The sequence below is a fragment of the Variovorax sp. GW821-FHT10C12 genome (genome assembly GCF_059415405.1).
Genome location: NZ_JBWKNE010000001.1, coordinates 55,903 through 168,461 on the forward strand (window position 1 = coordinate 55,903; position 112,559 = coordinate 168,461).

At 69.0% G+C, this 112,559-nt stretch carries 100 protein-coding genes (1 of these 100 running past the window's edge); 53 read left to right on the top strand and 47 right to left on the bottom strand.

The window, feature by feature from the left end; translation table 11 throughout:
• The first annotated feature begins 53 nt into the window (after positions 1-53).
• Complete coding sequence (locus tag AC07OH_RS00260; protein WP_495299180.1) at positions 54-1,064, top strand: AraC family transcriptional regulator; 1,011 nt, start codon at positions 54-56, stop codon at positions 1,062-1,064.
• Between the two features lie 37 nt (positions 1,065-1,101).
• Here the strand turns inward: AC07OH_RS00260 and AC07OH_RS00265 are convergent, their stop codons facing one another.
• The 6 genes from AC07OH_RS00265 to AC07OH_RS00290 all read right to left on the bottom strand — a co-directional run bounded on the left by AC07OH_RS00265 (position 1,102) and on the right by AC07OH_RS00290 (position 8,215).
• Positions 1,102-1,881 (bottom strand): LuxR C-terminal-related transcriptional regulator, encoded by a 780-nt coding sequence (locus AC07OH_RS00265; protein ID WP_495299181.1) that lies wholly within the window; start codon positions 1,879-1,881, stop codon positions 1,102-1,104.
• A gap of 576 nt (positions 1,882-2,457) precedes the next feature.
• Positions 2,458-3,147 carry a response regulator gene (locus tag AC07OH_RS00270; RefSeq protein ID WP_489057603.1) on the bottom strand — a complete coding sequence of 230 codons (690 nt, stop codon included), beginning with the start codon at positions 3,145-3,147 and terminating at the stop codon, positions 2,458-2,460.
• A gap of 35 nt (positions 3,148-3,182) precedes the next feature.
• Positions 3,183-4,865, bottom strand: a complete 1,683-nt coding sequence (locus AC07OH_RS00275) for a sensor histidine kinase (protein ID WP_495299182.1) — start codon at positions 4,863-4,865, stop codon at positions 3,183-3,185.
• Positions 4,866-5,239: 374 nt separating this feature from the next.
• Positions 5,240-5,713: a hypothetical protein gene (locus AC07OH_RS00280; protein ID WP_495299183.1), complete on the bottom strand. Its 474-nt coding sequence runs from the start codon at positions 5,711-5,713 to the stop codon at positions 5,240-5,242.
• A 334-nt stretch (positions 5,714-6,047) separates the two neighbouring features.
• Positions 6,048-7,385 carry a DUF5666 domain-containing protein gene (locus AC07OH_RS00285; RefSeq protein WP_495299184.1) on the bottom strand — a complete coding sequence of 446 codons (1,338 nt, stop codon included), beginning with the start codon at positions 7,383-7,385 and terminating at the stop codon, positions 6,048-6,050.
• Entirely contained in the window at positions 7,382-8,215 is an 834-nt protein-coding gene (locus AC07OH_RS00290; protein ID WP_495299185.1) for a DUF6502 family protein, read from the bottom strand. The genes AC07OH_RS00285 and AC07OH_RS00290 overlap by 4 nt, the downstream gene beginning before the upstream one ends.
• A gap of 344 nt (positions 8,216-8,559) precedes the next feature.
• Here AC07OH_RS00290 and AC07OH_RS00295 point away from each other — a divergent pair, with 344 nt between their 5' ends.
• Together AC07OH_RS00295 and AC07OH_RS00300 are read left to right on the top strand one after the other, a co-directional pair.
• Positions 8,560-9,513, top strand: a complete 954-nt coding sequence (locus tag AC07OH_RS00295) for an alpha/beta fold hydrolase (RefSeq protein ID WP_495299186.1) — start codon at positions 8,560-8,562, stop codon at positions 9,511-9,513.
• Positions 9,510-9,827 (top strand): antibiotic biosynthesis monooxygenase family protein, encoded by a 318-nt coding sequence (locus tag AC07OH_RS00300; protein WP_495299187.1) that lies wholly within the window; start codon positions 9,510-9,512, stop codon positions 9,825-9,827. Before AC07OH_RS00295 ends, AC07OH_RS00300 begins: the two co-directional genes overlap by 4 nt.
• A 4-nt stretch (positions 9,828-9,831) precedes the next feature.
• Here AC07OH_RS00300 and AC07OH_RS00305 read toward each other — a convergent pair whose 3' ends face one another.
• Both AC07OH_RS00305 and AC07OH_RS00310 read right to left on the bottom strand, forming a co-directional pair.
• Positions 9,832-10,551, bottom strand: coding sequence for a FadR/GntR family transcriptional regulator (locus AC07OH_RS00305; protein ID WP_495299188.1), 720 nt, complete (start codon positions 10,549-10,551; stop codon positions 9,832-9,834).
• A gap of 74 nt (positions 10,552-10,625) precedes the next feature.
• Complete coding sequence (locus AC07OH_RS00310; RefSeq protein WP_062470888.1) at positions 10,626-11,951, bottom strand: MFS transporter; 1,326 nt, start codon at positions 11,949-11,951, stop codon at positions 10,626-10,628.
• A 187-nt stretch (positions 11,952-12,138) separates the two neighbouring features.
• Here AC07OH_RS00310 and AC07OH_RS00315 point away from each other — a divergent pair, with 187 nt between their 5' ends.
• On the top strand, positions 12,139-12,696 hold the full coding sequence (locus AC07OH_RS00315; protein WP_492696439.1) for an ureidoglycolate lyase: 558 nt from the start codon (positions 12,139-12,141) through the stop codon (positions 12,694-12,696).
• A gap of 140 nt (positions 12,697-12,836) precedes the next feature.
• Positions 12,837-13,193: a hypothetical protein gene (locus AC07OH_RS00320; protein WP_495299189.1), complete on the top strand. Its 357-nt coding sequence runs from the start codon at positions 12,837-12,839 to the stop codon at positions 13,191-13,193.
• A 150-nt stretch (positions 13,194-13,343) separates the two neighbouring features.
• Here AC07OH_RS00320 and AC07OH_RS00325 read toward each other — a convergent pair whose 3' ends face one another.
• Positions 13,344-13,550: a hypothetical protein gene (locus tag AC07OH_RS00325; RefSeq protein ID WP_159277736.1), complete on the bottom strand. Its 207-nt coding sequence runs from the start codon at positions 13,548-13,550 to the stop codon at positions 13,344-13,346.
• A 145-nt stretch (positions 13,551-13,695) separates the two neighbouring features.
• Between AC07OH_RS00325 and AC07OH_RS00330 the strand changes: the two genes are divergently transcribed.
• The 12 genes from AC07OH_RS00330 to ntrC all read left to right on the top strand — a co-directional run bounded on the left by AC07OH_RS00330 (position 13,696) and on the right by ntrC (position 27,457).
• A complete protein-coding gene (locus AC07OH_RS00330; protein WP_495299190.1) occupies positions 13,696-15,291 on the top strand; it encodes a class I SAM-dependent methyltransferase in 1,596 nt (531 codons plus the stop codon).
• 61 nt (positions 15,292-15,352) lie between these two features.
• A complete protein-coding gene (ggt, locus tag AC07OH_RS00335) occupies positions 15,353-17,089 on the top strand; it encodes a gamma-glutamyltransferase (protein ID WP_495299191.1) in 1,737 nt (578 codons plus the stop codon).
• Between the two features lie 61 nt (positions 17,090-17,150).
• Positions 17,151-17,891 carry a pseudouridine synthase gene (locus AC07OH_RS00340; RefSeq protein WP_495299192.1) on the top strand — a complete coding sequence of 247 codons (741 nt, stop codon included), beginning with the start codon at positions 17,151-17,153 and terminating at the stop codon, positions 17,889-17,891.
• Positions 17,892-17,995: 104 nt separating this feature from the next.
• Entirely contained in the window at positions 17,996-19,015 is a 1,020-nt protein-coding gene (locus tag AC07OH_RS00345) for a YncE family protein (RefSeq protein ID WP_495299193.1), read from the top strand.
• Positions 18,999-19,829, top strand: a complete 831-nt coding sequence (locus AC07OH_RS00350) for a polysaccharide deacetylase family protein (protein WP_495299194.1) — start codon at positions 18,999-19,001, stop codon at positions 19,827-19,829. The genes AC07OH_RS00345 and AC07OH_RS00350 overlap by 17 nt, the downstream gene beginning before the upstream one ends.
• A gap of 16 nt (positions 19,830-19,845) precedes the next feature.
• On the top strand, positions 19,846-20,820 hold the full coding sequence (locus AC07OH_RS00355; RefSeq protein ID WP_495299195.1) for a sterol desaturase family protein: 975 nt from the start codon (positions 19,846-19,848) through the stop codon (positions 20,818-20,820).
• Positions 20,821-20,882: 62 nt separating this feature from the next.
• Complete coding sequence (locus tag AC07OH_RS00360; protein WP_495299196.1) at positions 20,883-21,785, top strand: EI24 domain-containing protein; 903 nt, start codon at positions 20,883-20,885, stop codon at positions 21,783-21,785.
• The gene (locus AC07OH_RS00365; protein WP_167394999.1) at positions 21,782-22,582 is read left to right on the top strand and encodes a competence/damage-inducible protein A; all 801 of its coding nucleotides are present in this window, start codon (positions 21,782-21,784) and stop codon (positions 22,580-22,582) included. The genes AC07OH_RS00360 and AC07OH_RS00365 overlap by 4 nt, the downstream gene beginning before the upstream one ends.
• A 147-nt stretch (positions 22,583-22,729) precedes the next feature.
• Complete coding sequence (gene glnA / locus AC07OH_RS00370; protein ID WP_062470904.1) at positions 22,730-24,145, top strand: type I glutamate--ammonia ligase; 1,416 nt, start codon at positions 22,730-22,732, stop codon at positions 24,143-24,145.
• A 146-nt stretch (positions 24,146-24,291) separates the two neighbouring features.
• Positions 24,292-24,816, top strand: coding sequence for a hypothetical protein (locus AC07OH_RS00375; RefSeq protein ID WP_095744472.1), 525 nt, complete (start codon positions 24,292-24,294; stop codon positions 24,814-24,816).
• Between the two features lie 14 nt (positions 24,817-24,830).
• Positions 24,831-25,910, top strand: coding sequence for a nitrogen regulation protein NR(II) (glnL, locus tag AC07OH_RS00380; protein WP_062470910.1), 1,080 nt, complete (start codon positions 24,831-24,833; stop codon positions 25,908-25,910).
• A gap of 26 nt (positions 25,911-25,936) precedes the next feature.
• The gene (gene ntrC / locus AC07OH_RS00385) at positions 25,937-27,457 is read left to right on the top strand and encodes a nitrogen regulation protein NR(I) (protein ID WP_495299197.1); all 1,521 of its coding nucleotides are present in this window, start codon (positions 25,937-25,939) and stop codon (positions 27,455-27,457) included.
• Positions 27,458-27,483: 26 nt separating this feature from the next.
• On the opposite strand, the gene AC07OH_RS00390 is transcribed toward ntrC, so the two are convergent.
• The 16 genes from AC07OH_RS00390 to AC07OH_RS00465 form a co-directional block, all read right to left on the bottom strand.
• Positions 27,484-28,014: a hypothetical protein gene (locus tag AC07OH_RS00390; RefSeq protein ID WP_492681330.1), complete on the bottom strand. Its 531-nt coding sequence runs from the start codon at positions 28,012-28,014 to the stop codon at positions 27,484-27,486.
• 5 nt (positions 28,015-28,019) lie between these two features.
• On the bottom strand, positions 28,020-28,805 hold the full coding sequence (gene xth / locus AC07OH_RS00395) for an exodeoxyribonuclease III (protein WP_495299198.1): 786 nt from the start codon (positions 28,803-28,805) through the stop codon (positions 28,020-28,022).
• 223 nt (positions 28,806-29,028) lie between these two features.
• Positions 29,029-30,522 carry an ABC transporter permease gene (locus AC07OH_RS00400; protein ID WP_495299199.1) on the bottom strand — a complete coding sequence of 498 codons (1,494 nt, stop codon included), beginning with the start codon at positions 30,520-30,522 and terminating at the stop codon, positions 29,029-29,031.
• Positions 30,523-30,598: 76 nt separating this feature from the next.
• Positions 30,599-31,429 (bottom strand): ABC transporter substrate-binding protein, encoded by an 831-nt coding sequence (locus AC07OH_RS00405; RefSeq protein ID WP_495299200.1) that lies wholly within the window; start codon positions 31,427-31,429, stop codon positions 30,599-30,601.
• A gap of 48 nt (positions 31,430-31,477) precedes the next feature.
• Positions 31,478-33,397, bottom strand: a complete 1,920-nt coding sequence (locus AC07OH_RS00410; protein WP_495299201.1) for a molybdopterin biosynthesis protein — start codon at positions 33,395-33,397, stop codon at positions 31,478-31,480.
• A complete protein-coding gene (locus tag AC07OH_RS00415) occupies positions 33,394-34,647 on the bottom strand; it encodes a molybdopterin molybdotransferase MoeA (RefSeq protein WP_495299202.1) in 1,254 nt (417 codons plus the stop codon). Before AC07OH_RS00415 ends, AC07OH_RS00410 begins: the two co-directional genes overlap by 4 nt.
• Positions 34,648-34,798: 151 nt before the next feature.
• Positions 34,799-35,188, bottom strand: coding sequence for a hypothetical protein (locus AC07OH_RS00420; RefSeq protein ID WP_495299203.1), 390 nt, complete (start codon positions 35,186-35,188; stop codon positions 34,799-34,801).
• Positions 35,185-36,444: a formate dehydrogenase subunit gamma gene (locus AC07OH_RS00425; protein ID WP_495299204.1), complete on the bottom strand. Its 1,260-nt coding sequence runs from the start codon at positions 36,442-36,444 to the stop codon at positions 35,185-35,187. Before AC07OH_RS00425 ends, AC07OH_RS00420 begins: the two co-directional genes overlap by 4 nt.
• Before the next feature lie 12 nt (positions 36,445-36,456).
• Positions 36,457-36,708, bottom strand: coding sequence for a hypothetical protein (locus AC07OH_RS00430; protein ID WP_082817975.1), 252 nt, complete (start codon positions 36,706-36,708; stop codon positions 36,457-36,459).
• Complete coding sequence (gene fdh3B, locus AC07OH_RS00435; RefSeq protein WP_056573451.1) at positions 36,705-37,325, bottom strand: formate dehydrogenase FDH3 subunit beta; 621 nt, start codon at positions 37,323-37,325, stop codon at positions 36,705-36,707. The genes AC07OH_RS00430 and fdh3B overlap by 4 nt, the downstream gene beginning before the upstream one ends.
• A gap of 9 nt (positions 37,326-37,334) precedes the next feature.
• Positions 37,335-40,310, bottom strand: coding sequence for a formate dehydrogenase subunit alpha (locus AC07OH_RS00440; protein ID WP_489057581.1), 2,976 nt, complete (start codon positions 40,308-40,310; stop codon positions 37,335-37,337).
• A gap of 9 nt (positions 40,311-40,319) precedes the next feature.
• The gene (locus AC07OH_RS00445; protein ID WP_062470944.1) at positions 40,320-40,547 is read right to left on the bottom strand and encodes a hypothetical protein; all 228 of its coding nucleotides are present in this window, start codon (positions 40,545-40,547) and stop codon (positions 40,320-40,322) included.
• A 198-nt stretch (positions 40,548-40,745) separates the two neighbouring features.
• Positions 40,746-41,363 carry a TorD/DmsD family molecular chaperone gene (locus AC07OH_RS00450; RefSeq protein WP_495299205.1) on the bottom strand — a complete coding sequence of 206 codons (618 nt, stop codon included), beginning with the start codon at positions 41,361-41,363 and terminating at the stop codon, positions 40,746-40,748.
• Positions 41,360-43,438, bottom strand: coding sequence for a 4Fe-4S dicluster domain-containing protein (locus tag AC07OH_RS00455; protein WP_495300949.1), 2,079 nt, complete (start codon positions 43,436-43,438; stop codon positions 41,360-41,362). Before AC07OH_RS00455 ends, AC07OH_RS00450 begins: the two co-directional genes overlap by 4 nt.
• Positions 43,398-44,021: a DUF3306 domain-containing protein gene (locus AC07OH_RS00460; RefSeq protein WP_495299206.1), complete on the bottom strand. Its 624-nt coding sequence runs from the start codon at positions 44,019-44,021 to the stop codon at positions 43,398-43,400. Before AC07OH_RS00460 ends, AC07OH_RS00455 begins: the two co-directional genes overlap by 41 nt.
• A complete protein-coding gene (locus tag AC07OH_RS00465) occupies positions 44,014-44,604 on the bottom strand; it encodes a DUF3305 domain-containing protein (protein ID WP_159277698.1) in 591 nt (196 codons plus the stop codon). Before AC07OH_RS00465 ends, AC07OH_RS00460 begins: the two co-directional genes overlap by 8 nt.
• A gap of 82 nt (positions 44,605-44,686) precedes the next feature.
• Between AC07OH_RS00465 and AC07OH_RS00470 the strand changes: the two genes are divergently transcribed.
• Positions 44,687-45,598: a formate dehydrogenase accessory sulfurtransferase FdhD gene (locus AC07OH_RS00470; protein ID WP_495299207.1), complete on the top strand. Its 912-nt coding sequence runs from the start codon at positions 44,687-44,689 to the stop codon at positions 45,596-45,598.
• A 14-nt stretch (positions 45,599-45,612) separates the two neighbouring features.
• Here AC07OH_RS00470 and AC07OH_RS00475 read toward each other — a convergent pair whose 3' ends face one another.
• Together AC07OH_RS00475 and AC07OH_RS00480 are read right to left on the bottom strand one after the other, a co-directional pair.
• The gene (locus tag AC07OH_RS00475) at positions 45,613-46,635 is read right to left on the bottom strand and encodes an alpha/beta fold hydrolase (RefSeq protein WP_495299208.1); all 1,023 of its coding nucleotides are present in this window, start codon (positions 46,633-46,635) and stop codon (positions 45,613-45,615) included.
• 372 nt (positions 46,636-47,007) lie between these two features.
• Positions 47,008-47,748, bottom strand: a complete 741-nt coding sequence (locus AC07OH_RS00480) for a response regulator (protein ID WP_062470956.1) — start codon at positions 47,746-47,748, stop codon at positions 47,008-47,010.
• A gap of 193 nt (positions 47,749-47,941) precedes the next feature.
• Here AC07OH_RS00480 and AC07OH_RS00485 point away from each other — a divergent pair, with 193 nt between their 5' ends.
• Genes AC07OH_RS00485 through AC07OH_RS00495 form a run of 3 tightly spaced genes read left to right on the top strand, consistent with a single transcriptional unit; the run spans position 47,942 to position 51,571 of the window.
• Positions 47,942-48,361 (top strand): organic hydroperoxide resistance protein, encoded by a 420-nt coding sequence (locus AC07OH_RS00485; RefSeq protein WP_307589588.1) that lies wholly within the window; start codon positions 47,942-47,944, stop codon positions 48,359-48,361.
• Between the two features lie 51 nt (positions 48,362-48,412).
• Positions 48,413-49,777: an ATP-binding protein gene (locus tag AC07OH_RS00490; RefSeq protein ID WP_495299209.1), complete on the top strand. Its 1,365-nt coding sequence runs from the start codon at positions 48,413-48,415 to the stop codon at positions 49,775-49,777.
• A 27-nt stretch (positions 49,778-49,804) separates the two neighbouring features.
• Complete coding sequence (locus tag AC07OH_RS00495; RefSeq protein ID WP_495299210.1) at positions 49,805-51,571, top strand: cytochrome c biogenesis protein DipZ; 1,767 nt, start codon at positions 49,805-49,807, stop codon at positions 51,569-51,571.
• Between the two features lie 12 nt (positions 51,572-51,583).
• On the opposite strand, the gene AC07OH_RS00500 is transcribed toward AC07OH_RS00495, so the two are convergent.
• The 3 genes from AC07OH_RS00500 to AC07OH_RS00510 are packed head-to-tail and all read right to left on the bottom strand — an operon-like array spanning position 51,584 to position 52,264.
• Positions 51,584-51,835: a general secretion pathway protein GspL gene (locus AC07OH_RS00500; protein ID WP_095744491.1), complete on the bottom strand. Its 252-nt coding sequence runs from the start codon at positions 51,833-51,835 to the stop codon at positions 51,584-51,586.
• Positions 51,836-51,847: 12 nt separating this feature from the next.
• The gene (locus AC07OH_RS00505; RefSeq protein WP_062479607.1) at positions 51,848-52,093 is read right to left on the bottom strand and encodes a hypothetical protein; all 246 of its coding nucleotides are present in this window, start codon (positions 52,091-52,093) and stop codon (positions 51,848-51,850) included.
• Positions 52,094-52,102: 9 nt separating this feature from the next.
• The gene (locus AC07OH_RS00510; protein ID WP_390345397.1) at positions 52,103-52,264 is read right to left on the bottom strand and encodes a hypothetical protein; all 162 of its coding nucleotides are present in this window, start codon (positions 52,262-52,264) and stop codon (positions 52,103-52,105) included.
• A 204-nt stretch (positions 52,265-52,468) separates the two neighbouring features.
• Here AC07OH_RS00510 and AC07OH_RS00515 point away from each other — a divergent pair, with 204 nt between their 5' ends.
• The 20 genes from AC07OH_RS00515 (at position 52,469) to AC07OH_RS00610 (ending at position 87,756) form a co-directional block, all read left to right on the top strand.
• Positions 52,469-53,419 carry a LysR family transcriptional regulator gene (locus AC07OH_RS00515; protein WP_495299211.1) on the top strand — a complete coding sequence of 317 codons (951 nt, stop codon included), beginning with the start codon at positions 52,469-52,471 and terminating at the stop codon, positions 53,417-53,419.
• Positions 53,420-53,576: 157 nt separating this feature from the next.
• On the top strand, positions 53,577-54,086 hold the full coding sequence (locus AC07OH_RS00520) for a cupin domain-containing protein (RefSeq protein WP_369644127.1): 510 nt from the start codon (positions 53,577-53,579) through the stop codon (positions 54,084-54,086).
• Between the two features lie 22 nt (positions 54,087-54,108).
• Entirely contained in the window at positions 54,109-55,116 is a 1,008-nt protein-coding gene (locus AC07OH_RS00525; RefSeq protein ID WP_495299212.1) for a hydroxyquinol 1,2-dioxygenase, read from the top strand.
• Between the two features lie 95 nt (positions 55,117-55,211).
• Positions 55,212-56,675 carry an aldehyde dehydrogenase family protein gene (locus tag AC07OH_RS00530; protein ID WP_492738555.1) on the top strand — a complete coding sequence of 488 codons (1,464 nt, stop codon included), beginning with the start codon at positions 55,212-55,214 and terminating at the stop codon, positions 56,673-56,675.
• Positions 56,676-56,713: 38 nt separating this feature from the next.
• Positions 56,714-57,688 carry a tripartite tricarboxylate transporter substrate binding protein gene (locus AC07OH_RS00535; protein WP_495299213.1) on the top strand — a complete coding sequence of 325 codons (975 nt, stop codon included), beginning with the start codon at positions 56,714-56,716 and terminating at the stop codon, positions 57,686-57,688.
• Positions 57,689-57,709: 21 nt separating this feature from the next.
• Positions 57,710-58,777, top strand: coding sequence for a maleylacetate reductase (locus tag AC07OH_RS00540; protein ID WP_495299214.1), 1,068 nt, complete (start codon positions 57,710-57,712; stop codon positions 58,775-58,777).
• A 49-nt stretch (positions 58,778-58,826) separates the two neighbouring features.
• On the top strand, positions 58,827-60,080 hold the full coding sequence (locus tag AC07OH_RS00545; RefSeq protein WP_495299215.1) for an ABC transporter substrate-binding protein: 1,254 nt from the start codon (positions 58,827-58,829) through the stop codon (positions 60,078-60,080).
• 12 nt (positions 60,081-60,092) lie between these two features.
• Positions 60,093-60,812 (top strand): ABC transporter ATP-binding protein, encoded by a 720-nt coding sequence (locus AC07OH_RS00550; protein ID WP_062479592.1) that lies wholly within the window; start codon positions 60,093-60,095, stop codon positions 60,810-60,812.
• Positions 60,809-61,525, top strand: a complete 717-nt coding sequence (locus AC07OH_RS00555) for an ABC transporter ATP-binding protein (RefSeq protein ID WP_495299216.1) — start codon at positions 60,809-60,811, stop codon at positions 61,523-61,525. Before AC07OH_RS00550 ends, AC07OH_RS00555 begins: the two co-directional genes overlap by 4 nt.
• Positions 61,518-62,378, top strand: coding sequence for a branched-chain amino acid ABC transporter permease (locus tag AC07OH_RS00560; RefSeq protein ID WP_095949975.1), 861 nt, complete (start codon positions 61,518-61,520; stop codon positions 62,376-62,378). The genes AC07OH_RS00555 and AC07OH_RS00560 overlap by 8 nt, the downstream gene beginning before the upstream one ends.
• Before the next feature lie 9 nt (positions 62,379-62,387).
• A complete protein-coding gene (locus AC07OH_RS00565) occupies positions 62,388-63,983 on the top strand; it encodes a sulfatase-like hydrolase/transferase (protein ID WP_495299217.1) in 1,596 nt (531 codons plus the stop codon).
• Between the two features lie 49 nt (positions 63,984-64,032).
• Complete coding sequence (locus AC07OH_RS00570) at positions 64,033-65,007, top strand: Bug family tripartite tricarboxylate transporter substrate binding protein (RefSeq protein WP_495299218.1); 975 nt, start codon at positions 64,033-64,035, stop codon at positions 65,005-65,007.
• 5 nt (positions 65,008-65,012) lie between these two features.
• Positions 65,013-66,050: a branched-chain amino acid ABC transporter permease gene (locus AC07OH_RS00575; RefSeq protein WP_495299219.1), complete on the top strand. Its 1,038-nt coding sequence runs from the start codon at positions 65,013-65,015 to the stop codon at positions 66,048-66,050.
• Positions 66,034-66,897, top strand: a complete 864-nt coding sequence (locus AC07OH_RS00580; RefSeq protein ID WP_495299220.1) for an intradiol ring-cleavage dioxygenase — start codon at positions 66,034-66,036, stop codon at positions 66,895-66,897. Before AC07OH_RS00575 ends, AC07OH_RS00580 begins: the two co-directional genes overlap by 17 nt.
• A gap of 69 nt (positions 66,898-66,966) precedes the next feature.
• Positions 66,967-67,197 carry a hypothetical protein gene (locus tag AC07OH_RS00585; protein WP_495299221.1) on the top strand — a complete coding sequence of 77 codons (231 nt, stop codon included), beginning with the start codon at positions 66,967-66,969 and terminating at the stop codon, positions 67,195-67,197.
• A gap of 97 nt (positions 67,198-67,294) precedes the next feature.
• The gene (locus tag AC07OH_RS00590; protein ID WP_495299222.1) at positions 67,295-68,149 is read left to right on the top strand and encodes a response regulator transcription factor; all 855 of its coding nucleotides are present in this window, start codon (positions 67,295-67,297) and stop codon (positions 68,147-68,149) included.
• A gap of 912 nt (positions 68,150-69,061) precedes the next feature.
• On the top strand, positions 69,062-69,652 hold the full coding sequence (locus tag AC07OH_RS00595) for a hypothetical protein (protein ID WP_495299223.1): 591 nt from the start codon (positions 69,062-69,064) through the stop codon (positions 69,650-69,652).
• Positions 69,653-69,832: 180 nt separating this feature from the next.
• A complete protein-coding gene (locus AC07OH_RS00600) occupies positions 69,833-72,781 on the top strand; it encodes a beta strand repeat-containing protein (RefSeq protein ID WP_495299224.1) in 2,949 nt (982 codons plus the stop codon).
• Positions 72,782-72,967: 186 nt separating this feature from the next.
• Positions 72,968-80,578, top strand: coding sequence for an OmpA family protein (locus tag AC07OH_RS00605; RefSeq protein WP_495299225.1), 7,611 nt, complete (start codon positions 72,968-72,970; stop codon positions 80,576-80,578).
• A gap of 8 nt (positions 80,579-80,586) precedes the next feature.
• Positions 80,587-87,756 carry a prealbumin-like fold domain-containing protein gene (locus AC07OH_RS00610; protein ID WP_495299226.1) on the top strand — a complete coding sequence of 2,390 codons (7,170 nt, stop codon included), beginning with the start codon at positions 80,587-80,589 and terminating at the stop codon, positions 87,754-87,756.
• Between the two features lie 25 nt (positions 87,757-87,781).
• Here AC07OH_RS00610 and AC07OH_RS00615 read toward each other — a convergent pair whose 3' ends face one another.
• Positions 87,782-88,273 carry a hypothetical protein gene (locus AC07OH_RS00615; protein ID WP_495299227.1) on the bottom strand — a complete coding sequence of 164 codons (492 nt, stop codon included), beginning with the start codon at positions 88,271-88,273 and terminating at the stop codon, positions 87,782-87,784.
• A gap of 228 nt (positions 88,274-88,501) precedes the next feature.
• On the opposite strand from AC07OH_RS00615, the gene gdhA reads away from it, so the two are divergent.
• The gene (gene gdhA / locus AC07OH_RS00620) at positions 88,502-89,845 is read left to right on the top strand and encodes an NADP-specific glutamate dehydrogenase (protein ID WP_492681272.1); all 1,344 of its coding nucleotides are present in this window, start codon (positions 88,502-88,504) and stop codon (positions 89,843-89,845) included.
• 26 nt (positions 89,846-89,871) lie between these two features.
• Here gdhA and AC07OH_RS00625 read toward each other — a convergent pair whose 3' ends face one another.
• Entirely contained in the window at positions 89,872-90,111 is a 240-nt protein-coding gene (locus tag AC07OH_RS00625; RefSeq protein WP_062476589.1) for a hypothetical protein, read from the bottom strand.
• Positions 90,112-90,166: 55 nt separating this feature from the next.
• The gene (locus AC07OH_RS00630) at positions 90,167-90,661 is read right to left on the bottom strand and encodes a MerR family transcriptional regulator (RefSeq protein ID WP_095744521.1); all 495 of its coding nucleotides are present in this window, start codon (positions 90,659-90,661) and stop codon (positions 90,167-90,169) included.
• A 68-nt stretch (positions 90,662-90,729) separates the two neighbouring features.
• Here AC07OH_RS00630 and AC07OH_RS00635 point away from each other — a divergent pair, with 68 nt between their 5' ends.
• Positions 90,730-91,971 carry an NADH:flavin oxidoreductase/NADH oxidase family protein gene (locus tag AC07OH_RS00635; protein ID WP_495299228.1) on the top strand — a complete coding sequence of 414 codons (1,242 nt, stop codon included), beginning with the start codon at positions 90,730-90,732 and terminating at the stop codon, positions 91,969-91,971.
• A 7-nt stretch (positions 91,972-91,978) separates the two neighbouring features.
• On the opposite strand, the gene AC07OH_RS00640 is transcribed toward AC07OH_RS00635, so the two are convergent.
• The 3 genes from AC07OH_RS00640 to AC07OH_RS00650 are packed head-to-tail and all read right to left on the bottom strand — an operon-like array spanning position 91,979 to position 94,466.
• Entirely contained in the window at positions 91,979-93,106 is a 1,128-nt protein-coding gene (locus AC07OH_RS00640) for a phosphatidate phosphatase App1 family protein (protein ID WP_495299229.1), read from the bottom strand.
• Positions 93,103-93,621 (bottom strand): dihydrofolate reductase, encoded by a 519-nt coding sequence (locus tag AC07OH_RS00645; RefSeq protein ID WP_495299230.1) that lies wholly within the window; start codon positions 93,619-93,621, stop codon positions 93,103-93,105. Before AC07OH_RS00645 ends, AC07OH_RS00640 begins: the two co-directional genes overlap by 4 nt.
• Before the next feature lie 5 nt (positions 93,622-93,626).
• On the bottom strand, positions 93,627-94,466 hold the full coding sequence (locus AC07OH_RS00650; protein WP_159277652.1) for a thymidylate synthase: 840 nt from the start codon (positions 94,464-94,466) through the stop codon (positions 93,627-93,629).
• 36 nt (positions 94,467-94,502) lie between these two features.
• Here AC07OH_RS00650 and nthA point away from each other — a divergent pair, with 36 nt between their 5' ends.
• The 3 genes from nthA to AC07OH_RS00665 are packed head-to-tail and all read left to right on the top strand — an operon-like array spanning position 94,503 to position 96,177.
• Complete coding sequence (gene nthA / locus AC07OH_RS00655) at positions 94,503-95,141, top strand: nitrile hydratase subunit alpha (protein WP_495299231.1); 639 nt, start codon at positions 94,503-94,505, stop codon at positions 95,139-95,141.
• Positions 95,138-95,803 carry a nitrile hydratase subunit beta gene (gene nthB / locus AC07OH_RS00660; protein WP_495299232.1) on the top strand — a complete coding sequence of 222 codons (666 nt, stop codon included), beginning with the start codon at positions 95,138-95,140 and terminating at the stop codon, positions 95,801-95,803. Before nthA ends, nthB begins: the two co-directional genes overlap by 4 nt.
• Positions 95,800-96,177 (top strand): nitrile hydratase accessory protein, encoded by a 378-nt coding sequence (locus AC07OH_RS00665; RefSeq protein ID WP_070059726.1) that lies wholly within the window; start codon positions 95,800-95,802, stop codon positions 96,175-96,177. Before nthB ends, AC07OH_RS00665 begins: the two co-directional genes overlap by 4 nt.
• Before the next feature lie 139 nt (positions 96,178-96,316).
• Here the strand turns inward: AC07OH_RS00665 and AC07OH_RS00670 are convergent, their stop codons facing one another.
• Positions 96,317-97,744 carry an FAD-binding oxidoreductase gene (locus tag AC07OH_RS00670; RefSeq protein WP_495299233.1) on the bottom strand — a complete coding sequence of 476 codons (1,428 nt, stop codon included), beginning with the start codon at positions 97,742-97,744 and terminating at the stop codon, positions 96,317-96,319.
• Entirely contained in the window at positions 97,741-98,157 is a 417-nt protein-coding gene (locus tag AC07OH_RS00675; RefSeq protein ID WP_492685076.1) for a DUF2069 domain-containing protein, read from the bottom strand. The genes AC07OH_RS00670 and AC07OH_RS00675 overlap by 4 nt, the downstream gene beginning before the upstream one ends.
• 109 nt (positions 98,158-98,266) lie before the next feature.
• Here AC07OH_RS00675 and AC07OH_RS00680 point away from each other — a divergent pair, with 109 nt between their 5' ends.
• Positions 98,267-99,478, top strand: a complete 1,212-nt coding sequence (locus AC07OH_RS00680) for a YihY family inner membrane protein (protein ID WP_139705771.1) — start codon at positions 98,267-98,269, stop codon at positions 99,476-99,478.
• A 22-nt stretch (positions 99,479-99,500) separates the two neighbouring features.
• On the opposite strand, the gene AC07OH_RS00685 is transcribed toward AC07OH_RS00680, so the two are convergent.
• Positions 99,501-99,851 (bottom strand): Mpo1-like protein, encoded by a 351-nt coding sequence (locus tag AC07OH_RS00685; protein ID WP_492738326.1) that lies wholly within the window; start codon positions 99,849-99,851, stop codon positions 99,501-99,503.
• A gap of 98 nt (positions 99,852-99,949) precedes the next feature.
• Between AC07OH_RS00685 and AC07OH_RS00690 the strand changes: the two genes are divergently transcribed.
• Complete coding sequence (locus AC07OH_RS00690; protein WP_495270270.1) at positions 99,950-100,333, top strand: thioredoxin family protein; 384 nt, start codon at positions 99,950-99,952, stop codon at positions 100,331-100,333.
• 25 nt (positions 100,334-100,358) lie between these two features.
• Positions 100,359-101,024, top strand: a complete 666-nt coding sequence (locus AC07OH_RS00695; protein ID WP_095950601.1) for an NAD-dependent epimerase/dehydratase family protein — start codon at positions 100,359-100,361, stop codon at positions 101,022-101,024.
• A 24-nt stretch (positions 101,025-101,048) separates the two neighbouring features.
• On the opposite strand, the gene AC07OH_RS00700 is transcribed toward AC07OH_RS00695, so the two are convergent.
• From AC07OH_RS00700 to AC07OH_RS00710, 3 genes are read right to left on the bottom strand one after another with little or no spacing between them, the layout of a single operon-like run.
• Positions 101,049-101,858 (bottom strand): alpha/beta fold hydrolase, encoded by an 810-nt coding sequence (locus AC07OH_RS00700; protein WP_495299234.1) that lies wholly within the window; start codon positions 101,856-101,858, stop codon positions 101,049-101,051.
• A gap of 55 nt (positions 101,859-101,913) precedes the next feature.
• Complete coding sequence (locus tag AC07OH_RS00705) at positions 101,914-103,329, bottom strand: hypothetical protein (RefSeq protein ID WP_495299235.1); 1,416 nt, start codon at positions 103,327-103,329, stop codon at positions 101,914-101,916.
• 8 nt (positions 103,330-103,337) lie between these two features.
• Positions 103,338-104,642, bottom strand: coding sequence for an O-acetylhomoserine aminocarboxypropyltransferase (locus AC07OH_RS00710; protein WP_495299236.1), 1,305 nt, complete (start codon positions 104,640-104,642; stop codon positions 103,338-103,340).
• 148 nt (positions 104,643-104,790) lie between these two features.
• Here AC07OH_RS00710 and AC07OH_RS00715 point away from each other — a divergent pair, with 148 nt between their 5' ends.
• Positions 104,791-105,249: a CBS domain-containing protein gene (locus tag AC07OH_RS00715; RefSeq protein ID WP_095744536.1), complete on the top strand. Its 459-nt coding sequence runs from the start codon at positions 104,791-104,793 to the stop codon at positions 105,247-105,249.
• A gap of 144 nt (positions 105,250-105,393) precedes the next feature.
• Here AC07OH_RS00715 and AC07OH_RS00720 read toward each other — a convergent pair whose 3' ends face one another.
• Together AC07OH_RS00720 and AC07OH_RS00725 are read right to left on the bottom strand one after the other, a co-directional pair.
• Entirely contained in the window at positions 105,394-106,377 is a 984-nt protein-coding gene (locus AC07OH_RS00720) for a Bug family tripartite tricarboxylate transporter substrate binding protein (RefSeq protein ID WP_495299237.1), read from the bottom strand.
• A gap of 8 nt (positions 106,378-106,385) precedes the next feature.
• A complete protein-coding gene (locus AC07OH_RS00725) occupies positions 106,386-107,498 on the bottom strand; it encodes an adenosine deaminase family protein (RefSeq protein WP_495299238.1) in 1,113 nt (370 codons plus the stop codon).
• Between the two features lie 85 nt (positions 107,499-107,583).
• Here AC07OH_RS00725 and AC07OH_RS00730 point away from each other — a divergent pair, with 85 nt between their 5' ends.
• Entirely contained in the window at positions 107,584-108,486 is a 903-nt protein-coding gene (locus tag AC07OH_RS00730; RefSeq protein WP_495299239.1) for a LysR family transcriptional regulator, read from the top strand.
• On the opposite strand, the gene AC07OH_RS00735 is transcribed toward AC07OH_RS00730, so the two are convergent.
• Both AC07OH_RS00735 and AC07OH_RS00740 read right to left on the bottom strand, forming a co-directional pair.
• Positions 108,483-109,181, bottom strand: a complete 699-nt coding sequence (locus AC07OH_RS00735; protein ID WP_495299240.1) for an N-acetyltransferase — start codon at positions 109,179-109,181, stop codon at positions 108,483-108,485. The genes AC07OH_RS00730 and AC07OH_RS00735 overlap by 4 nt on opposite strands.
• 400 nt (positions 109,182-109,581) lie before the next feature.
• Positions 109,582-110,802 carry a polyhydroxyalkanoate depolymerase gene (locus AC07OH_RS00740; protein ID WP_487849326.1) on the bottom strand — a complete coding sequence of 407 codons (1,221 nt, stop codon included), beginning with the start codon at positions 110,800-110,802 and terminating at the stop codon, positions 109,582-109,584.
• 80 nt (positions 110,803-110,882) lie between these two features.
• Between AC07OH_RS00740 and AC07OH_RS00745 the strand changes: the two genes are divergently transcribed.
• A complete protein-coding gene (locus AC07OH_RS00745; protein ID WP_495299241.1) occupies positions 110,883-111,539 on the top strand; it encodes a glutathione S-transferase in 657 nt (218 codons plus the stop codon).
• A gap of 10 nt (positions 111,540-111,549) precedes the next feature.
• On the opposite strand, the gene AC07OH_RS00750 is transcribed toward AC07OH_RS00745, so the two are convergent.
• Positions 111,550-112,377, bottom strand: coding sequence for a helix-turn-helix domain-containing protein (locus AC07OH_RS00750; protein WP_495299242.1), 828 nt, complete (start codon positions 112,375-112,377; stop codon positions 111,550-111,552).
• Positions 112,378-112,492: 115 nt separating this feature from the next.
• On the opposite strand from AC07OH_RS00750, the gene AC07OH_RS00755 reads away from it, so the two are divergent.
• A protein-coding gene (locus AC07OH_RS00755) for a tripartite tricarboxylate transporter substrate binding protein (RefSeq protein ID WP_495299243.1) crosses the window boundary here: on the top strand, positions 112,493-112,559 show its 5' end (the start). Its footprint extends 917 nt past the window's final position; 67 of the gene's 984 nt are visible here — the first part of the coding sequence; its start codon is at positions 112,493-112,495; its stop codon lies beyond the right edge, outside the window.

The window sequence follows — 112,559 nt, forward strand, 5'->3', positions numbered from 1 at the left end:
CGCGCCGGTGCACAGTCGGCCCGGCAACATCCACGCGACGCGGCCCGCCTTCGATGCTTCATCCTCCTCAAACGGTTTCCATCAGCTTCGTGCACGGCATCCTGTCCGGCGTGCATGCGCGCGGCCAGCCGCTCGAGCCTTTCCTGGTCGAGGCCGGCATCGCGCCCGGCCTGCTCGGGCAGTCGGACGCGCGCGTGACGACGCAGCAGTACGCGAGGCTGTTCCGCGTGCTGACCGAGCGCCTGGACGACGACTTCATCGGGCTGCTGAGCCGCCCGCTGCGGCGCGGGAGCTTTGCGCTGATCGCGCGTTCGGCCCTCGGCGCGCCCACGCTGCAGGTGGCGCTTCGTCGTGCGGCGCGCACCTTTCGCCTGCTGCAGGACGACGTGGTGCTGGAGCTGGTGTGCCGGGCCGACCTGGCCGGCGTGGTGGTGCGCTTCACCGAACCGGCCGCCGCGCCGACGGTCTTCCTGCAGGAGGTGCTGCTGCGCACCGCGTGGCGCCTCATGGCGTGGATCGTGGGCGGCCAGCTGCCCGTGGTGCGCTTCGACTTTGCGTTCGGGCCGCCCGCGCATGCCGGCGGCTACGGCAAGATTTTTCCGGCGCCGCAGCAGTTCGACTGCGAGCTGTCGGCGTTCTGGTTCGACGCGGCACGCCTGAAGGACGTGGTGCGCCGCGACGAAGCCGCGCTGCATGTCTTCCTGGCCGATGCGCAGGCCCACATGATCGTGCCCCGGCGCACCGACGAGGGAATCGGCGCGCGCGTGCGCAGCCACCTGCAGCACGCGCAGCCCGCATGGCCGGACCTCGTGGCGACGGCCGCCGCGCTGCATGTGACGGTCTCCACGCTGCAGCGGCGGCTCGCGCTGGAGGGCACCTCGTTCCAGGCGCTGAAGGACGAGCTGCGCCGCGACACGGCCATCCAGCGCCTGAGCACGAGCACCGTGCCGCTGGCGGAACTGGCCGACGAACTCGGGTTTGCCAACAGCTCCGCCTTCCAGCGCGCCTTCAAGTGCTGGACGGGCAGCGCGCCGGGCCTCTATCGCCGAAGCGGCGGTTTGTGATTCACGGACAGGTTGCAGCGCACGGCATCGCCGCCGCTCAGATGAGGCCCGTGTGAACGGCGTAGTTCACCGCCTGGGCGCGCGAATGCACATGCAGCTTCTTGTAGATGCTCTTGATGTGCACGTTGACCGTCTGGCCGGTGATGCCGAGCTTGGCGCCGATCTCCGCCGAGACGTAGCCCGACGCCACGAAGCGAAGCACCTCGCTCTCGCGCGGCGTCAGCGTCATGTCGCGCGAGGGCGGTCTGGGCGGCGGTGACGGCGGCGCGTCGCCGGCGAAGGGCTCGTGGAGCTGGTAGTTCAGGCGGTGCAGCAGGCGCCGCGCGAGCCGCGGCGTGATGACGGCGCCGCCGTTCACCACATGCAGCACCGCATCGGCAAAGCTTTGCAGCCAGGCGTTCTTCAGCAGGTAGCCCATGGCGCCCAGCTCGAAGGCGCGCAGCACGTGGGCATCGTCCTCGAGCGTGGAGATCACGATGATCTCGCTGTTGCGGTGCAGGCGGCGTGCCTCGGCGATCAGCTCGAAGCTCATCTCGTCGCCCAGCTGCAGCTCGAGCATCAGCACGTCGAAGGTGTGCGTGGCCAGCAGCTTGCGCCCGTCGCGAACGTTGTCGGCCTGGCCTTCGAGCTGGATGCGCAGGTCCGACAGCAGCTCCTGGGCGATCACCCGGCGCATGTACTCGTCGTCGTCGACGAGCAGCACGCGCACCGGCGAGTTCTCCTGGCCGATCAGGAAGTCGGGCCACAGCCTCGCGGCGGGCGCGCAGACGCCGACGGTGGCCTTTTCGCCGGAGCTGATGAGCTTGGGGTCAAGCATGTGCCTGCCCCGGTTGGCATGAGCGAGGGCTGCCGGTCACGGCGAGCGCGGGCCGGGCGACGAAACGGTCGCGCAGCGGGGGCTCCGGTGCAGCCAGCCCCATCGGCGACGAAGCGGTTGGGGGGGCCATACATGGATCGAAAGAAGGTGAAGAACAATTGCCAGATTGAAGGTCTATTCAGTGGATTCGATTTGAAACAGGGCTCATGCCATCGTATGAATTTGACAGGGCGGCAGGGAAGATCGTTTGCCTCGGTTTTTGGAAAGACATGGGTCTTTCAAAATGGAACTACCTGAATCGTGACGTCCGACATACCCATTCCACTGGTCTTTGACCGTGGATCGAAGCTTCGGTGAAGTTACCCATGGTGGATGGCTGTCCTGGCTGAATAAATCAAGCTCCGGCCTGTTTGCATTGCAAGCGGTTCATTGCCTGGAATTCTTCAATTGAATTGAAATTCGATGGATTGAAACGGCAGGAAATACGCATTCGCACGCCACGTGATCGCTGCCAATGGAGATCGCAAAAGCAGGGAAATCAGGGAAATGGCCGAGGCCGGTGCAGCCGGGTGCGCCTCAGTGCGCCACGGCGTCGAGGTGGTGCTTGACGGCGTAGATGTACAGCTCGAGCCGGTTCGCCACGCCGAGCTTCTGGTAGATCGATGTGAGGTGGTTGCGCAGCGTGTGTTCGGTGACGAAGGTCTGCTCGGCCAGGGTCTTGTTGGACGCGCCGCTGCCGCGCGCCACGGTTCGGACGATGTCGCGCTCCTTCTGGGTCAGGCTGGCCTGCCGGACCGACTCGGGGTCGGCTTTGGGCGGCTTCTTCACCGAGGTGAGTTCCGAGAGCACGCGGCCCATGGTGGGGGCGTCGACGCAGAGTTCGCCGTGATGCACGCGCTCGATGGCATCGAGCACCTGCTCGGCCGAGGCGTCCTTGCGCATCACGCCGCGCGCGCCGCGCAGCACCGCGAGGTCCAGGGTGCGCTGCTCGCGTTCGCCGGTCAGCACGACCACGCGCGAGACCTCGTTGGACAGCAGCTGCGGCAGGATGTCCAGGGCGCAGTGGCCGTCCAGGTCGAGGTCGAGCACGATGACGTCGGGGGCCAGGTTCTGCGTGTGCGCCACGGCTTCTTCGCAGCAACTGGCGGTGGCGACGACCTTCATGCGCGGCTGTTCGCCGTCGATCAGCCGGGACAGGCCCCACAGCATGGTCTGGTGATCGTCCACCAGCAGGACGCCGATGGGATGGGCTTCTTCGGTGTGCATGAGGGGCTCCTGGGGATGTGGTCGCGCGTTGTCTCTCAGATGGGGATTTCGATCAGCACCTCGGTGCCGCCGCCCCGGCACCGGCTGACCTGCGCGCGGCCGCCGAGCGCTGCTGCGCGGTCGCTGAGGGAGCGTGGCCGGAAGGGCGCGAAGTTCTCTTCGCCGCCTTCGTTCTCGATGCGCAGGTGCAGGCAGCCATTGCGGCAGCCGATGCGCACGCTGCCGCGGCGGGCCTGCGTGTGCTTGCAGATGTTGTTCAGGCCTTCGCCCACCATCTGCAGGACCTCCGCGGTCATGCGATCGTCAAGACGCACGTGGCCTTCGACGTTCACCGAAATCTCGATGCCGTAGAGCCCCTGGATGCGGGCGGCCTGGCCGTACAGCTGGGGCAGCACGAGGCCGCACGAACTTTCAGCGCCGTCCTTGACCGCGCCCGCGAAGCGCCGCAGGTCGGCGATCACGCCGTTCGCCATTTCGGCGAGCTTGTCGAGGTCCTCGAGCAGCGGGTTGTCCGCGGTGGCCTTCTTGCGCAGGGCGCACAGGCCCATGCGCAGCCCGATGTAGGGCTGCACGGCCGTGTCGTGCAGGTCCAGCGAGATCTTCAGGCGCTCGGTCGCGGCCGCTTCCGAGGCCATGCGGTCGAGCACCTCGATGGTCTCGATGACCGGAAAGATCTGTTCCATGAGGTGCGCGAGGAACAGCGCATCGGACTTGCTGAAGTGGCCGTTGCGCGAAGAGATGAACACGCGCCCCTCGCCCAGGCGCAGCGGCAGTGCGGCGCTGATGAACGCGCGGGCCTCGAGCATGGCGGCCACCGCGGCACTGCGCTGGGCGCCGTCGCGGCCCTCGGGGCGCCAGCCGATCGCGCCGGGGCCGTGCATGTGGCTGCGCGCAAAGAAGTGGTTCAGCGGCCAGGGCAGGCGGTTGCTCAGCACGGTGTGCGGATGCTCGAGCGCCATCAGCGGCGATTCGGCGATGCCCCCGAGCGTCTCGACACCGACGTGCTCGCAGGTGTCGTCCTTGCGCAGCGTGCGCAGGGTCCAGTTGCCGGTGGCGGTGTCCCGCGTCATGAGGATGCAATGGCTGGCCTTGAAGAAGGCCAGCGTCTTTTCCATCGTGCGGGCGATGGTGCGGCCCGCGCCGAAGCGCGGGTTCGACAGCTGGCTGATGTCGCCCAGCAGGGCCAGGCGCCGCTGCAGGATGAGCTTAGAGCCGCCCCAGTGCACGATCATGTGCCCCAGCGCCAGCAGGAAGGTGGTGCGCATCAGCAGCTGCGGCGCGTCGTCGCCCGTGCTCGTGCCGAGCCCGCAGGCGGCGAACGACGCGACCGAGACGATCGTCACGCGGGCGCCTTCCTCGAAGCCCCAGCGGAACGAGGAGGTCAGGATGGCGAAGAAATAGAACAGGAAGAACAGGCTCTGCACGCCGCCCGTCACGAAGACGATCAACGTGAACCACAGCACGTCAGACCAGTGGACCGCCTTGCCCTGGAGATGGCGCCAGCCCACCTGCGTGCAGGCATGCACCAGCACGCTGTGCAGGAGGTATCCGCACAAGGCCAGCCAGACCGCGCTGTCCACCGGCTGCCGGGCCGGCCCCGCATCGACCGCCATGGCCAGCACCGCCGAAATCGACAGCACGAGCCGCATGCGGGCGGCCATGAGGGCGTCCGTCGACAGGCTGTTGTCGAGGTTCGGGGCGGAGACGGGGGCGCGCATGGCAAGGCATCCTTCGCATGAACTGTTTCATGCACGGCTGGGGCTGAAATGCAGCTGTAACCGCGTGGCGTTCATTTCTTTTTGCCGATGACGTGGTGTATGTGAAGGTTTCACATTACTGCTTTGGTACTCGAAAGGAGCCTCGCAGGCGATCTGTGACGTATGTTTCACATAGTTTCATTTGTGTGGTTGGCGGGCTTTTTCCATCGCCGTACGAGGCGCTTTCCGTCGGCCGAGGGACGCCGCACGGCAAACGGGTACCCGTTTCATGGAGGTATGGGGGAGGGGAACGCGAGAGGCGGTGTTGGTGTGCGCCGGACGCACTCCTCCATCGGCGCGTCAGGACTGGCGCGCCGCGCGACCCGGACCCGGATTCAGTGCCGCCGCGGCACCAGCGCCGTCCGCCCCAGGGGCGTGACCCGCAACACGGTGGCCTGGCGCAGCTTCTGCCGTGCACGGCAGATCGGGGGGAGCGTGGCCTCCACCATGCCGGCGGCTTCCAGGACCGCCACGGAGTTGATCTCCGACGGGTCCTCGGTGTGCAGGGGGAAGGTCGAGTTGCCGATCCTGCGCAGGTAATCGAGCGGCATGACGGTCCATGGGAGGTGTTCCTCGTGAACCGAAGCGCCGCCGCGCCCGCACAGCGTGGCGATCTCCGCATGCCCCTCGTCCGTGATGGCGAAGACCTGGGCGCTTTCGTAGCGCTGGTAACCGAAGCTGTCGACGTGGAACTCGGCTTCGATGAGCCCGGTCGCCACGAGCACCGATGCGTGCCGGATGTCCGCGTCCATGGTGAGCGTGACCGGAAAGCGCTTGTTCAGCAGCTGAAGAAGAAGGGCGAGCGGCATGGCGTGCTCCTTGCAATGTCAGCGGCACCGGCCCGCCCGGTGGCGAACAGGCATCCGATGTGCAGCCCCGCAAGGGGTGGCAACAACGGTTGCACTGAGTTCGCACGGACAGACACGAAAGTCACCGATGTAAGAAATGTGATTTTTTCACTTTAGTCCTTTTCTAGTACTTTCGCCATCAATTTGGCGATAGATGGTCGAAGGTGTTATCCGGCCCGCGTGCGCAGGCCCGCCGCGATGCGGTGTCGAAGGGGATGTGAAAGTCGCGGCGTCGCCCGCCGCCATGGTGGAGCGGGCGACGCGGCCGGGCGGCGGGGCGCCGCGCAGCCTCAGGTCAGGGGTTGAAGGTCACCCGCTGGGCGATGAGAACGCCGTCGACCACCCGGTCTCCGACGACGGCCACGCGCTGGCCGTTGGCCAGGTTCGCGGCGGTGCCGTTGTCGAACGTGGTACCCGGCCCGCTGGCGTTCACCGGCTGTCCCCGGACCCGGAAATAGGCCGGCGACTGGTAGCCGCCGATGGCGCCGATGAGCGTGAACGAGGCCGGCCCGCCCGTGCCCGGCACATGGCGGATGCGCAGCTTCTTGACGACCAGCACCCCGCCGGACATGAAGCCGTCGACCTCGACCTTCACGCCGTTGCCGAGCGAGCCGACGGGGCCGCCGGTGATCTGCCCATTGGTGGCGTCCACCGGCGTGCCCAGCACTTTGAAGGCGCCGCGCGAGACGAAGTCGGTGATGTCCCCCGCCAGTTGCAGTGCGATGCCGTTGTTCACCGGTATCGCGTACCAGCCTTCCACCTGGGTCGCCGTGAGCCCGTTGCCGGTCGGCGCGGCCGTGCTGCGGGCGCGCACGATGACGCCGTTGGCCAGCGACGCCGCGTCGACGCCCGCGAAGCTGGCGCCGCCATAGCTGACCGTCAGCTGGCCGAGCCTGAAGGTCTGGTTCAGCACATTGAGGTTCTGGATGGCGCCCGTCACCAGCGGGGCGGTCAGCGTGGGGGCCGTCAGCACGCGGGTGGCGCGCAGCGTGCCCGGCGCGCCGGGCAGGCCCCACACCTGGACGAGGCTGCCGTCGGTCACGCTGGCAAGCCCGCTCGCGTCGCCCCAGACCGTGGCCGCATCGATGCTCACGCCGATGCCCATGACGACGAAGGTGCCGGCCTTCACGTCGATGCGCGAGACGGCGCCGCGCAGTTCGGCCCCCGACACGACCTGCGTCGCGATGCCGCGGGTGAAGTCGGGGTCGACCTTGCCGGCGACCCGCGCGCTCATGCCGATCTGCAGTTCGGTGGCGTCCTCGATCGTGAAGGTGGCCGTGTCGGTGTTGTAGCGCAGGCCGTTCAGGATGATGCTGCCCAGGCCGTCCGCGGCGCCGATGCCGGCGGCGTCCGCCGTCACGCCGGTGCCGCCCGAGCCGACACCGTCGGGGTTGCCGTTGCTGGCGGTGTCGCCGGAGCCGGGGCTGCCCGTGCCGGCCCCGGTCCCATTCCCGCCTGCGCCCGTGCCGTTGCCGCTCGGGCTGTCACCGCCGATCGCGGTGCCTGTGCCCAGCCCCAGGTTCCCCGCCGAGCCACTGCCCCCACCACCGCCTCCGCAGGACATCAACAGGGCCACGAGGCCGGCGCAGAACAGGCCCAGCAGGAGCCGGCGGGGTGTTTGGATCGTGCTCATGAGGGGCGCTCGCTTTCAGAGGACGTGGGCGGGGGCGGAGCGCCCTCGTCTTCGTAGTACGTGTAGATACCGACACGGATTCGTCCTTTGGCGCGGGCCGGCGCGCGGCTGACCGCGTGCGCCATTTCCTGCGCGAGCTCGTGGTGCAGGGCGGACCAGCGGTCGCGCACCAGGCGGTGGATCTGTTCGCAATCGTTCAGCGAGAGCCCGCGCGCGTACACCGCGCGCTCGAGCATGCGAGGCTGCTCGCCCAGCGTGTTGGCGACGGCCGCCAGCAGGTGGTCCCGGCCGTTGTCGCCCAGGAAGGCCAGCATCGATTGCAGGTCCTGCACGGGCACGAAACCGTCGACGGTGAGTTCGGCCATGCCTTCGTTCTCGGTCACCATGTTCAACCGGATCAGCTCGTCGAGGATGGTGCGGTGGTGAACGTTGCCGCGGCTGCTCAGGCGCGCAACCGCCTCGAAGGACGCTGCCGTGTGGCCCGACGTGACGGGCAGGCGCCGGAACGAAGCGTCTTCGGTCAGCATCTGCAGCCACAGCGTGAAGGTCTTTGCAGCGGCCGACAGTTCGGTGTGGGGCAGGGGGTCGACGGTGGCGCGGACCTTGGCGGTCACGGCCTTGCGGTTCAGGCCGGTGGTGACCGACAACTGGCTCAGGTTGGGCTTGGGAACGCCCTGGCTGCGCCAGGAGTGCTGGGCCTCCTCGATCAGCAGGTCGCGCAGCAACTCCTCCAGGTGGGGATGCTTGACCCCCATCGCGAGGGCGAGCCTGACCACGGGTCGAAGGATGCGTGAGCAGGCCGCCAGGGCCCAGTCCAGCCGTTGTTCCATGCCGCTGCGTGTTGTCCTGAAAGTGCAATGCCAACAGGATCGGAGGCGGCGCCTCCGACCACCATCAAGGCGCATTGTCCTGCGCACCGCGCTGCAGTGAAAGCTTTGGACTGCGGTTTGACGGCCAGTGAGCCAAAGTTTCATGTCTCAGGCACCGGGCGACCGTCCGGCCGGTGGTGCCAAGGCCGATCGGCCAACGAGCTGGCCAGGTTGCCTATGTCGCCCTGCAACCTGCCCGCCGCGCGGCCTGGACGACACCCAGGGTCGGCCCTTTCCCACATGCGGGCCCCGCGCCGGGGGCGACAAAGACACCTCTGTTTCTTTGCATGTCTCAAGGAGCCGAGATGGCCAATGCAAACCCCCGAAAGAACGACGCGGCCGGCACGACCGCCGTCACGCACCGCACGGTGCAGATCGATGGCGTCGAGGTCTTCTACCGCGCGGCCGGCCCGGTGGGCGCGCCCGTGCTGCTGTTGCTGCACGGCTATCCGTGTTCTTCGTTCCAGTACCGCGCGCTGATGCCGGCGTTGGCGGACCGCTGGCGCGTGGTGGCGCCCGACTTTCCGGGCTTCGGCTACAGCGGCACGCCCGAGGAAGACTTCGCGTTCGATTTCGATGGCTACGCGCACTTCCTCGACCGCTTCACCGCCGCGCTCGCGCTGCGCCGCTACGCGCTGTACCTGCACGACTACGGTTCGCAGATCGGCCTGCGCCATGCGATGCGGCGGCCCGGGCGCGTGACGGCGCTGATCGTGCAGAACGGCGACATCTACGAAGACACGCTGGGGCCGAAATACGCGGCGATCCGGGCGTACTGGAACGACCCGAGCGAGGCCCATCTCGCGGTGCTGGAGCGCGCCGTGAGCGAAGAGGGCTTTCGCCACGAGTTCGTCGGCGAGGTGTCGTCGCGCGTGGCCCCGCGGCTCGCGCCCGATCTCTGGCGCCTTCACTGGCCGCTGATGGACACGCCCGCGCGGCGCGCCATTGCGCTGGGCCTCATGAAGGGGCTGAAGGAGAACCTGCGGTGGTTCCCGCGCTACCAGGACTACCTGCGCACGTACCGCCCGCCCACGCTGATCCTGTGGGGGCCGCAGGACGGCTACATGCCGATCGAGGCCGGCCGTGCCTACCTGCGCGACCTGCCTGACGCCCAGTTCCGCGCGTTCGACGATGGGGGCCACTGGCTGCTCGAGACGCACCTGGCGGAGGTGCTGCCGCCGCTGCGCGATTTCCTGGGACGGCACCTGCCGGGTTCACTGCCTGCATCGGCCCGGACGATCGAAGGCGTGCCGGTATGAGCACCGCCACCATCGCCCGCATCTGGCGCGGCCGCGTCACGCCCGATCGCGCCGACGCCTACGAGCGCTACCTGCTGGCACAGGGCATTCCGCCGCTGCGCAAGACGGCGCTTGCGGTGCAGCTGTTCCGCGAAGACCGCGCGACCGACACCGAGTTCGTCACGACTTCCTACTGGCCCGACGTGGCCGCGATGAGCGCGTTCACCGGCGGCGACCCGAACGTCGTGCACCACCTGCCGCGCGATGCGGAGTTCCTGATCGAGCTGCCCGAGCGCGTCGAGGTGCTGCGCATCGTCGTCGACACGCGGGCCTGAGGCGTCAGGCCGCCGAACCTGCCTCGAGCCCCGTCGGAAAGTGCACGCCCGCGCGCTGCGCGGCCTGCACGATGTGCTGCGTCATCGCCTGCTGCGCCAGCGCCGGGTTGCCTTGCGCGAGCGCCTCGATGATCGCCATGTGCTCGTCGTAGGTGGCATGGCGCGCGCCGCGCTTGTAGAAGGGCAGGCGCTGGCTCTCCTGCATCACCTCGGCGCTGTTGCGCAGGATCTCGGCGATGGCCTGGTTGCCCGCGATGCCGATGATCTGCATGTGGAAGTCGAAGTCGAGCTGCGTGGCCTGCGTGAAGTCGCCGGCGTCGATGCACGCACGCATGGCCTGCGCATTGGCGCGCAGCGCGGCCAGGTCGTCCGGCTCGATGACCAGACAGGCCAGCCGCGCGGTGAAGTTCTCGACCGCGAAGCGCAGCTGATACACGTCCTGCAGCGAATGCGAGGTGGCGAACTTCCAGACCGGGGAGGCCGCCGGCGCCTGTTGTTGTCCGCCGTCTTCGGCCACGTACATGCCCTTGCCGGGGCGCGGAATGACCAGGCCCGTGCCCTGCAGCGTCGACAGCGCCTCGCGCAGCGAGGTGCGGCTGATGCCGAGCTGCTCGGCCAGGTCGCGCTGCGAAGGCAGCAGCCCGCCGGCCGCGTAGGTGCCGTCCGCAATCCGCTGCTGGATCAGTCGGGCGGCGGTGGCGGCAACGGCGGGGGAGGCGAGCATGGGCGGTTTTCGGTGCGAAGTGCGGCAGTGGCGGGGGCTGGAAATCTTACTGTGGCCGCACCCCGGGGCCTTCCCTACTTGTTGACCAGCTTCGCCGGCACCGTCCAGGTGAGGAAGGCGCCGAACAGCAGCACGCCGGCCAGCACGAACAGGGCGATGTCTGTGCTCTTCGTGGCGTCCTTGATCAGGCCGATCATGTAGGGGCTCACGAAGCCCGCCAGGTTGGCAAACGAGTTGATGAGCGCAATGCCCGCCGCTGCGCCCGCGCTCGACAGGATGGCCGTGGGCAGGCTCCAGAACAGCGGCGACGTCGCCAGGCTGCCGCCCGCGGCCAGGGCCAGCGCGGCCAGCGAGAGGTACACGTTGTTGCTGAAGATCGCGCTCAGCGTGAGGCCCAGCGCGCCGCAGCAGAAGGGCACGATCAGATGCCAGCGGCGTTCGCGCATGCGGTCGGAGCTGCGGCTCACCAGCAGCATCGAGACGATGGCCACGGCAAAGGGAATGGCCGTGAGCAGCCCGATGTTCAGCGCGCCCGACACACCCGACTGGCGCACCAGCGTGGGCAGCCAGAAGGTCAGGCCGTACTGGCCCATCACCGTGCAAAAGCAGATCAGCGCCATCTTCACGATGCGGCGGTCGGCAAACAGCGCGCGCAGCGTCATGTGGCTGGTGCCGCCCTTGGTGGCGTTCTCGGCGGCGATGTTGCGTGCGAGCACGGCCTTTTCTTCGGCCGTGAGCCAGCGTGCGCCCTGGATGCTGTTGTCGAGGTACACGATGACCAGCAGGCCGATCACCAGCGAGGGCAGCGCCTCGATGAGGAACAGCCACTGCCAGCCGCGCAGCCCGCCCATGCCGTGCATGGCGTCCATGATCAGCCCCGACAGCGGTCCGCCCAGCACGCCCGACACCGGAATCGCGCACATGAACACCGCCACCATCTTGGCGCGCCGGTGCGAGGGAAACCAGTAGGTGAGGTACAGGATCATTCCCGGGTAGAAGCCGGCCTCGGCCGCCCCGAGCAGGAAGCGCAGCACGTAGAACTGCGTGGGCGTGGTCACGAACATCATCGCGGCCGAGATCAGGCTCCACGTGATCATGATCCGCGAGATGGTGGCCTTGGCGCCGATGCGGTGCATCAGCAGGTTGCTCGGCACCTCGAAGAAGAAGTAGCCGATGAAGAACAGCCCCGCGCCCAGCCCGTACATCGCCTCGCTGAACTGCAGGTCGCTGAGCATGTTCAGCTTGGCGAAGCCGACGTTGACGCGGTCCAGGTAGGCGGCCACGTAGCAGAGCATCAGGAACGGCATGAGTCGCCATGCCACTTTCTTGTAGAGCGCGTTCTCCGCTGCAGCAGAGGTGGTGGCCGGCTGCAGCGGCGCATGAAGGGTGGTGGTTGACATGGCGGTCCTCGAAGGCGTCGATGGGGTGGATTAACTGGTATTACCGGTATGATTTAACGCGACCGAGACCTTAAGGCCTCATGCGCCATTGGACACTAGCGATTTCCCTGACGGCGGGAGATTGACGGCCAGGATGCATCACAAGGATACTGGTAATACCAGTTGGACCAAAAAAGCCGAGGAGTTTCTGTTGACGATTGCCAGCCCCACCTTCCTGCCCCCGGCGCCGGGCACGCCCGCGGCGCTCGCGCTCGTTGCGCAGCCGCTGACGCGCGAGGCGTTCGCCGCGTTCGGCGACGTCATCGAGAGCGCGCACGCCCGGTCGATGTCGATCAACGCGGGCATGACCACGCGCTTTCACGACCTGGCGCGCGTGGACCCGGGCCCCGGCGACAGCCGCGTGCTGGTGAACATCTTCGAGACACAGCCCTACGCGATGCCGCTGCAGGTGGGCATGTTGGAGCGCCACCCGCTGGGCAGCCAGGCCTTCGTGCCGATGGATGGCAGTCGCTTCCTCGTGGTGGTGGCACCGGCGGGCGACACGGTGCGCGTGGAAGACATCCGCGCCTTCGTCACCGACGGGCGTCAGGGCGTGAACTATGCGCGCGGCGTCTGGCACCACCCGCTGGTGGTCACGCAGCAGCCGGCCAGCTTCGTGGTGATCGACCGCGGCGGGGCCGGGCCGAACTGCGACGAGATTCTGGTGCCGCCGGCGTGCGTGGTGCGCGTCAGCCTGGCGGGCTGAGCGCGCGCCATCCCTGCGGCCATCGCCCGGCGGCTGCGCCAGCGTCGCAGGCACCGCGACGCCGACTTGCGGCCATTGGCGAAAGAGGCCTACACCGCCCGGAACGCCCTGGTGAAACCTTCGGGCCATGGGTGAACGCCATGCGCAATCCAACGAAATCGATGTTTGCCGGAAGCCTCGCTGTCGGGGTCATCAGCGTCGCGGCGCTCCTCGCCGGGCCGGCTGCCGCGCAGTCGGCCGACAAGCCACCGCCGGTCAAGCCGCAAGCGCAACCCGGGCCCGATCCCGAACTCCTCGTGAAGCCGCCGGCCCATGGCCATCCGCGGCTGGTGAAGCCCGCGCCGCCCGACCGCGACCCCGGCATGGTGAAAAAGCCGCCGGCGGACGCGAAGCCGGCCGGCGAGGACAAGCCCCGCGTGGACGACCCTGGCGCGCCCTCGCGCCAGGACGACTGCCGGGGCACCGCCGAGGACTGCAGGCAGAACTCCCCACGATGACGCCTTGAACGGAAGAACACGCCTCGCCATGAAATGGTCGAGTCGCCGGGCTACCTGCGCAAGACCTGCGACCGCGAGAGCGGGTTGGCGCTCATCGACATCGACGCCTGAGCGGTGCGGCCGGGCGTCAGCCCCGCGTGATGCGGGGCCTTACTGGCACTGGAACAGCACGCCGGATTCGGCGGGCGCCTTGCCGAGCCACTTCGGGTCTTGTCCCTTGGCGCTGCAGTAGTCCGAGGCCTGGGTGTAGGTCATGGCGCGCAGCACACCGTCGCGGAAGGGAACGATCTGGTTGGGCGGCGTCGAGCAGCCGGCAATGACCAAAGCCAGGGGAAACAGTGTGATGCGCCAGTTCATCGGGCCATTCTAAAGAGGTCGTGCAAGCGCCGAAGTCCGCGGCCAGGGCAGGGCGGGTCGGCCCGCGCCGGCTTCTTTTTGCGAAGGCACGGGGCTATAGTCTGCGAGCACTGCTGCAGCCCCTTCCGATCCCCAAAGGACGTTCGTGCCGGACTCTCTGACTTCCACGCTCACCAGTTACTACGATGCGGTGCCCTACGACTCGCACCCGTTCCCCCAGTCCGCCGTGGAGCACCTGGAAGCCCTGGCCTTCCTGTTCGGACTCGACGCGCCGCCGCCGCAGAAGGCGCGCGTGCTCGAGCTGGGCTGCGCCGCCGGCGGCAACCTGATTCCGTTCGCGGTGCGCCATCCGCAGGCGCACGCGGTGGGCGTGGACCTGTCGCGCGTGCAGGTGGCCCAGGGCGCCGCGGCGCTCGACCAGGCGGGGCTGTCGAACATCGAGTTGAAGACCTTCAACATCGCCGACATCGACGCCTCGTTCGGCCTGTTCGACTACATCGTCTGCCACGGCGTCTACAGCTGGGTGCCGGGGCCGGTGCAGGACGCGATCCTGCGCGTGTGCGCCGAGAACCTGGCGCCGGGCGGCGTGGTGTACGTGAGCTACAACGTGTACCCGGGCTGGAAGGCGCGCGAGATCGTGCGCGACGCGATGATCCTGCGCGGCGGCCCGCGCGACACGCCCGAAGAAAAGCTCTCGTACGCGCGCGGCATGCTCGAGTTCCTCGAGCAGTCGGCCCGGCCCGACAGCGTGCTGCGCAAGACGCTCGAAGAGACGATGCCGATCGTGCGCAACTCCGGCAACTACTACCTGCTGCACGAGTTCCTCGAGCCCTGCAACGAGCCCTGCTATTTCAAGGAGTTCGTCGCGCGTGCCGAAGCGCGCGGGCTGGCCTACCTGTGCGATGCCGAGCCCTCGACCATGTTCGTGCAGAACTACGGCGAGAAGGTGCGCGACCCGCTGCTGCGCGAGTGCGGCGGCAGCCAGGTGATGATGGAGCAGTACCTCGACTTCCTCGTCAACCGCACCTTCCGCCAGACGCTGCTGGTGAAGCAGGGCAACGCCGCGAACATCCGCTACCGGCTCGAGGTTCCCCGCCTGCGCGCGCTGGAATTCGCCGGTATCTTCCGCGTCGATGGCGGTGATGCGCTCACCATCGACACCCGCGAGCAGCCCTGCACCGCGCTGCGCGACCTGAAGGTCACGTTGCGGTTGCCGGCGCACAAGGCGGTGGCGCAGGCGCTCGATGCGAGCTATCCGTGTTCGATGTCGACCGAGGCGCTGCTGGCCGCCGTGGTGACGCTCACCGGCGAGCCGCGCGCGGTCGTCGAGCCCATCGTGCTGGCCATGCTTGAGGAGCTCTTGATTCTGGGCGCGCTGCGCATCCGGCGCACACCGGTGTCGACGGCTTCGTCGGTGTCCGCGCTGCCGCAGGTGCTGGCGCCGGTGCGCCGCGCGCTGGCCGGCCTGCCCGCGTCGCAAGCGACGGCCGTGCTCTGCAACCAGTGGCACGAACCGGTGTCGCTCACGGTGCTCGAACGCAGCCTGTTGCCATTGCTCGACGGGGCGCACACGCACGAGGCGCTGGCCGCTTTCCTGATCGACGAGGTGCGCGCCGAACGCCTGCGCTTCCTCAAGGACGACCAGCCGCTGACCGACCCGTCGGCGCTGCACGCCTTCGCGCAGGAGCAGGTGGCGCAGGCGCTGCAGAGCCTGCGGCGCAAGGCGCTGCTCACGGCCTGACGACTCACTTTCCGTTCGCCCCTCCCTCATTCTTCATCCAACGCACAGAGGAGACTTTTCCATGCAGCACTTCAAGTGGACCCCCACCCTGCGCGCCGCCGTCGCGGCCGCGCTCACTTTGGCGGTGGCCGGCGGCGCGCAGGCCGCGTCGCAGGCCCCGGTGGCGGCCGAACATGGCATGGTCGTGAGCGCGCAGCACCTGGCCAGCAAGGTCGGCGTCGATGTGCTCAAGCGCGGCGGCAACGCGGTCGATGCGGCCGTGGCCGTGGGCTATGCGCTGGCCGTGGTGTACCCGGCCGCTGGCAACCTGGGCGGCGGCGGCTTCATGACCGTGCAGCTGGCCGACGGCCGCAAGACCTTCCTCGACTTCCGCGAGAAGGCCCCGCTGGCCGCCACGGCCAACATGTACCTGGACAAGGACGGCAACGTCATCAAGGGCCTGAGCACCAACGGCCACCTCGCCGTGGGCGTGCCGGGCTCGGTGTCGGGCATGGAATACGCGCGCGAGAAGTACGGCACGATGAAGCGCGCCGACCTCATCGCCCCCTCGGTCCAGCTGGCCGACAAGGGCTTCGCGCTGGAGCAGGGCGACATCGACATGCTGCTCACCGCCACCAACGACTTCAAGAAAGACCCGGTCTCCGGCGCGATCTTCCTGAACAAGGGCGAGCCCTTCGCGGTCGGCCAGAAGCTGGTGCAGAAAGACCTCGCCAAGACGCTGCGCGAAATCAGCGCCAAGGGCACCGACGGCTTCTACAAGGGCTGGGTCGGCAAGGCCATCGTGGCGTCGAGCCAGGCCGGCAAGGGCATCATCACGCAGGCCGACCTCGACCAGTACAAGACGCGCGAACTCGCGCCGGTCGAGTGCGACTACCGCGGCTACCGCGTGGTGTCGGCACCGCCGCCGAGCTCGGGCGGCGTGATCATCTGCGAGATGCTCAACATCCTGGAGGGCTATCCGCTCAAGGACCTGGGCTTCCGTTCGGCCGAGTCGGTGCACTACCAGATCGAAGCCATGCGCCACGCCTACGTGGACCGCAACAGCTACCTGGGCGACCCCGACTTCGTGAAGAACCCGCTCGACCGCCTGCTCGACAAGGGCTACGCCGCCAAGATCCGCGCCGCCATCGACCCCAAGAAGGCCGGTGTGTCGAAGGACATCAAGCCCGGCGTGGCGCCGCATGAAGGCAGCAACACCACCCACTACTCGATCACCGACAAGTGGGGCAATGCCGTCTCGGTCACCTACACGCTGAACGACTGGTTCGGCGCCAAGGTCACGGCCGACAAGACCGGCGTGCTGCTGAACAACGAGATGGACGACTTCACCTCCAAGATCGGCGTGCCCAACATGTACGGCCTGGTGCAGGGCGAGGCCAACGCCATCGCCCCCGGCAAGCGCCCGCTGAGCTCGATGAGCCCGACCATCGTCTCCAAGGACGGCAAGCCGGTGTTCGTGGTCGGCACGCCGGGCGGCAGCCGCATCATCACGGCCGTGCTGCACACCATCCTGAACGTGGTCGACTACGGCATGAACGTGCAGGAGGCCGTGGATGCGCCGCGCTTCCACCAGCAATGGCTGCCCGACGTCACCAACGTCGAGACCTTCGCGATCAGCCCTGACACCCGCAAGATCCTGACCGACATGGGCCACAACTTGGGCGTGCCGCAGCCGGCCAACCACCTGGCGGCGATCATCGTCGGCGCGCCTTCGCTGGGCGGCAAACCGGTGGGCGCCAACCGCTTCTACGGCGCCAACGACCCCCGTCGCAATACGGGCCTCGCAGCGGGCTACTGAACCTGCGGCACACTCGAAGGCGGTCGTGCCCCTGTCGGCACGGCCGCTTTTTTCATTTTTCATGCACCTGCAAGACATCCTCTATACCCAGGGCTTCGGCACCCGCCGCGTGTGCGCGGGCCTGGTCCAGCAAGGCCACGTGAGCGTCGCCGGCGCGGCCGTGACCGACCCCTTCGCCGACCTCGACCCCGAAGGCCTGCTGTTCACCGTGCAGGGCACCGAGTGGGCCTGCCACGAGAAGGCCTACCTGATGCTGCACAAGCCGGCCGGCACCGAGTGCTCGCAGAAGCCCTCGACCTACCCGAGCATCTACACGCTGCTGCCGTCGCCGCTGCGCCTGCGGCCCAACAAGGGCGCGGTGCAGGGCGTGCAGGCCATCGGCCGGCTCGACCAGGACACGACCGGCCTGCTGCTCTTGACCGACGACGGCCAGTTCATCCACAAGATGGGCTCGCCCAAGCACCATGTGCCCAAGGTCTACGAGGTGACGACCAAGCACCCGATCGACGAGGCGCAGATCGCCAAGCTGCTGGCCGGCGTGGTGCTCGACGACGACCCGAAGCCCGTGCGTGCGGCCGCCTGCGAGTCCGACAGCCCGCTGCACCTGCGGCTCACGCTCACCGAGGGCAAGTACCACCAGGTCAAGCGCATGCTGGCCGCGGTCGGCAACCGGGTCGAGGGCCTGCACCGCTCGCGCATCGGCGGCCTGACGTTGCCGGACGACCTGGCGCCGGGGCAATGGCGCTGGCTCACGGCCGACCAGGTGGCCCAGTTGCGCGCGCCCGTTCCCCGGGCCGCTTGACACAGGTCAAGGCGCGGGGCGCAACAGCGGCGCCGGGGCGCCTGCGGTCAGCTGTTTGTTGCTTTCGACCGTTAAGATTGTTAAATCTCTCCCGGAACTTTCCCTTGCGACTTCCTGCCCGCCCGAACGGCCGCCTTGCGGCCTTCCTGCTGTCCTGCCTGACAGCCCTGGTGACCCTCCCCGCCGCGGCGGCCCCGCCGGCCGCTCCACCGGCCCCTCCACCGGTTTTTGTGCTCAATTCGCTGGACGCCAGCGTGAGCGTGATCAACCCGGTCGACTGGACCGAGAAGCAGCGCATTCCGACCGGCAAGGAGCCGCACCACATCTACATGACGCCCGACGAGAAGTCGGTCATCGTGGCCAATTCGGCGGGCGACTCGCTGACCTTCCTGGACCCGCGCACGGCCGAGGTGCAGCGCGTGGTGTACGGCATCATCGATCCCTACCAGCTGCAGTTCTCGCGCGACATGAAGTGGTTCGTCACGGCGGCCAACCGCCTGAACCATGTCGACGTGTACCGCTGGGACGGCAAGGACCTGAAGCTGGCCAAGCGCATCGCCACCGGCAAGACGCCCAGCCACATCTGGATCGACAACACCAGCACGGTGGCCTACGTCACCATGCAGGACAGCGACGAGCTGATCGCGGTCGACCTGCCGACGCAGACCGTGCGCTGGCGCCTGGCCACCGGCGCCATGCCGGCCGACATCTTCGGTGCCCACAACGACAAGACGCTGCTCGTGGGCCTCACCGGCAGCGACGGCGTGCAGGTGTTCGACGTGGCCGGCGCCCAGCCCAAGCTGGTCGGCAAGATCCCCACCGGCAAGGGCGCCCACGCCTTCCGCTCGGCCGGCGACGGCAAGACCGTGTTCGTGAGCAACCGGGTCGCCAACACCATCAGCCGCATCGACCTGACCACGCTGAAGGTCGTTGCCAACTACAACGTGCCCGGCGGCCCCGACTGCATGGACGTGTCGGCCGACGGCAAGACGCTGTACGTGACCTCGCGCTGGGCCAAGAAGCTCACGGTGGTCGATCTCGCGAGCCAGAAGGTCGTGCGGCAGATCAACGTCGGCCGCTCGCCGCACGGCGTCTGGACCCTCGACCATGCCAAGCGCATCTGAACGCGTGCGCGGTGTGCGCACCGCCGGGGTGGCCTTCGCCGTCGCGGCGCTGGCCTGCGCCACCGTGCCGGCGGCCGGGGCGCAAGAAGCTGCGGCCTGCGACAAGCCCGTCTACCTGACGCTGGACACCGGCCACATGGGCATCGCCCCGCTGGTGGCCGACGTGCTCAAGCGCCAGGACGTGCACGTCACCTTCTTCGCCGCCGCCGAGCGCACCCAGACCGACGGCGACAGCCTGGACGACCACTGGGCGCCGTGGTGGAAGGCGAGGGCGGCCGAGGGTCACGAGTTCGGCTCGCACACCTACGACCACGCCTACTGGCGCGGCGACGTCAAGGGCACGCCGCCGAGCTTTCGCATCAAGCCGTCGGCCGGCCCGCAGACCGGCAAGGAGTCGGTCTGGAGCGCGGCCGACTACTGCGCCGACATCCGCAAGTCGTCCGACCGGCTGGCCGCCATCACCGGCAAGAAGCCGCTGCCGCTGTACCGCGCGCCGGGTGGCAAGACCTCGCCCGCGCTGCTGGCAGCCGCCAAGGACTGCGGTTATGCGCACGTGGGCTGGTCGCCTGCCGGTTTCCTGGGCGACGAGCTGCCCAGCGAGACGTTCAGCAACCAGAAGCTGCTGGCCCAGGCACTCGCGGGCATCCGCCCCGGCGACATCCTGCTGGCGCACCTGGGCATCTGGTCGCGCAAGGACCCGTGGGCGCCCGCCAACCTCGAGCCGCTCATCGTCGGCCTGAAGGCCAAGGGCTTCTGCTTTCGCACCCTGCGCCAGCACCCGGACTACCGCGCCTGGATCGCCTCCCACCCTTGAATCCTGAGTTTTCGCCGTGATCGACTGGTTGACCGACGTTTTTTCCGCCATGCAGGGCTGGCTCTTCGAGACCGCCGTGCAGCCGCTGGTGTACGCCATCGGCCTGGGCGGCTGGGCCGAGGACGCCTTCGACGCCACCGGCTGGCTGCTGGTCGGCGTGATCCAGATCCTGGTGCTGCTGGCCGTCATCGGCCCGCTGCAGCGCTGGCGCGCGGTCGAGCCCGTGACCGACCGCCGCGCCATCCGCACCGACGTGATCTACACGCTGATCCACCGGCTGGGCCTGTTCCGGCTGGCGCTGTTCTTCGTGCTGCAGCCTGTGTTCGACGACCTGCTCGGCAACCTGCGCATGGCGGGGTGGGGCACCTTCCACCTGGACGAAGTCTGGCCCGGCGTGACCGACGTGCCGTGGGTGGCCTTTGCCATCTACCTTGTCGTGCTCGACTTCGTCGGCTATTGGATCCACCGGGGCCAGCACCAGTTCAACTGGTGGTGGAGCCTGCATTCGCTGCACCACTCGCAACGCCAGATGACGATGTGGAGCGACGACCGCAACCACCTGCTGGACGACGTGATCCACGACACGCTCATCGTCATCGTGGCGCAGCTGATCGGCGTGGCGCCGGGCCAGTTCATCGCCGTCGTGGCCTTCACCCAGCTCAGCGAAAGCCTGCAGCACGCCAACCTGCGGCTGAGCTTCGGGGCCATCGGCGAGCGGCTGTGGGTCAGCCCGCGCTTTCACCGGCTGCACCACAGCATCGGGCTGGGCCATGAGTCGCACGGCAGGAGCACGCTCGGCGGCCACAACTTCGGCGTGCTGCTGCCCTGGTGGGACATGCTCTTTCGCACCGCCAACTTCGAGAACCGCTACGACCCGACCGGCATCCGCGACCAGGTCGAGCCCGGCGCCGACGGCCGGCCGCGCGACTACGGCCAGGGCTTCTGGTCGCAGCAGTGGCTGGGGCTGAAGCGGCTGTTCGGCCGCGCCTGATTCCGCCGCCAACGCAGGGCCGACGGCTGGCGGGCCGGGGCCTTGCGCTATCCTCGAACCTCATGCGCCTGCTCCTCGACTCCTTCTGGCGCGCGGTGGCGTATTGCATGCTCCCGCGCGTGATCGTGCTGTCGCTCCTGCCATTGGCGCTCATGGTGCTGCTGGCCGCGGGGCTCGGCTACTTTTACTGGGACGCGGCCGTCGCCTGGACGCGCGAGGCCCTCGACGCCTGGCCGTTGCTGTCCAGCTTCTGGGCCTGGATCGGGCGCCTGTTCTCGGCTGACGTCACGGCCGCGCTGGCGCCGCTGGTGGTGGTGTTCGGCGTCACGCCGCTGATCGTGGTGCTGTCGCTGCTGATCGTGGCCGGCTTCATGGCGCCGGCGCTCACCAAGCTCGCGGCCGAACGGCGCTTTCCGACGCTCGAACAGAAGAAGGGCGCCTCCTTCTTCGGCAGCGTGCTGCGCTCGCTCGGCGCCACGGTGCTGGCGCTGATCGCGCTGGTGGTGTCGATGCCGCTGTGGCTCATTCCGCCGCTGGTGCTGATCCTGCCGCCGCTGATCTGGGGCTGGCTCACCTACCGGGTGATGAGCTTCGACGCGCTGGCCGAACATGCCAGCCCCGAAGAACGCGCCGCGCTGCTGCGCGCCCACCGGCTGCCGCTGCTGTGCATCGGCGTGCTGTGCGGCTACCTGGGTGCCGCGCCGAGCATCGTCTGGGCCTCGGGCCTGCTGTTCGCCGCCGCCTTCTTCGTGCTGGTGCCGATCGCCATCTGGATCTACACGCTGGTCTTTGCTTTCTCCGCGCTCTGGTTCGCGCACTACTGCCTCGACGCCCTGACCCAGCTGCGCGCCCAGCGCGCGGCGCAGCAGCCCGCGGCCGGCAGCGGCGACGCGCAGCAGACGCTCGAGGCGGCCGAAGCCACCGAGGCCAACAAGGCCGCTCTTTCTCAATGGAGTTCTCCATGACACGCGCATTCGGTCTCATCGTCGTCGGCGACGAGATCCTTTCCGGCAAGCGGGCCGACAAGCACATGGCCAAGGTCATCGAGCTGCTGGCCGCGCGCGGCCTGCAACTGGGCTGGGCCGAGTACGTGGGCGACGAGCCCACGCGGATCACCGCGGCCCTGATGCGCGCCTTCGCCTCGGGCGACATCGTGTTCTCGACCGGCGGCATCGGCGCCACGCCCGACGACCACACCCGCCAGTGCGCCGCCCAGGCCCTGCGCGTGCCGCTGGCGCTGCATCCCGAGGCCGAGGCGCTGATCCGCGAGCGCATGCAGGACACGGCCCTGGAGCAGGGCGTGCCCTACGAGCCCGACCGGCCCGACAACATCCACCGCCTGAACATGGGCGTGTTTCCGCAGGGCGCGTCGATCATCCGCAACCCGTACAACAAGATCCCGGGGTTCAGCGTCGAGCACGTGCATTTCGTGCCGGGCTTTCCGGTCATGGCCTGGCCGATGATCGAGTCGGTGCTCGACAGCCGCTATGCCGACCTGTTCACCCGCAACGCCATCGCCGAGAAGTCCGTGATCGTTTTCGGTGCGATGGAAGCCACCCTCACGCCGTTGATGCAGGCCATCGAGCAGGCCCACGCCGGCATCAAGGTGTTCAGCCTGCCCAGCGTGGATCACCCGCAGTACGGGCGCCACATCGAGCTGGGCGTCAAGGGCGACCCTGCGAAGCTCGATGCCGCCTATGGCCAGCTCATCGAAGGCCTGCACACTTTCGATGCGAAGCTTGGCCCCGAATTGGTGCGTTAATCTGCATTGCACCAATTTGGTGATTTTTTCCTTTTCCGGCAGCCCCTGGGCCGTCACCCGGGCCTCATCCGGCGGGGTGACAATGGCACAGAAACTGCATCCTCCCGTCCCTGTATTCCTAACCACCATCCAACTCAGGAGAAACTGATGGCAAAGACCGTCGCCGATGTACTCAAGCTCGTCAAGGAAAACGAGGTCAAGTTCGTCGACTTGCGCTTCACCGACACCCGCGGCAAAGAGCAGCACGTGACCGTGCCCGTGTCGCACTTCGATGAAGACAAATTCACCTCGGGCCACGCGTTCGACGGTTCGTCCATCGCCGGTTGGAAGGGCATCGAAGCCTCGGACATGCAGCTCATGCCCGACCCGAACACCGCCAACATCGACCCGTTCTTCGAAGAAACGACGCTGATCCTGACCTGCGACGTGATCGACCCGGCCGACGGCAAGGCCTACGAGCGCGACCCGCGTTCGCTCGCCAAGCGCGCCGAGGCGTACATGAAGGCTTCCGGCCTGGGCGACACCGCCTACTTCGGACCGGAACCCGAATTCTTCGTGTTCGACGGCGTGCGCTGGAAGAACGACATGTCGGGCTGCTTCGTGAAGATCGAGTCCGAAGAAGCCTCGTGGAACACCGACAAGGAGTTCGAGCACGGCAACAGCGGCCACCGTCCCGCTGTCAAGGGCGGCTACTTCCCGGTGCCCCCGGTCGACAGCTTCCAGGACATGCGCTCGGAAATGAGCCTGGTGCTCGAATCGCTGGGCATCCCGGTCGAAGTGCATCACCACGAAGTGGCCAACGCCGGCCAGCTCGAAATCGGCACCCGCTTCAGCACGCTGGTGCAGCGCGCCGACTGGGTCCAGCTGCAGAAGTACGTGATCCACAACGTGGCCCACGCCTACGGCAAGACCGCCACCTTCATGCCCAAGCCCATCGTTGGCGACAACGGCTCCGGCATGCACGTGCACCAGTCGGTCTGGAAGGACGGCAAGAACCTGTTCGCCGGCGACGGCTACGCAGGCCTGTCGGACTTCGCGCTGCACTACATCGGCGGCATCATCAAGCACGCCCGTGCCCTGAACGCCATCACGAACCCCGGCACCAACAGCTACAAGCGCCTGGTGCCCGGCTTCGAAGCCCCGGTGAAGCTGGCCTACTCGGCCAAGAACCGCTCGGCCTCGATCCGCATCCCGTTCGTGGCCAACCCGAAGGGCCGCCGCGTCGAAGCGCGCTTCCCCGATCCGCTGATGAACCCGTACCTGGGCTTTGCCGCGCTGCTGATGGCCGGCCTGGACGGCGTGGAAAACAAGATCCATCCGGGCGAAGCCGCCAGCAAGGACCTGTACCACCTGCCGCCGGAAGAAGACGCGCTGATCCCGACCGTCTGCCACAGCCTGGACCAGGCCCTGGAGCACCTGGACAAGGACCGTGCGTTCCTGACCAAGGGCGGCGTGTTCACCGACTCGTACATCGACGCGTACATCGACCTCAAGATGCAGGAAGTCACGCGCTTCCGCATGGCGACGCACCCCGTCGAATTCGACATGTACTACTCGCTGTAAAAGGCGCCACAACAAGCCCGCCCCGGCGGGCAAGTAAGACAAAAGGACGGCCCCGGCCGTCCTTTTTCCTTGGTGCGGAACACCCTGTCGTGAGCGGGCCCGAATTGCATCAAAATGCGCGTTTGTCGCGCCCTCTCCGGATCCAAATGAAGACTGCCTCCCTGATTTTCCTGGCCGCCGCCTCGTTCGCCACCGCCACGGCGGCGCTCGCGCAAGAGCGCGTCTGGCGCTGCGGCAACGAGTACACCAACAACGCGACCGTGGCCCAGCAAAAGGGCTGCAAGATCATGGAAGGCGGCAACGTCACCGTCGTGCAGGGCACGAAGCCTTCGGGCGGCGGTGGTGGCAGCGCGTCGTCGTCGGGCGGTTCATCCGCCGCGCGCGCCCCGGCGGGCAGCCCGCGCGTCGAAGGCGTCGACCAGCGCGCCCGCGACGGCGAGGCGCGCTCGGTGCTCGAGGCCGAGCTGCGCAAGGCCGAGGCCCGCCAGACCGAGCTCAAGAAGGAATACAACAACGGCGAGCCCGAGAAGCAGGGCAGCGAAGGCCGCAACTACCAGAAGTACCTGGACCGCGTGGCCGAGATGAAGGCCGAACTCGCGCGCAACGAGAGCGACATCGCCGGCATCCGCCGCGAAATCGGCCGCCTGCCCGGCAAGCCGCAAGCGCAGTAAGCGGCGCGCAGTCCATGGTGTTCGGCAAGAAGGCGACTGGCGCCAATCCGCGCTTTCGCGCCTTCGACCTCTTGTCCACGCTGATCGCGGTGGTCAACAGCGACGGCTCGGTGCTGTTCGCCAACGCAGGCCTCGAAGACGCGCTGGGTACCTCGCGGCGCACGCTCGAGGGCTCGCAGTTCGGCGCCTGTTTCCATGAGCCGCAGGTGCTGCGCACCGCGCTCGACGGCGCCAGCAGCAACGACTTCGCCACGCTGCGCTACGAGGCCTTTCTGCGGCGCGTGAACCACGAGCTGATGCCGGTGCAGGTCACGCTGGCGCACGGCGACAAGAAGGGCGAGCTCATCATCGAGATGTCGCCGCTGGAGCAGCAGGTGCGCCAGGACCGCGAGGAGCGCCTGATCGACCAGGCGCAGGCCAACAAGGAACTCATCCGCAACCTCGCGCACGAGATCAAGAACCCGCTGGGCGGCATCCGCGGCGCGGCACAGCTGCTGCAGATGGAGGTCGAGTCGCGCGACCTCATCGAATACACCCAGGTCATCATCCACGAGGCCGACCGGCTGCAGACGCTGGTCGACCGGCTGCTGGCGCCGCACCGGCGCCCGCACGTGGTGGGCGACGTGAACATCCACGAGGTGTGCGAGCGCGTGCGCTCGGTCATCCTGGCGGAGTTTCCGCGCGACCTGCACATCGAGCGCGACTTCGACGTCTCCATTCCCGAGTTCCGCGGCGACCGCGAGCAGCTCATTCAGGCCACGCTCAACATCGCGCACAACGCGGCGCAGGCCCTGGCCGAGCGCCGTGCGGCGGGCGATGCGCAGATCACTTTCAAGACCCGCGTGGCCCGCCAGGTGATCTTCAACAAGCAGTGGTATCGATTGGCACTGGAATTGCATGTCATCGACAATGGACCGGGTGTGCCGGACACGATCAAGGACCGCATCTTCTACCCGCTCGTTTCGGGCAGGGAAGGCGGGACCGGGCTGGGGCTGACGCTTGCGCAAACTTTTGTGCAACAGCATCACGGCGTGATCGAGTGCGACAGCGTCCCGGGCCGAACCGATTTCAAGATATTGATTCCGCTGCCCTAGGGCAGCCCCGGCAACAGAGGAGATGCATGAAGCCGATCTGGATAGTTGATGACGACCAATCGATACGCTTCGTGCTCGAGAAGGCACTGCTGCGCGAAGACATGCCCACGCGCAGCTTCACGAACACACGCGAAGTGCTGGCCGCACTCGAACAGGCCGAGGGTGACGAGCAGCAGGGCCCGCAGGTCCTGGTGAGCGACATCCGCATGCCGGGCGGCTCGGGGCTCGACCTGCTCGACAAGATCAAGGCCAAGCACCCCGGCCTGCCGGTCATCATCATGACCGCCTTCTCCGACCTCGACAGCGCGGTCTCGGCCTTCCAGGGCGGCGCCTTCGAGTACCTGCCCAAGCCCTTCGACCTGCCGCGCGCCGTGGAACTCATCCGCCGCGCCGTCGACGAAAGCCAGCGCGAGGAGGTGTCCGAAGAGCGCATGGTCGCCGCGCCCGAGATGCTCGGCCAGGCCCCCGCGATGCAGGACGTGTTCCGCGCCATCGGCCGGCTGTCGCAGAGCAACGTCACGGTGCTCATCACCGGCGAATCGGGCTCGGGCAAGGAGCTGGTGGCGCGCGCGCTGCACAAGCACTCGCCGCGCGCCAACGGCCCCTTCGTGGCGATCAACACCGCCGCCATTCCCAAGGACCTGCTCGAGAGCGAACTCTTCGGCCACGAGCGCGGCGCCTTCACCGGCGCGCAGACCATGCGCCGCGGCCGCTTCGAGCAGGCCGAGGGCGGCACGCTGTTCCTCGACGAAATCGGCGACATGCCCTTCGACCTGCAGACGCGCCTGCTGCGCGTGCTCAGCGACGGCCACTTCTACCGCGTGGGCGGCCACAACTCGGTGAAGGCCAACGTGCGCGTCATCGCCGCCACCCACCAGGACCTCGAGCAGCGCGTGAAGCTCGGCGGCTTTCGCGAAGACCTGTTCCACCGCCTCAACGTGATCCGCCTGCGCCTGCCTGCGCTGCGCGAACGCGGCGAGGACGTGCCCGCGCTCACGCGTCACTTTTTGCAGCAGAGCGCGCGCCAGCTGGGCGTCGAGCCCAAGCGCATCTCCGATGCGGCGCTGGCCAGGCTCGCGGCCTTCAACTTCCCGGGCAACGTGCGCCAGCTCGAGAACATCTGCCACTGGCTCACGGTGATGGCGCCCGCGCAGCTGATCGAGTCGAAAGACCTGCCGCCCGAAGTGATGGCGGTCAGTGGGGCGGACGTGCATGCGGCGGTGGCCGAGGTGGCGGCGCCCGTGCAGGCTGCCGCCCCGTTGGCCGTCGAGCGCGACGCGTCCGCACCGGTGGTCGCGGCCCCCGAGGCGGTGGCAGGCGCACCGACCGGCCCCAGCGCCTGGGAAAGCGGCCTCGAAGCCGAAGCTCAGGCGCTGCTTGCGGCAGGCCGCACCGACGTGTGGGACGTGCTCACGCGCCGCTTCGAATCGCGGCTGATCCTCACCGCGCTGGCCAACACGCGCGGGCGGCGCATCGAGGCGGCCCAGAAACTGGGCATCGGGCGCAACACCATCACCCGGAAAATCCAGGAACTCGGTATCGAATGAAAAGGCCCTCTCAGGGCCTTTTTTCATTACCGGCTGCGTTGGCCTAGCGTCAGCGAATCGAGCTGGAACTTGCCGCTCTTGTCCCAGAGCCAGGTGTCGACATACGTGTGACCGCCCAGCTTGCCGGGGCTCGGCAGGGGCGAGGTCGCCTTGATCAGGTCCGCGATCATCGGCGGCACTTCGGGCGCATGGCTGGGCACGCGGCTGAAGGTGACGTTGTTGACCTTGCCGTTCGCATCGATGTCGGTTTCGACCACCACCACCGCATACACGAGCGGCGGGATCTTGCCCTTGTAGATGCGGTCGGCATACGCCTTGTAGATGTGGCGCGCGCCGGTCTTGCGGTAGGTGCGGATGGCGGGCGTCTGCGCGGTGATGAGTCGCACGGTCGGCACGTCGCGACTGCCTTCGGCGGCGGTTTCGCCGCTGGGCGACGGTGTGCCCGTGCCGCTTTCCGATCCGCCGCCCGGCTTGAGCACCGAGCAGGCGGCCAGCGCGAGCGCCGCGGCGGCGATCGCGGCGGAGCGGGCCAGGCGTGCGGCGATCGGCGTCGTCATGGCCGTCAGGCGCCCGCGCCGAGTTCGAGCACCACCGGGGCGTGGTCGCTCGGCTTTTCCCACTTGCGCGGCACGCGGTCGATGACGCAGCCCTTCACCAGCGGCCGCAGCGGCTCGCTCACGAGGATGTGGTCGATGCGCAGGCCGCGGTTCTTCTGGTAGCCCAGCATGCGGTAGTCCCACCACGAGAAGCTTTTTTCGGGCTGTTCGAACATGCGGAAGCTGTCGGTCAGGCCCAGGCCCAGCAGCGCCTTGAAGTGGTCGCGCTCTTCGGTCGTGTGGTGGATCGTTTCCTTCAGGCCCACCGGGTCGAAGCTGTCGCGGTCCTCGGGCGTGACGTTGAAGTCGCCCAGCAGCACGAGGTTCGGGTGCGCCGCGAGCTCACGCGCAATGTAGGCATGCAGCGCGTCGAGCCACTTCATCTTGTAGGCGAACTTCTCGCTGCCCGGTTCCTGGCCGTTCACGAAGTAGCCGTTCACCACGCGCAGCGGGCCCGAGGGCGTGTCGAGGGTGGCCGCGATCACGCGCGACTGCTCGTCGGTGAAGCCGTCGATGTTCTTCACCACGTCGCGCAGCGGCGAGAGGCTGAGGATGGCGACGCCGTTGTAGGTCTTCTGCCCGAACACCGCCGCCTCGTAGCCGGCCGACTTCAGCACCTCGAGCGGAAACTTGTCGTCGGTCATCTTGAGCTCCTGCAGGCACAGCACATCGACCGGGTTGGCGATGAGCCAGTCGAGCACATGCTGCAGGCGCGCGGTGAGGGAGTTGACGTTCCAGGTGGCTATTTTCATGAGGGCTCTGCGTGGTCGGTTATCGGGTGGCGGTCGTGCGTTCGCAGCCGGTCGGTGAGGTCTCTGTGCAGGCGAAAGAAATGGCCGCGCCCAGACCCGGAAGGAAGGCATGTCGGCAGCGAGACCGCGACAGTGATTTCCATCGCGGTATTTTGCCTCGCTGGATCGGCATGCCGTGTAAGCGAAGGCGAGGGGCGCGGAACCGCCGACCCGCCCGCCGGCGCTAGGGCAGACGGTACCAGCCCAACTCGCCCTGCAGGAACTGGGCGGCCTCGGGCGGCAGGTCGTCCGAGTCGAAGAAGCTCGCCACGGGCCGCTCGACCACGATGTGCCCCGCGTGAAGGTAGGCCACGCGCGTGGCCAGGCGCTTGGCCTGCCCGAGGTTGTGCGTGCTCATCACGATCGTCACGCCGCTGTGGGCGACCTCTTCGATGAGGGCCTCGATCTCGTTCTTGGCGCCGGGGTCCAGGCTGGCCGTGGGCTCGTCCAGGAACAGGATGTCCGGCTGCAGCGCCCAGGCGCGCGCCAGGCCCAGGCGCTGCTGCTGGCCGCCCGACAGCGAACGCGCCGAGCGCTCGGCATGTTCGAGCAGGCCCACGCGCGCCAGGGCTAGGCCGCAGCGCTCGCTGCGCTCGGCGGCCGGCACGCCCGCCAGCCACAGGCCCACCCACACGTTGCGCCACACCGAGAGGCTCAGCAGGAACGGGCGCTGGAACAGCATGGCCGCGCGCGGCAGTCGGCTCTCGGGCCGCAGCGGCAGGCGCTCGCAGCGCCCTTCGCAGGGCAGCAGGCCGTGCAGCAGCCGCAGCAGCGTGGTCTTGCCCGAACCGTTGGCGCCCACGAGCACGAGCCGGTCGCCCCGGTGCAGGGTCAGCGAGGCCTCGTCCAGCGCGACCAGCGCGCCGAAGCGCACCGTGGCGCGCTCGAGCCTGATCAGCGGCACTGTGCCCAGCGCGGCCGGCGTGTGCGGGGCGGGCGTGCGGCGCACCGCGTGCGGCCTCGCCGGCGGGGCAGTGCTCAGCGGGCGCGTGGCCAGCCATTGCAGCAGCCCGATGGCGCCGTTGACCGCGCCGACCACCGCCAGCAGCACGATGCCCAGCGCCAGGGCCAGCGCGAGGTCGCCCTTGCTGGTCTCCAGCGCGATGGTGGTGGTCATCACGCGCGTGACGCCCGCGATGTTGCCGCCGACGATCATCACGGCCCCCACCTCGGCGATGGCCCGCGCGAAGGCCGTGAGCAGCACGGTGGCCACGCCCATCCGGTCGTGCACCAGCATCAGCAATGCGGTGGCGAGCGGCCCGGCGCCCAGCGAGCGCAGCTGGTCGCCGCCGTCGGCCAGCGCCGCCATCACGAGCCGGCGCGACAGCGCGGCGATCAGCGGCGTGACGAGCACGCTCTGCGCCACCACCATCGCCGACGGCGTGAACAGGATGCCCAGTTCGCCCAGCGGCCCCGAGCGCGAGAGCAGCAGGTACACCAGCAGGCCCACGACCACGGCGGGCAGGGCCAGCAGCGTGTTCACCAGCCACACGGCCAGCACATGCCCCGGGAAGCGCGCCACCGCCAGCCAGGCGCCCAGCAGCAGGCCGAACAGCGCGCCGATCACGCAGGCTGTGGCGCTCACCTGCAGCGACAGCGCCGTGATGCGCACGAGTTCGGGGTCGGCGCCGGTGATGAGGTGCCAGGCCAGCGCCCAGCCTTCGGTCACGGTGTTCATCGAGAGACGGCTTTCATCGCCGACGCGAGGCCGTGCGCATTGCGCAGCCCGGCACCGTCATCGACCGGCGCGCCGTTCACTGGCCCGCGTTCGGGAAGAAGAGCTGCTCGCCGCCGATCTTGTACGCAGCGATGGCGGCCTGCCCGTCGCGCGACACGACCCAGTCGGAGAAGCCTTGCGCGAGGTCCTTCTTCACATGCGGGTGCCTGGCCGGGTTCACGACGATCACGCCGTACTGGTTGAACAGCTGCTTGTCGCCCTCGACCACGATGCCCAGGTCGGCGCGGTTCTTGAAGTTGAGCCAGGTGCCGCGGTCGGACAGCACGTAGGCATTGGTCGAGGCCGCGATGTTGAGCGCCTGGCCCATGCCGCAGCCGCATTCCTTGTAGCCGGCCGGCTTGGCCGCGGCCAGGTCGATGCCGGCCAGCTTCCACTGGCGCAGCTCGGCCGCATGCGTGCCGCTCTTGTCGCCGCGCGAGACGAAGGCGCCGCCCGTGGTGCCCAGGCGCTTGAGCGCCGCTGCAATGTCGTTGCCGCGCACGCCGGCCGGGTCGGACTTGGGCCCGATCAGCACGAAGTCGTTGTACATGACCGGGCGGCGCGGCAGGCCGAAGCCTTCGGCGACGAACTTCTCTTCGGCGGGCTGGTCGTGCACGAACAGCGCGTCGGCGTCGCCGCGGCGCGCCATGTCCAGCGCCTGGCCCGTGCCCACCGCCACCACGCGCACCTCGGTGCCCGATGCCTTGGTGAACTGCGGCAGCAGGTGCTTGAACAGGCCCGACTGTTCCGTCGAGGTGGTCGAGGCCAGCACGATGAACTTGTCCTGTGCCTGCGCCATCGGCGCGAGCAGCGCACCAGCAAGTGCACCGGCGAGGGCGAGAAGAGTGATGTGTCTGCGCGAAGCCATCGTCATCGTGTCAGTCCTCGAGAGTGAAAGAAAGAAGCGGTTCGGCCATCAGGCGGCGGCATCGACGCGAAAGCCCAGCCGGCCCAGCGCCTCGCGTGCCGCGGCCGATTGCAGCAACGCAATGAAAGCCTGCACCGGCGCGCGCCCAAGCCGTGCCTGGGGCACCACGAAGTCGTAGCGTTCCTCCTGCACGGGAATGAAGCCCAGCCCGTACTGCCGCGCGACCGTGTCGATGGCCAGCCCCCAGTCGGCGCGCTGCTGCGCCACGGCCACGGCCACTGCGTTGTGCGACTTGGTCTGCACGCCGTAGCCGGGCGGTTGCGCGCCGCCGAGCAGGCGATCGATGAGGATGCGCGTGCCGCTGCCGGCGTTGCGGTTGACCATGGTGCAGCCGGGCTGCGCGGTCGCGGCCGCGATGGCCGCGGCGGCGTCCAGGCCCTCGAAGCGCGTGTCGCCGGGGCGATGGACCACGCCCTGCATGCGGCCGTAGCCCGTCACCAGTTCGAGGCCCGGCGTGAGCAGCGGCCGGTTGTAGACGCCCGTCGCCGGGTCCATCAGGTGGATGCCGGCCACGTCGCATTCGCCGCGCCGGGCGGCCATCAGCCCGCCCGTGCTGCCCACGTTCATGGCCTTGATGCGGATGCCCTGGCGCATCAGCTCGCCGGCCAGCCAGTCCAGGCCCACGCAATGGCTGCCGATGAAGATCAGGTCCGCGGCGTCCAGCCCCTGGCCCAGCAGCTGCACCTGCACCGGGGCGCCGGCATCGACGATCTCGGTGTGCTGGCCGATGGTGATGAAGCCGTCGGCGATGCTGAAGGTGGTGACCGAGCCCGAGCCCTTGCCCATCGGGTAGGCGGCCACGCCGTCGTCGGTGGGCACCAGGCCCACCAGCAGGTACTCGGTGCGGCCGCGCTCGGAGTTCACGCGCATCGGCAGCGTGGCCGCCACGTGCGCATGCCGCTGCGGCGGCCGGCCCGCGAAGGCGCAGATCACGGGCGCCAGGAACTCGTGGAAGGTGAAGACCGCCGAGGTCGGAAAGCCCGGCAGGATCACGACCGGCTTGCCGCCCGTGACCGCCAGGCACACCGGCTTGCCGGGCTTGAGCGCCACGCCGTGCGCCACCACGCCCGGGTCGCCGAGGGCGGCCACCACGCGGTACGACAGGTCGCCTTCACCCTTGGAGGTGCCGCCCGAGAAGACCACGGCGTCGCATTCAAGCCCGCGCGCGAGCGCGGCCGACAGCAGCGCCTCGTCGTCGGGGATCACGCCCAGGCGCACCGGCTCGCCGCCCAGTTCCTCGACCGCGGCGCCGATGATGGCGGCGTTGGAGTCGTACACCGCGCCCGTGGGCAGCGGCGCACCGGGCGCGACGATCTCGTTGCCGGTGGAGAAGATGGCCACGCGCGGCTTGCGCCATACGCCGACCTCGGCCAGGCCCAGCGCCGCGAGCACGCCGATCTCGCGTGAGCTCAGCACCTGGCCGGCGCGCAGCACGGTTTCGCCGCGCGCGATGTCGGTGCCGGCGTAGCTGACGTTCTCGCCGGCCGTGGCGGCGCGGCGCACCTGCACGTTGCCGCCGTCGAGGTCGGTGTGTTCCACCATCACCACCGCGTCGGCACCGCGCGGCAGCATGCCGCCGGTGGCGATCGCCGTGGCGTGGCCGGGCGTCACTTCGCGCTGCGGCACGATGCCCGGTGCGAGCGTCTCGCCCACGAGGGCCAGCGCGCGGACCTGTTCTTCCATCGCGCCCCAGGTGTCGGCGGCCTGCACAGCAAAGCCGTCAACGTTGGAGCGGTCGAAGCCGGGCACGTCGATGGCGGCAACCGCGTCGTCGGCAAGCACCCGGCCCAGCGCCGCGTGCAGGGGAACGGTCTCGCGGCCCAGCGGCGCGAGGCTCAGGTGTTCGCGGAAGCGGCGCTCGGCCTCGTCCCGCGTGACGACATCGAGAAATTGCGATTGGGCTTTCACAGGCACTCGTACAGATGAACAGTGACGTCGGTCCCGGGCCCGAAGCCTTCGCTTTCGGCGGGGGCGATCACGAAGCCGTCGGCGCGCGTGGTCGAGCTCAGCACCGAGGCGCCCGAGAGCGCGAGCGGCTCCACGCCGTCGGCGCCGATCTTCACGCGCACGTAGTCGACGCGCCCCACCTGCGAGACGATCTTGCGCGCCACGGTGGCGCGCGTGCGCGGGTAGGGCCAGTCGGCGGGCCGGCCGCCGAGCAGTCGGATCGCACGCCCGGCAAAGAAGTCGTAGGCGCACAGGCAGGAGACCGGGTTGCCCGGCAGCAGGAACACCAGCGTGTCGCCGATGCGCCCCATGCCGGCCGGGCTGGAGGGCCGCATCGCGATGCCGTGGATCGCCAGTTCGCCGAGTTCGGCCAGCAGGCGCGGCGCGTGGTCCTCGGCGCCCACGCTGGAGCCGCCGGAGATGAGCACCACGTCGGCGCCGGGCGCGGCCAGTGCCTGCGCGATGATTTGCGGGTCGTCGCCCAGGCGCTGGTGCGACTCGAGCAGGCCGCCGTCGCGCGCCACGAGGCCGCGCAAGGTCACGGAGTTGGCGTCGTAAATCTCGCTCGGGCCCTTGGGCGTGCCGGGCGCGCGCACCTCGTTGCCGGTGACGAGCAGCCGCACGCGCGGCCGTCGCACCACCTGCAACTGCGCCAGGCCCAATGAAGCCACCAGCCCCGCATCCTGCGGGCGCAGGCGGCGGCCCGCGGCCAGCGCCGTGCTGCCGCGCGCGATGTCCTCGCCGACGTGGCCCACATGCTGGCCCGGTGCGACGGCGCGCGTGATGGCCAGGCGCCCGTCCTGCTCGCTCGCGTATTCGGCGGGCACCACGGCATCGAGCCCGTGCGGCACCGGGGCGCCGGTCATGATGCGGATGGCGGCGCCTGCGGGCACCTTGCCTTCGAAGGGGCGGCCGGGCCAGGCGTGGCCCGCGATCGGAAATTCGAGCGGGTTGTATTCGCCGGCCCCCGTGGTCTCGCCGCCGCGCAGTGCATAGCCGTCCATGGCCGCGCGGTCGAACTCGGGCACCGCGATGGGCGCGATCACCTCCTGCAGCAGCACCCGCCCCGTGGCCTCGTCGGCGGCCACGGATTCACCGGGCAGCAAGGGCACGTGGGCGTCGATCCAGGCGAGGGCGGTGGGCACCTCGGCGCGCTGCGTGAAGCCGCGCATACGCACATCGGTCGAGACGGTTCGTTCGGGTGTGGGCATCGGGGCCAGTATAGAAGTTGGAGGTCGCCGGCGTGGTCGGGCATGGCACCCGACAGCCATGCACAAGGCGGCCGTGCCGGACCTTGCCGGCGGGCCATTTGCGGTCGTTTTTTCTTCAGCCGCGTCCGCGCACGCGCGGTGCGTCGCCGGCTTACTTCTGGGGTGCGGGATTCGTCTGCGCCGAGGTCTGGTTCGAGCTCGGCGGCGACGCGGCCGTGGGGGCCGGGGAGTGGGCGCCCGATGCCTCGATGGGCTTGGTTTCAACCTTGGGGGCGGCGGCGTAAGGCCCCGGGTCCACGCAGGGCGGCGTGGCCACCGCGGCCGGTGCCGGCTTGCCGGCGGCCTGCGCGCTCGCGCGGTACTTGGCGGCGACCTGGTCCTGTGACTTGCACAGCAGGTAGCCGTCGGTCTTGGCGCTCCACGCGGTGCGGGCCGCGGCCTCGGCGGCCTTGGCCTGCGCTTCCGGCGTGGGCGGGGGGAGCTTGGCGACAGCGGAGGTCGCAGCGAGTGCGCACAGGAGAAGGGTCAGCGTGTGCTTCATGCGGAGGTTCCTTGCTGCGCCGTCGTCGGCCGTGCGGGCTCGGATGCGCCGGCCGGGTGCGAGCGCTGCGCGGGGATCTTGCCGGCCTGGATGTCGTCGTACCAGAGCTTGTGGTGCTCGCGCGCCCAGGCCTCGTCGACATAGCCTTCGCGCATCGCCTTGTAGGCGCCGTCCATGCCCAGCGTGCCGATGTAGATGTGGCCCATGATCATCGCCATCATGAGCAGCGTGGCCACCGCATGCACCATGTGCGCGACCTGCATCTCGCCGCGCGTGTAGACGAAGCCGGGCAGCAGCTTGTCCAGGAACAGGCCCGAGGCGATGACGATGCTGCCCAGGAACAGCACGCCGCCCCAGAACACCGCCTTCTCGCCAGCGTTGAAGCGGTGCGACGCGGGCTCCTTGCCGCCGAACAGGCCGCCGCCGTGCCGCAGCCAGGTGAAGTCGTCCTTGCTCGGCCAGTTGCTGCGGATGAAGGTGAAGATCATGAACAGCGTGGTCACCACGAACAGCGGCCCCACGAAGTTGTGCACGGTCTTGAGCACGTAGGCGAGCCAGCCGAACAGCGTGCTGCCCAGCACCGGCAGCAGGAAGAACTTGCCGAAGGCCATCACGATGCCCGAGATCGCGAGCGTGACGAAGGCCAGCGCGTTCGACCAGTGCGTGGCGCGCTCGAAGGGCGTGAAGCGCTCGATCTTGCGGCCGGTTTCGGTGCCGTGCAGGCGGATCGGCCCGCGCGTGAAATAGAAGATGGCCAGCGCCAGCAGCGTCACGAAGAGCAGCGCCGCGCCGTACGGAATGATCCAGTCGTTGCGCACCTGCCGCCAGGCCTCGCCCGCGTTGGTGAAGCGCGAACCCGGGTACTGCACGAGGCGCTGGATCAGGTTGCCGGCCTCGGGCGCCTGGCTCACCGGCAGGCTGCTGTAGCCGGTGACGCCGCCGCTCACTTGGCGCCACATCGGCGCGTTGTTGCCGGGCTGCACCTTGTTGCGCTCGCCGTTGGTCTGGTTGAGGTAGTTGGGGTCGGCGCTGGCTTCGGGCTTGACGTCGAAGATGTTCTGGCTGCGGATGCCGCCCTCGGCTTTCGGCGCTGCAGCCGTGGCTGCGGCAGGCGAAGAAGCAGGGGCGGGCGCCGCGGTCACGGTGCCGCTCGCGGCCGGTTTGGCCTCCTGGGCCGGCGCCACCGCCGCCCAGCCCAGGAGCGCGGTCGCCAGCAGCGCGTGGAACACGTGCCTGGTGCGAATGGTGACGCTCATGCGGCCTCCGGTTCAGTTTTCTCGGGTGTACTCGTTCTGGCCGTTGGAGCGCGTCTTGATCTGCTGCTCCCAGGCCGTCTTGTCGCCCACCTTCCAGCCGGGCGCGGTGAAGGCGGTGCCGGTGTTGGCCTGCGTGCCCGTGCCGCTCCAGGGCACCGCGTCGTGCTTGACGCCCTCGGCGTTCGTCTGCGGCTTCTCGCTGCAGGCCGCCAGCAGCATCGCGCCCGAGGCGAGCGCGACGAGCATCACGACCGCGCGCTTCACTTGGTGCCTCCGGTGGGCGGCGTGCCGGCCTGCTGCGAGCCGTAGGCCGTGCCCCAGCCCCAGACCTCGGCGCCCGTGCCGCGGTGCACGACGCGGGTGCGGAAGATGTCGGCCACCACGTCGCCGTCGCCGGCCAGCAGGGCCTTGGTCGAGCACATCTCGGCGCAGGCCGGCAGCTTGCCTTCGGCCAGGCGGTTGCGGCCGTACTTCTCGAACTCGGCTTCGGAGCCGTTGGCTTCGGGGCCGCCGGCGCAGAAGGTGCACTTGTCCATCTTGCCGCGCGCACCGAAGGTGCCTTGCGACGGGAACTGCGGCGCGCCGAACGGGCAGGCGTAGGAGCAGTAGCCGCAGCCGATGCACACGTCCTTGTCGTGCAGCACCACGCCTTCCTCGGTGCGGTAGAAGCATTGCACGGGGCACACCGCCATGCAGGGCGCGTCGGAACAGTGCATGCAGGCCACCGAGATCGATTTCTCACCCGGCAGGCCGTCATTGAGCGTGACCACGCGGCGGCGGTTCACGCCCCAGGGCACCTCGTTCTCGTTCTTGCAGGCCGTGACGCAGCCGTTGCATTCGATGCAGCGCTCGGAATCGCAGACGAACTTCATTCTTGCCATGGTGATTCCTTATGCTTTCTCGATGTTGCAGACCGTGGTCTTGGTCTCTTGCATCATGGTGACGCTGTCGTAGCCGTAGGTGGTGGCCGTGTTGATGGCCTCGCCGCGCACGATGGGCGCCGCGCCCTTGGGGTAGTAGGCCAGCAGGTCTTCGCCCTGCCAGCGGCCCGAGAAGTGGAAGGGCATGAACACCGTGTCGGGCCCCACGCGCTCGGTCACCAGGGCCTGCACGTTGAGCTTGGCGCCCGTGGGCGTGTGCACCCAGGCGCGCTCGCCGTTGCGGATGTTCTTCTCGGCCGCCACCTTCGGGTTGATCTCGATGAACATCTCCTGCTGCAGCTCGGCCAGCCAGGGGTTGGAGCGCGTTTCCTCGCCGCCGCCCTCGTACTCCACGAGCCGGCCCGAGGTCATGATGTAGGGGAACTTCTCGGCGATCTTGTCGGCGATGTTTTTCTGCTGCACCGTCTTGTAGAGCGTGGGCAGGCGCCAGAAGGCCATCTTGTCGTCGTGCGTCGGGTACTTGGCGACGAGGTCGGGGCGCGTGCCGTAGAGCGGCTCGCGGTGCTGCGGGATCGCGTCGGGGAAGTTCCACACCACCGCGCGCGCCTTGGCGTTGCCGAAGGGGTGGCAGCCGTGGTTCTTCATGAACACGCGGATCATGCCGCCCGAGCTGTCGGTCTTCCAGTTCTTGCCTTCGGCCTTGGGCTTCTCGGCCTCGGTGAGTTCGTCCCACCAGCCGAGCTTCTTGAGCAGCAGGTGGTCGAGCTCGGGGTAGCCGGTGGTGATGTCGGCGCCCAGCGAATGGGAGCCGTCCTCGGCCAGCAGGTTCTTGCCGTTGCGCTCCACGCCGAAGTTCGCGCGGAAGTTGCCGCCGCCGTCCATCACGTGCTTGGACGGGTCGTACAGGTTCGGCGAGCCGGGGTGCTTGAGCTCGGGCGTGCCGTAGCAGGGCCAGGGCAGGCCGTAGTAGTCGCCCGAGATGTCGTAGCCGTTGACCTTGTCCTTGACCGAGCCCTTGGCCCGCAGCGTGCGCACGTCGAAGGCGGCCATGTTGCGCATGTGCGCCTGCAGCCGCTCGGGGCTCTGGCCCGAGTAGCCGACGGCCCAGCAGCACTTGTTGATCTCGCGCAGGATGTCGTCGGGCACGGGCTCGTCCATGCCCTTGACCTTCTGCATCTTGTAGTTCTTGCTGAGCTCCTTGCCGAAGCCCAGGCGGTCGGCGAACTGCTGCATGATCATGTGGTCGGTGCGGCTTTCCCACAGCGGCTCGATGACCTTCTCGCGCCACTGGATCGAGCGGTTCGACGCCGTCACCGAGCCGCTGGTCTCGAACTGCGTGCACGCGGGCAGCAGGTACACCGCGCGGTTCGCGTTGGCGTCCTCGGGCCGGCCCGGCATCGCGGCCATGGCGGCCGTGGCCGAGGGGTACGGGTCGACCACGACCAGCAGGTCCAGCTTGTCCATGGCCCGCTTCATCTCGAGGCCGCGCGTCTGCGAGTTGGGCGCATGGCCCCAGTAGAAGACGCCGCGCAGGTTCGAGTCCTGGTCGATGAGCTCGTTCTTCTCGAGCACGCCGTCGATCCAGCGCGACACCGTGATGCCGGGCTTGCTCATCATCGCGGGCGAGGCGAAGCGGCCCTTGATCCATTCGAAGTCCACGCCCCAGGTGGCGGCGAAGTGCTTCCACGAGCCTTCGACCAGGCCGTAGTAGCCCGGCAGCGAATCGGGGTTGGGACCGACGTCGGTCGCGCCCTGCACGTTGTCGTGGCCGCGGAAGATGTTGGTGCCGCCGCCCGAGGTGCCCACGTTGCCCAGCGCCAGCTGCAGGATGCACGAGGCCCGCACGATGGCGTTGCCGATGCTGTGCTGCGTCTGGCCCATGCACCACACCACGGTGCCGGGGCGGTGCTCGTGCAGCATGGTCGCGACCTTCAGCACCTGCGCCTCGTTCACGCCGCAGGCTTCCTCGACCTTGTCGGGCGTCCACTTGCTCATGACTTCCGCGCGCACTTCTTCCATGCCGTAGACGCGGTCGTTGAGGTAGCGCTTGTCTTCCCAGCCGTTCTTGAAGATGTGGTGCAGGATGCCGAACAGGAACGCGATGTCCGAGCCCGAGCGGATGCGCACGTACTCGTGGGCCTTGGCCGCCGTGCGCGTGAAGCGTGGGTCGACCACGATCATCTTGCAGCCGTTTTCCTTGGCATGCAGCATGTGCAGCATGCTCACGGGGTGCGCCTCGGCCGCGTTCGAGCCGATGTACATCGCGATCTTCGCGTTGCGCATGTCGTTGTACGAATTGGTCATGGCGCCGTAGCCCCATGTGTTCGCCACGCCCGCAACCGTGGTCGAGTGGCAGATGCGCGCCTGGTGGTCGCAGTTGTTGCTGCCGAAGAAGCTCACGAACTTGCGCAGCAGGTAGGCCTGCTCGTTGCTGTGCTTGCTCGAGCCGATCCAGTAGATCGCGTCGGGACCGCTGGCCTTGGTGAGTTCCTTCAGCTTGGCGGTGATCTCGTCGAGTGCGGTGTCCCAGCTGATGCGCTCGTACTTGCCGTTCACGAGCTTCATCGGGTAGCGCAGGCGGTACTCGCCGTGGCCGTGCTCGCGCAGCGCCGCGCCCTTGGCGCAGTGCGCGCCGAGGTTGATGGGCGAGTCGAACACCGGCTCCTGGCGCACCCACACGCCGTTCTCGACCACCGCGTCGGACGCGCAGCCGACCGAGCAGTGCGAGCACACGGTGCGCTTCACCTCGATCTTGCCGGCGCCGATGGCCGTGGGGCGGCCGTCGGCGGCCTTGGCCTTCTGGATCAGCGTGAGCTGGCTGGCCGCCAGGCCCACGCCGACGCCGAGGCCGGAACGCCGCAGGAAGGCGCGCCGGTCCATGGTCGGTAGAGCGTTCGCGAGGCCGCGCCGCAGGCTGTGAACGAAGGGCGATGCGTCGGAGGCCCGCGGGCTCGCGGTGCCTGGGGATTTTCTGGTCAGAAGCACGGGGTCTCCTCAGGCTGACGTGGTGGCGTAGTAACGCTTGACGTGTTCGCTCAGGGAATAGCCGCCGCCGTTTTCGGGCGGGGGCGGCAGGGAAGGCGTAGCGGCGGCGACGGGCGCTTCGGTCGCCACCTTCGGCAGCGCGGTGACGGCCACCGCAGCGGCGCCGGCGGTGGCGGCACCGATGAAGAATCCGCGGCGGGAGGCCGGCTTGATGCCGGTGTTTTGGCTGTCCTGCATATTGACTCCAGGAGTGGCTGGGCGCGACGAGAGAGGGGAAACCCGGTCGGCCTTGTGGATACTAGACCAGCAACAAGGTGTGAGCAACCTGAATACCCCTCGCATTCGTTCGCCTCAGAAGGTGTGAATGAATCCGGCGTGGCCGAGGAGGCGCGCCTGGGCGGGATGAGCGGACATGGCGGGCTCGTTCACGCCTTCTCAGTCCAGCATGTCGAAGGCCTGCGCCTCGACGTCGCCGAACGCGCGCGTGAAGGCGGCGAGCGCCGCGTAGAACCGCGCCTGCGGATGCTGCGACACAGCATCGCACAAGGCGGGCAGCCACGGCTGGACGTGTCTGGAGAACATCGCCTGCTGCTGCGTGAGGTTGGCCACCGCCACGTCCTCGCCGGCGATCAGGTAGCGCATGACCTCGAACAGGCAGGCGATGTGGTCCTCGGTTTCGTAGGTGGTCTCGGTGCGCGCCAGGCCCAGCTTGTCGAGGTCGTGGCGCAGCTGCACGAGCGGCTTGTCGTTGAGAAAGCCGCTCAGGTAGTGCGAGCCGAACAGGAAGACCTCGGGCTTGCCGATGCCGCCGAAGAGCGCGTCGTATTCCTCGTGCGCGGCGGCAGCGTCGGTGTCGCGCGCGATGCCGACCAGCTGGCGCCACGGCTCTTCCAGGAAGGCGCCTGCGGCCGGCGCCTCGGTGGGCGCGACCTGGAAGGCCTCCAGCAATTCGGCATCGGGCGCGGCGTACCACAGGCGCGCGAGCAGGCCGTAGAGCTCGGCCCGGGCCACCTCCTCGTCGAGCGCGGACGTGGCGGGAAAGGTCTGGCTCATAGCGGGGCGATCTTCACTTCGTTGGTGGCGCTGTACAGGTCGATGACGCGGCAGTCGCTGCACATCTTGAGGCGCTCCAGCGCCTCGCCCTGGAACATGGCGTGCCCGGCCAGCTTGCCGAGCATGGCCTCGATGGCCTTTTGCGTGCCGAAGGGCTTGCTGCAGCGGATGCAGGCCCAGGGCTTGGCCTCGTTCAGCAGCACCTGCTGCTTGCGCTCGGGCGCGGCCAGCAGGCGCGGCACGAGCGAGACGGCGTCCTCGGGGCAGGTGGTTTCGCACAGGCCGCATTGCACGCAGTTCTTCTCGATGAAGCGCAGCTGCGGCGCGCTCTGGCTGTCCAGCAGCGCGCCCGACGGGCAGGCGCTGACGCAGGCCAGGCACAGCGTGCACTTGTCCTTGTCGACCGCGACGGCGCCCAGCGGCGATCCGGCCGGCAGCGCGAAGGCCAGCGGGGTCTCGGCGGGCGTCTGCAGGGCCGGGGCCGCGCCCATCAGGTGGTCCAGCGCCATCTCGAGCCGGTCGCGCTTGTCGGCGCCGACGGCGAAGCGCGCCGCCGTGGCCGGCACGCGCTGCGTGGTCGTGCGCAGGCCGGCCAGCGCGGCGTCCAGCGCGGCGGGCGAATCGGCCTCGATCACATGGAGGTGCGTGCCGGTGTAGCCCAGGCCCAGCAGCAGCGCCTGCGCGACGTCCCTCTGCTGCTTGAGCGCCGCGAGGTACTGCGGCGCCTCTTCGCCGGTGCACAGCACCGCGACCTGCGAGGCGCCGAAGGCGACGGCGCTCAGCCACAGGTCGATGCCGGTGCTGGCCGCATGAAAGAGGTCGACCGGCATCACGCGCGCCGGCACGCCCTGGGCCTTGCCCAGCTGCGCCTGCCGCCCGAGCTGTTCGAGCAGCGCCTGGCCGCCTTCCTGGCTGTGCAGCAGCAGGGCCGCATCGCGCCCGCCCGCCGCGGCATAGGTGCTGAGCAGCTTGCGCAGCTTCAGGCCCTGGTCGGGCGCGCGCGGGTAGGTGTAGCCCAGCGCGCCTGTCGGACACACCGTGGTGCAGGCGCCGCAGCCGACGCACAGGTTCGGGTTGACCACGATGCGCTGGCGTTGCGGGTCGCTGCTCACGGCGTGGGCCGAGCACACCTCGACGCAGGCGTTGCAGCCGACCACCTCGTTGCGGCTGTGCGCGCACAGCTTCTGCTTGTAGTCGAAGAACTTGGGCTTCTCGAATTCGCCCACCAGCTCGCGCAGGCGCAGCAGCGTCTGCAGGCCCTCGGCCTGCGCGACGCCGCCGGGCAGGTGGAAGTAGCCCTGCGGCGGCGCGTGCCAGTCGATCTGTGGCGCGGCGCCGAGGTCGAGCACGAGGTCGAAGGCCGCGTCGAGCGCCTGCGGCTCGCGGCTGAAATTGATGGCGCCGGCCACGCTGCAGGCGCGCTCGCAGTCGCGGTGCGAGGTGCAGCGCGCGTTGTCGATCTGGTAGTCCAGCCCAATGGCCTGCTCGGGGCAGGCGACCACGCAGGCGTTGCAGCGGGTGCACAGGTCGAGGTCGATCGCGTTGTCGCGCGTCCAGCGCAGCGTGAAGGCGCCGAGCCAGCCGGTGAGCGAGTCGATGCGCCCGGCGATCACCGGCCAGCGGCGCGCCTGGGCGCCACCGTCTGCACCGGGGCCCTGCGCGAGCAAGGTCACGTCGAGCGTGTCGCCGACCAGCGCTGCGGCGCGCTCGGCCGCGTCGAGCGGGCCGATGATCAGCAGCCGGCCCTGGCTGGTGTAGCTCACGGTCGAGACGGGGTCGGGCTCGGGCAGGCTGGCGGCGGCCAGCAGCGCGGCGATCTTCGGCATCGCGCTTTTCGCGTCGCGGCTCCAGCCGCCGGTCTCGCGGATGTTGATGAAGCGGATCGGCGAGGTGGCGTTGGGCGTCTGCGTGGCGAGTTCGCCGAACAGCCGTTTTTCCTGGGTGCAGGCGACCACGACGTCGTCGCCGGACTGGATGGCGCGCTGGAAGGAGGTCGCCTCGCGGCGGCACAGCGACGAATGCAGCGGGAGGGTTTCAGCCAGTGCCGCGCCGAGCGTCTTCGGCTCGAGCGGCATCGTCTGGTTGCAGTCGCAAATCAGCGTGGTGGTCATCGGTTTCTTGGCTGGCGGGTTGCATCGCGGCAACCGGCGGGCTGGGAAGCGTTTCGGAACCCTGGGACTGTGCCACGTCCGACGTTTCGGCGTCGTCGGGGGTTTCCGGGGGAATGTCTTCGGGGTCTTCGTCGAAGAGCTTGAGGAACTTGGCGCTGGCCATCTGGCGCAGCACGCTCTCGGGCACGGGCGTGGACTGGGAGTAGTCGTCGACGTAGGTGTCCAGGCCGTCCATCACATTGAAATGCGGATCGGCAAAGAGCTTGCGGAAGGCCGCGTTCTTGACCTCGGGCGCGACCTCCTTCGTGAGGAAAGGCTTGAAGTCGGACCCGATGTCCAGCGCATCCACGTCCGCGAGCGTCAGCGGCGGCGCGGTGTCCTGCTCGCCTCCGGCGGCAGGGGGCTCGGCAAGTGCGGCGGGGGCTGGCACCGCCGCCGGCACCGCAACGGGTTCCACGGCCGGCAGGGTCTTTTCTTCCACGGCGGCCTCGGCCGCGCGCACCTCCTGCTTGCGGCGCGACCAGCGTCCCAGGAAACCTTCAGACATCGCCCGCGCCCCGTCCGCGCTTCTTCTCGGTCGTCACGCTCGCGGCGTTGCCGAAGCGGTCGACCAGCGAGCGGAAGCTCTCGGGCCGGCGGCGGCGCTTGGGCTCGACCACGTAGTGTTCATCGACGAAGGCGCGCACCCAGTCGACCACCTCCGCCGGCGCCGGCACCTGCTCCACGGTTTCCTGCGCGTCGAGCCAGCGGCCGGCCTCGTAGTAGCTGAGCGTGACCACCACCGGGCGCGGAATGGGCAGCGGCGCGAGCGTGGGCTCTTCGTCCATGCGCCACAGCACGAACCAGCACGGGGTCGGCGTGATCGCGTTGAGGTGGTAGCCCTCGGCCTCGTCGCGGTACAGCTCGACCTTGAAGCCGGGGTGCAGCCAGTGCTGCTCGCCGTCGTCGTCGCGCAGGAGGCGCGGTTCGGTGCCGAAGCCGGGCTCGTCGGGCAGCACGCTGTCGAGCGTCCAGCGCCAGGGCTGCCAGTGGCTCGAGGGGCCGTGCAGGCGTTCGCGGCGCATGACCACCGCGACGTCGAGCGTCGGGCGGCCCGTGGGCGCGGTCGCGGGAGTGTCCGAAGAAGGCATGAACGAACCATAGCCGATGGCGCGCCCGTTCGCGAGCAGTACCCCTTCGAGCTCCGCTCGCAGCGGTGGCGTAGGATTCCGCATGGCCCCACGTGAAGACGACGCAGAAGACGAGACACCGCTGGCTTTCGATGCGGTCCCGATGCCCCGGCGCGCCGGCGCGCCGCGCCTGAACCCGGCGCGCGGCCCGTTGCTGCGCCGCATCGAGATCGTCGACCAGCACGGCGAGCGCCGCGACATCGACATCCCGGCGGAGCGGCCGTTGACCGTCTTCGTCGACAAGCGCGAACTCGTGACGCTGATGACCCTGGGCGCAGCGCCCGAGCTGCTGGTGCTGGGCTACCTGCTCAACCAGGACCTGGTGCGGCGTGCCGACGAGGTCGAGAGCATCGACGTCGACTGGAGCGTGGAGGCCGCCGCCGTGAAGACCCACCGCGGCATCGCGAACCTCGCCGAAAAAACCGCGCACCGGGTCGTGACCACCGGCTGCGGACAAGGCACCGTCTTCGGCGACGCCATGGCGCAGATCGGTGCCGTGCGGCTGCCGGCGGCGCAATCGGCGCGCATCGCGCAGGGCACGCTGGCGCGCATCCTCGAACAGATGAAATCGCGCAACAGCGTGCACCGGCATGCCGGGTCGGTGCACGGGTGCGCGCTGTTCTGCGGCACCGAGATGCTGGTGTTCGCGGAAGACGTCGGACGGCACAACGCCATCGACACCATCGCCGGATGGATGGCGGTGCACGGCGTCGACGGCGGCGACAAGGTCTTCTACACCACGGGCCGCCTGACGAGCGAGATGGTGATGAAGTCGGCCCACATGGGCGTGCCGATCGTCGTCTCGCGCAACGGCGTCACCGCGATGGGGCACGAGCTGGCCACGAAGCTCGGCATGACCTTGTTCGGCCGCGCGGCCAACCGCCACTTCCTGTGCTACTGCGGGTTCGAGCGCTTCGACGCCGAGCCGCTGGCGCAGGCGCTCACCGCCGACTGAGGGGCCTGCGCGGCTTACCCGCGCGCCACGTCGATCACCGCCTTCGCGAACGCCTCGGGCGCTTCCTGCGGCAGGTTGTGGCCGATGCCGCCGCCGACCAGCCGGTGCTCGTAGCGCCCCGAGAACTTCTTCGCATACGCGCTGGGCTCCGGGTGCGGCGCGCCGTTGGCGTCGCCTTCGAGCGTGATGGTCGGCACGCCGATCACCGGCGCCTGGGCGAGCCGGTTCTCCAGCGCCTGGTACTTCGCCTCGCCCTCGGCCAGGCCGAGGCGCCAGCGGTAGTTGTGCACCGTGATCGCCACGTGGTCCGGGTTCTCGAAGGCGACGGCGCTGCGCTCGAAGGTGGCGGCGTCGAAGTTCCACTTCGGCGAGGCGAGCTGCCAGATGAGTCTGGCGAAGTCGTGGCGGTTCTTCTCGTAGCCCGCGCGGCCGCGCTCGGTCGCGAAGTAGTACTGGTACCACCACTGCAGCTCGGCCTGCGGCGGCAGCGGCGCCTTGCCGGCCTCCTGGCTGCCGATGAGATAACCGCTGACCGAAACCAGCGCCTTCACGCGCTCGGGCCACAGCGCGGCCATGATGCACGCGGTGCGCGCGCCCCAGTCGCAGCCGGCCACGGTGGCGACGGGGATCTTCAGGGCATCCATCAGCGCGACGATGTCGACGGCCACCGCCGACTGCTGCCCGTTGCGCGGCGTGTCGGCCGACAGGAAGCGGGTGGTGCCGTAGCCACGCAGGTACGGCACGATCACGCGAAAGCCCGCGGCGGCCAGCTGCGGCGCGACGTCGACGAACATGTGGATGTCGTAGGGCCAGCCGTGCAGAAGAATCACCGGCGCGCCGTCGGCCGGGCCGGCTTCGTAGTACCCGATGCGCAGGCTGCCGGCGTCGATGCTTTTGAGGGGTTCGAGGCGCCGGGAGCTGCCTGTGCTGGCGGACTGGGCGAAGGCGGGAACGATCGACGTGAGCTGCGTGGCGGCGAGGCCGAGCGCGGCCTTGCCGAGGAAGGCGCGGCGTGGCAGCGAGGGGGAGGCGGTCATGGAAATCTCCTGGGATTCGAGGGGGGACGGCGCGATTGTTCGGCGGGGAATCCACCTGCTGATCGGCTTGTGTATGCCTCTGTATCCGCGCCGGTTCCGGCCACACTAAATTTCAAACGCAGGCGTGCGAGGCGACCTCAACGAAACGTGGTGTGTCGATGTCGGGCCGGGATACACAGGCATACGCAATGCCCGTTGCGCCGCCAACGGGCGGCCAACAATCCGCCCGTCATCCACCCATTCATCGCCCGAAGGAAATCCCCATGACGCGCCCTCGCGGATTCAAGAAGCTCTGGTTCGCGCTGCTGTTCTTCGCGGGCGGGTTCGCGCACGAGGTGCGCCACCCGACCCAGTGCCAAAGCGCGGCGTCGGTCAGTCTCTCGCTTCGACCGCCGAAGCGAGCACGTAGCCTTCGCTGCGCACGGTCTTGATGTAGCGCGGCTCGCGCGCATCGTCGCGCAGGCGCTGGCGCAGCCGGCTCACGAGCAGGTCGATGGAACGCTCGAAGAGCTCGGCTTCGCGCCCCTGCGTCAGGCTCAGCAGCTGGTCGCGGCTGAGCACCTTCTGCGGGTGGTCCAGGAACACGCGCAGCAGCCGGTACTCGGCGCCGCTCAGCGCCACCATCACGCCCGCGTCGTCGATGAGGTGGCGCGCCACCGTGTCGACCTGCCATTCGCCGAACCCTAGCTTCTGCGAGGGCTCGACGGTGCCCATGTTGGGCGGCAGCATGCGCGTGCGCCGCATCACGGCGCGGATGCGCGCCAGCAGCTCGCGCGCGGAAAAGGGCTTGGCCAGGTAGTCGTCGGCGCCCATCTCCAGGCCCAGGATACGGTCGGCTTCCTCGCTGCGCGCGGTCAGCATGAGGATGGGCGTGGCCTTGTACTTGCCGGTGCGCAGGTCGCGGCACAGCGTGAGCCCGTCTTCGCCGGGCAGCATCAGGTCCAGGATGATCAGGTCGAAGGGCCCCGAGGCCTCGAGCGCGGCGCGCATGTGGCGCCCCGTGGGCACCGCGACCACGCGCAAACCGTTCTTCACCAGGTAGGTGGTGAGCAGTTCGCGGATGTCCCGGTCGTCGTCGACGATGAGGATGTGGTCGGAGGTCTTGGGCGTCATGGCAGGGCGGGCGGTGGCGGCACGGCGCCGCAGCCGCAATGTAGCGTTCCGGCGGCCCGCGGGCCACGGCCGTGGAAACGTAGTGTGTGGTTTCGCGGGCCAGATACACAGGCATACAGAAGGCGATCCGGCAGGGGGCGGGCGGCCCAACAATCCGTGCGTTTTCCAACCACCCTGCATTCAAGGAACCTTCATGACCCGCATCGACAAAGTCCTCTACACCGGCAAGACCCGCACCTCCTCGGGAGGCCGCGACGGCGAGGCGCGCAGCTCCGATGGCCGCCTGGACATCAAGCTCTCGTCGCCCGGCAGCGCCGGCACCGGCACCAACCCCGAGCAGCTGTTCGCGGCCGGCTGGTCGGCCTGCTTCATCGGCGCAATGGGCAAGGCGGCCGGCAAGATGAAGGTCGCGCTGCCGCCCGACCTGGCCGTCGATGCCGAGGTCGACCTGGGCACCGCCGGCGGCGAATACTTCCTGCAGGCGCGCCTGAACGTGAGCCTGCCGGGCCTGGACCGCGAGGTGGCGCAGGCCCTCACCGAGGCCGCGCACCAGACCTGCCCCTATTCCAAGGCGACCCGAGGCAACATCGACGTTGCCATCCACCTGGTGTGAGCCCGCTGCGCCGATGACGCATCGCCACGCCGCCTGACCAAGAAGCTGTTCATGTCCACTTCCGCGAACCCCGTTGCGAATCCGACCGGCACGGCGCCGCACTGGCGCCGGCTGCTGCCCGGCTCGCTGTTCTCCCGCGTGACGCTGATCATCGTGGTGGGCCTGGCGATCGCGCAGCTGCTCACCTTCGCGGCGATCCGCTACGAGCGGAACATGGCGCTTCGCGAGCTGATGATGATCGGCATCGAGCGCGACATCGCGAGCTCGGTCGCCATCCTCGACCGGCTCCCCGCGGCGGAACGCGCCGGCTGGCTCGACCGGCTGGAACGGCGCAACTACCGCTTCGTGCTGGGCGGCAGCGCGCAGGGCAGCGCGCCGGCCTCGGAGGCTTCGCGGCAGTTTGCCGCGGCCATCGTCGATGCGATGCGCCCGTTCCCGGTCGTCAAGGTCGGCGAGGTGGCCTGGCCGCCCGAGGGCCTGCAGATCGAGGTGCGGCTGGGCGACGGCTCGTCCGTGGTCGTGCACGCCATGCGCGTGGGCATGCCGGTGTCGGGCTGGGTGATGTGGCTGCTGGTGGGGCAACTGCTGGTGCTGGCCATATGCGCCTGGGTCGCGGTGCGGCTGGTGACGCGGCCGCTCGCGCAGCTGTCCGCGGCGGCCGACCAGCTCGGGCCCGACCTGAAGGGCCGCACGCTGGTGGAAGAGGGCCCGACCGAAGTGGCGCACGCGGCGCGCGCCTTCAACGCGATGCAGCAGCGCATCGCGGGCTACATGTCGGAGCGCGTCGAAATCCTGGCGGCCATCTCGCACGACCTGCAGACGCCCATCACGCGGATGCGCCTGCGCACCGACCTGATGGACGACACGCACGACCGCGCGAAATTCCGCCAGGACCTGGACGCCATGAACGCACTGGTGCGCGAAGGCGTGACCTATGCGCGCACGCTGCACGGCGCCACCGAGCCGCCGCTGCGCATCGACGCCGACGCGCTGTTCGAGAGCATGGTGGCCGACTACGAAGACGTGGGCCAGCAGGTGCGGCTCGACGGCCGGGCCGGCGCGCCGATCGTGAGCCGCCCCATTGCGCTGCGCCGCATCCTGATGAACCTGATCGACAACGCGCTGAAGTTCGGCTCCGACGTGACGCTGCGCGTGCAGGCTGAAGGCGAAGGCGGCCGCCTCGTGGTGAGCGTGCTCGACAACGGCCCGGGCATTCCCCCCGACGAACTCGACGCGGTGCTCAAGCCCTTCTACCGCGTCGAAAGCTCGCGCAACCGCAGCACCGGCGGCACCGGCCTGGGCCTGGCCATCGCGCACCAGCTGGCCATGGCGATGGGCGCCGAGCTCACGCTGCACAACCGCCCCGAAGGCGGGCTCGAAGCTCGGCTGGCGTTGGCCACCGCGCCCGCTCGCTGAACCCGACCCCCCATCTTTCACATCCCCATGCTCATCCTCTTCATCGCCTACCTGGGCGGGGTGCTCACGATCCTGAGCCCCTGCATCCTGCCGGTGCTGCCCTTCGTGTTCGCGCGCGCCGACCGGCCCTTCCGCTCGCACGGCCTGCCGATGCTCGTGGGCATGGCGCTGGCCTTCGCCGTGGTCGCCACACTCGCGGCGGTGGGCGGCGGCTGGATCGTCACGCTCAACGAATACGGGCGCTACGCGGCCATGGCCTTGCTCGCGCTGTTCGGCGCGACGCTGCTGTTCCCGCGCGTGGCCGAGCGCCTGAGCCGGCCGCTGGTGGCGCTGGGCCTGCGCATGTCCGATGCGTCACAGGCTTCGGTGTTTTCTCCGCTGTGGCTGGGCGTGGGCACGGGCCTGCTCTGGGCGCCGTGCGCGGGGCCGATCCTTGGGCTGATCCTGACGGGCGCGGCGCTCAACGGCGCCAGCGTCGGCACCTCGCTGCTGCTGCTCGCCTATGCGGCCGGCGCGTGCACGTCGCTTGCGGTGGCGCTGCTGTCCGGCGGCCGGCTGCTTTCGATGCTGAAGCGCACGCTGCCGACCGGCGACGGGGTGCGGCGCATCGCCGGTGCCGCGGTGCTGGCCGGCGTGGGCGCCATCGCGCTGGGGCTGGACACCGGCTGGCTCGCGCGCCTGTCGCTGGGCACCACGTCGGCGCTGGAGCAGGCGCTGGTGGACACGCTGCGCAAAGACGCGCCGCAGGCACAGCGCGCGGACGCCGGCTTCGTGCGCGTCGCGGACACCCGCCCGGCGCCGGTGCCCGCGCGCGATCTCCGCATCGAAGGCCGCCTGCCTTCGCTGGCCGGCGCGACCGAGTGGATCAACTCGGCGCCGCTCACGCCCGAGGCCTTGCGCGGCAAGGTCGTGCTGGTCGACTTCTGGACCTACTCGTGCATCAACTGCCTGCGCACGCTGCCCTATGTGCGCGCCTGGGCCGACAAGTACAGGGACGCGGGCCTGGTCGTCCTGGGCGTGCATGCGCCGGAGTTCGCGTTCGAGAAGAACCCGGCCAACGTGCGCAAGGCCGTGAAAGACCTGGGCATCGGGTTCCCGGTGGCGCTGGACAACGACTTTTCGATCTGGCGCGGCTTCGACAACCAGGCCTGGCCGGCGTTCTATTTCGTCGACGCGCAGGGGCGCATCCGTCATCACCAGTTCGGCGAGAACCGCTACGACAAGGCCGAGCAGGTGATCCAGCAGCTGCTGGCCGAGGCCGGGCAGGCGAACAGCATGAATGCCGGGCTGGTGGCGCCGCAGGGGCAGGGCACCCAGGCCGCACCCGGCGCCGAGCCGGCGCAGTCCGGCGAAACCTACCTGGGCCATGCGCGGGCGCACGGTTTCGCGTCGCCCGGCGGCATCGCGCGCGACCGTGCGAAGGCCTACGAGCCCGTGGTTTCCTCATTGCGCACCAACCAGTGGTCGCTGGGCGGCGACTGGACAGTGGAGGGCGAGCGGGCCGTGCTGAACCAGGCCCACGGCCGCATCGCCTACCGCTTCAAGGCGCGCGACCTGCACCTCGTGCTGGGGCCGATGGCCGACGGCAAGCCGGTGAGTTTCACGGTGCGGGTCGACGGCCAGCCGCCGCTGGCGGACCACGGCGCCGACACCGATGCCCAGGGCCACGGCGTGGTCGATGCGCAGAAGCTGTACCAGCTGGTGCGGCAGTCGGCGGGCGGCGGCAAGGAGCGGCTGTTCGAGATCGAGTTTCTCGACCCCGGCGCGCAGGCCTACGGGTTCACTTTCGGTTGAGCGGCGCCCCGGTCAGGGCGTCAGGCCCGCCGCGTTGACGGCCCGGCAGGTGTCGACCTCCTGGCGCGTGGGCAGCACGAAGCAGCGGGCGTCGGCCTCGCGCGCGACGGCTTCGCGCAACTGGCGTTCCTGCGCGGTTTCCACCTGCAGCTCGACCAGCCACTTCATGAGCAGCGCCATCACGATCAGCAGCACCACGGAGGCCGCAAGCAGGGTCGTGCGCCAGCTGTGGACGCGGAAGACGGAAGCGTTGGAAGTACTCATCGCGTGCGGCCCTCAGCTCGACAGCTGCGGAAAGATCCAGATGCTCATGCCGAGCACCACGCCCGCGCCCAGCGACATGGCCGCAGCGGTCGCGAACAGGCAGGCCACGAGCAGGCTCGGCACGACCACCGACATGCTCAGGAAGGCGATGGCGACGAGCACATAGGCCAGCACGGGCAGCAGGGCGATGTAGGCCGGCCGCGCGGTGCCGGTCGGCAGTTCGTCGGGCGTCATGTCACGCAGGAACGGGTTCAGCATGGCGGGCGATCAGCAGTTGCCCTTCTTGGCCTGGCCCGGCGGGCAGAAGTTGCCGCCCTTGTGGGCCGGCGCGGGCTCTGCGCGCGGCGGCGGCGCGTGGTGGTGCGCGCACGCGCTCATGAGAACGGATGCCGCCAGCGCGAGCATCACGGTGATCGTGGATTTGGTCATGGGAACTCCCTGCTTCGATTTCTTGTGCACCCGGGGTGCTTCGGAGCAGGACAATAGTTGCCGTATTAACAATCTCACAGGGAAATGCTCACATTTGTGGGCGAATTGAGAAGGGTGCGGTCAATCTCCGAGCGGGATTGCGCAGTACTTCACACCCGTGCGGCCGACCGGCCGCCGCCGCGCAACCGCTACATTGCATGCCCCATGGACCGCCTCGAGAACATAGAGACCTTCGTGCGGGTCGCACAGACCCAGAGCTTTGCCGAGGCCGCGCGCCAGCTGCGGGTGTCGAAATCGGTGGTGACCAGCCGCGTGAAGCAGCTCGAGGACCACGTCGGCGCGCCGCTGTTCCACCGCAGCACGCGCGTGGTCCGGCTCAGCGACGTGGGGCAGGCCTTCCTGCGCGACTGCGTCGAGCTGGTCGGGCGGGCCAACAACATCATGGACCAGATGCGCGACGCCAAGGACGGGCCCACCGGCACGCTGCGCGTGCATGCGCTCACGGGCTTCGTGCTGGGGCATTTCGCCACGCTGCTGCGCGCCTTCCAGGTGAGCTTTCCGGACATCCACCTGGAACTCATCGTGAGCGACGCGGTGGTCGACCCGGTGAAGGCGGGCGTCGATTGCGCGCTGCAGATCTTTCCGGCGGCGTCGACCGAGCTGGTGTCGCGCCCGCTGTTCCCGGTGCGCCGCGTGTTCTGTGCCACGCCCGAGTACCTGCGCGCGCACGGCCGGCCCGCGAGCCCGCGCGAGCTGCACAAGCACACGCTCGGCCTGTACTCGGGCTACCCCACGCGCGACCGCTGGACCTTCCATCACGCCGGTGAACAGGTCACGCTGTACATGAGCGCGGCGCTGCTCACCAACAGCGTCCACCTGCTGCGCGAGTACGCCATGGAGCACGCCGGCATCGTCTGCCTGCCGACGCTGGTGGCCGGCGAGGCGATCCTGCGCGGCGACCTGGAGGTGGTGCTGCCGGCGCACCAGCTGTCGTCGTTCTCGCTCAGCGCGGTGTATGCGGGCACCTCGCGCAATGCCTTCAAGCTGCGCCTGTTCATCGAGCACCTGACCCAGGCGTTCTCGAAGGTGCCGCCGTGGGACGCCGTCATGATCGAGCGCGGCCTGCTGCCGCCGGGGCTGATCTGGGACGCCTGACGCGAGCGCCGTCCGTTCCGGGGTAAACCCTGTGCATTGAACGGATTTGCCGAACAATGCGGCCCGCGTTTCGGGCCTACCGCTCACGCCCCCCGTTTCCTACAGTGCACACATCGCAGCCACCACGCTGCATCGTCCGGCACCTCAGGAGACACCCATGACCGTCGCATACCAGACCCGCTTCGGGTCCCTCAAGCACTTCGAGAAAGGCCACGTCGAGCCCATCGACGACGACGTGCGCCACTACGCGTTCTCCAACTGCTTCGAGATCGCCAGCATCAGCCAGCCCTACGAGAAGGTCGTGTTCGGCCAGAACCAGATCTACGTGCTGGAAACGCTGCGCGCCGAAGGCACCTCGCCCTGGTTCACCTGCGCCCACGACGAGTTCGCGCTGGTGATGGACGGCGAAATCGAAGTGCACCTCGTGCAGCTCGATGCGGCCCAGGCCGTGGCCGACACCGAGAAGAACGGCGCCGTGCGGGTGAAGGGCGAACCCCAGGGCAAGAAGATGGGCTGGATGAAGCTCTCGCGTGGCCACCAGGGCCTGCTGCCCAAGAACACGGCCTACCAGTTCCGTGTGGCCGGCGACCCCGGCGTGATCGTGCTGCAGACCTGCAAGGGCGATCTGTCTGTCGAGAAATGGGCCGACATCTGCCAGACGCACTGAACCCGCATCCAGGAGCCACACCATGAACGCACCCGCAGAACTCGCCAAGGTCATCGCATCGCAGCCCGATGCCACGCTCGGCTACAAGGATTTTTCGCTCGGCAGCTTCGGCTTTCGCCGGGACGAGTACTTTGCCCACATCACCTGGAAGACCCGTGACGGGCGTCCCATGAGCCACACCATGGACGCCGGCAGCTACCTGCGTGCGCTGATGCGCGACGTGGCCTGGGGCTTCTTCTACGGCTGGGTCAACTTCGACAACGTGTTCGGCACCATCAACCACTACGAATCGGTCGACCTGTATGCCGGCAGCTTCAACGGCACCATGAAGGACGCGGGCATCGACCTGCTCGAGAACTTCCCCACCGCGCAGATCCGCGCCACCTTCGAGGCCATGCTCGACGACTGGACCAACGAGGCCTTCGACCCCTTCGCCGCGCCGCAGGAAACCGGCTCGCCCTACGGCCGCAAGAGCGGCAACAACACGGCCAAGATCACCCGGGCGCGCGAGCTGGCCAAGCGCTGCGTGGGCCTGAAGGGCGACCTCGACCTGCGCAGCGACGCGCGCGGCGCGCCCGTCAACCGCGCCTTCGCCGACGTGCCGCAGGGCCAGCCCGAGCTGCACCCCGAGCCCGGCTTCGAGAACGAGGTGCACGCCTTCAACCTCTTCGGCTTTTTGAGCCGCTCGCAGGTCACGTGGAACCCGAGCTTCACCTCGGTGGTGAAGCACAGCTACATGTGCCCGACGACCGAGGAGCACATCCTGCCGATCATCCACGGCAACGACCGCGTCGAGTGGTTCTTCCAGATGACCGACGAGATCCACTGGGACTGCGGCGACAAGAACACCGGCAAGCCCATGGCCCGCGTGATCATGAAGGCCGGCGACATGGCCGCCATGCCCGCCTACTGCCGCCACCAGGGCTTCAGCCCCAAGCGCTCGATGCTGCTGGTGTGGGAGAACGGCTCGCCCAGCCTGGTCTACGAGATCCAGAAGGGCGAGTCGCCCGAGATTCCGGTCGAGTTCTGAGCGGCCGGCGCGCCGCCGCTTCCTTCTTCCCGCCACCCATCCATCCAGCCCTCCCCGCGCGGGGAGGGCGAGGAGAACCCATGCCTGCTCCTTCCATTCGCCATCAGCTTTTCATCGACGGCCGTTTCGTCGACGCCGAATCCGGCGAGACGCTCGCCACGCTCAACCCGCACGACAACACGCCCATCGCCCAGGTCGCGCTGGCCGGCAAGGCCGACGTCGACAAGGCCGTGGCCGCCGCGAAGCGCGCGTTCCCGAAATGGAGCCGCATGGCCGCCGCCGACCGCGGGCGCATCCTGCTGAAGCTGGCCGACCTCATCGAGGCCAACGGCGAAGAACTCGCGCGGCTCGAATCGCTGGACACCGGCCACCCGATCCGCGACTCGCGCCGCCTCGACGTGCCGCGCACCGCCGCGTGCTTTCGCTACTTCGGCGGCATGGCCGACAAGTTCCAGGGCGAGACCATTCCGGTGGAAGAGGGCTTTCTCAACTACACGCTGCGCGAGCCCGTGGGCATCGTCGGGCAGGTGGTGCCGTGGAACTTCCCGCTCATGTTCACGAGCTGGAAGATGGCGCCCGCGCTCGCGGCCGGCAACTGCATCGTGATGAAGCCGGCCGAGATCACGCCGCTCACCTCGCTGCGCATCGCCGAGCTGATGGCCGAGGCGGGCGTGCCGCCCGGCGTGGTCAACATGCTGCCGGGCCTGGGCAGCGTGGCGGGCCAGTACATCGCCGAGCATCCCGAGATCGCCAAGATCGCCTTCACCGGCAGCACCGCCACCGGCCGGCGCATCGTGCAGGCCAGCGCGGGCAACCTGAAGAAGGTGCAGCTCGAGCTGGGCGGCAAGGGCCCCAACATCGTGTTCGAGGACGCCAACCTGCAAGCCGCCGTGAACGGCAGCGCCTGGGCCATCTTCCACAACCAGGGCCAGGCCTGCATCGCGGGCTCGCGGCTGATGCTGCACGAGAAGATCGCCGACGCCTTCCTCGAGCAGTTCATTCCGCTGGCCCAATCCATCCGCCTGGGCAATCCGCTCGACGAGGCCACCGAGATGGGCCCGCTCACCAGCGCCCAGCACCGCGACCGCGTGCTGAGCTATGTCGAGGTCGCGCAGGCGCAGGGCGGCGAGGTGCTGGCGGGCGGCGGCGCGCCCGGCGGCGACCTGGCGCAGGGCTGCTATGTGCAGCCGACCGTGGTGCGCGCCCGCTCGTACCAGGACCGCGTGGCGCAGGAAGAGGTGTTCGGCCCCTTCGTCACCGTGCTCACCTTCAAGACCGACGAAGAGGCGATGCAGATCGCCAACGGCACCGACTACGGCCTGGGCAGCGGCCTGTGGACCCGCGACCTGCAGCGCGCCCACAAGGTGGCGCGCGACCTGCACGCCGGCATGGTCTGGATCAACAGCTACAAGCGCGTGAACCCCGGCTCGCCCTTCGGCGGCGTGGGCCAGAGCGGCTACGGCCGCGAGATGGGCTTCGACGCGATGCGCGAGTACACGCAGGTGAAAAGCGTGTGGGTCAACGTCGACGCGCAGATTCCGCCGCACTTTGTGCGCTGACGTTTTCCTTTTTCTTCCCAACCCGACGGACGCACACGATGTCTTTCTCGATCCTCTCCCGGGCCCTGGTCGCCTGCACGTTGATGTGGGGCATGGCCGCGCAGGCCCAGGCGCCGGCCTGGCCGACCAAGCCGGTGCGGCTGGTCGTCGGCTTTCCGCCGGGCGGCATCGTCGACACCGTCGCGCGCCAGTTGCAGCCGCGCCTGCAGGCCGCGCTCGGCCAGACCGTGATCGTGGACAACCGCAGCGGCGCCGGCGGCACGCTGGCGGGGGCCGAGGTGGCCCGCGCGGCGCCTGACGGCCACACGCTGCTGATGGTGTTCGACAGCTACGCGACCTACCCGCTGGTCTATCCGAAGCTGAGCTTCGACATCGCCAAAGACCTGCAGCCCGTGACGCAGGTGGCGAGCAACCCGCTGGTGCTGGTGGTCAACCCGAAGGTCGAGGCGAAGGACTTCGTGCGCTTCGTCGGCCTGCTCAAGGCGCAGCCGGGGCGCCTGAACTACGCCAGCGTCGGGCCGGGCTCGAGCAACCACCTCACGGCCGAGTACTTCAAGGCCGTGAGCGGCACCTTCGTCACGCACATCCCTTACCGCGGCGGGGGTCCGGCCCAGCAGGACCTGCTGGGCGGGCAGGTCGAGATGATGTTCCTCTCGGCCGTGCTGGCCCAGCCGCACGTCAACGCGGGCCGGCTGCGCGCCCTGGCCCAGACCGGCGCGCAGCGCGTGGCCGCCTATGCCGACGTGCCCACCGTGGCCGAGAGCGGCTACCCCGGCTTCGAGGTGAACTCGTGGGTCGGCCTGCTGGCCCCGGCCGGCACGCCGCGCGCCGTGGTCGACCGGCTGCAGGCCGAGGTGCGAAAGATCGTGACCGAGCCCGCGTTCCAGCAGCGGCTGCGCGAACAGGGCCTGACGGGCATCGCCAACACGCCCGAGCAGTTCGCCGCCGTGCTGCGCACCGAGCAGGACAAGTGGACCCGGCTGGTGCGCGAGCGCCGCCTGAGCCTCGAATAGCCCAAAAGAAAGGAGCGCGCCATGCACGACTTCATCCACACCACCCATCCGCAGCGCGTGGTGTTCGGCGCCGGTTCGCTGCGCCACCTGGCGCGCGAGATCGATGCGTTGGGCGCGAAAAAGGCGTTGGTGCTGTGCACGCCCGAGCAGCGCCCGCAGGCCGAGCGCGTGGCGGCCTCGCTCGGCGCGCAGGCGGCCGGCCTGTTCGACCGCGCCGTGATGCACGTGCCCGTGGAAACGGCGCGCGAGGCGCGCGACCTGGCGCGCCGGCTCGGCGCCGACTGCGCCGTGGCGCTGGGCGGCGGCTCCACCACGGGGCTGGGCAAGGCCATCGCGCTGGAGTCGGGGTTGCCGATCGTCGCCATTCCCACCACCTACGCGGGCAGCGAGATGACGCCGATCTACGGCCTCACCGAGAACGGCCTGAAGAAGACCGGCAAGGACCCGCGCGTGCTGCCGCGCACCGTGATCTACGACCCCGAGCTGTCGCGCACGCTGCCCGTGGGCCTGAGCGTGACCAGCGGCATCAACGCCATCGCGCACGCGGCCGAAGGCCTGTACGCGCAGGACAGCAACCCGGTGATGGACCTGATGGCCGAAGAAGGCATCGCGGCACTCGCACGCGCGCTGCCCGCCATCCGCGTGCAGCCCGACGACCTGGCCGCACGTTCCGACGCGCTGTACGGCGCCTGGCTGTGCGGCGGCGTGCTCGGCGCCGTGGGCATGGCTCTGCACCACAAGCTGTGCCACACGCTGGGCGGCAGCTTCAACCTGCCGCACGCCGAAGTGCACACGGTGGTGCTGCCGCATGCGCTCGCCTTCAACGCGCAGGCCGCGCCGCGTGCCATGGCGCGCATCGCGCGCGCGCTCGGCGGCGTGTCGGCGCCGGCGGCGGTCTATGCGCTGGCGCGCGACAACGGCGCGCCGGTGGCGCTGAAGGACATCGGCATGCGCGCCGCCGACCTCGACCGCGCGGCCGACATCGCCGTTGCCAACCCGTACTGGAACCCGCGGCCCTTCGGCCCGGCCGAGCGCGACGCGATCCGCGCGCTGCTGCAACGCGCCTTCGACGGCGAGCCGCCGGGCTAGCCCACGGCGCAGGCATCGAAGACACACACGAACAACGAAGGAGACAGCCATGACATTCAACCGCAGACAGTTCACGCAGGCCGCCGCCGCGCTCGCCGCCACGGGCGCCGCGCCGCGGGTGTTCGCCGCCGACACGCTCAAGATCGGCTACGTGTCGCCGCAGACCGGGCCGCTCGCGCCCTTCGGCGAGGCCGACAAGTGGGTGATCGAGCAGATGAAGGCCGCCTTCAAGGACGGCATCAGCGTGGGCGGCAAGAAGTACGCCGTGCAGATCGTGCTCAAGGACAGCCAGTCGAACCCCAACCGCGCGGGCGAGGTGGCCAACGACCTGATCCTGAAGGACAAGGTCGCGCTGGTGCTCACGGCCGGCACGCCCGAGACCGCCAACCCGGTGAGCGATGCCTGCGAACTCAACGAGGTGCCGTGCATCTCCAGCGTGGTGCCGTGGCAGCCCTGGTTCTTCGGCCGCAAGGGCGATCCGGCCAAGGGCTTCAACTGGACCTACCACCTGTTCTGGGGCCTCGAAGACGTCATCGCCACCTTCACCAACGGCTGGAAGACCGTGGCCACCAACAAGAAGGTCGGCGGCCTGTTCCCCAACGACGGCGACGGCAATGCCTGGGGCGACAAGGAGCTGGGCTTTCCCAAGCCGCTCGCACAGATGGGCTTCACGCTCACCGACCCCGGCCGCTTCCAGAACGGCACGCAGGACTTCAGCGCGCAGATCGCGGCCTTCAAGCGCGACAACGTCGAGATCGTCACCGGCGTGGTGATCCCGCCCGACGCCAAGACCTTCCTCACGCAGGCGCGCCAGCAGGGCTTCAAGCCGAAGGTCATCACGCTCGGCAAGGCGCTGCTGTTCCCGGGCGCCATCGAGGCGCTGGGCGAGTTGGGCGAGGGCCTGTCGACCGAGGTGTGGTGGAGCCCGTCGCACCCCTTCAGCTCCAGCCTCACGCAGCAAAGCGCCAAGGCGCTGGCCGAGGCCTACGAGGCCGGCACGAAGAAGCAGTGGACGCAGCCCATCGGCTTTGCGCATGCGCTGTTCGAGGTGGCGGCGAACGCGCTGTCGCGATCGAAGTCGCTCAAGGCCGGCGACGTGCGCGACGCCGTGGCCGCGACCTCGATCAACTCCGTGGTCGGCCCCGTGAAGTGGGGCGGGCAGGGCCCGTTCAAGAACGTCAGCAAGACGCCGCTGGTGCTCGGCCAGTGGGGCAAGGGCAAGCAGCGCAAGGTGGAGCTGACGCTGGTGAACAACGAGGCCGCGAAGGCCATTCCCACCGGCGGCGCGCTGCGCCTGCTCTGAGTGACGGCTGCCATGACGCTGCTGGCCTTGCACGGCGTGAGCAAGTCCTACGGGGCGCTCAAGGTCACCGACGGCATCACGCTGGCGGTGGCCGAGGGCGAGACGCTGGGCATCCTCGGGCCCAACGGCGCGGGCAAGACCACGCTGTTCAACCTGATCTCGGGCGACGCGCGCGTCGATGCCGGCCGCGTGGAGTACGCGGGCCGCGACGTGACGCGGCTGCGCCCGCACCAGCGCTGCCGCGCCGGCATCGGCCGCAGCTACCAGGTGCCGCAGCCCTTCGGCCACATGAGCGTGTTCGAGAACCTCGTCACCGCCGCCTGCTTCGGCGGCCAGCAGGCCGAGCGCGAAGCCTGGGAGACGGCGCACGAGGTGCTGGCCCAGACCGGCCTGGCGCCGCACGCCAACAAGCCGGCCGGCGGGCTCACGCTGCTCGACCGCAAGCGGCTGGAGCTGGCGCGCGCGCTGGCGACCAAGCCGCGCCTGCTGCTGCTCGACGAGATCGCGGGCGGGCTCACCGAGCCCGAGGCGGCGGTGCTGGTGGCGGAACTGAAACGCATCAAGGCGCGCGGCGTGACCATGATCTGGATCGAGCACGTCGTGCATGCGCTGCTGTCGCTGGCCGACCGGCTGTTCGTCATCAACTTCGGGCAGCAACTCGCGGAAGGCGCGCCGCGCGCGGTGATGAACGACCCCGAGGTGCGGCGCGTGTACATGGGGATCGAGGCATGAACGCGCTGCTCGACACCCACGGCCTGCAGGCCTTCTACGGCGATGCGCAGGCGCTGTTCGGCATCGACTTCACGCTGTCGGCGGGCGAGCTGGTGGCGATCATCGGCGCCAACGGCGCGGGCAAGTCGACCTTTCTGAAAAGCCTCACGGGGCTGCTGCGTGCACCCTCCGAAGCGATCCGCTTCAAGGGCGAGCCCATCGGCGGCCTGCCGCCCGGCGAGATCGTGCGGCGCGGCCTGGCGATGGTGCCCGAAGGCCGGCGCCTGTTCCCGAGCCTGAGTGTGGAAGAGAACCTGTTGATGGGCGCCACGCCGCGCCGCGCGGGGCCGTGGAACCTGCAGCGCCTGTACGGCCTGTTCCCCATCCTGGCCGAGAAGCGGCGCCAGCCCGCCACTTCGCTGTCGGGCGGGCAGCAGCAGATGGTGGCGCTGGGCCGCGCGCTCATGAGCAACCCCGAGCTGCTGCTGTGCGACGAGCTCTCGCTCGGCCTGGCACCGGTCGTCATCCGCGAGATCTACGCGGCCATGCCGGCCATCACGGGGGAGGGCATGACGGTCGTGATCGTGGAGCAGGACGTGCGCATGGCGCGGCAGGTGTCGCAGCGCGTGTACTGCTTCCAGGACGGGCGCGTGTCGCTCACGGGGCGCTCGGACGAACTCACGCCCGAGCAGATATCGCAGGCCTACTTCGGCATCGAGGAGCACCATGCTTGAAACCCTGCTCCAGGGCGTGCTGCTCGGCGGCCTCTACACGCTGTTCGCGCTCGGCCAGTCGCTGATGTTCGGCGTCATGCGGCTGACCAACACGGCGCAGGGCGACTTCATCATCCTGGGCGCCTTCGCGGTGATCGCCGGCGTCTCGATGACCGGCGCATCTGTGCCATGGGGGGTGGTGCTCGCGGTGCTGCCGCTGGCCTTCGGCTTCGGCTACCTGCTGCAGCGCCACGTGCTCAACGGCACGCTGGGCAAGGACCCGCTGCCTTCGCTGGTCGTGACCTTCGGCCTGTCGATCGTGATCCAGAACCTGCTGCTGGAGCTGTTCTCGGCCGACCCGCGCGCCATCGAGGTCGGCGCGCTGGCCACCGCGTCGGTGCCGCTGGGCGACACGCTGGCGCTGGGGGCGCTGCCGCTGGTGATCCTGGCGGTCGCGGTGGCGGCCACGGGCGCGATGCAGTGGATGTTCACGCGCACGCCGCTGGGACGCACCTTCCGCGCGGTGTCCGACGACCGCGAGATCGCCGAGCTGATGGGCCTCAAGGCCAAGCAGGTGTATGCGCTGGCCACGGGCATCGCCTTCGTGCTGATCGCCATCGCCGGCGCGCTGCAGGGCATGCGCACCACGGTGTCGCCGTCGGACGGACCGCTACTGCTGCTCTTCGCCTTCGAGGCCGTGATCATCGGCGGCATGGGCTCGTTCTGGGGCACGCTGGCTGGCGCCATGATCCTGGGCATCGCGCAGCAGATCGGCTTTCGCATCGATCCGGGCTGGGGCATCTGGTTCGGCCATCTCGTGTTCCTCGCGGTGCTGGTGCTGCGGCCGCAGGGACTGTTCCCCAAGACACGCTGACCTGCTGACATGACCGACAAGACCTCCCCCGCGCCGCTCAGGCACGTGCTGTTCATCATGTGCGACCAGCTGCGCGCCGACCACCTCTCGTGCTACGGCCACCCGCGGCTGCAGACCCCGCACATCGATGCGCTGGCCGCGCGCGGCGTGCGCTTCAGCCATGCCTATGCGCAGGGCGCGGTCTGCGGCGCCTCGCGCATGTCGACCTACACCGGGCGCTATGTCAGCAGCCACGGGACGATGTGGAACTTCGTGCCGCTGTCGGTGGGGCAGAAGACGCTGGGCGACCACCTGCGCCCGCACGGCGTGCGCTGCGCGCTGGTCGGCAAGACGCACGTCGAGGCCGACACCGAGGGCGCGCGCCGCCTGGGCATCGACCCGACGCAGGGCGCGGGCCGGCTCGCGATGGAAGGCGGCTTCGAGCCCTATGCGCGCGACGACGGCATCTGGCCGCCGGGCTTCAAGGTCACGGGCAATGCCTACTGCGACTGGCTGCGCGCGCAGGGCTACGAATCGGACAACCCCTGGCACGACTTCGCCAATTCGGGGCGCGGCCCCGACGGCGAGATCCTGAGCGGCTGGCAGATGCGCTGGGCCGACCGGCCCGCGCACATCGCCGGCGCGCACAGCGAGACGCCCTACACGACCGAGCGCGCGATCGACTTCATGCGCGAGGCCGGCGACGCGCCCTGGGTGCTGCACCTGTCGTACATCAAGCCGCACTGGCCCTACGTGGCGCCCGCGCCGTACCACGCGATGTACGGGCCCGACGACATGTTGCCGGTGGTGCGCAGCGAGGCCGAGCGCATCGACGCCCACCCGGTCGTCGAGGGCTTCCGGCGCGAGACCGTGAGCCGCAACTTCAGCCGCGACGAGGTGCGCAACATGGTGGTGCCGACCTACATGGGGCTCGTGAAGCAGGTCGACGACCAGCTCGGCCGGCTCTTCGCCTTCATGGCCGAACAGGGGCTGGACCGCGACACGCTGGTGGTCTTCACCAGCGACCACGGCGACTACCTGGGCGACCACTGGCTGGGCGAGAAGGAGCTGTTCCACGACCCGATCGTGAAGGTGCCGCTGATCGTGGTCGACCCGCGCGCCGAGGCCGATGCACGCCGCGGCACCGTGAGCGACGCGCTGGTCGAGTGCATCGACCTCGTGCCGACCATGCTCGACGCGCTGGGCCTGCCGCAGCCGGCCGAATGGCTCGAAGGACAGTCGCTGCGCCCGCTGCTGCACGGCCACGCCGGCGCGACCGGCAAGGACCTGGTGGTGTGCGAGAACAGCTTCGCCTTCCGCGACGAGGTGCGCCTGCCGCTGGCCCAGCCCGTCGAGCGCTGCCACATGACGATGCTGCGCACGCGCCGCTGGAAGTTCGTGCACTTCGAAGACCTGCCGCCGCAGCTGTTCGACATGCAGGCCGACCCCGACGAACTGGTCGACCTGGGCCGCGACCCGGCCTTTGCCGCGGTGCGCGAGCAGATGCTGGGCCTGCTGTTCGACTGGCTGCGCCAGCGGCGGCGCTTTCCCACGGTGGCGCCCGAGGACATCGCGCGCTGGAACGAACGCGAGCTGGCGGCCGGCATCCTCATCGGCGCCTGGTAGGCCACGCCGGCCGATCCGCGCACCCCATTTCAAAAAAAGGAGACATCCCATGAACGCTTTCCGCCGACCTCTCGCGGCCTGCATGGCGGCAGCCGCCGTGCTCGCCACCATCGCACCAGGCCACGCCGCCGACGCCTGGCCCAGCAAGCCCGTGCGGCTGGTGGTGGCCTTTCCGGCCGGTGCGCCGGGCGACATCGTCTCGCGGCTGATGCAGCCGGCCCTGCAGAAGGCGCTGGGCCAGCCCGTGGTGGTCGACAACAAGCCGGGCGCGGGCGGCAACATCGGCATGCAGGAGGTGGCGCGCGCCACCGACGGCCACACGGTGCTGGTCGGGCCCGACACCATGCTGACCATCAACCCGCACCTGTACCGCAAGCTCGCCATCCGCCCGATGGAAGACCTGGTGCCCGTGACCCAGCTGGCCGCGTTCAGCCAGGAGCTGGTGTGCTTTCCCGGCGCCGGCATCAAGACCTTGCCCGAGCTGCTGGCCGCGGCCAGGGCCAAGCCGATGAGTTACGCCTCGGGCGGCCCCGGCGTGCCCGGCCACATGGCCATGGAGATGCTGCTGGCCGACGCCGGCGTGCAGATGCAGCACGTGCCCTACCGCGGCCCGAGCCCGGCCATGCAGGACGTGATGGGCGGCATGGTGCCCTGCGGCTTCCTGGCCTCGCCGACGGTCGGCCCGATCATCCGCGACGGCAAGCTGGTGGCCATCGCCGTGTCCGGCAGCAAGCGCCTGGGCAGCCAGCCCACGGTGCCGACCGTGGCGCAGGCGGGCGTGAAGGGCTACGACGCCAGCTTCGCCGAGATGATGGCCATGCCGCGCGCCACGCCGCCGGCCGTGGTGGCGCGCCTGCAGGCCGAGGTGGCGAAGGCGCTGGCCGCGCCCGAGCTGCGCGAGCGGCTGGCCACCATGGACCTCGAGGTGGTGGCCAACACGCCCGAAGAAGCGGCGCGCCGCCTGCGCGCCGAACACCAGCGCTGGGGCCAGGTGGCCGCGCGCGTGCAGCTGCAGCTGGACTGAGCGCGATGGCCCCCGTCGTCGTCACCATCGACACCGGCAGCAGCCGCCGCGCAGGCTGGACCGCCGCCGCGCTGGTGGCGGTGGCCGCCACGCTGCCTTTCTGGGGCGAGCCCAGCTGGATGCGCGAGTTCGTCGAGATCGCCTGCTACTTCATCTTCGCGATGATGTGGAACCTGCTGGCCGGCTACGGCGGCATGGTCAGCATCGGGCAGCAGGCCTTCTTCGGCTTCGGCGGCTACGTGATGCTGATGCTGGGCAACTTCGCGGGCGTGAATCCGTTCGTGGCGATTCCGCTGGGGGCGCTGGCCGCGGCGCTGATCGCGGTGCCGGTGTCCTTCGTGGCGTTCCGGCTGTCGGGCGGTTACTTCGCCATCGGCACCTGGGTGATCGCCGAGGTGTTCCGGCTCAGCTTCGCCAACGTGTCGGCGGTGGGCGGCGGCTCGGGCACCACGCTCACGGCGCTGCGCGGCATCGAGCGCGCCACGCGCGAGAGCGTCACCTACTGGATGGCGCTGGGCTGCGTGGTGGCGGCGGTGTCGCTGGTCTACCTGTTCCTGCGCAGCCGCTTCGGGCTGGCGCTGCTGGCGATCCGCGACAACGAGATGGCCGCCGAATCGCAGGGCATCCCGGTGGCGCGCATGAAGCTCGCGGTGTACGTGGTGGCGGCCTTTGGCGCCGGGCTGGCGGGCGCGCTGTACTTCGTGGGCAACCTGCGCATCAGCCCCGACGCGGCCTTCGCGCCGAACTGGACCGCCTTCGCGATCTTCATGGTCGTGATCGGCGGCATCGGCCGCATCGAGGGGCCGCTGGTGGGCGCGCTGGTGTTCTGGGCGCTGAACAAGTTCCTGAGCGACTACGGCACTTGGTACCTGCTCGGCCTCGGGCTGCTGGCCATCGTGGCCACGATCTTCTTCAAGCAGGGGCTGTGGGGCTGGGCGCAGCAGCGCTGGGCCTGGTCCCTGTTCCCGACGCAGCGGCGCCTGGCGACGCCGCACGCGCCTTCTTCCCACCCGGAGCCCGACGCCCATGCGCAACATCGATGAACACACCATCACCGCCGCCGTGCTCGAGCGCATGGCCGGCTGCGAAGACGCACGGCTGAAGGAGGTGCTGTCGGCGCTGGTGCGCCACCTGCACGATTTCGCGCGCGAGGTGCGGCTCACCGAGGCCGAGTGGGCCGCGGGCATCGACTTCCTCACCGCCACGGGCCAGAAGTGCGATGCGCAGCGCCAGGAGTTCATCCTGCTGTCGGACACCCTGGGCCTGTCGATGCTCACGGTGGCGATGAACCACGCCAAGAGCCCGCAGGCCACCGAGGCCACCGTGTTCGGCCCCTTCCACGTGGCCGGCGCGCCGCAGCTGCCGCTGGGCAGCGACATCGCGACCGGCGCGGTGGGCGAGCCGCTGTTCGTGCAGGCCACCGTGCGCGGGCGCGACGGCGAGCCCGTCGCCGATGCGGTGGTCGACGTGTGGGAGGCCGACGCCGAAGGCTTCTACGACGTGCAGCGGCCCGGCGGCCCCATGCAGGGGCGGGCGGTGCTGCGCACCGACGCGCAAGGGCGGCTGTGGTTTCGCGGCGTGGCGCCGGTGGCCTATCCGATTCCCACCGACGGGCCCGTGGGCGCCATGCTGCGCGCGACCCGGCGCCATCCGTGGCGGCCCGCGCATGTGCACTTCATGGTGCAGGCGCCGGGCTACGAGACGCTGATCACGCACGTCTTCCGCGAGGGCGATCCGTACCTCGACAGCGACGCGGTGTTCGGTGTGCGCAGTTCGCTCATCGGCGACTTCGCGGCGCATGCCCCGGGCCGCGCACCCGACGGCAGCCTGCAAGAGGGGCCGTTCCACACGCTGGACTTCGCGTTCGTGCTCGAGCCGGCAGGGGGTTGAGGGCCCGCGAACCGTTTCGGCGTTTCGGCGCCTCTATGGCAGGTGTCCATCCCCAAGGAGCCCTGCACCATGTGTCCTGTTTCCATCACCTGGCATCTGCTTCGCGGCGCGGGAGCGCTCGTGCTCATCGCGCTGGCCGTGCTGCTGTCGTCCGCGCATCCCTGGATCGCGCCGCCCGCCCTTGTCGGCGCCTTGCTGCTGCTGCGCGGCTGCCCGATGTGCTGGCTCGTCGGGCTGCTCGAAAGGCTGTCCGCGCGCAAGGCCACACATGCGTCCGAGGCCACTTCCGAGAGGGCTTGAGCGCGTTCGGCCTTCGTGAAATGGAAGGCTGATCCGGGATTCCATCGCTCCGTGTCGAGGGGGTGAGGCCCCATTACTGTGAGTTTGTTTGCACTGCATGACAAAAGAACAGGGCCACCTGTTTCCGTTGGTCAATACCGGCACTTTTCCCTATCGACTGTTGATAAACGTTAATACATTCCACTCCATTGTGAGAGGCAAGTGGGGAGCGATGAAAAGGGAACCGATGGTGGACAGGGTGGAACAGAAAAACGGTCGTGTGGTGGTGCTGACGGATTCCGGCGACGAGATCGACTGGCTGCGCAGCCGGTTGAAGGACGCCGGCTTCAGCCCGTTTTGTGTCGTCAACGAGGAAGACCTGCTGGAGGCCGCCTCCATGCCGGGTGTCGGGCTTTTCCTGCTGATGGGCGAGGCGCTGGAGCGCGCGCTGCCGGAGGTGCTGTTCGGCATCAGCGCGAGCCGCGCGGCCTCGGCACCGGTGATTGCCCTGGCCCGGTCGCGCGCCGTGCTGGAAACGCCGCGCGTCTCGGTGTTCGATGTGGACGATTTCATGGTGAGTCCGTGGAACGCACAGGACGTCGTGGCACGGGTGTCGGCGCTGTGCGGCAAGAAGTCGACGCGCAGAAACATGAAGCCGCACAGCCTCTACGGCTTTCAGCTCGTGCGCAGCCGCCTGGCCGTCGAGTACGCGAGCAAGGAAGCCATCCTGACGCCGAGCGAATTCGAAATCGCGCGGGTGCTGGTGCGCTATCTCGACACGCCCGTGTCGAGGCAGCAATTGCCCCAGGGCCCCCGCAGGAATGAAGAGCACGGGGCCAGCCGTTCGCTGGACGCGCTGGTGTCCCGGGTGCGCAAGAAGCTGGAGTCGATCGTGGGCGATGAATTCCGGGTGCGCTCGCTCTACGGGGTGGGCTACACGCTGGAGCGCGCACACAACCGACGCGCAGGGTGAGGGGGCGCGGGCGATGCCCCGCGGCATTCCACAGGGCGGCGCAAGGCCGCCAAAAAAACGATGCCTGTCGATCCGCTTTCGAATTGAAACCGGGCATCGACAGATCAACGAACGAATTCCGGTGAAGTGAGCCGGTTTGGAATGGCTTGAATTGAATTCAAGCCAATGGCGCAGCCACGCCCGTTGAAATATGGAATTGGCTTTTAAAAGCTCAATTTGGCCTTTGATGCGCGTCGCCTGGATGCCATCGATGGGCGAGCGCCGGGATGCGCGTGCACCTCGATGTGCAGTGGCTATTTACAAATTCAGCGAATTTGTAAATTAAGTTTCGAAGCAGTGCGGCCAGGCGCTGCAGCAGCCCGTCGACGCACCAGTTCCGCCGAAAGCGTTCTGCAAGAGCGCCTGTGCCCGGCTGCTGTGGGTGTGAAATTATTCAAACGCATCAACCACTTGGAAGCGATCCGCCTGTGAAATTGATCACAGATGAATTGCAGCTTTGTTCACGATCCATGCACTCGTCAAAATTGAGTCAATGTTCACATTTGTTAACTTTGGTGGGACTGTCGTGAAATTTTCCCGGAACCCCTCGCGCTTGCAAGAGGTGGATCACCGAGGCGCGATTGATTTTGTAAACATTTAGAAAATAATATGAACGTGGTAAATGGCTCATGGAAGCGGCTGAAAAAGTGCTCGCGCGCATGAGGTTTCGAACGGGCATCGGAAGCGGCTGAAGTGCCGTCGCCGATGCGATGTGTCAGTGGTGTGCTGCAAGTGGCTGGGAAATGGCTTCGACGCCAATTCGGAAGGCCACAGGTCAAGTCAGTTGATCTTCGTGTTGCCTCGGTCTGGCTTTGAAGTTGTTTTTAGGAGTTGTCTATGTCTATCGGAAGTTCATCTCAATTGAATTCGTTCATGTCGCCGGTCGTCCGGCTGACCGTTCGCCTCGGCTTGGGGCTCGGCGTGGCCATGACCCTGGGGCTGGGCGGCCTGGCCGCCGCGCAGGGCACGAAGGCCGCGCCCGCGCCCACCGAGGCGGCGCAGAAGAAGACCGTGGCGGTCGTGCTGACGCAGGCCAAGGTGGTCAAGGACGCACAGGGCAAGGAGCAGCTGGTGGCGGCCGATTCGGTCAAGCCGGGCGACGTGCTCGAGTACACGGCCACCTATACCAACCACACGGGCAAGAACGTCACGGGTCTCGTGGCCAACCTGCCGATCCCCGAAGGTCTGGAGTACCTGCCCAAGACCGCCAAGCCGGGCGCGACGCTGGTCAAGGTCGCGACCAAGGACGGCGCTTTCGCTGCCGAGCCGCTGGCGCGCACCGTCAACGGCAAGTCGGAGCCGGTTCCGTACAACGAATACCGCTCGCTGCGCTGGACGCTGGGCCAGTTGCCCGCCAACGGCTCGGCTGCGGTGACCGCGCGCGCCAAGGTCGAGGCGGTCGTGCCGCCCGCGCCAGTGGCTGCTGCGGGCGAACCGCAGAAGGTTGCGCGCGTCGCACCCTGAGTTCGCGGCGCTGACGACGGTCGTGGGCGGCACTGAGCCGCTCTGACGGCCGCTTCTCTCTTTCTTTCCAAAACCCCGCTGGTTTTTCCATTGCCGGTTTCCGTTCGCGGAAATCCCCGGCCGGGGTGAGTTCGTCCTTTTTTTGACTTTTTTGACCCCAACCCCCGAGGAGAAACCCAAGTGACCCCTACCTTGTCTGCCCGTCGCACCGGCCCAGCGCCGCGCGCGCTCTGGGCGGGCGCAGCAGCTTTGACGCTGAGCTTCCTGTTTGGAAGTTCCGGTGCCCTGGCTGCGGCTCCACCCGCCAACACCATCATCGGTAACCAGGCCTCGGCCACTTACCTGGACCCGAACGGCGCCAGCCAGCTCGCCACCTCCAACCTCGTGCAGACGACGGTGCAACAGGTCGGCTCGTTCAACCTGGACACCTACACCTCCGTGACGACCAACGTGGTCAACACGAAGACCGGCGCTGCAGGCACGACCGTGTACGCGCCGCACGTGCTGACCAACACCGGCAACGGCTCCGACACCTTCACGTTCACCGTGACCGCTCCGGCCAGCCCGAACGGCTTCACCAAGGTCGAAGTGTTCGCCGACGCGAATGCCGACGGCGTGCCCGACAGCACGACCGCGCTGTGCTCGGTCGTTCCGGGTGCTGTGTGTAATGTTCCGGCCCAGACTGTGGCAGGCAACAACGGCACGTTCCCGTTCGTCGTCGCGTACTCGATCCCGAGCACCGCTTCGTCGGGTACGTTCACCTCGCCGGTGGCCGCGACCATCACGGCCACCGCAGGCACGCCGGCGCTGTACGCCGCCGGCAACCTGACGGCAGCCGACGTCGACAACGTGAACCTCACGGACAAGGCGGCCTTCAATGCCACCAAGAGCCTGAGCGTTCCGTCGGTCGCCTGGTCGGCCAACGGCGGCACCTGGCCCGCGGCTTCGACGAGCGGTCCGCGCTCGGTCGCCGGTTGCGCTGCCACCGTGGCAGGCGCGACCACGCCGGCCGCAGGCTGCGTCTACACCACCTACACGTTGAAGTTCAACAACACGGGTGGTGCGGTGGGGCGGTTCGCCTTGACCGACACGCTGCCCGCCGGCTTCACGTACGTCCCCGGTTCCGCGGTCTGGAGCAACGCCCCTGCGGTGGCGCTCAAGGACACCTCGGCGGTGGGCGATGACGCTGCCGGCATCGACTTCAGTGCCACTGGAAACGCCCTGGCCGTGGTCGTGGAAGCGCTGCAGCCGAATGTCACGCAGACGGTGAGCTTCGTGGTGATGGTCAACGACACGGCGGCCATCGGCACGTCGACCACGACCAACACCGCCAAGTACAACCCTGTCGACGCACCGACCGCGACCTCCGCGAGCCCGGGCACGACGGGTTCGCCGACCAACCCGGCGAGCTACAACGTCATCGGCACCTTCGGCATCATCCTGGGTTCGGCTGACGCCACCGCCAGCCCGACGGCCTCGAAGGACACCGGTGCGGGCAACCCCAACACGAGCGTGGCCGACACCACGACCGTCGCCAGTGCAGGGGCCGGCACCACGGTGAAGTTCAAGCAGACCGCGTTCAACACCGGCAATGCCACGGACGTCGTGAACCTCACGGTGGCTGCGGGCAGCACGTTCCCGGCGGGCACGACCTTCAAGTTCTTTGCCGCCGACGGCGTCACGCCGTTGATCGACAACAACAGCGACGGCGTTCCCGACACCGGTCCGATCGCGGCCAACGGCAGCGTTCAGTTCGTGCTGGCAGCCACGCTGCCGGCCTCGGCAGCGCCGGGCACGGGCGGCACGGCGATCGTCACCGGTACCTCGACGGGCGATGCCACGAAGACGGAATCGACGCGCGACACGCTGACGAACGTGACGGGTGTGCTGGTCGACCTGACCAACACCACCGGCGGTAGCAACGACGCGCTCAAGGGTGACCTGGGCACGGGTCCGAGCGCACAGCCGACGACCGTGAACTCGACGCCTGCGGGCACGGGCACGATCTTCACGCTGTTCGTGAAGAACAACGACTCGACGGCCAACACCTACAGCCTGGCGGCCAGCCAGAGCAACAGCTTCCCGGGCAGCCTGCCCGCGGGCTGGACCGTCAAGTTCGTGGCGGCAGGTACGACCTGCACGGGCGCAGCGGTCACCACCTTGGCTGTCGCCGGCAACGCGCAAGCGCCGGTCGATGCCTGCGTGACGCCGCCTGCCTCGCAGACGCCGGTCACCGGCCAGGCGATCTACTTCCAGGTGCGTTCCACCATCGCGACCTCCACGGGCGTGGTGGCGATCGACACGAAGCTGGATGCAGTGACCGTGACCACGGCCAACACCTTCGGCGCGACCCTCACGCCGAACAACAACGGCCAGGTCGCTCCCGGCGGCTCGGTGGTGTATGCCCACACGGTGACCATCACCGGCGCGCAAAGCTGCGGTACCAAGTACAACGTCACGGCCACGCTGCCCGCAGCCGACGTGACGGCGGGCTGGACCACGGCGCTGTACGTCGACGTGAACGGCGACGGCCAGATCGACGGCGGCGACACGCTGGTGACGAACGGCACGGTCACGCCGACCGCACCGGCCACCGGCACCGCGCTGGACAGCGGCAAGACCCAGAAGCTGCTCGTCAAGGTGTTCGCACCGGGCGGCGCCACGGCAGGCGCCACCGACACCGCCACGGTGACGGTGACCTTCCCTGACGTCGCAGCCTGCGGCTCGCCGACGGCCACCGACATCACCACGGTCATCACGGGCCAGATGCGCCTGGTGAAGACGCAGGCGCTGGACGTGAACTGCGATGGCACCGAGGTCCCGTCCTCGTCGGCCCCGCTGGTCGCCAAGCCGGGTGAGTGCCTCGTGTACCGCGTCGTCGCGACCAATGAAGGCTCCGCTCCGGTGACCAACATGTCGATCAACGACGCCGTGCCGGCCTACACCACCTTCACGGGTGCGACGCAGCCTCCGGTGCTCACGCGGTGCACGTCGACCGGTGTGACGCCCGCCTTCGTGGCAGCGAACTACACCTCGACCGCGACGACGGTGGCTTGCGGCAGCGCAGCCAACACCGTGGCACCTGGCGGCACCGCCACGCTGCTGTTCTCCGTGAAGGTCAACAACTGAGCTTCACCTGAGTGAAGCGGAGCCGATGGGCACAAGCCCGTCGGCTCCTTCGCACAAGGCATGCGAAAGCCTGTGCGTTTTTCCTTTGCGCCTTCTCTCTCTTCCTCTGTCGAGGCGAGGGCGCAAACGAAAAAGTTCTTTCGTTTCTTCTGATCCCCACGCGGTGATCGATCAAGGGTTCGCGGCATGCTGTTCACTTTCAATCCCAGGAGCACACACCGGCCATCGTGGCGCGGATGGGCTGCTGCGCTCGCCGCTGGCGCGGCGCTGCTGCTGGGTGGTGCCGTGCCGGAAGCGAACGCCGCGCCGGCCCCCGCCGGCATCGTGATCCGCAGCATCGCCACGGGCACCTACGTGCCCAACGGCCTGGCGCAGACCGAGACCATCTCGTCCAACGAAGTGATCGCCACGGTGCTGCCTGTTGAGGCCTTGGTGCTCACGCAGGACCAGTCGCTGTCGCGCCCGCCGGCGAGCATCGTCACGCTGAGCCACCTGCTCACCAACACCGGCAACGTCGCCTCCACCTACACGCTGGCGCTGGCCAACAACGCCGGCGGCTGCGCGGCCGACACGCTCGACCTGTCGGCGCTTCGCGTGGTGCGCGACAGCAACAACAACGGCGTGGTCGATCCGGCTGATCCGGTGGTGCAACTCAACGCCGCGGGCGCGATCGCGCTCAAGCCCGGCGAGACCGCCGCGCTGCTGGTGCAGGGCACGATCCCCACCGCCGCGACGGGCGTGGCCTGCGTGGGCCTGACTGCCACCACCGCGCTGCAAGGCCTCACCGCGATCAACCGCGATACCGTCACCGTCGGCAACGCCGCCGCGCTGCAGCTGGTCAAGTCCGCCAGCTACCCCGGCAACGTCATCCCCGGCCAGACGCGCATCGACTTCTCGGTCTCGGGCACCAACATCGGCGCGCAGGACGCGCAGCCGTCCAACGTCATCGCGCCCACCAACACGCCGCTGCTGGTCAACGGTGCCCCTTCCGCATTGGTCCTCGTGCGCGACCCCGTGCCCGCCGGCACCCAGTACGTGCCCGGCACCCTGCGCACCACGGCCGCCAACGCCGTCAAGCTGTACCGCCTGGCCAACGATCCGGCGTTCAGCTACCGCACCGCCGAAGATGCCTCGGCCGTCGAAGTGGCCATCGGCATCTCCACGCCCGTGGCGCGCAATGTGTCCATCGCGATGCAGTTCGCCGTCAAGGTCAACGCCGACCAGGTGGGCGAGATCCGCAACACCGCGCACAGCCAGTACAACGACGGCACGGGCCCGGCCACCGTGCCCTCGAACACCATCGTCATCAGCTCCACCCAGGCGCGCATCGGCGTGGCCAAGGCCGCGTCCACCCCGCGTGTGAACCGCGGCACCGACGGCAAGACCGACGGCACCGCCACCGTGCGCTTCAGCGTCAACGTGCGCAACTACGGCACGTCATGGCTGTATGGCGTGCAGGCCGCCGACGTGATGGAAGGCGCGGGCGCCACGCAGTTCGGCAGCTACACGGCAGCCGCCGTGCCTGGCGCGAACCAGTACACCATCGTGCCCGGCTCGATCGTGATCGCGCCCGCACCCAGCGGCGGTACGGTGGCAGCAGCGAACCCCGCCTTCAAGGGCACCGCCGCCGCCTCGAACCTGCTGGCCGATGGCGCTGTGCTGCCCGTGGGCGCACAACTGACGGTGCAGTTCGATGCCCGCATCAACTTCACTGGCCGCACCGGCACCTTGCTGAACACCGTCAAGGCCTCGGGCGCCCTCAATGCCGGCGGCCCCGCGGTGGCCCTGGACGATTCGGTCAACGGCGACAACCCCGACGCCGACGGCGATGGCAACCCCAACAACGACACCTCGCCCACGCCCGTCTCCACGCAGCTGCCCACGCTCACGCTGACCAAGCAGGCCTCCATCGCACGGCGCGTGTCGCCCGGCGTCTACGAGCTGGACTACACCTTCAAGGTCACCAACACCGGCGCCGTCGCCGCACCCAACGTGCGCGTGATCGACAACCTGAACTGCACCTTCGACATGGACAAGTCGAGCGGTCAGGTCGCCTCGTGGGAACTGCTGGGCCCGCCCAAGGCCGCCAACGGCAACCTCAACGCCGCCACCGGCTTCACCGGCCGCGCCACCTGCAACCGCACCACGCAGGACAGCGCCGACCCCTTCCAGCTGCCCACCGAAGTGGCGCTGAGCCTGACCGACGGCGCCCGTGCGCTGGCCCCGGGCCAGAGCGAGCAGATCCGCCTGAGCGTGCGCATCACCGAGAAGGCATCGGCCATCGGCGGGCGCGTGTCGCTCACCAACAAGGCCTGGGCCGCCGCCTTCGAGCAGAACACCGTCAACGTCACGCCCACCATGCTGCTGGCCGCCACCGCCACCTCGGTGCAGTCGCTGCTGGTCGATCCGCAAGGCACGGTCTACAACGCGCTCACACGCCAACCCGTGGCCGGTGCGCTGGTCACCTACACGCGCCAGTCGTGCAGCAGCGGCACGGCCGGGCCCATCACCGCGGCCGAGATCTACGGCGCCGATTCGGGCACCTACACGCTCAACCCCAACGGCAGCATCTCGATGACCACGGGCGCCGACGGCGCCTACCAGTTCTACCTGCAGACGCCGCCGGTGACGGGCCTGTGCACCTACGGCATCTCGGTCACGCCGCCTGCAGGCAGCGGCTACGTCTACCCCTCGCAACTAATCCCCGTGACCGGCGGGTCGTTCACCAGCTGCGGCGCCGTCGTGCCCAGCGCCGTGCCCCCGAAGGACGCCGATCCGACCAGCTACTACTTCCAGGTGCAGGCCGGTGCCAAGCCCGATGGCACGCCGTGCGACGCCGTGCACAACCACATCCCGCTCGACCCGGGCAACATCCTGGGCCTGGTGCTGCGCAAGGACGGCAGCAAGCGCCAGGTCGAGTTCGGCGACTTCATCGACTACGCGCTCACCGTCACCAACAAGACCGGCTTCCCCGTCACCGGCGTCACCTTCAACGACACGCTGCCCCCGGGCTTCGCCTACGTGGCCAACAGCGTGCGCCTGAACGGGCAAGTGGTGCCCAACCCCGCCGGCGGCGCCGGCCCGGGCCTGATCTTCAACTACCCCACGCTGGTGGTGGCCCCCGACCAGTCGGCCATGGTGCGCTACCGCGTGCGCATCGGCGTGGGCGCGCCCACCAACGGCGACGCCATCAACCGCGCGCGCGCCACCTCGGGCCCCATCCAGTCGAACCTGGCCAACTGGACCGTGCGCGTGACGGGCGGCGTGTTCTCCGACGACGCCTTCGCCTTCGGCAAGGTGTATCTGGATTGCAAGCGCGACACCGACCAAGGCAGTAAGCGCGATGGTCGCCAGGAAGGCGCCGACGAGATCGGCGTGCCCGGCGTGCGCCTGTACATGGAAGACGGCACCCACGTCGTCACCGACATCGAAGGCAAGTGGAGCCTGTACGGCCTCAAGCCCGTCACCCACGTGCTGCGCCTGGACCAGACCACGCTGCCGCTGGGCGCCAAGCTCGAAGTGCTCGACAACCGCAACTCGGGCACCCCCGAGAGCCGCTTCGTGGACCTGAAGAAGGGCGAGTTCCACAAGGCCAACTTCATCATCACCAACTGCGACGAGAAGAGCGTGATCGCCGACGTGGCCGCGCGCCGCGCCGCCATTGCCGCGCGCCCCGACACCGAGGCCGAAGCGCAGGTGCGCCTGCGCCTGGACCCCGAAGGCAAGGTCGTGCCCGTGGGCGACGTGCGCGGCCTGCCCGCCACCGGCCAGGCACTGGCCAGCGGCAGCACCGGCGCCGTGCAACCCACTTCGGCGCCGCTGATCGCGCTGCCCGTGGCGCCGGCCAACGCCAGCAGCTTCGTCAGCGGCGGTGGCGGCAGCATGGGCGGCACGCTGGGCGTGCAGCCCGCGATCCCCACCGGCAGCCTGTTCTCGCCGCTGAACGGCGTGCCCACCTCGGGCCTGCCGTCGTCGACCACCAGCGGCTCGGCCACCGGCGTCGGCGCGCAGGCCATGCGCCCCATCGGCACCGGCGGCGCGATGCTCGAGCCGCGCGCCAACCCGCTGCTGCCCCAGGCAGTTCCCAGCCCGATCGAACTCGAGACCCTGCTGCCCCAGCTGGAGAACAACACGCTGGGCTTCATCGGCCTGAAGGACCGCGACACCGTCGCCGGCCAGTCGATCAACGTGCGCGTCAAGGGCACCGCCGGCGCCTCGTTGCGCCTGAGCGTGAACGGCACTGCCCTGGAAGAACGCCGCGTCGGCAAGAAGACCCAGCTGGCGTCCAAGAACATCGCCGCCTGGGAATACATCGGCGTGGCCCTGCGCCCCGGCACCAACACCCTCAAGCTCGAAGCGGTGGACGGCTTCGGCAATGTGCGCAGCTCGGCTGACGAGATCACCGTCATCGCCCCCGACAAGCTCGGCGCCATCGAGGTCGACCTGCCCGAGGTGGCGCGCGCCGACCTGCGCACGCCCGTCGTCGTCAAAGTGCGCCTGATCGACGCGGCCGGCGTGCCCGTCACCGCCCGCACGCAACTCACGCTGGAGACCGACCGCGGCCGCTGGCTGGCCGAAGACCTGAACCCGACCGAACCCGGCACGCAGGTCTTCATGGATGGCGGCGCGGCTGAGTTCCAGCTGATGCCCCCGGGCGAGCCGGGCGATGCGCGCCTGCGCGTGAGCGCCGGCACCTTCGTCAAGGAAGTGCGCCTGGCGCTGCTGCCCGAGATGCGTCCCATGATCGGCGTGGGCATCGTCGAAGGCGTGCTCGACTTCACCAAGCGCGGCAAGCTCCCGATCGGCGCGATGCCCGCCGGCGCCGCCTTCGAGGCGGAACTCTCGGGCCTGAAGGACGAAGGCACCCACAGCCGCGCCAGCGGGCGCGCCGCCTTCTTCTTCAAGGGCACCGTCAAGGGCGAGTACCTGCTCACGGCCGCCTACGACTCCGACAAGACGCGCAAGGACCGCCTGTTCCGCGACATCCGTCCCGACGAGTTCTATCCGATCTACGGCGACTCCGCGGTCAAGGGCTTCGACGCCCAGAGCACGCAGAAGCTCTACGTGCGCATCGACAAGAACCGCTCCTACCTGCTGTACGGCGACTTCACCACCGCCAGCAGCACCGAGGTGCGCAACCTCAGCCAGAGCAACCGTTCGCTCACGGGCCTGAAGCACGTGTACGAGGACGAGAACGTGCGCGCCACCAGCTATGTCTCGCGCACCGCGCAGACGCAGCAGGTGGAAGAGTTCCGCGCGCTGGGCACCTCGGGCCCGTACTACCTGAGCGCCAGCAACGGCGAGTTCGTGTACAACAGCGAACAGATCGAGATCGTGGTGCGCGACCGCAACCAGCCCAACATCGTGCTGCAGCGCACGGCCGTGGCGCGCTTCGTGGACTACACGGTGGAGCCGCTCACGCGCCGTATCCTGTTCACGCACGCCATCGCCTCCATCGATGCGAACCTGAACCCGCAGTCGATCCGCGTCACCTACGAAGTCGACTCGGGTGGTCCCAAGTTCACCGTGGCCGGCACCGACGTGCAAGTGAAGGTCAGCGAGAACCTGCAGCTGGGCGTGGTGGCTTCCACCGACCAGAACCCGCAGAACAAGCGCAACCTGCAGGCGCTCACGGGCGTGGCGCGCATCGGCCAGAACACCAGCGTGGCGGGCGAGCTGGTCAAGACCGACTCCGACGACAAGGGCAACGGCCACGGCGCGCGCGTGGAAGCGCGCTACCAGGACGAGAAGCTGGCCGTGGTGGCCCTGGCGGCCAAGACCAGCAAGGGCTTCGACAACCCCGGCGCGAGCTTCTCGGCCGGCCACACCGAAGCCTCGGCGCGCGCCGAGTACCGCGTCGACCCGACCCTGGCCGTGCGCGGCGAGGTGCTCTACAGCAAGGACGCGACCCAGGTCGACGAGCGCAAGGGCGCCACGGTGAGCGTGCAGAAGAAGCTCAGCGACAAGACCGTCGCCGAGGTGGGCCTGCGCCACGGCCAGAGCAACAACGCGCTGGGCTCCAGCTCGGGCTTCGACTACGGCCAGATCTCCACCTACAACGGCCAGATGGGCAGCAGCATCGGCGCCAACAGCGTGACCACGCTGGGCGCGGCCGCCGCCGCAGCCGGCGTGGACACGCAGAGCCAGACGACCGTGCGCGGGCGCCTGTCGACCGAGGTGCCCGGCGTGGCCGGTGCGCAGGTGTTCGTGGAAGGCGAGCAGGACCTGAAAGACGGCAAGCGCCACGTGCTGGCCGTGGGCGGCAACTACGCCATCACCGACAAGACGCGCGTGTACGGCCGCTACGAGCTGATCTCCACGCTCAACGGCCCCTACGAGCTGGACAGCACGCAGCGCAACAACACGGGCATCGTCGGCATCGAGAGCAACTACATGGAAGGCGGTCGCGTGTACAACGAGTACCGCATCGCCGACGGCGCCGAAGGGCGCGGTGTGCAGGCGGCCATCGGGGTGCGCAACACCTTCAAGGTCAACGAGCAGATCCGCGTGACCGGGGGCATCGAGCACACGCGCGACATGAGCGGCTACAGCAACAGCAAGAACACCGGCACGGGTTATGCCGGTGGGCTGGGCGAGTCGACCGCGATCACCAGCGGCATCGAATACATCACCGACCGGATCAAGGCCTCGGGCGTGTACGAAGCGCGCCGCGGCGACGACGCGAACACGCGCCTGTTCAGTGCCGGCTTCGGCTTCAAGCTCGATCCGTCCTGGAGCCTGCTGGCGCGCAGCATCGTGAGCGACAGCGAAGGCCAGGGCGCCAACGCGGGCAACGAACGCCACCTGCAGCGCCACCAGATCGGCATTGCCTACCGGCCGGTGGACGACGACACCTGGAACGCGCTGGCACGCTACGAGCGCCGCTCCGAGCGCGTGGTGGGCGCGGGCAATGCCGCCGGCGCGCTGCAGGGCAGCAGCGTCTTCGGCGCCGACAACGGCGCCAGCCTGCCGGGCAAGACCAGCGCGGACATCGTCTCGGCGCACGTCAACTACAACCCCGAGCCGGGCAAGGCGGTGATGGCGCGCTATGCCTTCAAGCTCAGCCGCGCCGACGACGGCACGCTGGCCAGCAAGTACTGGGCGCACCTGGTGCAGGCGCGCTACACGCAGGACATCAACCAGGACTGGGACTTCGGCGTGCAGGCCGGCCTGCTGTACGGCAAGGGCGGCGCGCTGCAGAAGACCTTCGGCGTCGAGGTGGGCTACCAGGTGCAGAAGAACATGTGGGTGTCGGCGGGCTACAACTTCGTGGGCCTGAGCGACCGCGACCTGACGGCCAACGAGTACACGAGCAAGGGCGCCTATGTGCGGCTGCGCTTCAAGTTCGACGAGACGCACCTGGGGTTTGCTTCGACAGGGGAGACGAACACGGCCAAGGCGCAGAAGGCAGAGAAGGTGGCTGCGGATGCGCCGGAAGTGGCACCGCTGCCGATGCGCACGGTGCTGCAGTCCGAGGCGCTGTTCGAGCCTGCCAAGTCCTTCATCAAGCCGCAGGCGCACGACACGCTGAACACGCTGGCCGCGCAGATCAAGGCGACCGATGCCCAGGTGGTGATTCACATCAGCCACTCGGATGCACAAGGCAGCGCCGACGACCGCATGCAGCTGGTCGCGCAGCGGACCAACGCGGTGCGCAGCTACCTGATCGGGCGCGGCGTCGACGTGCTGCGCCTGCGCACCGACACCAAAGAAGACACGCCGCCTGTCGCAGGCGATGACAGCAGCGCCAAGAGCCGCTGGGTCGTGATCGCCGCGGCCACGCAAGAAACCCGCTGAACGAGACCATGATGCAAAGCAGAACGAGAAACGAAGCGGGCGGGATGGCGCGGCTCGGCGGGGTGTTGAAGGGCGTGCTTGCCGCGACGGCCTTGTGGCTGTTTGCCATGCCGGGTGCGCAGGCGGCAGTCGGCACGTGCACGCCGCAGTCGGGCTACAACAGCTGCGTGACCTTCACCCATTCGGGGGCGGCGCAGACCTTCACGGTGCCTGCGGGCGTGTCGTCGGTGCGCGTCACGATGTGGGGCGCCGGCGGCGGCGGCTCCACGGCGGCCGGCGGCAATTCGGCCAACGGGGGCGCCGGCGGCTTCGCCGATGGCACCGTGTCGGTCACGCCCGGCACCGCCATGGCGGTGACGGTGGGGCAGGGCGGGCAGAACGGGGGCACCAGCGCGACCTATGGCCGCGGAGGTGGCGGCGGCTCGGGCGCGAACGTGGGCGTTGGCGGCTCGTCCGGCGGCGGCATGAGCGCGTTGTGGAACGGCGGCACGGAGTTTTCTGCGGCCGCCGCGCGGCTGATCGCGGGCGGCGGCGGCGGCAGCGCCTTCTGGACCGACGTCGGCAGCCCGGTGCCGGGCGGCGGCGGTGGCACCAACGGCGGCTCGTCCACCGGCACGGGCGGACGAGGCGGTACCCAGGCCGCCGGTGGTGCGCTCGGAACCCCGAGCACCGCGGGAACAGCGTGTCCGGGCGGTTCCGCCGGCAGTGCCTTGCAGGGCGGTACCGGGTGTTCGGCTTCTGGGGGGACCTTTGCCCAGTACGAAGGCGGCGGCGGCGGTGGCGGCGGCTGGTTCGGCGGCGGCGGCGGTATGGCCCAGTGCAGCAACACGCCCAACCCCGTCACGGCCGGCTGTTCCTACAACGGACCGGGCGGCGGCGGCTCGGGCTTCATCGGCACGGGCGTGACCGGCGGCGTGATCACCGCGGGAGCCGACGGCAGCTACTCGGCGGCTTCCAATCCGGCCAACCAGGGCAACACGCTCTACCAGGGCGGCGTCGGCGTGGGCGGAGCGCGCGCTTCGCTGACCGGCTCCACCGGCGGCAACGGCCTCGTCGTCATCCAGTTCAACGTGGTCAGGCTGCAGCTCGCGAAGGCCTGGTCGGCCGGCAGCAACACCGGCGACGTGGCGAGCATTGCCGCCTCCACGGGCGGTACCAACTTCTTCGGCGCCAGCAACACCTCGGCCTTCACCTCGACGGCGTCCACTGCCGCGTCCAGTTCCGTCGTGGGCGTGAACATCGGCGACGTCATCACGCTGCCCGCCGAAACACTGACCACCGGCACGCTGGCGAACTACAACACGGTGCTGTCGTGTACCGCGAATGGCGGCGCCATGGCCAGCACGCTCAGCGGCACCAACGGACAGGTGAGCAACACGCTGACGATCGCCCTCGGCGACATCGGCAAGGACATCGTCTGTACCTACACCAACACGCGCAAGACCGCGACCCTGCAGCTGGCCAAGTCGTGGAACCCCATCAGCGTGACGGGCAACGTGGCGAACATCGGCGCCACCACGGGCGGCGCGGCCAACACCGCGGCGTTCTCGTCGACGGCGCCGACGGCCAACACCAGCGCGACCGTGACCGTCGCGGCGGGCAACACGATCACCTTCCCCGCGGAAACCATGAACGGCGGCGTGCTGCCGAACTACACGACCGTGCTGTCGTGTACCGCCGGTGGCGGCGCGACGGCCAACAGCCTGAGCGGCACCAACGGCCAGGCGACCAACACGCTGGTGATCGGACCGGGCGACGCGGGCAAGGCCATCGTCTGTACCTACACCAACACGCCGAAGACCTCCACGCTGCAACTGGTCAAGTCGTGGGGCGCCAACAGCTTCACGGGCAACGTGGCGAGCATTCCGGCCTCCACCGGCGGCACCAACAACACCACGGCCTTCACGGCCACGGCGCCCACGGGCGCGAACAGCGGCACCGCCGTGACCGTGGCCACGGGCAACACGATCACGCTGCCGGCCGAGACGATGTCGCCGGGCACGCTGGCGAACTACAACACCGTGCTGGCGTGTACGGCCGGCGGCGGTGCCACGGCCAATGCGCTCAGTGGCACCAACGGGCAGAACAGCAACACGCTGCTGGTCGGTGCGGGCGACGCGGGCAAGGCCATCGTCTGTACCTACACCAACACGCCGAAGACGGCGACGCTGCAGATCAGCAAGGCCTGGGGCGCGAACAGCATCGCCGGCAACGTGGCGAGCCTGGGCGCGAGCACGGGCGGCGCGAACAACACCGCCGCCTTCACGGCGACGGCACCCACGGGCGCGAACAGCGGCGCGGCCGTGACCGTGGTTGCCGGCAACACCCTCACCTTCCCCGCGGAAACGATGCCGACGGGGACGCTGGCGAACTACAACACCGTGCTGGCCTGTACGGCCGGCGGCGGCGCCACGGCCAATGCGCTCAGCGGCACCAACGGGCAGGCCACCAACACCTTGCTGGTCGGCCCGGCCGATGCGGGCAAGGCGATCCTGTGTACCTACACCAACACGCCGAAGACAGCCACGCTGCAACTGGCGAAGTCCTGGGGCGCCGGCGCCATCAGCGGCAACGTGGCGAGCATCGGCGCGAGCACGGGCGGCGCGAGCAACACGACGGCGTTCACGGCGACCGCGCCCACGGGCGCCAACAGCGGCACCGCCGTGAACGTGGTGGCGGGCAACACCATCACGCTGCCCGCCGAGACGATGCCCACGGGTTCGCTCGCGAGCTACAACACGGCGCTGTCGTGTACCGCCAATGGCGGGCCCACGGCCAATGCGCCCAGCAGCACCAACGGCCAGAACAGCAACACGCTGCTGATCGGCGCGGGCGACGCGGGCAAGGCCATCGTCTGTACCTACACCAACACCGGCAAGCCCGCGACCCTGACCCTCGCCAAGCGTTCGCTCGGCGGCGTGGCCGGCTTCGACTTCACGGGCACCAACGGCGTGGCGGCGCACACCATCACCACCACCGTGGCCGGCACGGCCGTCAACGGGCCGCTGCAGACGCTGACCGCGACGGGCACGGCGACCACCTTCACCGAAACCTACACGCCGGCCGCGGGCGTGCCCGACTACGTGATCACCGACGTCAGCTGCACGGGCATGGGCAGCGGCGGCACGGTGACGCGCGGCACCGCGCAGAACACGAACCAGTTCACGCTGAATGCAGCGGCGACGGTGGCGGGCTCGAACATCGTCTGTACCGTCACCAACGCCAAGGCGCCGACGGTGCAGCTGCGCAAGAAGTGGGTCAACGCGCTGGTCAACGACGCCTTCACGCTGACCGCCTCGGGCACGGTGCACCCGAACCACAACATCGGCTACGCCTTCAACCTGCAGGCCACGGCCAACACGCCCAATGAGACCGACACCGGCGGCGCGGCGCGCGTGGCGGTGGGCGACACCGTGACCCTGGGCGAGACGCCCTTCGGTACCAACGCCGGCTCGTACACCGCCAGCGCCTGGAGCTGCACCGGCGGCGGCTCGCTCAGCGGCAACCTGCTGACCCTGGGCAACGCCGATGCGGGCCTGCCGATCGTCTGCGAGATCACCAACACCGCGAAGACGGCGACCGTCACGCTGGCCAAGACCTGGTCGGGCGCGATCGTCAACGACGCGGTGAGCGTCACCGGCACGGGCCTCACCACGCTGGCCTCGGTGGCCAACACGGCCGCCGAAACCGACACCGGCGCTGCGCAGGCCGTGCCCGTGGGCAGCGTCATCACGCTGGCCGAGAGCTTCACCACCGGCAGCGCCGCCAACTACACCAGCGCGCTGAGCTGCACCGGCACCAGCGGCCTGTCGGGCAACACGCTGACGATCGGTGCGGGCGATACTGCCATCGTCTGTACCTACGCCAACACGCGCAAGACGGCGGCGGTGACCTTGTCCAAGAGCTGGAGCGGCGCCATCGCCGGCGACAAGGTCAACCTGACGGTCAGCGGCAGCGCCGCCGAAGTGACGGGCGCGACCGCCGGCACGTCGACCGCGCCGGCCACCACCACCAACGCCACGGCCACCGCGGCCAGCGGCGCCACGGTGACGCTGGCCGAAGCCTTCACCACCGGCAACGCCGCCAACTACACCACGACGCTGGCCTGTACCAAGGTGTCGGACGGCAGCACGGTGACGGTGAGCGGCAGCGGCCTGAGCCGCACCTTCACCATGCCCTCGGACAGCGCGGTGAACTGCGCCTACACCAACACGCGCAGGACCGCGACGCTGCAACTGTCCAAGGCCTGGAGCGCCGGCAGCACCACGGGCAACGTGGCGAGCATCGGCGCGACCACGGGCGGCGCGAGCAACACCGCCGCGTTCACGGCGACGGCGCCGACGGCGGGCACCAGCGGCACCGCAGTGTCGGTGGCCGCGGGCGACACGCTCACCTTCCCGGCCGAGACGATGACCACGGGCTCGCTGGCGAACTACACCACCGTGCTGTCGTGTACCGCCGATGCCGGCGCCACGGCCAACGCGCTGAGCGGCACCAACGGACAGAACAGCAACACGCTGCTGGTCGGTGCGGGCGACGCGGGCAAGGCCATCGTCTGTACCTACACCAACACGCCGAAGACGGCCACGCTGCAGATCGCCAAGGCCTGGGGTGCGAACAGCATCGCCGGCAACGTGGCGAGCATCGGCGCGAGCACGGGCGGATCGAGCAACACCACGGCCTTCACCGCGACGGCGCCCACGGGCGCCAACAGCGGCACGGCCGTGACCGTGCAGGCCGGCAACACGATCACGCTGCCGGCCGAGACGATGTCGCCGGGCACGCTGGCGAACTACAACACGGTGCTGGCGTGTACGGCCGGTGGCGGTGCCACGGCCAATGCGCTCAGTGGCACCAACGGACAGAACAGCAACACGCTGCTGGTCGGCGCGGGCGACGCGGGCAAGGCCATCGTCTGTACCTACACCAACACGCCCAAGACCGTCACCGTGCAACTGCGCAAGGCCTGGAGCGCGGACAGCACGAACGGCGACGTGGCCAGCATCGGCGCCACCTCGGGCGGCAGCAGCAACACGGCGGCGTTCACCGCGACCGCGCCCACAGCCGGCAACAGCGGCACGGCGGTGTCGATGGTCGTCGGCGGCACGCTCACGCTGCCGGCCGAGACGATGACCACGGGCTCGCTCGCAAACTACAGCACCGTGCTCGCCTGTACCGCCGACGGCGGCGCCACCACCAACCCGCTGAGCGGCACCAACGGCCAGGCGAGCAACACGCTGGCGATTACCGCGGCCGACGCCGGCAAGGCCATCGTCTGTACGTATACCAACGCGAAGAAGGCCGTCACCCTGCAGGTGCGCAAGGCCTGGGGCGCGAACAGCGAGACGGGCAACGTCGCCAGCATCGGCGCGACCACGGGCGGGACCAACAACACGGCCGCGTTCACCGCGACCGCACCCACGGCCGGCAACAGCGGCACGGCGGTGGTGGCGGCCGTGGGCAACACCATCACCTTCCCGGCGGAAACGATGCCCACCGGCATGCTGGCCAATTACACGACCGTGCTGTCGTGTACCGCCGACGGCGGCGCCACGGCCAATGCCCTGAGCGGCACCAACGGCCAGGCCAGCAACACGCTGGTGATCGGCGCGGGCGATGCCGGCAAGGCCATCGTCTGTACCTACAGCAACAACCGCCTGCCGACGGTGCAGATCCGCAAGCAGGCGCTGGGCGGCACGGGCACCTTCGCGTTCAGCGGCACCAACGGCTTCGGCTCGGACAGCATCAACGTCTCGGTGTCGGGCTCGACGGTGGTGGGCACCATCAAGACGCTCACCACGGCCAACACGCAGACGGTGCTGACCGAAGTCGCGGCCTCGATGCCCGGCGGCTTCGCGTTCTCGGGCGCGACCTGCACGGGCCTGGCGGGCGGGGCGACGGCGGCGGTCGACCTGGTGGCGGGCACCGTCACGCTGCCTGCGGCCGGGCTGACGAACGGCACGGCGGTGGTCTGTACCTTCACCAACACGCTCGCGGCCATCGTGAGCGGCCGTGTGTTCCTGGACAACGGCGTGGGCAGCGGCACGGCCAACGATGGCATCGTCAATGGCGGCGAAGGCCCGCTGTCGGGCGTGAGCGTGCGTCTGACCAACTGCGGCGCCGCCGTGTACGCGAGCGCGCTCACGGACGCGTCGGGTGCCTACAGCCTGAGCGTGCCCGCCGGCACGCCCACGGGCTCCGCGATGTGCGTGGAAGAAACCAACCCGGGCACGCGCGTGTCCACGGGCGCCTCGGTGGGCAACGTCGCGCTGCCCTCGGGCTCGGCCGTGGCCGCGGCCGGTGGCACCTACACCTACACGCGCACCGGCACGCCCGACCGCATCGCCTTCAGCTGGAACGGCACGGGCCACGCCAACCTGAACTTCGGCGACGTCGACAACAGCGCCTTCGCGACCGACGGCGCCAAGACCGGCCTGCCTGGCAGCACCGTGACCTACGCCCATACCTTCACGGCCGGCACGGCAGGGCAGGTGCGCTTCAGCGTGGCAAGCGAGGCGGCCACGCCGGCCATCACCGGCTGGACGACGAAGGTCTTCGCGGATGTGGGTTGCACCGGCAGCCTGCAGGCCGGCGCGGCGCAGCTGTACCCGCCGAGCGCGGCGGCCACGCCCGTGGCTTTCGCGGGCAAGGTCTGCGTGATCGTGCAGGAGTTCATTCCCGCCACGGCGCCGCTGGGCTCGAACAACAGGGCGACGATCCGCGCCGACTTCACCTACACCAACGCCAGCCCCTCGCTCAGCGGCAGCTTCACGCTGGACGACCTCACGACGGTGTCGGGCGTGGCGCTGGAGCTGAAGAAGGAAGTGCGCAACATCACGCAAAGCGGCACCTTCGGCGTGAACAACCAGGCCAAGTCGGGCGAGACGCTCGAGTACCGCATCACCTACACGAACAACGGCGACGCACCAATCCGCAGCATGGTCGTGAACGACATGACGCCGGGCTACACCACCTTCGTGAGCGCGACCACGGGCACCACGCCGGCGTCGCTCACGGGCTGCGTGAAGAACACGCCGGCGAATGCACCGCCTGCGGGCGCGGTGGCCTGCACCACGGTTCAGCCCGCGGGCGGCACGGGCGCGATCGACTGGCGCTTCACCGGCACGGTCGAGCCGGGCGGCACGGGCTTCGTGCTGTTCCAGGTGAAGGTCGACTGAGCACCGACCCCGGCACCGGGCCCGGTCAGAGCTCGCGGTAGTCCCGGATGCGCGCGCGTGCGAGCTGCTGCGCCGCTGCAACGGCCGCCAGATCGGCCGCCGCCGCATCGGGCAGCCAGTGGAAGGCGTCCGGGCCGTGGCACAGCAGCAGGCCGTCCCTGAAGCGGCGGGCCTTGGTGTAGGCCTCCCAGCCGTGGCGCGCCTCGCTGTGGCGGCCCCGCGCATGGGAGCCGCTCTCCGACAGCGAGAAGTCGATCTCGTCGTTGTAGAACGGGCTCTTCCTGAAGCGGTGGAGGGCCAGCCGGGCGATGGCCGGTGCGCTCAGCAGCAGCGCGATGCCGACCGCGAAAACGACCGCCAGGACGGGAAACCCTTCGCCGGCGCACACGGCCAGGGCCAGGGCGAACAGGAGCGCCAACGGCCACTTGAACCGAATCCACCAGACCTGCTGCAGGTTGCGCATGAAACCCGTGAGCACATGGTCCTCCGAGAACTGAAAGCGGTACGTGATCTGCATCTGTGAATTCCGAGACGGGCCATCTTAGATGGGCGTGCGGCGCGGGATTCTGGCGATTCCTCCAGGCGTTGATGCGCCCCGGCAATGTTTCAAGTTGGGGCGTTGCCACACCAGACACCCCAAACGACGCACCTTCTGAGGGCTTTTCGCCTCAATCTGGTTCTCCGATCCGGCAAAATGCAGGATTCGCATAAGGTTATGCACCGTTTTGGAAAACAGAGGATTGGAATGAAGCACGCATCCGCCGGGGGGTTCCTCGCACACGTCGCACAACGCAACCCCGGACAGCCCGAGTACCTGCAGGCCGTGACCGAAGTGATGGAGAGCCTGTGGCCCTACATCGAGAAGCACCCCAAGTACACGAGCCACAGCCTGCTGGAGCGGCTGGTCGAGCCTGAGCGCGTGATCATGTTCCGCGTGTCCTGGGTGGACGATCACGGCGAGGTGCAGGTCAACCGCGGTTTCCGCATCCAGCACAGCCTGGCCATCGGCCCCTACAAGGGCGGCATGCGTTTCCATCCCTCGGTGAACCTGTCGATCCTCAAGTTCCTGGCCTTCGAGCAGACCTTCAAGAACGCGCTGACCACGCTGCCCATGGGCGGCGGCAAGGGCGGCGCCGACTTCGACCCCAAGGGCAAGAGCCAGGGCGAGGTGATGCGCTTCTGCCAGGCCCTGGTGACCGAGCTGTTCCGCCACGTGGGCTCCGACACCGACGTGCCGGCCGGCGACGTGGGCGTGGGCGGGCGCGAGGTCGGCTTCATGGCCGGCATGGTCAAGAAGCTCACCAACCGCGCCGACTGCGTGTTCACCGGCAAAGGCCTGAGTTTCGGCGGCTCGCTCATCCGCCCCGAAGCCACCGGCTACGGCAACGTCTACTTCGCGCAGGAAATGCTCAAGCGCAAGGGCCGCAGCTTCGACGGCCTGCGCGTGAGCGTCTCGGGCGCGGGCAACGTGGCGCAGTACACCATCGAGAAGGCCATGGCGCTGGGCGCCAAGGTGGTCACGGTGTCCGATTCGAGCGGCACCGTGGTCGACGAGGAAGGCTTCACGCCTGAAAAACTCGCCGTGCTGATGGACGTGAAGAACCACCTCTACGGCCGCGTGAGCGACTACGCCGAGCGCACCGGCACCCGTTTCGTGGCCGGTGCCACGCCGTGGCACGTGCCGGTCGACGTGGCACTGCCCAGCGCCACGCAGAACGAACTCAACGAGGAAGACGCGCGCACGCTGGTGAAGAACGGCGTGGTGTGCGTGGCCGAAGGCGCCAACATGCCCTCGACCATGGAGGCCGTGAAGGTGCTCGAAGGCCACGGCGTGCTGTACGCACCGGGCAAGGCCAGCAACGCGGGCGGTGTGGCCACGTCGGGCCTGGAGATGAGCCAGAACGCGGCGCGCCTGTCATGGACGCGCGACGAGGTCGATGCGCGCCTGCTGCAGATCATGCAGGGCATCCACGAGTCGTGCCTGCACTACGGCTCGCGCGCCGACGGCAGCGTGAGCTACGTGGATGGCGCGAACATCGCCGGCTTCGTGCGCGTGGCCGATGCGATGCTGGCGCAGGGCGTGGTCTGAGCGTTGCCTGAGCGTGCGGGCGCACCTCAGAGTTCGATGAACGAAGAGGTCGCCTTGTTCAGGGCCAGGCGGCCCTTCGCGGTGATCGATTCCACCTGGGCCAGCTGACGGATCGCGCGCTCGTCGGGCGCGTGCTCCGACGGCGGAATGAAGGCAGTCACGAGATCAGCGGCACGCAGCACGCGCAGCCTGTCGATGTCTGCGGGCGTGTGGAGGACGTATGGCAATTTCTGCTCGGCGAGGGTCCGAAGAAATTCCATGGACATGGGTCGTCTCCTTGTGTTGAGGGGAGGGCGGTTCGGACATTGTGCGCACAAACAATTAGCGCTGTCTAAACCCTGCGCCGCGCATGCCTTTCGAGGCGTGTACCGAAGTTTCCAGTTCTTTCTGCGGGCGCGAAGGACGTGCCACTTTGTTTCTGGTCGTAGCCATGCTTTCGGCCAGCGTGGCGGGGTCCATGCATTCGCCGGCGGCCCAGGTCTGGCGCAAGGTGGTGCGCAGGTCGGTCAGGTCGCGCCGTTGCGCGCGCAGGCCGGCCATGAGCTGGTCGATTTCGCGCACGCGGCCGTCGAGCCGCTCGAGCAGGTCGTCCCCCGAAAAGACCTCGCAGCCCGCGAAGGCGCTGCGCAGGCTGTCCAGAGAGAAGCCGAGGTTCTGCGCGATCTGGATCAGCTGCAGCCGCTTGAGCGCGGCCTCGGTGTAGACGCGGTACCCATTGGCGCCGCGCTCGGGCGCGGGCAGCAGGCCGCTTTGCTCGTAGAAACGGATGGCCGAGGGCGCCATGCCGGTCTTGTCTGCCAGTTCACCGATCTTCATATCGCTTGACCTTCAAGTTGGCTTGAATCTTAGCATCGGGTTTTTCACTTCACCACCCGGTCCTCATCGTGAACTCCTCGCCGCTCTTTCTGCCGCTGACCCTGCCCAACGGGAGCGTCCTGCCCAACCGCCTGGCCAAGGCCGCCATGGAGGAAAACATGGCCGATGCCGGACAGTTGCCCGGCGCGGCGCTGCACGACCTGTACCGCGTCTGGGCACAGGGCGGGGCAGGCCTGATCCTCACGGGCAACGTGATGATCGACGGCCGCGCGCTCACCGGTCCGGGCGGCGTCGTGCTCGAAGCCGATACGCCGCTCGAGCGCTTCAGCGAATGGGCCGCGGCCGCGCGCAGCGGCGGCGCGCAGGTGTGGATGCAGATCAACCATCCGGGCCGGCAGGTGCAGATCAACATGGGCGGCACGGCCTGGGCGCCGTCGTCGGTGGCGCTCGATCTGGGCAAGCACAGCAAGCTTTTCGTGCAGCCACGGGCCATGAGCGAGGCGGAGATCGCCGAGACCGTCGACCGCTTCGCCGCCACGGCGCAGGCCGCCGAGCGCGCGGGCTTCACCGGCGTGCAGGTCCATGCGGCGCACGGCTACCTGCTCTCGCAGTTTTTGTCGCCGCTGACCAACCAGCGCACCGATGCCTGGGGCGGCAGCCTGGAGAACCGCGCGCGCTTCCTGCTCGACGTGGTGCGTGCCGTGCGGGCCCGCGTGGCGCGCGGCTTCGCCGTGGCCGTCAAGCTCAACTCCGCCGACTTCCAGCGCGGCGGCTTCTCGGAGAACGATGCGAAGCAGGTCATCCGCTGGCTCAACGACGAGGCCGTGGACCTGGTCGAACTGTCGGGCGGCAGCTACGAAAGTCCGGCGATGCAGGGACGCACCGCCGACGGCCGCACGCTGGCGCGCGAGGCCTACTTCCTGGAGTTCGCCCGGGAGCTGGCCGCCGAGGCGCGCATGCCGGTCATGACCACGGGCGGCATCGTGCGCCGCGCCGTTGCCGAACGGGTGCTGGGAGAAGGCGTCGCCGTGGTGGGCATGGCCACCGCGCTCGCCGTGGCGCCCGACCTGCCCGCACGCTGGCGCGCGGGCGAAGACGCGGCGGCGCAGAGCCCGCAGGTCGACTGGAAGGACCAGGTCATGGCCGCGCTGGCGCGCATGGCGCTGGTGAAGCGCCGGCTGCGCACGCTGCGCCCGGGCCGCAACGCTGCGCCCGCGCATTCGCCGTTCCTGACCTTGGTGCTCGACCAACTGCGCACGAAGCGGCTGACGAAGCGCTACCGGCGTTGGCTGGGGGCGCGCGCGGCGTGAACTGCCGCTATCGATTGGCCGGTTGAATGGGCCAGGCGGTGGTGTCGGGCCGCAGCAGGTGCCAGACCACGGGCGCGATGCCTTCGAAGGTGGCGCGGTAGCGATCGGACAGCCGGTTCTCGTCGGTCACGTCGCGGATCACGATGCCGTCGATGCGCTGCGGATGCGCACGGAACACCTGCGCGTAGATCTCGGGATCGGCCTCGCCCGAATCGCCCACGAGCAGGAAGCGGCGCTGCGGAAATTCGGCCAGCAGCCGCTCGATCACGCCGAGCTTGTGCGCGCGCGAGTCTTCGGCGCTGGGGATCAGCGTGCGCCACGTCGTGCTCTCGCGCAGGTGCATGCTGCCGGCGGGAAAGTCGGCGTCGCGAATGAAGTCGGTGAGCGCCGGGTACAGCTGGATCGGGCTGCCCGAGAGGTAGTGAAAGCGCGTGCCGGGCGCCTGCGCCAGCGCGCGGTAGTGCGCCGCCATGCCCGGCGCGGCCTCGAAGCGGCGCGCGAAGGTGTTCAGCAGCATCTCGCGCCGGTCGCGCACCTGCGTGCGCTTGATGGTGTCGTCGATGTCCGAGATGACCGACACGCCCTGCGCCGGCACGATCTGCGCACGGCCGCGAAAGCGCGGCAGCAGCTCGCCCGGACCGGTCACGCCATGAAACGGCAGCCACTCCTGCGACGCCGGGATGTGCGATGCCTCGACGACCGCGCGCAGGTTGCTGCGGCCGTCGGCGCCCGTGGGCGGCATCGTGAGGCGCGTGGCCGAACCGTCGAAGACGACGTCGATCACCTTGTCTTCTTCCGACTCGGCATGGAACAGCGCGGTGCGCTGGCTGAAGCGCAGCCGCGCGGCCGGCGTGAGCTTCTTCAGGTTCATGCCGAGGTAGCGCGCGAGCGCGGCGTCCAGGCCCCAGCGGTGCTCGCGCTCGAACACCCAGGCATGCACGTCGACCTCGAGCCGGCCGTCGGCCGTGGGGCGCGCGGTGCCGGGCATGAAGAGCGCCTCTTCGTCCGATTCCAGCGGCCCGGCAGCCTGCAGGGCCTGCAGCGGCGCGAGGCCGGCGAAGAGGGCGGCGCCGGCCAGCATGGTGCGCCGCGACAGCCGCGGCGGGAGACCGGGCGTGCGGTGCGGCGCCGTCATGCCGCGATGCGTTCGTAGGTCACGAAGCTGAAGGGCAGGCCGTCCTTGGCCGAGACGTGCGACTCGCGCTGCGTCTCGCGCCACACGGCGGCGTCGAGCACGGGGGCGTGCGCGTCGCCTTCGTAGTCGCGTGCGATCTCGGTGACCACCGCGCGCTGGGCCAGTGGTTCGGCTTCGGCGTAGATCTGTGCGCCGCCGATCACCCAGACTTCGGGCGAGTCCGCCGGTGTGCACAGCGACAGCGCATCGGGCAGGCTGCCGACCGCTTGCGCGCCTTCGGCTTGCCAGTCGGCCTGCCGCGTGACCACGATGTTCCGGCGGCCCGGCAGCGGACGAAAGCGCGGCGGCAGCGAGTCCCAGGTCTTGCGGCCCATCACCACGGGCGCGCCCGCGGTCTGCTGCTTGAAGTGCGCCATGTCCTCGGGCAGGTGCCAGGGGATGGTGTTGTTCACGCCGATCACGCCGTTGGCGGCGCGCGCGAAGATCAGGTTGATGCGGGGCGTGGTGGCGCTCATCGCGTTCACACCGCCACCGGCGCCTTGATCGGATCGCCGTGCCTGTAGTCGAGCACCTCGAAGTCTTCGTACTGGTAGTCGAAGATCGAGTCGGGCTTGCGCTTGATGTTCAGCGTGGGGTAGGGGAAGGGCGTGCGGCTGAGCTGCAGCTTCACCTGTTCGGCGTGGTTGCTGTAGATGTGGCAGTCGCCGCCGGTCCAGATGAAGTCGCCCACGTCGAGGTCGCACTGCTGCGCGACCATGTGCGTGAGCAGTGCGTAGCTGGCGATGTTGAAGGGCACGCCCAGGAAGATGTCGGCGCTGCGCTGGTAGAGCTGGCAGCTGAGCTTGCCGCGCTCGCCCTCGGCCTGCGGCGGCGCCACGTAGAACTGGAAGAACGCATGGCAGGGCATGAGCGCCATCTTCGACAGCTCGGCCACGTTCCAGGCACTCACGATGATGCGGCGCGAGTCGGGGTTGGACTTGAGCGTCTTGATGACGTCGGAAATCTGGTCGATGTGGCCGCCGTCGGGCGTGGGCCAGCTGCGCCATTGCACGCCGTACACGGGGCCCAAGTCGCCGTCTTCGCGCGCCCATTCGTCCCAGATGGTGACGCCGCGCTCCTTGAGCCAGTTGTTGTTGCTCGAACCAGTCAGGAACCACAGCAGTTCCTGGATGATGGACTTCAGGTGCACCTTCTTCGTGGTCACCAGCGGAAAGCCTTCGTTCAGGTCGAAGCGCATCTGGTGGCCGAACACGCTCTTGGTGCCCGTGCCCGTGCGGTCGCTCTTGAACACGCCGTGCGTGTCGACGTGGCGCATGAAATCTTCGTACTGGGAGCGGACGGGGCGGGCAGGGAGGGTCATGTTGGGAATTTTACGGGGCGGCGCTAGCATCGGCCGATGACCGGCCACGACCACTCCCACGACCACTCCCACGACCACAGCGAACTCGGCGAGATGGACCTGCGCGTGCGCGCCCTCGAAAGCGTGCTCACGCAAAAGGGCTACATCGACCCCGCCGCGCTCGATGCGCTGATCGACACCTACCAGACCCGCATCGGCCCGCGCAACGGCGCACGGGTGGTGGCGCGGGCCTGGGTCGACCGCAAGTTCCATGAATGGCTGATGGCCGATGCCACGGCGGCCATCGCCTCGCTGGGCTACACAGGCCGACAGGGCGAGCACATGGTCGCGGTGGCCAACACCGACGAGCAGCACCACATGGTCGTCTGCACCTTGTGCAGCTGCTACCCCTGGCCCGTGCTCGGCCTGCCGCCCACCTGGTACAAGAGCGCGCCCTACCGCTCGCGCGCCGTGAAAGACCCGCGCGGCGTGCTGGCCGACTTCGGCACCACCTTGCCCGAGACCACGCGCATCCGCGTCTGGGACTCGACCGCCGAAGTGCGCTACCTCGTGATCCCGCAGCGACCGGCGGGCACCGAGGGCTGGAGCGAAGACGAACTCGCCGCGCTGGTCTCGCGCGATTCGATGATCGGCACGCGCGTGGTCGAGGCGCCGTCGGCAAGGAGTGCTGCATGACCTACACGACCCACGCCGACCTCGGCGGACAACCCGGCTTCGGCCCCGTCACGCCCGAACCCGAGGGCGAGCTGTTCCATGGCGCCTGGGAGCCGCGCGCGCTGGCGCTCACGCTGGCCATGGGCGCCACCGGCTCATGGAACATCGACACCAGCCGCGCCGCGCGCGAGACGCTGCCCGATTACCGCGACCTGAGCTACTACCAGATTTGGCTCGGCGCGCTGGAGCAGCTGATGCTGCAACGCGGCCAGGTCTTCGCGGACGAAATCGCGTCCGGGCAGATGCACCATCCGGCCGCGCCGGTCGCCCGCGTGCTGCAGGCCGCGAACGTGCCCGCCGTGCTCGCCAAGGGCTCCGGCACCGAGCGCCCCGCATCGGCGCCCGCGCGCTTTGCGGTCGGCCAGGCCGTGCGCATGCACCTCGGGCGCGTCGACCACCACACGCGCCTGCCGGCCTATGTGCAGGGCAAGCGCGGCACGATCGAGCACATCCACGGCGCGCACGTGTTCGCCGATGCGAATGCGCAGGGCCTGGGCGAGCAGCCGCAATGGCTCTACACCGTGGTCTTCGATGAAGCCGAGCTGTGGGGCGACGCCGCGCCGCGCCAGAACCTGGCCGTGTCGGTCGATGCGTGGGAAAGCTACCTGGAGCCCGCGGCATGAAGGCGAACGACATGCCGCCGCTCGCACTCGCCCCGGGCATGCCGCGCGACGCCGACGGGCCGGTGTTCAGGGAACCGTGGGAGGCGCAGGCCTTCGCGATGACGCTGGCGCTGCACGAGCGCGGGCTGTTCAGCTGGGTCGAATGGGCCGAGGCGCTGGCCACGCAGATCAGCGCCGCGCAGGCCGCGGGCGACCCGGACACGGGCGACACCTACTACCGCCACTGGCTCGCCGCGCTCGAAAACCTCGTGGCCCGCAAGGGCGCAAGCTCCGGCGACGAGCTGGCCCGCTACCGCCACGCCTGGGACCACGCGGCGGAACGCACGCCGCACGGCCAGCCGATCGAGCTGCGCGGCGAAGACTTTCCGGGCTGAGTGTTGGGTGTTGCTCCTTCCCCCGCTGGGGGAAGGTTGGGATGGGGGCTGCACCCGCATTCATCGCGGCGCCCAATCGAAGGCCGCGTGCCCCCACCCCGGCCCTCCCCCGGGAGGGGAGGGAGAAATACACAAATACCTAGACGCGAATCACGCGCCCCGGGTTCAGGATGTTCTTCGGATCGAGCCCGCGCTTGATCGCCCGCATCATCTCCAGCGCCACCGGCGACTTGTGCTTCTCGAGCTTGTCGACCTTGAGCGAGCCCACGCCATGCTCGGCCGAGAACGAGCCGCCGAACTGCTCGACCGCGTCGTAGACCAGCGTGTTGATGCGCTCTTCCTCGTTCTTCAGGAAGGCCTTGGTGTCGATGTTCTCGGGCGCCTGCACGTTGTAGTGCAGGTTGCCGTCGCCCAGGTGGCCGAAGTTCACGAGCCGCACGCCGGCGATCTCGCGTTTCAGCAGCGCGTCTGTCGCTTCCACGAAGGCGGGAATGCGCGACACGGGGATCGAGATGTCGTGCTTGATGTTCAGCCCCTCTTCGGCCTGCGCGAGCGGAATGTTCTCGCGGATGTGCCAGAGCTGGTGCGCCTGCGTGAGGTTCTCGGCCACCACCGCGTCGCTCACGCAGCCGTCTTCGAAGGCGGTTTCGAGCAGCGCCTCGAAGCGCGCACGGGCATGGTCTTCGGACTCGCTGTCGGAGTTCTCGAGCAGCACGCAGTAGGGCACGGCCTCGTCGGCGATGAAGGGCACGCGCAGCTGCGGCATGTGCTTGTCGACCAGGCTCAGCGCGAACTTGCCCATCACCTCGAAGCCGGTGAGGCCCGAGCCCAGGTGCTTGTGCGCCAGGCCCAGCAGCGTGACCGCGTGGTCGAGCGAGGGCACTGCCGCCCAGGCCGTGAGCTGCGCGGCGGGCAGCGGGTAGAGCTTCATGGTCGCGGCGGTGATGACGCCCAGCGTGCCTTCGCTGCCGACGATCAGGTCGCGCAGGTCGTAGCCCGTGTTGTCCTTGCGCAGGCCGCTCGTGCCTTCCCAGATCTCGCCCTGCGGGGTGACCACTTCCAGGCCCAGGCACAGGTCGCGCGTGTTGCCGTAGCGCACCACCTGCGTGCCGCCCGCGTTGGTCGCCAGGTTGCCGCCGATGGTGCAGCTGCCCTCGGCCGCGAGGCTCAGGGGGAACAGGTAGCCGGCCTTCTCGGCGGTCTCTTGCAGCGTCTGCAGGATGCAGCCGGCCTCGACGGTCATCGTGAGGTTGGCGGCGTCGATGTTGCGGATGGCGTTCAGGCGCTGCAGGCTCAGTACCACCTGCGTGCCGCTGTCGTCGGGAATGGAGCCGACCGCCAGGCCGGTGTTGCCGCCCTGCGGAATGACGGCCGTGCCGGCTGCGGCGCAGGCCTTGACCACGTCGGCCACCTGCTGCGCGTTGGCCGGGCGCACCACGGCGAGCGACTTGCCGCGCGCGCGCTTGCGCCAGTCCTGCTCGTAGGCCGCGAGGTCGCCCTCGGTCAGCACGTGCGTGGCGCCGACGATGGCGCGCAGTTGGTCGAGGAGGGAAGAAGAGGTGGTCATTGGGCGGAAGCCTCCAGGGGACGGGCAGCAGCAGCGGCCTTGGCGTGGCGCAGGCGAAGGCGCACATGCCACGCGCAGGCCGCGAAGAGCACGAGGCACAGCAGCACCTCGACGAGCGCAAGGATTTGTCCCACGCCGTTGGTGTCGCTCCAGGCGCGCACCACGCCTTCGGTGAAGTAGAGCCAGATCATCAGGCTGACCCAGCGGTAGGTGTACATGCGGTTCTTGTAGAGCCCCGCGAGCGGGATGACGAGCGGCAGCACCTTCAGCGCGAGCAGCGAGCCGCCCGGGCGCAGCGGCGCCAGCCACAACTCCCAGGCCAGGCCCAGCACGATCAGGCCGACGAGGCTGCCCACGGCGGCCCATCGGGTGGCGCGGACGGAAGAGGGAGGAAGCGGCTGGTTGGCATTCATGAGCGGGATACCGCGGAACCGGCTTTGCCGGGCCGCTGGTATCGCCCCCGGTGAGGGGGTTGGCGCAGCGACACGAAGTGCGCGGAGACTGGGGGAGAGTTCAACTCCTATGATACCGGCCATGAATCGTCGGCAGCTTTGGAGGGATCTTTCGCGCTTTCCTTGGCGCAACACCGCAGCGGTATTGGGGGAGCGTTTCCGCGAAGACCGTCTCGGTCTCACGGCCAGCAGCCTGACCTTCACCACCACCATCGCCATGGTCCCGTTCTTCACGGTGGCGCTCGCGCTCTTCACCGTGTTCCCGATGTTCGCCACCATGCAGGGCCGCCTGCAGCGCTGGCTGATCGAGAGCCTGATTCCCGACAACATCGCGCGCCAGGTGCTGGGCTACCTGAACCAGTTCGCGAGCAAGGCCAGCGGCCTCGGCATCGCGGGCCTGGTGGTGCTGCTGATCACCGCCATCGCGTTGATCCTCACCATCGACAAGACGCTCAACAACATCTGGCGCGTGCGCACGCCGCGACCATTGGCGCAGCGGGTGCTGATCTACTGGGCCACCATCACGCTCGGGCCGCTGATCCTCGCGGTGAGCCTGTCGACCACCTCGTATGTGTTCGCCGCCTCGCGCGACGTGGTGGGCGGAGGCATCGTCAAGCTGGCCTTCGACACCCTGGAGTTCCTGCTGCTCGCGGCCGGCATGGCCGGGCTGTACCACTACGTGCCGAACACCACGGTGCGCTGGTCGCACGCCTGGGCCGGCGGCCTCTTCGTGGCGGCGGCCATCGAGATCGCCAAGCGCGTGCTGGGCTACTACCTGAGCCTGGTGCCGACCTACTCGGTGCTGTACGGCGCCTTCGCCACCTTCCCGATCCTGCTGGTGTGGATCTACGTGGCGTGGGTGATCGTGCTGCTGGGCGCCGTCATCGCGGCCTACCTGCCGAGCCTGCTGACGGGCGTGGCGCGCCGGGGCGGCGCGGCGGGCTGGCCGATGCAGCTTGCGATGGAGGTGCTGCAGCACCTGGCGCGCGCGCAGGCCACGCCGGCCAAGGGCATGGGCGCGAGCGAACTGTTGACGCGCATGCGGGTCGACGGGCTGCAATTGGCGCCGGTGCTCGACACGCTGGTGCGGCTGGACTGGATCGCGCCGCTGGCCGAGGAGCCCGCCAACCAGGACCCGCGCTACGTGCTGCTGGCCGACCCGTCGACGCCCATCGAGCCGCTGCTGCGCGAGCTGCTGATGCCGCGCGCCGAGCCGCTCGAAGACCTGTGGCAGAAGGGCCCGCTGCGCACGCTGCGGCTGGGCGACGTGCTATTGATCTAGGAGCGCCCTGGCGTTCGTGCCGTCAGATCTTGACCCGGCCGGCCCAGATGTCTCGGTACATCGCCCAGTCGCCCATGAAGGAATACAGCGGGCGCTTGAACGAGGCCGGCTTGTTCTTCTCGAAGCCGAAGTGCCCGACCCAGGCGAAGCCGTAGCCCGCCACCAGCCCGGCCAGCAGCCACCACGGATTGAGCGTGACCACCAGGGCCACGAGGCACAGCAGCGAGATCGTCGAGCCCGCGAAATGCAGACGCCGGCAGGTGACGTTGGCGTGCTCGGTCAGATAGAAGGGATAGAACTCGGCAAAGCTGGTGAAGCGGCGCGGATCGACCGGGGCCGGCGCGTCCGGTGCGGCAGGGGTGGAGGTGTTCATCGTGGGTCTCCTGCGCCCCGCAGGGGCTTTGTTGATAATAGCCACGACCCCGCGGACGCACCACCCGGGTTCGCCATCCCACCTTCGCCGTATCCACCTTGAGCGCTGTTCCCGTCGTCCCCGTCGATTCTTCCGCCGATGCCAACGCGTTGTGGGTCGTCTGCCTGTGCGCCGAATGGTGCGGCACCTGCCGCGACTACCGGCCGCTGCTGGTCGAGCTGGCAAAGGCGCATCCGCAGTTCCGCTTCGCCTGGGTCGACATCGAGGACCACGCCGAGATCGCCGACGCCTTCGACGTCGAGACCTTTCCGACCCTGCTGGTGGCGGGTGCCGACGGCACGCGTTTTCTCGGCCCGCTGCTGCCGCACATCGAAACGCTGTCGCGCCTGCTCGGCGCGCTGCAACCGCCGCAGCCTTCCAGCCTCGACGTCGACCTGTTGCTGGCCGTGCTCGAGAAAAAGCCCGCGGTCTTCGCGGTCTGACTGACCCCTTCGGAGCCTCCCTCCCATGAACATCCTGATCTTTGGCGCCACCGGCATGGTGGGGCAGGGCGTGCTGCGCGAGTGCCTGCTGGCGCCCGACGTGGAACGCGTGGTCGCCGTGGGACGCAGCGCCACCGGGCAGCAGCATCCCAAGCTGCAGGACCTGGTCCATAAAGACATGTTCGACTACCGCGCCATCGAGTCGCAGCTGACGGGCTTCGATGCCTGCTTCTTCTGCCTGGGCGTGTCGTCGGTCGGCATGAAGGAGCCGGAGTACAAGCGCATCACCTACGACCTGACGATGGCCGCCGCCACCGTGCTGGCGCGGCTCAACCCGGGCATGACCTTCACTTACGTGACGGGCGCCGGCACCGACAGCAGCGAGCGCGGCGAACGCATGTGGGCGCGCGTGAAGGGCGCGACCGAGAACGCGCTGATGCGCCTGCCGTTTCGCGCGTCCTACATGTTCCGGCCCGGCATGATCCAGCCGCTGCACGGCGTGCGCTCGAAGACGCCGCTGTACGACGCCGCGATCGTGGTGCTCAAGCCCGTGCTCGGGCTGGCCCACCGCTGGTGGCCCGACCGCGTGACCACCACCGAGAAGGTGGGCCGCGCGATGCTCGCGGTGGCGCGCCGGGGGGCACGCAAGGTGCTGCTCGATCCGGCGGACATCAACGCGCTGGGCAGCTAGGCCGCCCGGCGCTCTTCGCAGTTTTCAGCCCGCGACGAAGTCGCGCAGCGCGAACAGCACCTCGTCCGGCGCCTCGCTCATCAGCGCGTGGCCGGCATGCACCGTCACCACCTTGGCGTTGCGCGCCTTGCCCACCAGCGCCTTGGTGGCGCGCGGCGGCGTCATCTGGTCGGCGTCGCCCAGGAGGAACAGTACGGGGCACTGCACCTTCTCCATCGCGGCTTCGCCGTTGGCGTAGTCGTTGCAGGCCTTGAAGCCGATGTGGAACACGTTGGCCTCGCGGTTGCTCGCGAGCACGCGGCGCATCAGCGCGCGCGAGCTGCCGTACAGCCACGTGCCCGGGCCGAGCGACGAAGGCGGCGGCGCCAGCAGCGAGTGCGAGAAGGTGTTGACCATGGCGATGGCGCGCTGCGGATCGCTCACCGAGCTTTCGAGCAGCGCGGGCGACACCACCATCGGGTAGGCGGTGCCGACCATCGCCAGCTGCGTGATGCGTTCGGGCGCGCGTGCCGCGGTTTCGAGCGCGATCAGCGAGCCGAAGCTGTGGCCGATGAGTGCGGCCTTCTGCACGCCCGCCGCGTCGAGCAGCGCAATGACGAACCGGGCCGCGTCTTCCACGCTGGCCGGCGGCGCGCCGGCGCTCTTGCAGTGGCCCGGCAGGTCGACCGCCAGCACGTTCCAGCCGTGGTTGGCGAACCAGCGGCTTTGCAAAATCCACACGCTGTGGTCGTTGAGCACGCCGTGAATGAACACCACCGTGGGCTTGGCCGCATCGAAGGGCTTGCCGGCGGTGTAGCAGTAGGTGTCGTGGCCGTTGACTTGAAGGATGCTCATGGCGTCTCTTTCTGGGGTCTTGTGTGTCTTGTGTTCGTGTGAGGTGGCGGATCAATCAGCGCGTCGACGCGGCCCGGGCGTGCGGGGGCAGCGCCCAGTCGCGGACCGCGCTCGGAAGGATCTCGCCCGTCTCGTGCTTGAAGTGCATCAGCGTGCCGTCGAGTTCGAGGTCCGAGCCGTCTCGCAGCAGGAAGCCCAGGTAGTCGCCGCCGTCGTCTTGCGCGACGAGCAGCGCACGCGCGGCTTCGGGGTGGCTGGCCACCCAGTCGCCGTCGTCGCCGATGTCGTCCAGCATGCACAGGCGCTCGCGCGGGAACCAGTGCCACTGGCGAGGGTCTTGCGGGCCGAGGTCGCCGTCGTCGTGGTCTTCATCGCTTTCATCGCCGTCATCGGGCTCCACATACGTCGGCAGGCCGGTGCGCAGCAACTCGGCATAGGCCGCGGGCAGCACCAGTTGCGCGACGTCGATCGGCTGCTCGGTCAGCGCCTGCTGCCGGGCCTGGAGCGCGGCAAAGATCTGCACCGAGCGAGCGCTGGGGTCGGCGTCTGGTGAGCTGGTGATCCGCGACAGCAGCGCGGCGCGCTGCGCACGGAACGTCGGGCCGTGCATCTCGGCGGGCTGGGCGAAGGCCGAGCGCCATTCCTTGCCGAAGCGCATGCCGGTGAAACCGCCGCTCGCCAGCGCCTGCCGCAGGTCGTCGCTGACCAGCGGGGCGCTTTCATCGGGCAGCCAGAGCAGGTCCAGCGGCTGAAGATGCACGGGCCAATGGGCCGATGCCATGTCGAGCACCGCCCGCCCATGGCGGGACACGCCGGTGGGCTGGAACGCTTCGGCCATGACATGCGCCCCGTGTTCGAGCGCGCGCCCCGGCGCGACGTAGCCGGGCGTGCGGGGCAGCGCCTTCTCGAACTCGGTCGCGGCCTGCGCGACTTGGGCCGCCGTCTCGAAGCTGCCTGCCGCGAAGACGCGGTGGTAGCGGGGCCGGTCCTTCTGCAGCCGCACGGTGATGCGCAGCGCGGTGTGCGCCAGGTCCAGGCTGTCGAGCCACTGTCCGTCGCCGAGCCAGTGCATCAGCCGGTACTCGGCGCGCTGGTCACCGAAGCGTGCGTGGTGGTACGTGGGAAAGCGGGCCTGGACGTCGTAGGCGCGGTGGGCCGGCAGCTTGAATTGCGTCAACAGCGCGTGCAGCCTGAGGCTGACGAGCAGGCATCTCGCGTGCGGCGAGCCGTCGCCCGACCAGTTGGCCAGGTCGGGAAATCGCGGCGGATGGCCCCAGCCCTGCGACATCTCGATGCGCTGCGGCGCGGCCCAAAAATGCTCGCGGGCGATCGCAGGCGCGTCGCCGTAGCCGCCGTAGCCGCCGTAGGTCTGGCGATCGCGCGTGCCGTCGGGGTGCGCGGCGAAGAAATGCGGCGCGACGCCGAGCGCGTCCGGGCCCTTCAGCCATTCGAAGAACGGTGTCGGCTCCATCGGCGCGGTCAGGCTTTTTCCGCCGCCTTCAGCGCGCGCTTCAAGTCATCGATCAGGTCGGCCGGATCTTCGAGCCCGATCGACAGGCGGATCGTGCCTTGCGAAATGCCCGCGCCCGCCAACGCCTCGTCGGTCATGCGGAAGTGCGTGGTGCTGGCCGGGTGGATCACCAGGCTGCGGCAGTCGCCCACGTTGGCCAGGTGGCTGAACAGCTTGAGCGCCTCGATGAAGGCCTTGCCCTGTGCGCGGCTGCCCTTGATGTCGAAGCTGAACACCGCGCCCGCGCCGCGCGCGCCGTGGCGCAGCAGCTTCTGCGCGAGCGCATGGCTCGGATGCGATTCGATCAGCGGGTGGCCCACACGGGACACGAACGGGTGCGTGGCCAGGAACTCGACCACCTTCTGCGTGTTGTCGATGTGGCGCTCCATGCGCAGCGGCAGTGTCTCGATGCCTTGCAGGATGAGCCAGGCCGTGTGCGGGCTCATCGAGGCGCCGAAGTCGCGCAGGCCTTCGCGGCGTGCGCGCAGCAGGAAGGCGCCGACGGTGCTTTCCTCGCTGAACACCATGTTGTGGAAGCCGTCGTAGGCCTGCGTCAGCTCGGCGAATTTGCCGGACTTTTCCCAGTCGAAGCTGCCGCCGTCGACCACCACGCCGCCGATGACGGTGCCGTGGCCCGACAGGAACTTGGTGGCCGAGTGGTAGACCAGGTCGGCGCCCCAGTCGAAGGGTTTGATGAGGTAGGGCGAGGTGAGCGTGGAGTCGACCAGCAGCGGCACGCCGGCTTCGTGGGCGATGTCGCTCACGGCGGGGATGTCGAGCACGTCCAGGCCCGGGTTGCCCACCGTTTCGCCGAAGAAGAGCTTGGTCTCGGGGCGCACCGCGGCGCGCCAGGCGTCGAGGTCGCCGGGCTTCACGAAGGTGGTCTCGATGCCGAAGCGGCGCATCGTGTAGTGCAGCAGGTTCTGCGAGCCGCCGTACAGCGCGGTGCTGGCGACGATGTGCGAGCCCGCGCCCATCAGCGTGGCGATCGACAGGTGCAGCGCGGCCTGGCCGCTGGCGGTGGCGATGGCGCCGATGCCGCCTTCGAGCGCCGACACGCGCTGCTCCAGCACCGCGTTGGTCGGGTTGCTGATGCGCGAGTAGACGTGGCCGGCGCGTTCCAGGTTGAACAGCGCGGCCGCGTGGTCGCTGGATTCGAAGACGAAGGAGGTCGTCAGATGGATGGGAACGGCCCGCGCGCCGGTGGTGGGGTCGGGGGCGGCGCCGGCGTGCAGCGCGAGGGTGTCGAAACCGGGGTCGGAATAACCGGGCATGAAGGCCTTTCTGTTGTCTCTTCGCAATGCCCCGTGACACCGGCAATGCTTGCACAGGCGACAGGGGCGTTCGGGTCGGCGTCGATTGTGGGCTATATTCAAATCGGCACGACGCCGAGAACGACGAATCCCCGAGAGGAGCACCACCATGAAAGTCAGCGACATTCTTCGCGTCAAGGGCAACACGCTCTTCACCATCACGCCGGACGACCCGCTGGCGGAAGCCGCCCAGACCATGGCGGACAAGGACATCGGTTCTCTGGTGGTCATGGAGCACGGCGACCTGGTCGGCATGCTCACCTTCCGTGAAGTGATCGTGGCGGTCGTCAACAACGGCGGCCAGGTCGGGACCACGCTGGTGCGCAAGGCCATGGACGACGCGCCCGTCACCTGCACGCTCGAAACCGACCTCGACGAAATCCGCCGCATCATGCTGGAGCGCCACGCGCGCTACATGCCCGTGATGGACAAGCGCATGCTCATGGGCGTGATCAGCTTCTACGACGTGGCCAAGGCCGTGGTCGACGCGCAGAACTTCGAGAACAAGATGCTCAAGGCTTACATCCGCGACTGGCCGGAAGACGAGAGCAACGAAAAAGCCGGCTGAGCCTGTTCAGCCAGCCACTGACCGACTCTGCGTCGGGCCCTTCAAGCGAACACCGAGGAGCCGGCTTTGCCGGGCCTCAGGTGTTGCCCCCGGTAGGGGGTTGGCGAAGCGACACGAAGTGCGCGCAGCCTGGGGGCGAGCTTCTTACTCTTTGATGTTGGCGGTCTGCACGATCTTCTGGTTGCGTGCGTATTCAGCCTGCACGAACTTCCCGAACGCCTCCGGCGTTCCGCTGCCCGGCAATGCGCCTTGCTCCGCCAGCTTGGCGCGCACGCCTTCCTCCTGCAGCACCGCATTCAGTTCCTGGTTGAGCCGCGCCACCACGGCCGGCGGCGTCTTCGCGGGCGCGAAGATGCCGGTCCAGCTCACCATGTCGTAGCCCTTGAGGCCGGGCATCTCGTTGAAGGTGGGCACCTGCGCGAGCGCCGGCAGGCGCTGGCTGCCGGTGATGCCCAGGGCCTTCAGGCGCTTGCCGTTCACGTGAGGGATGGCGCTGGTGCTCACCAGCATCGCGAGGTCGACCTGGTCGCCGATCACGTCGGTGGCGATCTGCGCACCGCCGCGGTAGGGCACGTGGGTCACGAAGATGCCGCTGCGTTCCTTGAGCAGTTCCATCGCCAGCTGCAGCACGGTGCCCACGCCCGAGGTGGCGTAGTTGTAGTGGCCCGGCTGGGCCTTGGCGAGCTTCACGAAGTCGGCGTAGCTGCGCACGTCCAGGCCGGGGCGCGCCACCAGCACCATCGGTGCGGTGTTGAGCAGGCCGACGGGCGCCAGGTCTTTCAGCGGATCGAAGCGGAAGGCCGAGGGGTTGACCAGTCGGCCGATGGCGATGGCGCTGTCGGGGCCGACCACCAGCGTGTAGCCGTCGGGCGTCGCGCTCACGGCCTTGGCCACGCCGATGGCGCCGCCCGCGCCGCTCACGTTGTCGATGACGACCGACTGCTTGAGCCGCTCGCCCAGGCGCTGCGCCACGAGGCGGGCGTTGACGTCCACGCTGCCGCCGGCCGTGAAGGGCACGATCAGCGTGAGGGGCTTGGCGGCGGGCCAGGCGGGTTGCGCGAGGGCACCGGTGGGCAGGGCGGCGCAGAGTGCGGCGGCAGCAAGGATCAGGCGGCGGTTCGTGGTCATGGCGGGGTTCATCCGGGGAAGGGAGTGGCGGAGGGCGTGGGTTCGGAAGGCAGGCGGGCGCGCAGCGCGTCGAAGTCGGCGCTCCATTCGGCGCGCCACTGGCGGCGCTGCGTGTCGTCGATCCACGCGCCGTCCAGGCCGTTGTGCATGAAGCCGCGCAGGTCGTCCAGGCCGAAGCCGAAGTCGCGCACCATCATCAGCCACGCGCCCGTGGGCGTGACCTGGTGCAGCGTCGGGTCGTCGGTGTTCGGGTGGATGCGCAGGCCCAGGCCGGGCATGCGGCGGATCGGGTGGTCCAGGGCCCAGCGCTCGGGCGGCAGCGTGCGCAGGTAGTAGGAGTTGGTCGGCACCACGGTGAAGATCACGCCGCGCTCGGCGCACTGGCGCGCGAAGTCGGGCTGGTCGACCACCGTGTAGCCGTGGTCGATGCGGTCGACCTGCAGCAGCTCGAGCGCGGTGCGCACGTTGGTCCAGGGCATGCCGAACTCGCCGGCGTGCGCGGTGGTTTTCAGGCCGGCCTTCTTCGCATCGGCGTACGCGCGGGCGAAGAGCTCGGGCGGCCGGTCGTTCTCGCGGTAGTCGATGCCGATGCCGATCACCTCGTCGCAGCGGTGGGCCTGGACCCACTCGACCATCTCCACCGCCGCCTCGGCACTGGCCTCGCGGTCGATGGCGGCAATGAGCCGTCCGGCGATGCCGAACGCCTGCTGCGCATCGTGGATCGCGCGGACGATGGCGCCCTGCGCCAGCGGGTAGGCAATGCCCGAGCCGTGCACCGTGCCGGTCGGGTTCCAGAAGAACTCGGCGTAGCGCACCTGGTGCGAGGCCGCGTCCTGCAGGTATTCGAGGGTGAGCTGGTACAGGTCGTCGGCGCTGCGCACGAGCTGGGCGTCGAGTGCGCGCAGCACGCGCAGCACGCCCACGGGCTTTTCACCGCGCGTGTAGAAGCCGTCGATCTCCGCGTCGGCCAGTGGCGCGCCGGCGCGCCGGTTGAGCTGGCGGAAGGTGTGGTGGCGCACGGTGCCGAAGAGGTGGCAGTGCAGCTCCACCTTGGGAATGGCGCGCAGCATCGCTTCGAGCGTGAAAGGAGCGGCGGCGGGCGCAGGTGCGGCAAGGGTCATGCGGCGCAGTCTAGGCAGTGCGTGCTCATAAGGAAAATTTTGAATTTCTATAATTTGATTCATTGAATCGATAACCAGGACGCCCATGGCCGCCTTGCCCCTGCGTGCGCTCACGCTGCGCCAGCTGCAGTGTTTCTCGGTGCTGGTCGAGGAAGGGCACTTCGGCCGCGCGGCGCGCCGGCTCGCCATCACCCAGCCCGCGCTGAGCAACGCGATCAAGCAGATGGAAAAGCTGCTCGGCGCCGAGTTGCTGACCCGCTCCACCCACCGGCTCGAACTCACGCCCGTCGGCGCCGAGGTGCTGGCGCGCACCGACTTCCTGGTCCACACCTTCGAGGTGGCGCTGCGCGACATCGAAAGCACGGTGCAGCGCGGCCGGGCCTATGTGCGCGTGGGCGTGATTCCCTCGGCCAGCGCGCGCGTCGCGGCGGCGGCGGCCGGCTTCCTGCAGCAGCGCGGCGAGGTGGAACTGGCCTGGCGCGACGCGCCCTCCACGGTGCTGCTGGCCGAGCTGCGCAGCGGCCAGCTCGACATGGCCGTGGCCGCGATCACCGAGCCGCCGGGCGGACTGACGTGCATCGACCTGTTCCGCGACCCGCTGGTGCTGGTGGTGCGCAGCGACCACGCGCTGGCGGCGGCCGGCGAGGCGCGCTGGGAGGCCATCGGCAGCGAACGCCTCGTGCTGTTCGAAAGCGGCAGCATGCCGGCGCTGGGCGACCCGGCGCGCGCGCAGTTCGCGCAGGGCGCGCAGCCGTACCGCGTGAGCTATTCCGAAACACTCTACGCGCTGGTGCGCAGCGGGCAGGCGCTGGGGCTGATGCCGCGGCTGTACACCTCGTCGCTGCGCGACCCCGAGCTGGCCGTGGTGCCGCTGTCGGCGCCGCGCATCGAGCGGCGCGTGGTGCTGGCCTACCTGCCGGGGCCGATGCGCAACGTGGCGGCGCAGGAACTCATCGGGTTTTTGCGCGAGTGGTTGCCGCAGGCTTAGGCAGTCTCCAGCACCGCCATGCGCGTTTCGCTACTGAAACGCTCTAGCGTCCAGCCTTCGCCGAGCATGAACATGCGCGTGTGCAGCTGCGAGAGCGTGTCGCCGTCCACCTCGTCGCCGAGATAACTCAGGCGCTTCTCGCGCAGGTCGACGAAGCCCGTCGTGTAGTCACGCCCGAGGCGCAGCCACAGCGCGTGCGCGCCCGGCGACTGCCGCGCGCCGCTCATCAGGCACATGCCGCTGCCCAGTGCCCAGCGGTACACGGCCGTGGCCAGCCCGCGCCGCTGGTAGGCGGGGTCGTACTGCGAATGCGGCGCGCGGATGTGGCGGTCGGCGCGGCGGTCGAGCTCGATCAGGCGGTTGAACACGGTGTAGCCGACCAGCCGCTGGTGGCGCACGTCCTCGATGTACACGTAGGTCTCGCCGTCGGCTTCGCGAAAGCGCGCGCGCAGGTCGGGGTCGTCCAGGCGCAGCGCGGGCAGGTCCTGCACGCGCTCGCCCATGGCGCGCATGCGCTCGTACACGGGCGTCAGCGGCTCGCTCGGGCGGCCCTTCTTCGGATCGACGTCGATGCGCAGCTCGGCCGGCCGCAGAAAGCGGCGGCGCAACGCGTCGAACGAGAGCCATGCGGGCCAGGGCGGCAGGGCAGGCGAAGGCGAAAAAGGGACGGAAGGGGAGCAGGCAAGAGCCACCACGGGGAAATCCTCACGACGAAACACGACGGCGAAGCGGGCGAGGTCCTTCCGCGCGGCACGGGGCCGGAGGCGGGAAGAAGGTCGGACGCTGGGGGAAGTGGTGCGTCGCCCGGGCGGATCAAAGCCAGGACGCGCGACCGCGCGGGGCGGGTGCCCGACGGTCGATGTGCGCTGAAGAAAAAAGGAGGCTGACCGCCGGGCTCAGGGATGTGCGAGGGTCTGCTGCGACCTCGCCGTCATCGCCGCGGGTGCGCGCACGCGCGCGTCGCCCGGGGCCGCAGAGGCCGCCGCGCGATCGAAACCGGGGATGAAAACTATGACGTTCATAGGGTCGATTGTAGGAAGCCGGGGGTGTTCGGGCAACCAAAGCCCCCGCGGTCTCTGCCAGATTGGCTTGCGCTCAGTGCAGTTCGTCGGCCGCGTGGATCGTCTCGCGCACGCGCGGGTAGATCTGCGTGTTCCATTTGCTGCCGCTGAACACGCCGTAGTGCCCCACGCCGGCCTGCAGGTGGTGCGTCTTGAGGTAGGGGCGGATGCTGCTGCACAGGTCTTGCGCGGCCACGGTCTGGCCGACCGCGCAGATGTCGTCGCGCTCGCCTTCCACCGTGAGCAGCGCGGTGCGCCGGATCGCCGCGGGGTTCACCGTGCGCCCGGCCACGGTGAGCACGCCGCGCGGCAGGTCGTAGGTCTGGAACACGCGCTCGACGGTCTCCAGGTAGAACTCGGCCGGCAGGTCGTTCACCGCCAGGTACTCGTCGTAGAACTCGGCGATGGTGCGGGCCTTGTCGAGCTCGCCCTCGACCAGCAGGCGCTCCATGTCCTCGAACTGCTTCTTGTGGCGCTCGGGGTTCATGCTCATGAAGGCCGTGAGCTGCAGGAAGCCCGGGTACACGCGCCGCATCGCGCCCGCATGCGGCCACGGCACATGGCTGATGAGGTTGCGGCGGAACCAGTCGATGGGCTTGCTGGTCGCGAGCACGTTCACGCCGGTCGGGTTGATGCGGCAATCGACCGGCCCCGCCATGAGCGTGAGGCTGCGCGGCGTGGCCGGGTGGTCGTCTTCCGCCATGAGCGCGGTCGCGGCCAGCGCGGCCACGCAGGGCTGGCACACGGCGACCATGTGCGCGCCCGGGCCCACGGCCTCGACGAAGCGCATCAGCTGCAGCGTGTAGTCGTCCAGCCCGAAGCGGCCCTGCCACAGCGGCACGTCGCGCGCGTTGTGCCAGTCGGTCAGGTACACGTCGTGGTCGCGCAGCAGGGTGCGCACGGTTTCGCGCAGCAGCGTGGCGAAATGGCCCGACAGTGGTGCGACCAGCAGCACGCGCGGGTGCACCGCTTCGGTGTGTGCCTTGCGAAAGTGCAACAGCGTCCCGAAAGGCGAGACCAGCGCGGCCTCTTCGTGCACGGGCACGTCGGCGCCGTCGACCACCACGCTGTCGATGCCGTAGGCCGGCCGCGTGTGGGTGAGCCGCATGCGCGAGAAGACCTCGCAGCGCGCGGCCATGCGCCGCAGCGCGGTGCGCTCGGTGCCGTCCTGCCAGAGGGCGCGGCCCAGGTACTGCGCGGTGAGCCGCCATGGCGAGAGCAGGTCGGCCTGGTTCTGGTAAGCGCGGTACAGCATGCCCCAGCTGCAGGCAAGTTGCGGGCCAACCGTGTGGCACGGCGCTTGCACACACCCCGCATCGTCCAAGGAGTGTCGCGATGGCCAAACCCGTTCTCACGATCAGCAGCAAGAACTACGGCGCCTGGGCGCTGCGCGGCTGGCTGATGTGCAGGCTCGCGGGGCTGGACTTCAGCGAGAAGGTCATCCCGCCCGACGACCCGGCCATGAAGGCCGAGATGCTGCTGCTGTCGTCGTCGATGCTGGTGCCCTCGCTGCAGCATGGCGGCATCAAGGTGTGGGACACACTGGCCATCGGCGAGTACCTGAACGAGATCAAGCCCAAGGCCGGCCTGCTGCCCGCCGACGCCGCGGCGCGTGCGCACTGCCGCGCCATCTGCGGCGAGATGCATTCGGGCTTCGCCTCGATGCGTGGCGCGCTGCCGATGAACATCAAGGCCCGCTTCAAGAACTTCAAGGTGTGGTCGCGCGCGCAGGGCGACATCGACCGCATCGTCGCCATCTGGCGCGACTGCCTCAAGGCCTACGGCGGCCCCTTCCTCTTCGGCAAGCAGCCCGGCATGGCCGACGCGATGTACGCGCCTGTGGTCACGCGCTTCCTGAGCTACGACGTGGCGCTCGACAGCGTGTGTGCCGCGTACTGCAAGCGCGTGATGGAGCTGCCCGCCATGAAGGAATGGGTGGCCGCCGCGCTGCAGGAGCCCGACGAGATCGACGAGCTCGACGCGGAGTTCTGACGCTGCTTCTTCACGCGCTCGCGGGCGGCAGGCCGAGGCCGTCCTGCCGCAGCCGGCGCTCGATGCTTTGCGCGGCCTGCTGCAGGTCGCCCAGGTGCGCCGTCACGATCTCGCGCTCGCTCTTCACCGCCGGCAGCCATGCGCAGCTGAGACAACCCACCACCTGCTCGCCCAGCCGCACCGGCACCGACACCGCGCCGAAGCGGTCGGGTGAGTCGAGGCTGGTGGAGGTGGGGTCGCGCGCCGCGTAGCCCTGGTCGCGCGCATGCGCCACCATGCGGCGGATGCTGTCGGGGCGCCGCGCGCCGCGGTCGAAGTCGTTGGGTGAACGCGCCAGTGCGGCGAGGATTTCTCGCCGTTCGTCTTCGGGGCAGAACGCGAGGTAGCAACGCCCGAGCGACGACAACAGCATCGGCGGACGAAAGCCCAGCGCGCGGTAGTTCACCGCGAGGCCGTTGCGCGGCCGGTCGGTGTCGAGGATCAGCATCGCCGTGCCGTCGCGCACGCCCAGGTCGATGGGCCACGGCACCAGCCGCTGCAGCGTGGCGCGCGGAGATGCGGCCAGGGCCGTGAGCCGCGTGCGCCATGCTGCAGCGGCGCCCGACTGGCCGGTGGCCGAGGTGGGCACATAGCGCTTCTCCAGCTCGTTGCGCTCCACCCATCCGGCCTGCTGCAGCGTCTTCAGGATGCGCAGCAGCGTGGCCTTCGACAGGCCGGTCTGCCGGTGCAGCTCCTGCAGCGTGACGGCCGACGAACGCTGGATCGCCAGCATCACGTCGAGCCCGCGGCGCAGGGCGTCGATCGACTTCACGCTGTGCGCGCCGCTGGTGTCCGACATGCCGCCTCCGAAGAAAAAAGGTTCACTCAGTGAAACTATATCTTCTGGCCGCGCGGCGCCATTCCTACAGTCCGACGACACCCCCACGTCGTCCCACCGAGAAGGAAAACGCAAGATGTTCCACCAAAGAAACATGGTCCGTGCCGCTGCAGGGGCCATTCTTTTGCTGTGCGCCGCGACAG

What these genes read in the sequence shown, in the direction of transcription:
- AC07OH_RS00715 (WP_095744536.1), top strand. Translation starts at nt 104,791, where the DNA reads ATGAAAGTCAGCGACATTCTTCGCGTCAAGGGCAACACGCTCTTCACC.
- AC07OH_RS00360 (WP_495299196.1), top strand. Translation starts at nt 20,883, where the DNA reads ATGCGCCTGCTCCTCGACTCCTTCTGGCGCGCGGTGGCGTATTGCATG.
- AC07OH_RS00630 (WP_095744521.1), bottom strand. Translation starts at nt 90,661, where the DNA reads ATGAAGATCGGTGAACTGGCAGACAAGACCGGCATGGCGCCCTCGGCC.
- ggt (WP_495299191.1), top strand. Translation starts at nt 15,353, where the DNA reads ATGCAGCACTTCAAGTGGACCCCCACCCTGCGCGCCGCCGTCGCGGCC.
- AC07OH_RS00750 (WP_495299242.1), bottom strand. Translation starts at nt 112,377, where the DNA reads ATGTCGGACACCAGCGGCGCGCACAGCGTGAAGTCGATCGACGCCCTG.
- AC07OH_RS00560 (WP_095949975.1), top strand. Translation starts at nt 61,518, where the DNA reads ATGCTTGAAACCCTGCTCCAGGGCGTGCTGCTCGGCGGCCTCTACACG.
- AC07OH_RS00575 (WP_495299219.1), top strand. Translation starts at nt 65,013, where the DNA reads ATGGCCCCCGTCGTCGTCACCATCGACACCGGCAGCAGCCGCCGCGCA.
- AC07OH_RS00325 (WP_159277736.1), bottom strand. Translation starts at nt 13,550, where the DNA reads ATGAACTGGCGCATCACACTGTTTCCCCTGGCTTTGGTCATTGCCGGC.
- AC07OH_RS00730 (WP_495299239.1), top strand. Translation starts at nt 107,584, where the DNA reads ATGGCCGCCTTGCCCCTGCGTGCGCTCACGCTGCGCCAGCTGCAGTGT.
- AC07OH_RS00495 (WP_495299210.1), top strand. Translation starts at nt 49,805, where the DNA reads ATGCTCATCCTCTTCATCGCCTACCTGGGCGGGGTGCTCACGATCCTG.
- AC07OH_RS00420 (WP_495299203.1), bottom strand. Translation starts at nt 35,188, where the DNA reads ATGAAGCACACGCTGACCCTTCTCCTGTGCGCACTCGCTGCGACCTCC.
- AC07OH_RS00640 (WP_495299229.1), bottom strand. Translation starts at nt 93,106, where the DNA reads ATGACGGCGCCGCACCGCACGCCCGGTCTCCCGCCGCGGCTGTCGCGG.
- AC07OH_RS00405 (WP_495299200.1), bottom strand. Translation starts at nt 31,429, where the DNA reads ATGGCTTCGCGCAGACACATCACTCTTCTCGCCCTCGCCGGTGCACTT.
- AC07OH_RS00275 (WP_495299182.1), bottom strand. Translation starts at nt 4,865, where the DNA reads ATGCGCGCCCCCGTCTCCGCCCCGAACCTCGACAACAGCCTGTCGACG.
- AC07OH_RS00670 (WP_495299233.1), bottom strand. Translation starts at nt 97,744, where the DNA reads ATGACCACCTCTTCTTCCCTCCTCGACCAACTGCGCGCCATCGTCGGC.
- gdhA (WP_492681272.1), top strand. Translation starts at nt 88,502, where the DNA reads ATGAAGCACGCATCCGCCGGGGGGTTCCTCGCACACGTCGCACAACGC.
- AC07OH_RS00445 (WP_062470944.1), bottom strand. Translation starts at nt 40,547, where the DNA reads ATGCAGGACAGCCAAAACACCGGCATCAAGCCGGCCTCCCGCCGCGGA.
- AC07OH_RS00555 (WP_495299216.1), top strand. Translation starts at nt 60,809, where the DNA reads ATGAACGCGCTGCTCGACACCCACGGCCTGCAGGCCTTCTACGGCGAT.
- AC07OH_RS00740 (WP_487849326.1), bottom strand. Translation starts at nt 110,802, where the DNA reads ATGCTGTACCGCGCTTACCAGAACCAGGCCGACCTGCTCTCGCCATGG.
- AC07OH_RS00485 (WP_307589588.1), top strand. Translation starts at nt 47,942, where the DNA reads ATGACCCGCATCGACAAAGTCCTCTACACCGGCAAGACCCGCACCTCC.
- AC07OH_RS00465 (WP_159277698.1), bottom strand. Translation starts at nt 44,604, where the DNA reads ATGCCTTCTTCGGACACTCCCGCGACCGCGCCCACGGGCCGCCCGACG.
- AC07OH_RS00400 (WP_495299199.1), bottom strand. Translation starts at nt 30,522, where the DNA reads ATGAACACCGTGACCGAAGGCTGGGCGCTGGCCTGGCACCTCATCACC.
- AC07OH_RS00265 (WP_495299181.1), bottom strand. Translation starts at nt 1,881, where the DNA reads ATGCTTGACCCCAAGCTCATCAGCTCCGGCGAAAAGGCCACCGTCGGC.
- xth (WP_495299198.1), bottom strand. Translation starts at nt 28,805, where the DNA reads ATGAAAATAGCCACCTGGAACGTCAACTCCCTCACCGCGCGCCTGCAG.
- AC07OH_RS00720 (WP_495299237.1), bottom strand. Translation starts at nt 106,377, where the DNA reads ATGACCACGAACCGCCGCCTGATCCTTGCTGCCGCCGCACTCTGCGCC.
- AC07OH_RS00700 (WP_495299234.1), bottom strand. Translation starts at nt 101,858, where the DNA reads ATGAGCATCCTTCAAGTCAACGGCCACGACACCTACTGCTACACCGCC.
- AC07OH_RS00570 (WP_495299218.1), top strand. Translation starts at nt 64,033, where the DNA reads ATGAACGCTTTCCGCCGACCTCTCGCGGCCTGCATGGCGGCAGCCGCC.
- AC07OH_RS00590 (WP_495299222.1), top strand. Translation starts at nt 67,295, where the DNA reads ATGACAAAAGAACAGGGCCACCTGTTTCCGTTGGTCAATACCGGCACT.
- AC07OH_RS00695 (WP_095950601.1), top strand. Translation starts at nt 100,359, where the DNA reads ATGAACATCCTGATCTTTGGCGCCACCGGCATGGTGGGGCAGGGCGTG.
- AC07OH_RS00375 (WP_095744472.1), top strand. Translation starts at nt 24,292, where the DNA reads ATGAAGACTGCCTCCCTGATTTTCCTGGCCGCCGCCTCGTTCGCCACC.
- AC07OH_RS00270 (WP_489057603.1), bottom strand. Translation starts at nt 3,147, where the DNA reads ATGCACACCGAAGAAGCCCATCCCATCGGCGTCCTGCTGGTGGACGAT.
- AC07OH_RS00705 (WP_495299235.1), bottom strand. Translation starts at nt 103,329, where the DNA reads ATGGAGCCGACACCGTTCTTCGAATGGCTGAAGGGCCCGGACGCGCTC.
- AC07OH_RS00595 (WP_495299223.1), top strand. Translation starts at nt 69,062, where the DNA reads ATGTCGCCGGTCGTCCGGCTGACCGTTCGCCTCGGCTTGGGGCTCGGC.
- AC07OH_RS00685 (WP_492738326.1), bottom strand. Translation starts at nt 99,851, where the DNA reads ATGAACACCTCCACCCCTGCCGCACCGGACGCGCCGGCCCCGGTCGAT.
- AC07OH_RS00580 (WP_495299220.1), top strand. Translation starts at nt 66,034, where the DNA reads ATGCGCAACATCGATGAACACACCATCACCGCCGCCGTGCTCGAGCGC.
- AC07OH_RS00540 (WP_495299214.1), top strand. Translation starts at nt 57,710, where the DNA reads ATGCACGACTTCATCCACACCACCCATCCGCAGCGCGTGGTGTTCGGC.
- AC07OH_RS00745 (WP_495299241.1), top strand. Translation starts at nt 110,883, where the DNA reads ATGGCCAAACCCGTTCTCACGATCAGCAGCAAGAACTACGGCGCCTGG.
- AC07OH_RS00350 (WP_495299194.1), top strand. Translation starts at nt 18,999, where the DNA reads ATGCCAAGCGCATCTGAACGCGTGCGCGGTGTGCGCACCGCCGGGGTG.
- AC07OH_RS00610 (WP_495299226.1), top strand. Translation starts at nt 80,587, where the DNA reads ATGATGCAAAGCAGAACGAGAAACGAAGCGGGCGGGATGGCGCGGCTC.
- AC07OH_RS00390 (WP_492681330.1), bottom strand. Translation starts at nt 28,014, where the DNA reads ATGACGACGCCGATCGCCGCACGCCTGGCCCGCTCCGCCGCGATCGCC.
- AC07OH_RS00460 (WP_495299206.1), bottom strand. Translation starts at nt 44,021, where the DNA reads ATGTCTGAAGGTTTCCTGGGACGCTGGTCGCGCCGCAAGCAGGAGGTG.
- AC07OH_RS00310 (WP_062470888.1), bottom strand. Translation starts at nt 11,951, where the DNA reads ATGTCAACCACCACCCTTCATGCGCCGCTGCAGCCGGCCACCACCTCT.
- AC07OH_RS00475 (WP_495299208.1), bottom strand. Translation starts at nt 46,635, where the DNA reads ATGACCGCCTCCCCCTCGCTGCCACGCCGCGCCTTCCTCGGCAAGGCC.
- AC07OH_RS00535 (WP_495299213.1), top strand. Translation starts at nt 56,714, where the DNA reads ATGTCTTTCTCGATCCTCTCCCGGGCCCTGGTCGCCTGCACGTTGATG.
- AC07OH_RS00605 (WP_495299225.1), top strand. Translation starts at nt 72,968, where the DNA reads ATGCTGTTCACTTTCAATCCCAGGAGCACACACCGGCCATCGTGGCGC.
- AC07OH_RS00525 (WP_495299212.1), top strand. Translation starts at nt 54,109, where the DNA reads ATGAACGCACCCGCAGAACTCGCCAAGGTCATCGCATCGCAGCCCGAT.
- fdh3B (WP_056573451.1), bottom strand. Translation starts at nt 37,325, where the DNA reads ATGGCAAGAATGAAGTTCGTCTGCGATTCCGAGCGCTGCATCGAATGC.
- AC07OH_RS00415 (WP_495299202.1), bottom strand. Translation starts at nt 34,647, where the DNA reads ATGCCCACACCCGAACGAACCGTCTCGACCGATGTGCGTATGCGCGGC.
- AC07OH_RS00480 (WP_062470956.1), bottom strand. Translation starts at nt 47,748, where the DNA reads ATGACGCCCAAGACCTCCGACCACATCCTCATCGTCGACGACGACCGG.
- AC07OH_RS00725 (WP_495299238.1), bottom strand. Translation starts at nt 107,498, where the DNA reads ATGACCCTTGCCGCACCTGCGCCCGCCGCCGCTCCTTTCACGCTCGAA.
- AC07OH_RS00280 (WP_495299183.1), bottom strand. Translation starts at nt 5,713, where the DNA reads ATGCCGCTCGCCCTTCTTCTTCAGCTGCTGAACAAGCGCTTTCCGGTC.
- AC07OH_RS00295 (WP_495299186.1), top strand. Translation starts at nt 8,560, where the DNA reads ATGGCCAATGCAAACCCCCGAAAGAACGACGCGGCCGGCACGACCGCC.
- AC07OH_RS00500 (WP_095744491.1), bottom strand. Translation starts at nt 51,835, where the DNA reads ATGAGTACTTCCAACGCTTCCGTCTTCCGCGTCCACAGCTGGCGCACG.
- AC07OH_RS00490 (WP_495299209.1), top strand. Translation starts at nt 48,413, where the DNA reads ATGTCCACTTCCGCGAACCCCGTTGCGAATCCGACCGGCACGGCGCCG.
- AC07OH_RS00545 (WP_495299215.1), top strand. Translation starts at nt 58,827, where the DNA reads ATGACATTCAACCGCAGACAGTTCACGCAGGCCGCCGCCGCGCTCGCC.
- AC07OH_RS00645 (WP_495299230.1), bottom strand. Translation starts at nt 93,621, where the DNA reads ATGAGCGCCACCACGCCCCGCATCAACCTGATCTTCGCGCGCGCCGCC.
- nthA (WP_495299231.1), top strand. Translation starts at nt 94,503, where the DNA reads ATGACCGGCCACGACCACTCCCACGACCACTCCCACGACCACAGCGAA.
- AC07OH_RS00615 (WP_495299227.1), bottom strand. Translation starts at nt 88,273, where the DNA reads ATGCAGATCACGTACCGCTTTCAGTTCTCGGAGGACCATGTGCTCACG.
- AC07OH_RS00305 (WP_495299188.1), bottom strand. Translation starts at nt 10,551, where the DNA reads ATGCTCGCCTCCCCCGCCGTTGCCGCCACCGCCGCCCGACTGATCCAG.
- AC07OH_RS00585 (WP_495299221.1), top strand. Translation starts at nt 66,967, where the DNA reads ATGTGTCCTGTTTCCATCACCTGGCATCTGCTTCGCGGCGCGGGAGCG.
- AC07OH_RS00675 (WP_492685076.1), bottom strand. Translation starts at nt 98,157, where the DNA reads ATGAATGCCAACCAGCCGCTTCCTCCCTCTTCCGTCCGCGCCACCCGA.
- AC07OH_RS00565 (WP_495299217.1), top strand. Translation starts at nt 62,388, where the DNA reads ATGACCGACAAGACCTCCCCCGCGCCGCTCAGGCACGTGCTGTTCATC.
- glnA (WP_062470904.1), top strand. Translation starts at nt 22,730, where the DNA reads ATGGCAAAGACCGTCGCCGATGTACTCAAGCTCGTCAAGGAAAACGAG.
- AC07OH_RS00550 (WP_062479592.1), top strand. Translation starts at nt 60,093, where the DNA reads ATGACGCTGCTGGCCTTGCACGGCGTGAGCAAGTCCTACGGGGCGCTC.
- AC07OH_RS00425 (WP_495299204.1), bottom strand. Translation starts at nt 36,444, where the DNA reads ATGAGCGTCACCATTCGCACCAGGCACGTGTTCCACGCGCTGCTGGCG.
- AC07OH_RS00510 (WP_390345397.1), bottom strand. Translation starts at nt 52,264, where the DNA reads ATGACCAAATCCACGATCACCGTGATGCTCGCGCTGGCGGCATCCGTT.
- AC07OH_RS00710 (WP_495299236.1), bottom strand. Translation starts at nt 104,642, where the DNA reads ATGCCCGGTTATTCCGACCCCGGTTTCGACACCCTCGCGCTGCACGCC.
- AC07OH_RS00285 (WP_495299184.1), bottom strand. Translation starts at nt 7,385, where the DNA reads ATGAGCACGATCCAAACACCCCGCCGGCTCCTGCTGGGCCTGTTCTGC.
- AC07OH_RS00680 (WP_139705771.1), top strand. Translation starts at nt 98,267, where the DNA reads ATGATACCGGCCATGAATCGTCGGCAGCTTTGGAGGGATCTTTCGCGC.
- AC07OH_RS00320 (WP_495299189.1), top strand. Translation starts at nt 12,837, where the DNA reads ATGCGCAATCCAACGAAATCGATGTTTGCCGGAAGCCTCGCTGTCGGG.
- AC07OH_RS00340 (WP_495299192.1), top strand. Translation starts at nt 17,151, where the DNA reads ATGCACCTGCAAGACATCCTCTATACCCAGGGCTTCGGCACCCGCCGC.
- AC07OH_RS00455 (WP_495300949.1), bottom strand. Translation starts at nt 43,438, where the DNA reads ATGCCGCTCGAGCCGAAGACGCTCGGCGCGGCACTGGCTGAAACCCTC.
- ntrC (WP_495299197.1), top strand. Translation starts at nt 25,937, where the DNA reads ATGAAGCCGATCTGGATAGTTGATGACGACCAATCGATACGCTTCGTG.
- nthB (WP_495299232.1), top strand. Translation starts at nt 95,138, where the DNA reads ATGACCTACACGACCCACGCCGACCTCGGCGGACAACCCGGCTTCGGC.
- AC07OH_RS00665 (WP_070059726.1), top strand. Translation starts at nt 95,800, where the DNA reads ATGAAGGCGAACGACATGCCGCCGCTCGCACTCGCCCCGGGCATGCCG.
- AC07OH_RS00520 (WP_369644127.1), top strand. Translation starts at nt 53,577, where the DNA reads ATGACCGTCGCATACCAGACCCGCTTCGGGTCCCTCAAGCACTTCGAG.
- AC07OH_RS00290 (WP_495299185.1), bottom strand. Translation starts at nt 8,215, where the DNA reads ATGGAACAACGGCTGGACTGGGCCCTGGCGGCCTGCTCACGCATCCTT.
- AC07OH_RS00505 (WP_062479607.1), bottom strand. Translation starts at nt 52,093, where the DNA reads ATGCTGAACCCGTTCCTGCGTGACATGACGCCCGACGAACTGCCGACC.
- AC07OH_RS00300 (WP_495299187.1), top strand. Translation starts at nt 9,510, where the DNA reads ATGAGCACCGCCACCATCGCCCGCATCTGGCGCGGCCGCGTCACGCCC.
- AC07OH_RS00450 (WP_495299205.1), bottom strand. Translation starts at nt 41,363, where the DNA reads ATGAGCCAGACCTTTCCCGCCACGTCCGCGCTCGACGAGGAGGTGGCC.
- AC07OH_RS00625 (WP_062476589.1), bottom strand. Translation starts at nt 90,111, where the DNA reads ATGTCCATGGAATTTCTTCGGACCCTCGCCGAGCAGAAATTGCCATAC.
- AC07OH_RS00365 (WP_167394999.1), top strand. Translation starts at nt 21,782, where the DNA reads ATGACACGCGCATTCGGTCTCATCGTCGTCGGCGACGAGATCCTTTCC.
- AC07OH_RS00260 (WP_495299180.1), top strand. Translation starts at nt 54, where the DNA reads ATGCTTCATCCTCCTCAAACGGTTTCCATCAGCTTCGTGCACGGCATC.
- AC07OH_RS00650 (WP_159277652.1), bottom strand. Translation starts at nt 94,466, where the DNA reads ATGACCCTCCCTGCCCGCCCCGTCCGCTCCCAGTACGAAGATTTCATG.
- glnL (WP_062470910.1), top strand. Translation starts at nt 24,831, where the DNA reads ATGGTGTTCGGCAAGAAGGCGACTGGCGCCAATCCGCGCTTTCGCGCC.
- AC07OH_RS00515 (WP_495299211.1), top strand. Translation starts at nt 52,469, where the DNA reads ATGGACCGCCTCGAGAACATAGAGACCTTCGTGCGGGTCGCACAGACC.
- AC07OH_RS00470 (WP_495299207.1), top strand. Translation starts at nt 44,687, where the DNA reads ATGGCCCCACGTGAAGACGACGCAGAAGACGAGACACCGCTGGCTTTC.